The 115,343-nt window shown below is 66.3% G+C and carries 99 protein-coding genes (2 of these 99 only partly in view); 59 read left to right on the forward strand and 40 right to left on the reverse strand.

Annotation, left to right across the window (positions count from 1 at the left end; translation table 11 throughout):
- From dapA to HL653_RS13255, 6 genes are all read left to right on the forward strand, one after another.
- Positions 1-264 carry the 3' end of a 4-hydroxy-tetrahydrodipicolinate synthase gene (gene dapA, locus HL653_RS13230; protein WP_171744923.1) on the forward strand. 612 nt of this gene lie to the left of the window's left edge, so 264 of the gene's 876 nt are visible here — the last part of the coding sequence; the start codon falls outside the window, past its left edge; its stop codon occupies positions 262-264.
- A gap of 120 nt (positions 265-384) precedes the next feature.
- Positions 385-867: an SsrA-binding protein SmpB gene (gene smpB, locus HL653_RS13235; RefSeq protein ID WP_171744924.1), complete on the forward strand. Its 483-nt coding sequence runs from the start codon at positions 385-387 to the stop codon at positions 865-867.
- A gap of 19 nt (positions 868-886) precedes the next feature.
- Positions 887-3,292, forward strand: a complete 2,406-nt coding sequence (locus tag HL653_RS13240) for an ATP-binding protein (RefSeq protein WP_171744925.1) — start codon at positions 887-889, stop codon at positions 3,290-3,292.
- Between the two features lie 108 nt (positions 3,293-3,400).
- Entirely contained in the window at positions 3,401-3,757 is a 357-nt protein-coding gene (locus HL653_RS13245) for a response regulator (RefSeq protein ID WP_171744926.1), read from the forward strand.
- Positions 3,758-3,879: 122 nt separating this feature from the next.
- Positions 3,880-4,950, forward strand: a complete 1,071-nt coding sequence (gene recA / locus HL653_RS13250) for a recombinase RecA (RefSeq protein WP_171744927.1) — start codon at positions 3,880-3,882, stop codon at positions 4,948-4,950.
- Between the two features lie 333 nt (positions 4,951-5,283).
- Positions 5,284-6,555: an MFS transporter gene (locus HL653_RS13255; RefSeq protein WP_171744928.1), complete on the forward strand. Its 1,272-nt coding sequence runs from the start codon at positions 5,284-5,286 to the stop codon at positions 6,553-6,555.
- Here HL653_RS13255 and rsmD read toward each other — a convergent pair.
- Genes rsmD through HL653_RS13275 form a run of 4 tightly spaced genes read right to left on the reverse strand, consistent with a single transcriptional unit; the run spans position 6,515 to position 11,434 of the window.
- Positions 6,515-7,069, reverse strand: a complete 555-nt coding sequence (gene rsmD, locus HL653_RS13260) for a 16S rRNA (guanine(966)-N(2))-methyltransferase RsmD (RefSeq protein ID WP_171744929.1) — start codon at positions 7,067-7,069, stop codon at positions 6,515-6,517. The genes HL653_RS13255 and rsmD overlap by 41 nt on opposite strands.
- Positions 7,066-8,439 (reverse strand): pseudouridine synthase, encoded by a 1,374-nt coding sequence (locus tag HL653_RS13265; protein ID WP_171744930.1) that lies wholly within the window; start codon positions 8,437-8,439, stop codon positions 7,066-7,068. The genes rsmD and HL653_RS13265 overlap by 4 nt, the downstream gene beginning before the upstream one ends.
- The gene (locus tag HL653_RS13270) at positions 8,439-10,121 is read right to left on the reverse strand and encodes a serine hydrolase (protein ID WP_171744931.1); all 1,683 of its coding nucleotides are present in this window, start codon (positions 10,119-10,121) and stop codon (positions 8,439-8,441) included. The genes HL653_RS13265 and HL653_RS13270 overlap by 1 nt, the downstream gene beginning before the upstream one ends.
- Entirely contained in the window at positions 10,121-11,434 is a 1,314-nt protein-coding gene (locus HL653_RS13275; RefSeq protein ID WP_171744932.1) for a dicarboxylate/amino acid:cation symporter, read from the reverse strand. The genes HL653_RS13270 and HL653_RS13275 overlap by 1 nt, the downstream gene beginning before the upstream one ends.
- A 177-nt stretch (positions 11,435-11,611) precedes the next feature.
- Between HL653_RS13275 and HL653_RS13280 the strand changes: the two genes are divergently transcribed.
- Complete coding sequence (locus HL653_RS13280) at positions 11,612-11,968, forward strand: response regulator (RefSeq protein WP_367613560.1); 357 nt, start codon at positions 11,612-11,614, stop codon at positions 11,966-11,968.
- A 233-nt stretch (positions 11,969-12,201) separates the two neighbouring features.
- Positions 12,202-13,551, forward strand: coding sequence for an MFS transporter (locus HL653_RS13285; protein ID WP_171744933.1), 1,350 nt, complete (start codon positions 12,202-12,204; stop codon positions 13,549-13,551).
- 69 nt (positions 13,552-13,620) lie between these two features.
- Here HL653_RS13285 and HL653_RS13290 read toward each other — a convergent pair whose 3' ends face one another.
- Positions 13,621-13,806: a hypothetical protein gene (locus tag HL653_RS13290; protein WP_171744934.1), complete on the reverse strand. Its 186-nt coding sequence runs from the start codon at positions 13,804-13,806 to the stop codon at positions 13,621-13,623.
- A gap of 229 nt (positions 13,807-14,035) precedes the next feature.
- Positions 14,036-15,346, reverse strand: coding sequence for an adenylosuccinate lyase (gene purB, locus HL653_RS13295; RefSeq protein ID WP_171744935.1), 1,311 nt, complete (start codon positions 15,344-15,346; stop codon positions 14,036-14,038).
- 206 nt (positions 15,347-15,552) lie between these two features.
- Here purB and HL653_RS13300 point away from each other — a divergent pair, with 206 nt between their 5' ends.
- The 6 genes from HL653_RS13300 to HL653_RS13325 all read left to right on the forward strand — a co-directional run bounded on the left by HL653_RS13300 (position 15,553) and on the right by HL653_RS13325 (position 23,717).
- A complete protein-coding gene (locus HL653_RS13300; RefSeq protein WP_171744936.1) occupies positions 15,553-16,656 on the forward strand; it encodes an acyltransferase in 1,104 nt (367 codons plus the stop codon).
- Positions 16,657-16,705: 49 nt separating this feature from the next.
- A complete protein-coding gene (uvrC, locus tag HL653_RS13305) occupies positions 16,706-18,634 on the forward strand; it encodes an excinuclease ABC subunit UvrC (RefSeq protein ID WP_171744937.1) in 1,929 nt (642 codons plus the stop codon).
- Between the two features lie 450 nt (positions 18,635-19,084).
- Entirely contained in the window at positions 19,085-19,816 is a 732-nt protein-coding gene (recO, locus tag HL653_RS13310; RefSeq protein WP_171744938.1) for a DNA repair protein RecO, read from the forward strand.
- 127 nt (positions 19,817-19,943) lie between these two features.
- Positions 19,944-20,945 carry a GGDEF domain-containing protein gene (locus HL653_RS13315; RefSeq protein ID WP_171744939.1) on the forward strand — a complete coding sequence of 334 codons (1,002 nt, stop codon included), beginning with the start codon at positions 19,944-19,946 and terminating at the stop codon, positions 20,943-20,945.
- Positions 20,946-21,202: 257 nt separating this feature from the next.
- Entirely contained in the window at positions 21,203-21,592 is a 390-nt protein-coding gene (locus tag HL653_RS13320; protein WP_171744940.1) for a hypothetical protein, read from the forward strand.
- Positions 21,593-21,764: 172 nt separating this feature from the next.
- The gene (locus HL653_RS13325; protein WP_253718088.1) at positions 21,765-23,717 is read left to right on the forward strand and encodes a TonB-dependent siderophore receptor; all 1,953 of its coding nucleotides are present in this window, start codon (positions 21,765-21,767) and stop codon (positions 23,715-23,717) included.
- Positions 23,718-23,948: 231 nt separating this feature from the next.
- On the opposite strand, the gene HL653_RS13330 is transcribed toward HL653_RS13325, so the two are convergent.
- A complete protein-coding gene (locus tag HL653_RS13330) occupies positions 23,949-24,653 on the reverse strand; it encodes a glutathione binding-like protein (protein ID WP_171744941.1) in 705 nt (234 codons plus the stop codon).
- 76 nt (positions 24,654-24,729) lie between these two features.
- Here HL653_RS13330 and fumC point away from each other — a divergent pair, with 76 nt between their 5' ends.
- From fumC to HL653_RS13345, 3 genes are all read left to right on the forward strand, one after another.
- Positions 24,730-26,121 (forward strand): class II fumarate hydratase, encoded by a 1,392-nt coding sequence (gene fumC, locus HL653_RS13335; protein ID WP_171744942.1) that lies wholly within the window; start codon positions 24,730-24,732, stop codon positions 26,119-26,121.
- A gap of 245 nt (positions 26,122-26,366) precedes the next feature.
- Positions 26,367-26,588, forward strand: coding sequence for a hypothetical protein (locus HL653_RS13340; RefSeq protein ID WP_171744943.1), 222 nt, complete (start codon positions 26,367-26,369; stop codon positions 26,586-26,588).
- Positions 26,585-26,791: a hypothetical protein gene (locus HL653_RS13345; protein ID WP_171744944.1), complete on the forward strand. Its 207-nt coding sequence runs from the start codon at positions 26,585-26,587 to the stop codon at positions 26,789-26,791. Before HL653_RS13340 ends, HL653_RS13345 begins: the two co-directional genes overlap by 4 nt.
- 36 nt (positions 26,792-26,827) lie before the next feature.
- On the opposite strand, the gene HL653_RS13350 is transcribed toward HL653_RS13345, so the two are convergent.
- Together HL653_RS13350 and HL653_RS13355 are read right to left on the reverse strand one after the other, a co-directional pair.
- The gene (locus HL653_RS13350) at positions 26,828-27,019 is read right to left on the reverse strand and encodes a hypothetical protein (RefSeq protein WP_171744945.1); all 192 of its coding nucleotides are present in this window, start codon (positions 27,017-27,019) and stop codon (positions 26,828-26,830) included.
- Positions 27,020-27,116: 97 nt separating this feature from the next.
- On the reverse strand, positions 27,117-27,671 hold the full coding sequence (locus HL653_RS13355) for a DUF2585 domain-containing protein (protein WP_171744946.1): 555 nt from the start codon (positions 27,669-27,671) through the stop codon (positions 27,117-27,119).
- A gap of 94 nt (positions 27,672-27,765) precedes the next feature.
- Here HL653_RS13355 and gmk point away from each other — a divergent pair, with 94 nt between their 5' ends.
- Together gmk and HL653_RS13365 are read left to right on the forward strand one after the other, a co-directional pair.
- A complete protein-coding gene (gmk, locus tag HL653_RS13360) occupies positions 27,766-28,407 on the forward strand; it encodes a guanylate kinase (protein WP_171744947.1) in 642 nt (213 codons plus the stop codon).
- Positions 28,408-28,442: 35 nt separating this feature from the next.
- Positions 28,443-28,994, forward strand: coding sequence for a hypothetical protein (locus HL653_RS13365; protein ID WP_171744948.1), 552 nt, complete (start codon positions 28,443-28,445; stop codon positions 28,992-28,994).
- 59 nt (positions 28,995-29,053) lie between these two features.
- Here the strand turns inward: HL653_RS13365 and HL653_RS13370 are convergent, their stop codons facing one another.
- The 7 genes from HL653_RS13370 to HL653_RS13400 all read right to left on the reverse strand — a co-directional run bounded on the left by HL653_RS13370 (position 29,054) and on the right by HL653_RS13400 (position 34,752).
- Complete coding sequence (locus HL653_RS13370) at positions 29,054-29,884, reverse strand: PEPxxWA-CTERM sorting domain-containing protein (RefSeq protein WP_171744949.1); 831 nt, start codon at positions 29,882-29,884, stop codon at positions 29,054-29,056.
- A 622-nt stretch (positions 29,885-30,506) separates the two neighbouring features.
- Entirely contained in the window at positions 30,507-31,187 is a 681-nt protein-coding gene (locus tag HL653_RS13375) for an ATP12 family chaperone protein (protein ID WP_171744950.1), read from the reverse strand.
- Positions 31,184-31,843, reverse strand: a complete 660-nt coding sequence (locus tag HL653_RS13380) for an HAD-IA family hydrolase (protein ID WP_171744951.1) — start codon at positions 31,841-31,843, stop codon at positions 31,184-31,186. The genes HL653_RS13375 and HL653_RS13380 overlap by 4 nt, the downstream gene beginning before the upstream one ends.
- Positions 31,840-32,439, reverse strand: coding sequence for an FMN-binding negative transcriptional regulator (locus HL653_RS13385; RefSeq protein WP_171744952.1), 600 nt, complete (start codon positions 32,437-32,439; stop codon positions 31,840-31,842). The genes HL653_RS13380 and HL653_RS13385 overlap by 4 nt, the downstream gene beginning before the upstream one ends.
- A 170-nt stretch (positions 32,440-32,609) precedes the next feature.
- On the reverse strand, positions 32,610-33,725 hold the full coding sequence (locus HL653_RS13390) for an RluA family pseudouridine synthase (protein WP_171744953.1): 1,116 nt from the start codon (positions 33,723-33,725) through the stop codon (positions 32,610-32,612).
- Entirely contained in the window at positions 33,722-34,102 is a 381-nt protein-coding gene (crcB, locus tag HL653_RS13395; RefSeq protein ID WP_171744954.1) for a fluoride efflux transporter CrcB, read from the reverse strand. Before crcB ends, HL653_RS13390 begins: the two co-directional genes overlap by 4 nt.
- A 254-nt stretch (positions 34,103-34,356) precedes the next feature.
- The gene (locus tag HL653_RS13400; RefSeq protein ID WP_171746968.1) at positions 34,357-34,752 is read right to left on the reverse strand and encodes an MAPEG family protein; all 396 of its coding nucleotides are present in this window, start codon (positions 34,750-34,752) and stop codon (positions 34,357-34,359) included.
- Between the two features lie 164 nt (positions 34,753-34,916).
- On the opposite strand from HL653_RS13400, the gene HL653_RS13405 reads away from it, so the two are divergent.
- From HL653_RS13405 to HL653_RS13430, 6 genes are all read left to right on the forward strand, one after another.
- Complete coding sequence (locus tag HL653_RS13405; protein WP_171744955.1) at positions 34,917-36,062, forward strand: MBL fold metallo-hydrolase; 1,146 nt, start codon at positions 34,917-34,919, stop codon at positions 36,060-36,062.
- Between the two features lie 186 nt (positions 36,063-36,248).
- Positions 36,249-36,557 carry a septum formation initiator family protein gene (locus tag HL653_RS13410; RefSeq protein ID WP_171744956.1) on the forward strand — a complete coding sequence of 103 codons (309 nt, stop codon included), beginning with the start codon at positions 36,249-36,251 and terminating at the stop codon, positions 36,555-36,557.
- Between the two features lie 214 nt (positions 36,558-36,771).
- Positions 36,772-37,866, forward strand: a complete 1,095-nt coding sequence (pdhA, locus tag HL653_RS13415; protein ID WP_171744957.1) for a pyruvate dehydrogenase (acetyl-transferring) E1 component subunit alpha — start codon at positions 36,772-36,774, stop codon at positions 37,864-37,866.
- Positions 37,867-37,878: 12 nt separating this feature from the next.
- Positions 37,879-39,294, forward strand: a complete 1,416-nt coding sequence (locus HL653_RS13420; RefSeq protein ID WP_171744958.1) for a pyruvate dehydrogenase complex E1 component subunit beta — start codon at positions 37,879-37,881, stop codon at positions 39,292-39,294.
- Positions 39,295-39,405: 111 nt separating this feature from the next.
- Entirely contained in the window at positions 39,406-40,086 is a 681-nt protein-coding gene (locus HL653_RS13425) for a squalene/phytoene synthase family protein (protein WP_171744959.1), read from the forward strand.
- A 192-nt stretch (positions 40,087-40,278) separates the two neighbouring features.
- Positions 40,279-40,749 (forward strand): EF-hand domain-containing protein, encoded by a 471-nt coding sequence (locus tag HL653_RS13430; protein ID WP_171744960.1) that lies wholly within the window; start codon positions 40,279-40,281, stop codon positions 40,747-40,749.
- Between the two features lie 57 nt (positions 40,750-40,806).
- Here HL653_RS13430 and HL653_RS13435 read toward each other — a convergent pair whose 3' ends face one another.
- The 5 genes from HL653_RS13435 to HL653_RS13455 form a co-directional block, all read right to left on the reverse strand.
- Positions 40,807-43,338, reverse strand: a complete 2,532-nt coding sequence (locus HL653_RS13435) for a beta-glucosidase (protein ID WP_216599866.1) — start codon at positions 43,336-43,338, stop codon at positions 40,807-40,809.
- A gap of 121 nt (positions 43,339-43,459) precedes the next feature.
- Positions 43,460-44,290 carry a 16S rRNA (adenine(1518)-N(6)/adenine(1519)-N(6))-dimethyltransferase RsmA gene (gene rsmA / locus HL653_RS13440; RefSeq protein WP_171744961.1) on the reverse strand — a complete coding sequence of 277 codons (831 nt, stop codon included), beginning with the start codon at positions 44,288-44,290 and terminating at the stop codon, positions 43,460-43,462.
- 117 nt (positions 44,291-44,407) lie between these two features.
- Positions 44,408-45,424 carry a 4-hydroxythreonine-4-phosphate dehydrogenase PdxA gene (pdxA, locus tag HL653_RS13445; RefSeq protein ID WP_171746970.1) on the reverse strand — a complete coding sequence of 339 codons (1,017 nt, stop codon included), beginning with the start codon at positions 45,422-45,424 and terminating at the stop codon, positions 44,408-44,410.
- Positions 45,417-46,760, reverse strand: coding sequence for a peptidylprolyl isomerase (locus HL653_RS13450; protein WP_253716845.1), 1,344 nt, complete (start codon positions 46,758-46,760; stop codon positions 45,417-45,419). Before HL653_RS13450 ends, pdxA begins: the two co-directional genes overlap by 8 nt.
- 84 nt (positions 46,761-46,844) lie before the next feature.
- Entirely contained in the window at positions 46,845-49,118 is a 2,274-nt protein-coding gene (locus tag HL653_RS13455) for an LPS-assembly protein LptD (protein WP_253716847.1), read from the reverse strand.
- A 252-nt stretch (positions 49,119-49,370) separates the two neighbouring features.
- Between HL653_RS13455 and HL653_RS13460 the strand changes: the two genes are divergently transcribed.
- Positions 49,371-50,798 (forward strand): leucyl aminopeptidase, encoded by a 1,428-nt coding sequence (locus tag HL653_RS13460; protein ID WP_253718098.1) that lies wholly within the window; start codon positions 49,371-49,373, stop codon positions 50,796-50,798.
- Between the two features lie 160 nt (positions 50,799-50,958).
- On the opposite strand, the gene HL653_RS13465 is transcribed toward HL653_RS13460, so the two are convergent.
- The 3 genes from HL653_RS13465 to HL653_RS13475 are packed head-to-tail and all read right to left on the reverse strand — an operon-like array spanning position 50,959 to position 55,332.
- Positions 50,959-51,462, reverse strand: coding sequence for a PilZ domain-containing protein (locus tag HL653_RS13465; RefSeq protein WP_171744963.1), 504 nt, complete (start codon positions 51,460-51,462; stop codon positions 50,959-50,961).
- A gap of 47 nt (positions 51,463-51,509) precedes the next feature.
- Positions 51,510-52,784 carry a histidine-type phosphatase gene (locus tag HL653_RS13470; RefSeq protein ID WP_171744964.1) on the reverse strand — a complete coding sequence of 425 codons (1,275 nt, stop codon included), beginning with the start codon at positions 52,782-52,784 and terminating at the stop codon, positions 51,510-51,512.
- Positions 52,744-55,332: a TonB-dependent receptor gene (locus tag HL653_RS13475; protein WP_171744965.1), complete on the reverse strand. Its 2,589-nt coding sequence runs from the start codon at positions 55,330-55,332 to the stop codon at positions 52,744-52,746. Before HL653_RS13475 ends, HL653_RS13470 begins: the two co-directional genes overlap by 41 nt.
- 230 nt (positions 55,333-55,562) lie before the next feature.
- Here HL653_RS13475 and HL653_RS13480 point away from each other — a divergent pair, with 230 nt between their 5' ends.
- The 8 genes from HL653_RS13480 to HL653_RS13515 all read left to right on the forward strand — a co-directional run bounded on the left by HL653_RS13480 (position 55,563) and on the right by HL653_RS13515 (position 66,129).
- Complete coding sequence (locus tag HL653_RS13480; RefSeq protein ID WP_171744966.1) at positions 55,563-56,969, forward strand: M20/M25/M40 family metallo-hydrolase; 1,407 nt, start codon at positions 55,563-55,565, stop codon at positions 56,967-56,969.
- Positions 56,970-57,141: 172 nt separating this feature from the next.
- Positions 57,142-58,104, forward strand: coding sequence for a malate dehydrogenase (gene mdh, locus HL653_RS13485; RefSeq protein WP_171744967.1), 963 nt, complete (start codon positions 57,142-57,144; stop codon positions 58,102-58,104).
- 60 nt (positions 58,105-58,164) lie between these two features.
- Complete coding sequence (gene sucD, locus HL653_RS13490) at positions 58,165-59,049, forward strand: succinate--CoA ligase subunit alpha (protein WP_171744968.1); 885 nt, start codon at positions 58,165-58,167, stop codon at positions 59,047-59,049.
- A 119-nt stretch (positions 59,050-59,168) separates the two neighbouring features.
- Positions 59,169-62,072, forward strand: a complete 2,904-nt coding sequence (locus HL653_RS13495; protein WP_171744969.1) for a 2-oxoglutarate dehydrogenase E1 component — start codon at positions 59,169-59,171, stop codon at positions 62,070-62,072.
- 12 nt (positions 62,073-62,084) lie between these two features.
- Complete coding sequence (gene odhB, locus HL653_RS13500; RefSeq protein WP_171744970.1) at positions 62,085-63,338, forward strand: 2-oxoglutarate dehydrogenase complex dihydrolipoyllysine-residue succinyltransferase; 1,254 nt, start codon at positions 62,085-62,087, stop codon at positions 63,336-63,338.
- Between the two features lie 23 nt (positions 63,339-63,361).
- Entirely contained in the window at positions 63,362-63,868 is a 507-nt protein-coding gene (locus HL653_RS13505) for a YfbM family protein (protein WP_171744971.1), read from the forward strand.
- Positions 63,869-63,889: 21 nt separating this feature from the next.
- Positions 63,890-65,284, forward strand: coding sequence for a dihydrolipoyl dehydrogenase (gene lpdA, locus HL653_RS13510; protein WP_171744972.1), 1,395 nt, complete (start codon positions 63,890-63,892; stop codon positions 65,282-65,284).
- 206 nt (positions 65,285-65,490) lie between these two features.
- A complete protein-coding gene (locus HL653_RS13515) occupies positions 65,491-66,129 on the forward strand; it encodes a hypothetical protein (RefSeq protein ID WP_171744973.1) in 639 nt (212 codons plus the stop codon).
- Positions 66,130-66,147: 18 nt separating this feature from the next.
- On the opposite strand, the gene wecB is transcribed toward HL653_RS13515, so the two are convergent.
- Both wecB and HL653_RS13525 read right to left on the reverse strand, forming a co-directional pair.
- Positions 66,148-67,236: a non-hydrolyzing UDP-N-acetylglucosamine 2-epimerase gene (wecB, locus tag HL653_RS13520; protein WP_171744974.1), complete on the reverse strand. Its 1,089-nt coding sequence runs from the start codon at positions 67,234-67,236 to the stop codon at positions 66,148-66,150.
- Between the two features lie 114 nt (positions 67,237-67,350).
- A complete protein-coding gene (locus HL653_RS13525; protein WP_171744975.1) occupies positions 67,351-67,830 on the reverse strand; it encodes a hypothetical protein in 480 nt (159 codons plus the stop codon).
- Positions 67,831-67,928: 98 nt separating this feature from the next.
- Between HL653_RS13525 and HL653_RS13530 the strand changes: the two genes are divergently transcribed.
- From HL653_RS13530 to HL653_RS13545, 4 genes are all read left to right on the forward strand, one after another.
- On the forward strand, positions 67,929-68,432 hold the full coding sequence (locus HL653_RS13530) for an Lrp/AsnC family transcriptional regulator (RefSeq protein ID WP_171744976.1): 504 nt from the start codon (positions 67,929-67,931) through the stop codon (positions 68,430-68,432).
- A 307-nt stretch (positions 68,433-68,739) separates the two neighbouring features.
- Positions 68,740-71,838: a TonB-dependent receptor gene (locus HL653_RS13535; protein WP_171744977.1), complete on the forward strand. Its 3,099-nt coding sequence runs from the start codon at positions 68,740-68,742 to the stop codon at positions 71,836-71,838.
- A gap of 454 nt (positions 71,839-72,292) precedes the next feature.
- Entirely contained in the window at positions 72,293-75,373 is a 3,081-nt protein-coding gene (locus tag HL653_RS13540) for a TonB-dependent receptor (RefSeq protein ID WP_253716849.1), read from the forward strand.
- 118 nt (positions 75,374-75,491) lie between these two features.
- A complete protein-coding gene (locus HL653_RS13545; protein WP_171744978.1) occupies positions 75,492-77,084 on the forward strand; it encodes an amidohydrolase in 1,593 nt (530 codons plus the stop codon).
- Between the two features lie 103 nt (positions 77,085-77,187).
- Here the strand turns inward: HL653_RS13545 and HL653_RS13550 are convergent, their stop codons facing one another.
- A complete protein-coding gene (locus tag HL653_RS13550; RefSeq protein ID WP_171744979.1) occupies positions 77,188-77,931 on the reverse strand; it encodes an SDR family oxidoreductase in 744 nt (247 codons plus the stop codon).
- A gap of 108 nt (positions 77,932-78,039) precedes the next feature.
- On the opposite strand from HL653_RS13550, the gene HL653_RS13555 reads away from it, so the two are divergent.
- The 9 genes from HL653_RS13555 to HL653_RS13595 all read left to right on the forward strand — a co-directional run bounded on the left by HL653_RS13555 (position 78,040) and on the right by HL653_RS13595 (position 89,625).
- Complete coding sequence (locus HL653_RS13555; protein WP_171744980.1) at positions 78,040-78,468, forward strand: helix-turn-helix domain-containing protein; 429 nt, start codon at positions 78,040-78,042, stop codon at positions 78,466-78,468.
- A gap of 61 nt (positions 78,469-78,529) precedes the next feature.
- Positions 78,530-79,150 carry a YqiJ family protein gene (locus tag HL653_RS13560; protein ID WP_171744981.1) on the forward strand — a complete coding sequence of 207 codons (621 nt, stop codon included), beginning with the start codon at positions 78,530-78,532 and terminating at the stop codon, positions 79,148-79,150.
- Entirely contained in the window at positions 79,147-80,796 is a 1,650-nt protein-coding gene (locus HL653_RS13565; RefSeq protein ID WP_171744982.1) for a flotillin family protein, read from the forward strand. Before HL653_RS13560 ends, HL653_RS13565 begins: the two co-directional genes overlap by 4 nt.
- A gap of 216 nt (positions 80,797-81,012) precedes the next feature.
- Positions 81,013-83,550 carry a zinc-dependent metalloprotease gene (locus tag HL653_RS13570; RefSeq protein WP_171744983.1) on the forward strand — a complete coding sequence of 846 codons (2,538 nt, stop codon included), beginning with the start codon at positions 81,013-81,015 and terminating at the stop codon, positions 83,548-83,550.
- Between the two features lie 435 nt (positions 83,551-83,985).
- The gene (locus tag HL653_RS13575; protein WP_253718100.1) at positions 83,986-85,800 is read left to right on the forward strand and encodes a potassium transporter Kup; all 1,815 of its coding nucleotides are present in this window, start codon (positions 83,986-83,988) and stop codon (positions 85,798-85,800) included.
- A gap of 137 nt (positions 85,801-85,937) precedes the next feature.
- Positions 85,938-86,867 (forward strand): DUF808 domain-containing protein, encoded by a 930-nt coding sequence (locus HL653_RS13580; RefSeq protein WP_171744985.1) that lies wholly within the window; start codon positions 85,938-85,940, stop codon positions 86,865-86,867.
- A gap of 83 nt (positions 86,868-86,950) precedes the next feature.
- Complete coding sequence (locus HL653_RS13585) at positions 86,951-87,730, forward strand: hypothetical protein (protein WP_171744986.1); 780 nt, start codon at positions 86,951-86,953, stop codon at positions 87,728-87,730.
- Positions 87,731-87,816: 86 nt separating this feature from the next.
- Positions 87,817-89,325 carry a M28 family peptidase gene (locus tag HL653_RS13590; RefSeq protein ID WP_171744987.1) on the forward strand — a complete coding sequence of 503 codons (1,509 nt, stop codon included), beginning with the start codon at positions 87,817-87,819 and terminating at the stop codon, positions 89,323-89,325.
- A 102-nt stretch (positions 89,326-89,427) separates the two neighbouring features.
- Positions 89,428-89,625 (forward strand): hypothetical protein, encoded by a 198-nt coding sequence (locus tag HL653_RS13595; protein ID WP_171744988.1) that lies wholly within the window; start codon positions 89,428-89,430, stop codon positions 89,623-89,625.
- Between the two features lie 12 nt (positions 89,626-89,637).
- Here HL653_RS13595 and HL653_RS13600 read toward each other — a convergent pair whose 3' ends face one another.
- From HL653_RS13600 to HL653_RS13660, 13 genes are all read right to left on the reverse strand, one after another.
- The gene (locus HL653_RS13600; protein ID WP_171744989.1) at positions 89,638-89,985 is read right to left on the reverse strand and encodes a hypothetical protein; all 348 of its coding nucleotides are present in this window, start codon (positions 89,983-89,985) and stop codon (positions 89,638-89,640) included.
- The gene (locus tag HL653_RS13605; protein WP_171744990.1) at positions 89,982-90,851 is read right to left on the reverse strand and encodes an alpha/beta fold hydrolase; all 870 of its coding nucleotides are present in this window, start codon (positions 90,849-90,851) and stop codon (positions 89,982-89,984) included. The genes HL653_RS13600 and HL653_RS13605 overlap by 4 nt, the downstream gene beginning before the upstream one ends.
- Before the next feature lie 96 nt (positions 90,852-90,947).
- Positions 90,948-91,847 carry an AraC family transcriptional regulator gene (locus HL653_RS13610; RefSeq protein WP_171744991.1) on the reverse strand — a complete coding sequence of 300 codons (900 nt, stop codon included), beginning with the start codon at positions 91,845-91,847 and terminating at the stop codon, positions 90,948-90,950.
- 114 nt (positions 91,848-91,961) lie between these two features.
- Positions 91,962-92,768, reverse strand: a complete 807-nt coding sequence (locus HL653_RS13615; RefSeq protein ID WP_171744992.1) for a hypothetical protein — start codon at positions 92,766-92,768, stop codon at positions 91,962-91,964.
- Positions 92,769-92,954: 186 nt separating this feature from the next.
- Positions 92,955-95,423, reverse strand: coding sequence for a TonB-dependent receptor (locus HL653_RS13620; protein WP_171744993.1), 2,469 nt, complete (start codon positions 95,421-95,423; stop codon positions 92,955-92,957).
- Between the two features lie 479 nt (positions 95,424-95,902).
- Positions 95,903-96,421: a GNAT family N-acetyltransferase gene (locus HL653_RS13625; RefSeq protein WP_253718102.1), complete on the reverse strand. Its 519-nt coding sequence runs from the start codon at positions 96,419-96,421 to the stop codon at positions 95,903-95,905.
- Positions 96,422-96,498: 77 nt separating this feature from the next.
- Complete coding sequence (locus HL653_RS13630) at positions 96,499-97,122, reverse strand: hypothetical protein (protein WP_171744995.1); 624 nt, start codon at positions 97,120-97,122, stop codon at positions 96,499-96,501.
- 89 nt (positions 97,123-97,211) lie between these two features.
- The gene (locus HL653_RS13635; RefSeq protein WP_171746974.1) at positions 97,212-98,585 is read right to left on the reverse strand and encodes a class II 3-deoxy-7-phosphoheptulonate synthase; all 1,374 of its coding nucleotides are present in this window, start codon (positions 98,583-98,585) and stop codon (positions 97,212-97,214) included.
- A 117-nt stretch (positions 98,586-98,702) separates the two neighbouring features.
- Entirely contained in the window at positions 98,703-99,548 is an 846-nt protein-coding gene (locus tag HL653_RS13640) for a phosphodiesterase (protein ID WP_171744996.1), read from the reverse strand.
- 25 nt (positions 99,549-99,573) lie between these two features.
- Complete coding sequence (locus HL653_RS13645; protein ID WP_171744997.1) at positions 99,574-101,412, reverse strand: cytochrome c3 family protein; 1,839 nt, start codon at positions 101,410-101,412, stop codon at positions 99,574-99,576.
- A 7-nt stretch (positions 101,413-101,419) separates the two neighbouring features.
- Entirely contained in the window at positions 101,420-102,292 is an 873-nt protein-coding gene (locus HL653_RS13650; protein ID WP_171744998.1) for a hypothetical protein, read from the reverse strand.
- Entirely contained in the window at positions 102,292-102,444 is a 153-nt protein-coding gene (locus HL653_RS13655) for a hypothetical protein (RefSeq protein WP_171744999.1), read from the reverse strand. Before HL653_RS13655 ends, HL653_RS13650 begins: the two co-directional genes overlap by 1 nt.
- A complete protein-coding gene (locus tag HL653_RS13660) occupies positions 102,441-104,939 on the reverse strand; it encodes a cyclic nucleotide-binding domain-containing protein (RefSeq protein WP_216599867.1) in 2,499 nt (832 codons plus the stop codon). Before HL653_RS13660 ends, HL653_RS13655 begins: the two co-directional genes overlap by 4 nt.
- 211 nt (positions 104,940-105,150) lie before the next feature.
- Between HL653_RS13660 and HL653_RS13665 the strand changes: the two genes are divergently transcribed.
- The 12 genes from HL653_RS13665 to HL653_RS24010 all read left to right on the forward strand — a co-directional run.
- The gene (locus tag HL653_RS13665) at positions 105,151-106,077 is read left to right on the forward strand and encodes a tetratricopeptide repeat protein (protein ID WP_171745000.1); all 927 of its coding nucleotides are present in this window, start codon (positions 105,151-105,153) and stop codon (positions 106,075-106,077) included.
- Complete coding sequence (gene phhA, locus HL653_RS13670; protein ID WP_171745001.1) at positions 106,074-106,934, forward strand: phenylalanine 4-monooxygenase; 861 nt, start codon at positions 106,074-106,076, stop codon at positions 106,932-106,934. The genes HL653_RS13665 and phhA overlap by 4 nt, the downstream gene beginning before the upstream one ends.
- A 31-nt stretch (positions 106,935-106,965) precedes the next feature.
- Positions 106,966-107,334, forward strand: coding sequence for a DUF2501 domain-containing protein (locus HL653_RS13675; RefSeq protein ID WP_253716852.1), 369 nt, complete (start codon positions 106,966-106,968; stop codon positions 107,332-107,334).
- A gap of 250 nt (positions 107,335-107,584) precedes the next feature.
- Positions 107,585-108,274 carry a serine O-acetyltransferase EpsC gene (epsC, locus tag HL653_RS13680; RefSeq protein ID WP_171745003.1) on the forward strand — a complete coding sequence of 230 codons (690 nt, stop codon included), beginning with the start codon at positions 107,585-107,587 and terminating at the stop codon, positions 108,272-108,274.
- Between the two features lie 66 nt (positions 108,275-108,340).
- Positions 108,341-108,679: a DUF2794 domain-containing protein gene (locus HL653_RS13685; RefSeq protein ID WP_171745004.1), complete on the forward strand. Its 339-nt coding sequence runs from the start codon at positions 108,341-108,343 to the stop codon at positions 108,677-108,679.
- A gap of 73 nt (positions 108,680-108,752) precedes the next feature.
- On the forward strand, positions 108,753-109,076 hold the full coding sequence (locus HL653_RS13690) for a DUF1476 domain-containing protein (protein ID WP_171745005.1): 324 nt from the start codon (positions 108,753-108,755) through the stop codon (positions 109,074-109,076).
- A gap of 10 nt (positions 109,077-109,086) precedes the next feature.
- Positions 109,087-109,320 carry a BolA family protein gene (locus tag HL653_RS13695; protein ID WP_171745006.1) on the forward strand — a complete coding sequence of 78 codons (234 nt, stop codon included), beginning with the start codon at positions 109,087-109,089 and terminating at the stop codon, positions 109,318-109,320.
- A gap of 21 nt (positions 109,321-109,341) precedes the next feature.
- Positions 109,342-109,680, forward strand: a complete 339-nt coding sequence (grxD, locus tag HL653_RS13700; protein ID WP_171745007.1) for a Grx4 family monothiol glutaredoxin — start codon at positions 109,342-109,344, stop codon at positions 109,678-109,680.
- Between the two features lie 281 nt (positions 109,681-109,961).
- Positions 109,962-110,330 carry a BlaI/MecI/CopY family transcriptional regulator gene (locus HL653_RS13705; RefSeq protein WP_171745008.1) on the forward strand — a complete coding sequence of 123 codons (369 nt, stop codon included), beginning with the start codon at positions 109,962-109,964 and terminating at the stop codon, positions 110,328-110,330.
- The gene (locus HL653_RS13710; RefSeq protein ID WP_171745009.1) at positions 110,327-112,072 is read left to right on the forward strand and encodes a M56 family metallopeptidase; all 1,746 of its coding nucleotides are present in this window, start codon (positions 110,327-110,329) and stop codon (positions 112,070-112,072) included. The genes HL653_RS13705 and HL653_RS13710 overlap by 4 nt, the downstream gene beginning before the upstream one ends.
- A gap of 82 nt (positions 112,073-112,154) precedes the next feature.
- Positions 112,155-113,234: a PLP-dependent cysteine synthase family protein gene (locus tag HL653_RS13715; RefSeq protein WP_216599868.1), complete on the forward strand. Its 1,080-nt coding sequence runs from the start codon at positions 112,155-112,157 to the stop codon at positions 113,232-113,234.
- 117 nt (positions 113,235-113,351) lie between these two features.
- Positions 113,352-115,343: the 5' portion of an ATP-binding protein gene (locus tag HL653_RS24010; protein WP_253716854.1), read on the forward strand. Its footprint extends 357 nt past the window's final position; the window shows 1,992 of its 2,349 coding nt (coding positions 1-1,992); its start codon is at positions 113,352-113,354; its stop codon lies off the right edge, out of view.

Raw genomic sequence — 115,343 nt, forward strand, 5'->3', positions numbered from 1 at the left:
ACGGCCAATGTCGCGCCGCGCCTGTGCGCCGATTTCCAGGCGGCCTGCGCCGAAGGGCGCTGGGGCGATGCGCTGGCGCTGCAGGATCGCCTGTTCCCGCTCCATGCCGCTTTGTTCAGCGATGCCTCGCCAGGGCCGACCAAATATGCGCTCACGAAGGTGCGCCCCGGTTTCCCGGAGGAACTGCGCCTGCCGATGACGTGGCCGAGCGAGGCGAGCCGCAAGGCGGTGGACGCCGCGCTGGCGCATGCGGGGCTTCTGTAAGGTGCAGTCCCCTTTTCCGTTCGTCCTGAGCGCAGTCGAAGGACGTGCTTCGAGCGGCATCGCTTGCAGCCCGTGCTTCGACTGCGCTCAGCACGAACGGGTTTGAGATCGACGTTTAAAATGGCCCGTCCGCATCCCCCCGAATTCGAGAAGAAGAAGATCGTCGCCGAGAACCGGCGCGCGCGCTTCGAATATTTCCTCGAGGAGTTTTTCGAGGCCGGCATCGCCCTCACCGGCACCGAGGTGAAATCGCTGCGCTTCGGCGAGGGGACGATCGCCGAGGCCTATGCCGAGGTGAAGAATGGCGAGGTCAGTCTGATCAACGCCAACATTCCCGAATATAATTTCGGCAATCGCTTCAATCACGAGCCCAAGCGGCCGCGCAAATTGCTGCTGCGCGCGCGCCAGATCGAGAGGATGGAAAAGAGCATCGGCCGCGAAGGGATGACGCTGATCCCGATGTCGGTCTATTTCAACGGGCGAGGCCGCGCGAAGGTGGAACTGGCGCTGGCCAAGGGCAAGAAGCTGCACGACAAGCGCGAGACCGTGAAGGCGCGTGACTGGAAGCGCGACCAGCAACGGCTGATGCGCGAGCGGGGCTGAAGCAGGAGAGAGGACGCCGATGGCCTCACTGAGTCCGATCGCGCCGCGTGCGCCGCGCATGTCTCGCCCCGGCCTGTTGATCGGCCTCGCGCTCGCGGTGGCCGTCGCGGCCTCGCTGGCTTTGGGCTGGCAATATCTCGGCGGCTCTCCCTTCCTTCTCTATGCCGGTGCGCTGATGGCGGGCTTCGGCGCGGCCTTCGTATTGTGGCGGCTGGACGTGGCGGGAGAGGGTGTCTCCGCGGCGCTCACCGCCGACTGGGGGCTGATGCGGGCCGCCTTCGCCGATTCGCAGGATGCGGTGGCGGTGACCAACCGGGCGGGCAAACTGGTCTGCGCCAGCCCGCGCTACGAGGAACTGGGCGGGCATCTGATGCTGCCGCGCGAACTGCCCTTCGAAGGGCAGGGGCTGGAGCGGCTGACGGAGGCATGTCGCGCGGCATGGCGCGACGGCGAGGCCGCGATCGATCAACTGGTGCTGGGCGACACGCGCTTCTGGGCGCTGCTGCGGCGCTGCGGCCAGCACGAAGACCATATCGTATGGCGTTTCCGCGTGATCCTCGACGAGACGCCGCTGGATCGGGCCCGCGCGATCACGATCGGCAGCGGCGGGCGCCGCCTTGGCGAAGCCGGCGTGATGATGGTGGTCGTCGACCATGGCGGCGTGCTGATCGCCGCCAACGACGTCTTCACCCGCCGGGCGTTGGGATCGGAATCCGAATCGCTCGAGGGGATACCGTTGATCGATCTGCTCCGAACGGACGCGGACGGCACGATCCGGCTGGCGCGCGACGGGGACGAGGCGCCCGCACTCCGTATCGTGCCCATTCCGCTCGGGACCGAGCGCGAGGATGAGGAGGGGCCGACCGCCTTCCTGATCCTGGACGAGGACCCCGAAGCGATCACCGCCGCCGCGGCGCGCGGCGCCGCCACGCACCATCTGCACGGCCTGCTCGCGATGCTGCCGCTGGGCCTCGCGCTGGTGGAGCGCGACGGGCGCTTCCTGTTCTTCAACGAGGCGTTCGCGCGTGCGGCCGGCATCAGCGGCACCGAGCATGTCGTCTATCCCAGCGACCTCGTCGTGGAGGAGGACAAGGGCACCGTCTCCGATGCGGTGCGCCGCTTCGCGGGCGGGCGGGCGCTGCCAGGCGATCTGGCGGTGCGATTGAAGAGCCGGTCCGAGGATCCGGTGGCGCTCACCATCGCCAATGCCAAGGGGCTGGGCGATGCGGCCGTGCTGCTGAGCCTGAAGGACGATAGCGAGCAATCGACGCTCAAGCGCCAGATCGCTCAGGCGACGAAGATGCAGGCGGTGGGCCAGCTCGCCGGCGGCGTCGCCCACGATTTCAACAACATATTGACCGCCATCATCGGCCATTGCGATCTGATGGCGATGCGCCACACGCCCGGCGACATCGATTATGACGACATCCAGCAGATCAAGCATAACAGCAATCGCGCCGCCGCGCTGACGCGCCAGTTGCTGGCCTTCTCGCGCCAGCAGACGTTGAGGCCGCAGGTGCTGCAGCTGCCCGAGGTCATTTCCGAAATCTCGCAGCTGATCCGTCGCCTGATCGGCGAGACGATCAAGCTGGAGGTGAAGCATGGCCGCAATCTCGGCCTGATCCGCGCCGATCCGGGCCAGCTGGAGCAGGTGATCGTCAATCTCTGCGTGAATGCGCGGGATGCGATGCCGGACGGCGGGCGGCTGACGCTGCAGACCTATGCGGTGTCCGCCGCCGAGGTGCGGCGGATGCGCAGCGATATCATGCCGATCGCGGATTATACGGCGCTCAAGGTGTCCGACATGGGCGTCGGCATCCCGCAGGAGAATCTCAACAAGATCTTCGAGCCCTTCTTCACCACCAAGGAAGTGGGCAAGGGCACGGGGCTGGGGCTTTCCACCGTCTACGGTATCGTCAAGCAGACCGACGGCTTCATCTTCGCCACCTCCGAAGTGGGGCACGGCACCAGCTTCACCATCTATCTGCCCGTCACGCAGGCGGCAGCACCCGTGCCGCAGGCGCCGGTGCGCGTGGAGGCGAGCGGCGAATTGTGGGGCACGGGCACGATCCTGCTGGTGGAGGACGAGGCGATGGTGCGCGCGGTGGCGGAGCGCGCGCTGACGCGCCAGGGCTACAAGGTGCTCGTCGCCGGCAATGGCGAGGAGGCGCTGGAGATATTGGAGCGCGAGGATGTCGCGATCGATCTGCTGATCTCCGACGTCGTGATGCCGGCGATGGACGGCCCTACCCTCGTGCGCCATGCGCGCGAGAGCATGCCCGATCTGAAGGTGCTGTTCATGTCCGGCTATGCCGAGGAGCAGCTCCGCAAATCGATCGCGATCGATCGGGTGAGCTTCCTGTCCAAGCCCTTCTCGGTCCAGCAATTGGGGCAGGCCGCGCGGGATACTCTGGCCGAGGGGTGAAGAGGTGGCCTCGCTCCGAAAGGGGCCCGGGCGTATTTCCAACCAGAGTGGCATCATCCTGCAAAAGCGATTTGCGCGGAACGGCTGCGAAATTTATAGTGGCCCGCGATGACAGACCGTCTTTCCGTGCTCGTGATCGAAGACGAGCCGCTGATCGCCATGATGCTCGAGGATTTTGTCGACGTTCTGGGGCATGAAATTGCCGGAACGGTGGACACGATCGCGGGCGCGCTGGACGCCGTGGGGGCTGGCGGCTTCGACGTGGCGATCCTCGACGTGCATCTGCGCGACGGCGTGTGCTGGCCCGTGGCCGACGCGCTGACGGCCGCGAACAAGCCGTTCCTGATCGCCTCGGGGGGCTTCGTCGAGGCCCCGCCGGCGCATCATGCGAGCGCGCGCCAGCTGGCCAAGCCATTCACGCTGGACGGCGTGCGCGTGGCGCTGGAGGAAGTCAGCCGCGTCTGACGGCGTTTCGGGCGTATCCGCGCCCTGATCGTTCCGCTCTTGTTCTTGTGGAACATGTCATGTACATCATGCCGCATGCATCGCACAGGCGATGGACATCAGCGGCACGAAAGGGCATCGACATGGCGGCTTCCCTGAAGGTGATTGACGGCAACATGGCGAGTGCGAACGAACGGCAGAAGGCGCTGGATGCGGCGCTGGCGCAGATAGACCGGGCTTTCGGAAAGGGCTCGGCGATGAAGCTGGGCAGCCGCGAGAAGGTGGAGATCGAGGCGATCTCGACGGGATCGCTGGGTCTGGATATCGCGCTCGGCATCGGCGGTCTGCCGCGCGGGCGCATCATCGAAGTGTATGGGCCGGAATCGTCGGGCAAGACGACGCTGGCGCTCCACGCCATCGCCGAGGCGCAGCGCGCCGGCGGCACGGCGGCCTTCGTCGATGCCGAACATGCGCTCGATCCGGTCTACGCCAAGAAACTGGGCGTCGATATCGACGAGCTGATCGTCTCGCAGCCCGACACGGGCGAGCAGGCGCTGGAAATCACCGATACGCTGATCCGCTCGAACGCGATCGACGTGCTGGTGGTCGATTCGGTGGCCGCGCTGGTGCCGCGCGCCGAAATCGAGGGCGAGATGGGCGACAGCCATGTCGGCCTGCAGGCGCGCCTGATGAGCCAGGCGCTCCGCAAGATCACCGGATCGATCAGCCGCAGCCGCACGCTCGTCATCTTCATCAATCAGCTGCGCATGAAGATCGGCGTGATGTACGGCAATCCGGAGACGACGACGGGCGGCAACGCGCTGAAATTCTACGCGTCGGTCCGTCTCGACATCCGCCGCACCGGCCAGATCAAGGATCGCGACGATATCGTCGGCAACACGACCCGCGTGAAGGTCGTGAAGAACAAGGTCGCGCCGCCGTTCAAGCAGGTCGAATTCGACATCATGTATGGCGAAGGCATCTCGAAGGTCGGCGAGATCCTCGATCTCGGCGTGAAGGCCGGCGTGGTCGAGAAGTCCGGCGCGTGGTTCAGCTATGACAGCATCCGCATCGGCCAGGGCCGCGAGAATGCGAAGACCTATCTGCGGGAAAATCCCGAGGTCTGCGCGCGGCTGGAGCGTGCGATCCGGGGCAATGCCTCGGAGGTGGCGGACCAGATGATGAGCGGACCGGAGCCTGACGACGATCTGTAGGATCGGCCCGGCGCGGAGCCGTGTCGCATGATGCAAGGGGCCGGGTTTCCGTAGGGGAGCCCGGCCTTTTTTTGTGGTGGCGATATGCTGGCGATGGGGGCGGGGGCGCTCGATGTCTCCGCCCGTTTCTTAACCCGTCGTCTTGGGCATGTTCAGAATCCGTGGGCGCGTTCAAGACGGTGCGCGGCTCGATTTGTAATATTATTGCTCCGCAGAGCGTCAGAATGAATGCCTCTATCCCCGGGTGGCATCTTTTCCTTCATTTGTAGTCCGCAGCGCTTGTGCCGCCGCGCCCCTGCCGCCAAGAGCGCGGGCGAGGAGTATGACTGTCAGATGACGAAGGTGATGCACAGCGCGGCTTCCACGCGCCGGATATTGGCGGCGAGCCTGGTGGGCACCGCAATCGAATTCTATGATTTCTATGTCTACACCACGGCGGCCGCGCTCGTGTTCGGCCAGCTTTTCTTTCCCGCGACAGATCCCGCCGCGGCCCAGCTTCTCGCCTTCGCCACCATCGCCGTCGCCTTCGTCGCGCGCCCGCTCGGATCGATCTTCTTCGGCCATTTCGGGGACCGGATCGGGCGCAAGTCCACGCTCGTCGCCTCGCTTCTGACGATGGGCCTCTCCACCACGCTCGTCGCGTTCCTGCCGACCTATGCCAGCATCGGCTGGCCCGCCGCGCTGATCCTCTGCATCCTGCGCTTCGGCCAGGGCTTCGGCCTCGGCGGCGAATGGGGCGGCGCGGCCCTGCTGGCGGTGGAGAATGCGCCGCCGGGCTGGCGCGCGCGCTATGGCATGTTCCCGCAGCTCGGCGCGCCCGTCGGTTTCATCGCGGCGAACGGGCTGTTCCTGCTGCTCGGCCTGCTGCTGACCCCGGCGCAATTCCTCGCCTGGGGGTGGCGCGTGCCGTTCGTGATCAGCGCGGCTCTGGTCGCCATCGGCATGTGGATTCGCCTGCGCCTGCACGAGACGCCCGCCTTCGCGCGCGTGCTGGAACAGGGACCGCCGCCGGCCGTGCCTTTGTTCGAACTGCTGACGGGGCATGGTGGGCGCGTCGTGATCGGCACGCTGGGGGCGGTCGCCTGCTTCGTCGCTTATTATATCGGGACGGCCTTCGCGCTCGGTTATGGCGTGAAGACGCTCCATTATCCGATGCAGGTCTTCCTCAGCATCCAGCTGGGCGCGATCCTGTTCATGGCGGTCGGCATCATTCTCGCCGCTTATGCCGCCGATCGCCATTGGGACGAGCGGCGAGTGCTGGCGGGCGGCTGCGTCGCGGCGATCACGCTCGGCTTCTTCACCGGGCCGCTGCTGGGCGGGGGTGAGATGGTGCTGGTGTTCGCCTATCTCAGCGTCCTGCTGTTCATCATGGGCTTCGTCTATGGCCCGCTCGGCGGGTGGCTGCCGCATCTGTTCCCGGCGCGCGTGCGCTATACGGGTGCGAGCATCGCCTTCAACGTGGCGGGCGTGCTGGGCGGCGGGCTCACCCCGCTGGCCGCCCAGTCGCTCGCGGCGGCGGGTGGGCTCACCTATGTGGGTTATTATGTCAGCGGGCTGACCGCGATCAGCCTTCTGGCTCTGCTGAGTCGTGCCGCAAAAGCGTAAGCTGCGCCTTGCCGTGGCGGCGGACGGCATCCACCGTCCAACCGCCTGCCGAGACGTCCTCGCCCACGGCCGTCTCGATGCTGGCCCAGGCCGCCGCGCTCGCCCAGCCAAGCCGCGTCAACCGCTCGATCAGAGCGCCCGCGCCGCCGGTGCCGTAAGGCGGATCGAAGAACAGGATGTCGTGCGCGGTGCGGGCGGGGCCCAGCGCCGTGACGCTCGCTGGCACGACATCCGCTGCCGCGCCCAGCTTCTCGATATTGGCCTTGAGCGCGGTGAGCGCCTTCTTGTCCATCTCGACGAAGGTGGCCTTGGCCGCGCCACGTGACAGCGCCTCGAGCCCGAGCGCGCCCGTGCCCGCGAAAATGTCCGCGACGATCAACCCTTCGAAGCTGCCGACGCGGCTCTGGAGCATCGAGAACAGCCCCTCGCGCGTGCGATCGGCGGTGGGGCGCGTGGCGTCCCCCTGCGGCGCCACGAGCGCGCGGCCGCGCCATTGGCCGGCGATGATCCTCATCGGCGCTTGTCCGGACGCGGCGGGCGCGAGGCTGGACCCCGGCCGGGTGCGCCGGGGCGAGAGGGCGGTGCGCCGTCCTTGCCGCCGGGCCGACCGCGCGCGGGCCGTCCGCCCGGATCGGCGGAGCGCGGTGCGCGCGCCACGGGATCGGCGTTGAAATCCTCGCGCTGGTCGGTCATCGGCCGGTCAGGGCGCTGCATCGGATGCTTGTTGCGGCCGGTCCCGACGCCCACGCGCTTGGTGGGGCGGGACGCCTTGGCCCAGCCCTTGCCCTTGGCCACCTTGGCGGCGCGCGCGCCGCCTGCCTGGTCGAGGGTGGGCGCTTCGGGCTCCGGCTTGCGAATCTCGGCGCGCGCCGGTCGGGCGGGCCTGACCGCATCGCGTGAGCCAGGGCGGGACGCAGGCGTGGGACGCGCATCCGGCGCGGCGCCGATCGGCCGGGGCCTGGGCGCGCGGCCCGGGGCCGGAGCCGCGCGTGTCTTGTCGCCGATGGCGCGCGCAGGGCGGGCGCTGCCGATCGGGCGCGGACCGGCCGTCGCCCGCACAGGCCGGGCCGAACGCGATGCGCCGCGTTCCGGGCCGGTCGCGGCGATCACGGGCGTGGTGCGGGGAATGCCGACCTCGCTCGCGCTCCGCATGCGGGGATCGTTCTTCAGATCCTTGAGGAAGGCGACCAGATCATGCTGCAGGACCTCGACCACGCCACCCACCGGCAGATCGGCCAGCACGAACGGCCCGTAGGAGACGCGGATCAGGCGGTTCACCTCCAGCCCGAAATATTCGAGAACGCGGCGCACCTCGCGATTCTTGCCCTCGCGCAGGCGCATCTCGATCCACTGGTTGGCGCCGGTGCGCCGCTCCAGATTGGCGTCGATCGATCCGTAGCGGATGCCGTCTATCTCGATGCCTTCGCTCAGCGATTCCAGCTGTTCCTGCGTGATCCCGCCATAGCAGCGCGCGCGGTAGGTGCGTTCCACGCCGGTCGCGGGCAGCTCCAGCTGGCGCTTGAGGCCGCCGTCCGTGGTCAGCAGCAGCAGCCCCTCGGTGTTGAGATCGAGGCGGCCGACGGGGACCACGCGCGGCAGGCCTTCCGGCATCCGATCATAGATGGTCTTGCGCCCGGCCGGATCGTTGGCGGCGGTCAGCACGCCGGTCGGCTTGTGATAGAGGAACAGGCGCGCATGATCCGGCTCGTCCACCGGCTTGCCGTCGACCGTGACGCCCGCGAGCGAGCGCACGATCGTGGCGGGCGTCTCGATCGGCACGCCATCGATCGCGATGCGGCGTTGCTCGATCATCCGCTCGATCTCGCGGCGGCTGGCCACGCCCGCGCGGGCGAGCAGTTTGGCGATGCGTTGCGGCTCGGCCATCAGTCGATCCGGGCGAAGCGCATGTCGAAGGCGCGGGGAATGGAAATGGCCAGGCTTTCTATCTTGCCCGCCGGATTGCGGCGGAAGCGCATCATAGCACCTCGCGCCTCGAACAGGTCCGCGCCGACGGGCCGCGCGCGAAGCTCGATCTGGGGGCGATTCTCCAGGCGGAGCCGCAGCTCGCCGTCGCCCGCGATCACGCGGTACGTAGCGCCGACTTCCTCGCTCGTATAGCGGCCCGCATAATCCGTATAGGCGACGCCGGTGATCGGCGCCACGCGGCGATAGCGCGCGGGGCCGTCCGGCGAGGACAGGCGGACCTCGCCCGGCGCCGACAGGGTCATCTCGCTATCGTCGCCCAGGCGGAAGCGATCGGTGGAAAGCGGGAAGAGCGCGCCGCCGCCCGCGATCCGCAATTTGCCCTTGTCATCCACGATCGTCAGCGGCTGATCGTGCGCGTTCAGATAGAGGCCCGCCACCTGTCCCGCCGTGGTCGGCACGCCGACATCGGCGGGGCGGGCCGGCGCGGGCGTGGGGCCGAGCAGGACCGAAGCGACCGCGCGGCCGAGATCGGGCGCGTTGGCGTCGCTGGTGCTGCACAGGAGCGTCACCGTCATGGCGCGGGTGGGATAGACGGCCAGCCACGCGCGATAGCCGGCGGTGGAACCCGAGTGCGAGATTTCGGGTAGCCCGGCGAAGCGCGTGACGAACAGGCCGCGCGCATATTGGATCGCGGATCCGTCGGTCAGCTGGCCGCGCACCTGCAGGTCGGCCGCGACATTGCGGCCGATCTTCCCGGCCATCAGCGCCTCGGCCCAGCGCGTGAGATCGCCCACCGTGGTGAGCAGGCCGCCATTCCCGTAGGCGCTCTCGAACGGCATATCCTGCTCGTAGAGCACGCCCTTGGCCGAATAGGCCACGGCCCGGCCGGGAAGGACGCGGCGGAAATCGTCACGCCAGCCGGTGCTGCTCATGCCCAGCGGGCGGAAGATCCGCTCCGCCGTGAAGCGCGGGAAGCTCATGCCCGAGACGCGCGAGACGATCAGCGCGGCGAGCGTATAGCCGCTGTTCGTATAGCTATATTCGGCGCCGGGCTCGAAATTCAGCTGCTTCTGGCGGGCGATGATCGCGAGCGCATCGTCCATCGTGTAGGCGGCCGTGCCGCGCGGCCAGCCGCCCAGCTCCGCAACCGACCCCCAGTCGCGCAGCCCGCTCGTATGATTGAGCAGGTTGATGATGCGGATCGGCGTGGCGCGCTCGGGCAGTTCGGGCACATATTTGCGGACGTCGTCGTCCAGCTTCAGCTTGCCGTCTTCCGCCAGCAGCAGGATCGCGGCCGCCGTGAACTGCTTGGAGACGGAGCCCGCCTCGAACACCGTGGCGGGCTGGATCGGGAACGGATGCTCCAGATCGGTGGAGCCATAGCCGCGCACCGCGATCGGCACGCCCTTTTCCGTCACCTCCAGCGCGCAGCCGGGGGTGGTGGGGCGGTTCCAGCGCGCGAACAGGCCATCGATTCGCTGCAATTGCTGGGCGAACGGCACCGGCTTGGTCGGCAGCGGCACGGGGGGCGCGAGCTTGGGCACCGGCTGCTTGACGGCGGGCATCTTCGGCGGAGCGGGCGGCGTCGCGGCCGCCCCGATCAGGGCGAGCGCGAGCGGCAACAGGACGAGGTTACGCATCAGCGGTTGGGATCGAGATCCAGCCCGGCCTTGCCGCCGTGCATCGTGTGAGCGGGGGTGGGAAGTGGCTCCATCTCGTCGCTCTCGATCGTCTCGAACGCGCCCTCCCACTTGGTGACGAGGACGGTGGCCACCGCATTGCCCAGCACGTTGGTGGCGGTGCGCCCCATGTCGAGGAAATGATCGACCGCGAGGATCAGCAGCAGGCCCGCTTCCGGAATGTCGAAGAAGGCGAGCGTGGAGGCGATCACGACGAGGCTGGCGCGCGGCACGCTGGCAATGCCCTTCGACGTCACCATCAGCAGCAGCATCATGATGATCTGCTGGGGGAAGGAGATGTGGATGCCGTAGGCCTGCGCGATGAACATCGTCGCGAAGCTGCAATACATCATCGAGCCGTCGAGATTGAACGAATAGCCGAGCGGCAGCACGAAGCTGGCGATGCGCTTCGGCACGCCGAATTTGTCGAGCGCTTCCAGCAGGCGCGGGAAGGCCGCTTCGGACGAGGCCGTCGAGAAGGCGATCATGAAGGGCTCGCGCACGTAGCGGATCAGCACGTGCGTCTGCCGGCCGATCAGGGCGTAGCTGACCGCATAGAAGAAGCTCCACAGCACCAGCAGCGCCAGGAAGAAGCCGCCCATGAACCAGCCATAGGTGACGAGGATCGCGATTCCCTGATGCGCGACGGCGTTGGCGACGGCGGCGAACACCGCGATCGGCGCGGCCTTCATCACATAATCCGTCACCTGCAGCATCACGTGGACCAGCGATTCCAGCCCCTGCACGATCGGCTTGGCCTTATCGCCCACCGCCGTGATCGCGATGCCGAAGAAGACCGAGAAGATCACGATCGGCAGCACGTCATTCTTCGCCATCGCGTCGATGATCGAGGTCGGCACCAGATGGACGAAGAAGTCGTGCAGCGAGAATTCGGGTTTCGCGATCCCGCTCGCCTCGTTCACCGGAGGCAGCGGCAGGCCGAGCCCCACGCCGGGATGGAACAGGTTCACGAAGACGAGGCCGAGCGACAGCGAGACGAGGCTGGCGAGGACGAACCAGCCGACCGAGCGCGCGCCGATGCGCCCCAGCGCGGAGGAATCGCCCATGTGGGCGATGCCCGCGACGAGCGTGCCGAAGATCAGCGGCGCGATGATCATCTTGATCAGCCGCAGAAAAATGTCGGTCAGGATCGAAAAACCGGTCGTGATCGTTGCGAGGTGCGCTGGATCAGATACGGTCTGGTTCAGAACGAATCCCGTCAGGATGCCGACGAGCATCGCCAGGAGGATGAAAAGGGTAAGTCGCCGGGCCATGCAGGTTCCGTTCAAGTGGAAGCCTGTTGGTCGGGCCAAAGCCGGAGGTCGTCAAGCCCGCTTGGGGCGGGACGGCGAGGGTAGGCGTAGGGAGCGATCGGCGTGGCGTTGTTCGGCAGGCGGGAGAAGGCTGTAGCGGGCATAAACCGCATCTTGATCGTCGAGGACGAGCCCCTCGTGGCATTCGACAATGAATATGTCTTGCGCGATGCGGGCTACCGGGTGGTGGCCTCGGTCGACACGGTCGATGCCGCGGTCGAGACCATCCACGCGGGCAGCCCCGATCTTGTCCTGGCCGATCTGCATTTGTCAGGCGGCGGCACGGGGGTCGACGTGGCGCAGGCGGCGCATGATGCTGGCGTGCCGGTGATCTTCGTGACCGGCGCCTGCCCAGAGGCGGCGCGGGCGCTGGCGATCGGCTGCCTCGCCAAGCCTTATTCGCAGCGCGACCTGCTGGCGGCGATCGATGCGGTCGATGCGAAGATTGCGGGGCGGGCACCCAAGCGGCTGCCGCGAGGCTTCACGCTTTTTTGAGCCGACCGTCGCCTCAGCGAAGGCTGGGATCTCGTGAGGGTGCCCAAAGCCGTTTGTGCTGAGCCTGTCGCAGCACCGCCCTTCCTTTGGCACGGCTGATAAGAAGAACGGCACCCTTCGACTGCCTGCGAAGGCAGGCGCTCAGGACAGGCTTCGACAGGCTCAGTGCAAACGGCGTTTTCTGACGATGATGGCCATCTCGACAAGGCCCCCGTTCCGGTTACACCTGCGACATGATCGCCGACACCGACGCCCACGCCCCGTCCTTCCTCTCCGGTATCCGCCCTTATTTCGAGAAGGCGCCGCTCGCCGCGCTGTTCCTCGGCATCTCGTCGGGCTTTCCCTATGCGATGATCGCGGCGACGCTGACGACGCGGCTGGCGCAATCGGGGATCGACAAGAAGTCGGTCACTTATTTTGCGCTCGCGATCCTGGTCTATAATTTCAAGCCGCTGTGGGCGTGGATCGTCGATGGCGTGCGGCTGCCGGTGATCGGCCGGCTGGGGCAGCGTGTGTCGTGGATGCTGTTCGTCGGGCTGCTGGTGATGGCGGCGGTGGTGAACCTGGCCGTCACCGATCCCGAGGCGAGCCTGATGCGGATGGCGATGGCCGCGATCCTCGTGGGTGGCGCGGGCGCCACCTTCGATATCGTGATCGACGCCTACCGTATCGAGCTGCTGGAGCCGCGCCAGCTGGGCGTCGGCTCGGGCATGTCGCAATATGGCTATCGTATCGGCAATGTCGCGGCGGGCGCGCTTGCGCTGGTGCTGTCGACGCGGCTGGGCTGGAGCGGGGCCTATGCGGCCTGCGCCTTGTTCGCGCTGCCCGCCATGCTGACCGCGATCGTGATGGGCGAGCCCGAGCGACGGCGCGCGGCGGTGGGGCGCAAGGGGCTCGGCTCGGTCGTCACCGCGATCGTCGGCCCGTTCGAGGAATTCTTCCGGCGGCAGGGCACGAAGGCCGCCTTGCTGATCCTGGGCTTCATCCTGTTCCACAAGATCGGCGACACGCTGAGCCAGCTGACGGTGCGGTTGCTCTATAACGATCTCGGTTATTCGACCGACCAGATCGCGCTCTACGATGTGGGCTTCGGTTTCTGGGCCTATCTGGCGGGCGTGTTCCTCGGCGGCGTGATCTACACCCGGCTCGGCCTCCGGCGATCGGTGATGCTCAGCCTGTGGCTGATGGCGCTGACCAATGTGGGCTTCGCGGCGCTGGCGGCGACGCATGCCCATTCCAACTGGGCGATGGCGTTGGTCCAGTGCCTCGAGAATGTGGCGAGCGGCATCGGCGGCGTGACGGTGGGCGCCTATTTTGCGGCCCTGTGCGACCTGCGCTTCACCGCCGCGCAATTCGCCTTGATCTCGTCGGCGGCCAGCATCGTCGGCCGGCTCTTCACCGGCACCAGCGCCGGCGCGCTGATCGAGGCGATCGGCTATGTCGAATTCTATCTGCTGACCACCGTGGTCGCGCTGCCGGGCATCTTCCTGTTTTGGCTGATGACCCGCGCCGGACTGGTCGAGCATTCGATCGGCAGCGCCGGCGTCGAGACGGGCGAAGAGAAAGGCCCGATTTCCGCGTGATTCCCGCGATGAGATGATTGTTGACAAAGGATTTGTGGCATTTTGACTGCAGCAGGATCAAAGGCTGCGTCAGTTGATCATGTGCTTAAGAGTAAAGTTGAAATGCCACCCGTCGATATTGACCGCTGCCTTCTTGCCTTGAGGGAGGCCGAATTGATTTTGATCGAACATGGCGAAAGCATCCTTGCGGCGCAGCTGTCGATCGTGACTGGGCGTCTTCTGCTCCGTTATCCGTCGGATCTCCAGACCGAGCATTGATGGACGTTCTCCCGCGTAAGCGGGGGCCCTGGGCCGATCGGCAGATGCCCCTGCCGTCGCCCTGGACTCCCGCTTTCGCGGGAGATTTCCCGTTCTCTCGCGACATGCGCGGAAGAGCGCACGTCGAGGCGGCACCGGCCCGCTCTCCACGCATGCCCCCGCAGGTCGGGTGGGGGCGCGGGCCGGTGCCGCAATGCGCCCGAGGGGCGCGGCCTCGAGCGAGCCCTCAGTTCCGGCCGAACACGCGCGCGAAGATCGTGTCGACGTGCTTGTAATGATAGCCGAGGTCGAATTCCGCTTCGAGCGCGGCGTCGGTCAGCGTGACCTCTGGATCGGCCTTGAGCAGTTCGAGCAGCGACAAAGTGCCGTCCGATTCCCATACCTTCATCGCGTTGCGCTGGACGAGCGCATAGGCCGCCTCGCGGCTGAAGCCGGCCTGCGTCAGCGCCAGCAGCACGCGCTGCGAATGGACGAGGCCGCCCATCCGATCGAGATTCTTCTGCATCCGCTCCGGATAGACGAGCAGCTTGTCGATGACGCCGGTCAGGCGGGCGAGCGCGAAATCCAGCGTGATCGTGGCATCCGGGCCGATGTAACGCTCGACCGACGAGTGACTGATATCGCGCTCATGCCACAGCGCGACATTTTCCAGCGCTGGGGTCACATAGCCGCGCACCATGCGGGCGAGGCCGGTGAGATTCTCGGTCAGCACCGGATTGCGCTTGTGCGGCATGGCCGACGAGCCCTTCTGGCCGGGCGAGAAATATTCCTCCGCCTCCAGCACTTCGGTGCGCTGCAGATGGCGCACCTCGACCGCGACGCGCTCGATCGACGAGGCAATCACGCCGAGCGTGGCGAAATACATCGCATGGCGATCGCGCGGAATGACCTGCGTCGAAACGGGCTCGACCGTAAGGCCCATCTTCGCGGCGACATGCTCTTCCACGCGCGGATCGATATTGGCGAAGGTGCCGACCGCGCCCGAGATGGCGCAGGTGGCGATGTCCGCACGCGCGGCGAGCAGGCGGATCTTGTTGCGCTGGAACTCGGCATGCGCCTCGGCCAGCTTGAGGCCGAACGTGACCGGCTCGGCATGGATGCCGTGGCTGCGGCCGATCGTCGGCGTCATCTTATGCTCGAACGCGCGGCGCTCGATCGCGCCGAGCAGCGCGTCCAGATCGGCCAGCAGCAGATCGGTCGCCTCTGCCAGCTGGACGGACAGGCAGGTGTCGAGCACGTCGGACGACGTCATGCCCTGGTGCATGAAGCGGGCCTGCTCGCCCACCTGTTCGGAGACCCAGGTGAGGAAGGCGATCACGTCATGCTTGGTGACGGCCTCGATCGCGTCGATCGCGGCGACGTCGATCACGGGCTTGGTCGCCCACCAGTCCCACAGCGCCTTGGCGGCGGAAGCGGGCACCACGCCCAGCTCGCCGAGCTTCTCGGTGGCGTGCGCCTCGATCTCGAACCAGATGCGGAACTTGTTCTCGGGCGTCCAGATGGCCGTCATCTGCGGGCGTGAATAGCGGGGGATCATGGATGGCTCGCTTGCGCTGGGGGGAATGTCGCGGGGGCGGGTAGCAGCGGGGGGGGCGGGGTTCAATCGGCGCGTCCCGATCGGGCGAAGGCGACCGGGGGACGATGCGGGGCGCAGGGGCTTCGGCGCGGACGTGTCCGGAGCGACACGATCAGGTGGGAATTGGGCCGAACCTTTGTTAGCAGGCCTCTCTTGGGGGAGCGCTTATGCATCGTGGTCAGTCTCGGCTTCGTTACCTGGACGGCCTCCGCGGGCTGGCCGCCCTGATGGTGGTGCTGTGGCACTATCTCGGGCCGACCTACACCGCCTATCTCCCCTACGGCGATCGGTATGCGGGCCTCCCTCTCGTCGGCGAGCTGTGGATGGGGGTGGAGATATTCTTTCTCATCTCCGGCTTCGTCATCTTCATGACGATCGAGCGGTGCTCCGGCTTCGTGGATTTCATGCTGAGGCGCTGGCTTCGCCTGTTTCCGACGATGCTGGTCGCCTCCTGCCTGTTGTTCCTGATCGATCGCTTGTTCCACTGGCCGGGGCCGGAAGCGGGGGCGCGGTGGATCGATCTCATCCCCGGCCTCACCTTCATTCCGCCCGCAATCTATCATGCGGTGCTGCACCGGCCGATCGATTCCATCGATGGCGTCTTCTGGACGCTCTACGTGGAGATGGCCTTCTATGTCGTGTTCGGGCTGCTCTATTTCCGGTTCGGCTGGAAGCGCGCGATCGCCGGGCTGGTCCTGCTCTTCGTCGCGGTCCGCCTGTGGCGCATCGGCCTGTCCTACGTGCACCTGCCGTTGATTCTGGCGCGGGCGGTCGAGCCGTTCGAATGGTGGGGGGTCGACAATTTCGGTTGGTTCGCGGCCGGCGCCCTGTTCTACAAGGCCCATCAGGCCGACGACAGGCGCCTGTTCGCGCTGGCGGTTTCCGTCAGCCTGCTTTCCGTGGCCTTGTTTAATCTCGCCGTGGGAATGAGCCTGCCGGTCTATGTCGGTCTGATCGTTGTCGCGTTGTTCTTCGCCGCCGTGCAACGCAGCCATGCGCTCCAGTCGCTGTTCGCGATCGGACCGATGATCTTTCTCGGCTTCGTCAGCTATCCGCTCTATCTTCTCCACAACAATCTGGGGATCGGGGCGCTCGCCATATTCGGTCCCGCTTTGTTTCCACACAGGCCGGACCTGGTGATCCCGCTCGTCATGGCGATGGCGATCCTGCTGGCCTGGGTGACGGCGCGTTTCGCGGAACCGTGGCTCACCGCCCGTTTGCGTCCTGTGACGGATGCCATCCGCGATCGATTGGGCGCGAAATCCTCCTGAACATCGCAGGCGGTTTCCCTTTTGGGGAGCGGCGTCCTAAATCGCCGGGGTGAGCGAGCGTCCCGACAGTCCTGATCGATTTTCCGAAGAGAAGCAGACCTATGCCGTGCGCGGCGAGGGGGCCGCGCCGGATATCGAGGCGGGCGTGGCCGCGATCCGCAACGTGCTGAAGACGCTGCCGCAGCGGCCGGGCGTCTATCGGATGACCGACGTGCGCGGCGACGTTCTCTATGTGGGCAAGGCGCGCTCGCTGAAGAATCGCGTGACCAACTATACGCAGGTGGCGCGCCTGCCGAAGCGCCTCTCGCGCATGGTGGCGCAGACGCGCGGGCTGACGGTGGTGACCACCAACACCGAGGCCGAGGCGCTGCTGCTGGAAGCGCAACTGATCAAGCGCTTCCGTCCGCCTTACAATGTGCTGCTGCGCGACGACAAAAGCTTCCCCTTCATCCTACTGCGCGAGGATCATGCCTTTCCGCGCGTGCAGCTCCATCGCGGCGCGCGGCGGGCGAAGGGGCAATATTTCGGGCCGTTCGCGGGGGCGGGGGCGGTGCGCCAGACGCTGACCGCGCTGCAGAAACTGTTCCTGCTGCGCTCCTGCACGGACAGTTTCTTTTCCAATCGTACGCGGCCGTGCCTGCTCCACCAGATCAAGCGCTGCTCGGCGCCGTGCGTCGATCGGATCAGTGCGGAGGATTATGCCGAGCTGGTGGCGGATGCGGCCGATTTCCTCGCGGGCAAGTCTACCAAGGTGCAGCAGAAGCTGGGCCAGCAGATGGCGGTGGCGGCCGAGGCGATGGATTATGAGCTGGCCGCCGTTTACCGCGACCGGCTCAAGTCGCTCACCTTCATCCAGGGTACGCAGGCGATCAACGCCGAGGGCGTCGAGGATGCGGACGTGTTCGCGCTGGCGGGCAAGCAGGGCCATATCGGCATCCAGGCCTTCTTCATCCGGGGTGGCCAGAATTGGGGGCATCGCGCCTTCTTCCCGACGCACACCGCCGACGTGCCGGAGGAGGAAGTGCTGACCGCCTTCATGATGCAATTCTATGAGGAGGTGCCGCCGCCGCGCCTCGTGCTGGTCGATCGCGCACTGGCCGAGGCGGAGCTGGTGACCGAGGCGCTGAGCGAGAAGGCCGGGCGCAAGGTGGTGGTGAAGACGCCGCAGCGGGGCGAGCAGAAGCGCCTGTTGGCGCAGGCGACGCGCAATGCGGAGGAGGCGCTCGATCGCCGGCTGGCCGAGGGCGCGACGCAGAACCGCCTGCTCAAGGAAGTGGGCGAGCTGTTCGAGCTGGACGGGCCGCCCAACCGGATCGAGATTTACGACAACAGCCATATCATGGGCACGAACATGGTGGGCGCGATGGTGGTGGCCGGGCCGGAAGGCTTCCGCAGCGGCCAGTATCGCAAGTTCAACATCAAGCGACCGGAGACGGCGCCGGGCGACGATTTCGCGATGATGCGCGAAGTGCTGGAGCGGCGTTTCTCGCGGCTGGAGAGCGAGGATCCCGATCGCACCTCGGGCGAATGGCCCGATCTGCTGCTGATCGACGGCGGCAAGGGGCAGGTGTCGGCCGTGTACAAGGTGATGGAGGAGATGGGCGTGCAGGACGTGCCGATCGTCGGTATCTCCAAGGGCCCCGATCGCAACGCCGGGCGCGAGCATTTCCATCTGCCCGACGGGCGCGAATCGATGCTGCCGCCGGGATCGCCGGTACTCTTCTATCTGCAGCGGCTGCGCGACGAGGCGCATCGCTTCGCGATCGGCGCGCATCGGGCGAAGCGATCCGCCTCGACCATCAAGAGCGCGCTGGACGACGTGCCCGGCATCGGCCCGGCGCGGAAGAAGGCGCTGCTCATGCATTTCGGCACCGCGAAGTCCGTGCGGGGCGCGGGGCTGGAGGATCTGCAGCGCGCGCCCGGAATATCGGAGGCGATGGCGCGGCACATATATGACCATTTTCACCCGAGCGGGTGAGGCGGCCCCGAAAAAATCATGGCTTTCGCTTTTTTAACCTTCGCTCTTTGCACGCTGGTCACCAGCGGTGCGCCAAACAGGACCTGCGATCTGAACGGTCGCGTGTACCAGTAGCGTGTAGCATGTGCTTCGAGGCGTCGTCCCGGGCCTGGCCCGCCTAGGATCGCCCCCGCTGATCAGCGGAGGGTCACCCGGGACGGCGTACTATTTTCTCCCTTGTTCGCCCTCCCCCGCCAGGGGGAGGTGTCAGGCTTCAGCCTGACGGAGGGGGAGGAAGCCGGCCGGTCGCTGGCCGCCCCCTCCGTCGCCTTCGGCGCCACAGTGTCGGGTCGCCCATGCCCCCGGCATGGGCTTGGATTGCCGGGGGCAATCCAAGCCGACACTCCCTGGCGGGAGAGGATGTAAGAGCCGCCGTTTCGGCTTTTCCGTTTCATCCGCTACATCGCCCGCATGCATATCGAGGCGGAGGCGATCGTCTGTGCGGTGCGGGCGCATGGCGAACATGGCGCGATCGTGCGCGCGCTGACGCCGGAGGACGGGCTGATCGCGGGCTATGTGCGCGGCGGCCGATCGCGGCGGCTGCGGCCGGTGCTGATCCCCGGCAATCGCATCCGGGGTGACTGGCGCGCGCGATCGGAGGATCAGCTGCCCGCATTGGTGGCGGAACTGGTCGAAAGCCGCGCGGGCCTGCTGGGCGAGCCGCTGGCGGCAATGGCGATCGACTGGGTGACGGCGCTGACCACCGCTACCCTGCCCGAAGGGCAACCTTATCCACGCCTGTACAGCGCACTGGAGGCGGTGCTGGCGGCCGTTGCCGCCGCTCCCTCCGCGCGGGGCTGGACGTCGGCGCTGGCGCGGTACGAACTGCTGCTGCTGGCCGAACTCGGCTTCGGGCTGGATCTCACCGAATGCGTGGCGACCGGCGCGCATGCCGATCTGGCCTATGTGAGCCCCAAGAGCGGCGGCGCCGTCTCACGCGCGGCGGGCGAGCCCTATCGCGAACGGCTGCTGCCCCTGCCGGAATTCCTGATCGCGGGCGGGGCGGGGGAGTGGCCGGATCTGATGGCGGGGCTGGCGCTGACGGGCCATTTCCTCGCGCGCGATCTGCTCCACGGCAAAGCGGCGGACACGCTCGCGGCGCGGGAGCGGCTGGTGACGAGCCTGCGCAGAATTTCCGGATAAGAGGCCGGTTCGGCCAAAAAAAATCGTTATCCCCGTCCGGTCACGGGGCCTGCGGAAACGGATTGTTTGCGATTGACCGTTACGGCTCCGGCCAACGATCCATACCCACACCCATGGAGGGTTTCTTATGTTGGCGCGCCGCGTACCCAGCTCCCCGAGCCCCGCGACCGCCGTGGTCTCGGAAGACGTCGGGCCCAATGTCCTCGCCTTCCTCTCCCGGCAGAATTTGCCCGCGACCCCGATCAATTATTCGTTCGGCTATCTGATCGTCACGAATGGCGACGGGCTGGCGGCGCGCGCGGCCGATGCCGTGCTGATGAACGGCGATCGACTGACGGACGACGATGTCGCCCGGATCCTCGCCGCGCACGGCCCCAAGCCGGAGGAGCCGCAGGGCGAGAGCGAGGATGCGGCCAAGGTGCGCCGCCATACGCTGCGCCTGGCCGAACTGACGCAGACCGCCGTGACCGAGACGGGCGATTTCGGCCGCGCGCTGGAAGCCGAGCAGACGTTGCTCGCGGGCACGGTGGCGATCGCGGAACTGGTCGCCACGATGATCGAGCGCTCCACCCGCACCGAGACGCAGCTGGCCAAGGCGGCCAAGCAGATCGAGGATCTCCGCCAGGAAGTGGAGACCGCCAAGGGCGACGCGCATCACGACTCGCTCACCGGCCTGCACAATCGCCGCGGCGTGCTGGCGCGGCTGCAGGGGCTCTCGCCCGCGCAGCGCCCGCTGCTGGCGATCTGCGATGTGGATCGCTTCAAGACGGTCAATGATCGCTACGGCCATGTCGTGGGCGATCGCGTGCTGAAGCTGGTCGCCAAATCGCTGGTGGAAAGCTGCGGCCAGAATTTCGTCGCGCGCTGGGGCGGCGAGGAATTCGTGGTGATCTTCAACGGCGCGACGACGCGCGACGAGGCCTTCACCATTCTGGATCGCGCGCGCGAGGACCTGGCCAATCGCAAGGTGAAGCTGCGCGCGACGGACCAGCCGCTCGGCCTGCTCAGCTTCTCGGCCGGTATCGCCACGTTCGGCGATTGCACGCTGGACCAGGCGATCGCCGCGGCTGACGTGGCGATGTACAAGGCCAAGGAAAATGGCCGCAATCAGGTGGTTCTGGCGGACTGACCGGGCCGTTCGGGACTGGCCCGAAAGTCACAGTCCCGCTTTATATTCCTTGCGGTACAAAAACCGTTTGACCCTGCGAGGCGGCCGGCATACCGAGCGGCCTCGCAGGGCGAACGTCGGGCGACGCCGCCTTTCGTCTCCAGAAGTGCGCGGCGCGCCGACGATCGCCAGATGACACCGAGCGTGACATCTTACGTTCACCCGCAGCGCGCGAGATGGGGGCGAACGGCAATCGCACGGCGTGAAGGAGGCGAGGCATGGGATATCTCGATCTGAACGCGGCTTACGCGCAGACGCCGCCGCTGGACGCCTTCACCGGCCATGCCGCGGCGCGCGGCGAGGTGGCCGAATTTTCCCCGCTGGAATGGACCACCATCCTGATGTCGCGGCGCGATGGCCTGTCGAGCCTCGGCACGCCCGGCCGCTTCGCGCGCTTCCTGGGGCGCCTGTTCGGGATCGATCACAAGCCCCGCCTGGCAGATGCCCGGCTGGAGGCGCTGCGGCGCTTCGCGGTGCTCTCCTGGGTGCATGGCTATAATGTGCCCAAGTCCGAATTCGGCGTGTTTAAGGCGGCGGGCTATTCGATGTCGCAGGCCGAGACCTTGCTGGCCAGCGTCGCGATCACGCGGGCTGATCGCGGCCGATAAGCCGATAATCGGCCGAGGCCCTCTGGCCGAAGGCATGATCGCGCTTCCGGACTCTTTCTTCTATGGCGGGCGGCGATAGGGCCGGGAACCGGCAAGAAAGATAAGAGGGGCGAGCTTGAAGACGATCATGTGGATGGGCGCGATCGCGTCGGGCCTGGGCGGTTCGGCGGCGATGGCGGAGGCTGCGGACGCTCCGGCGGATATCATCGTCCTGGGATCGGGGCTCGCGCGGCCGCAATCCGACGCGGCCTATGACAATGTCGTCATCGATCGCGCGCGCCTGACCGGCGATGCGTCGGGCAAGGTGGAGAATGTGCTGGCCGATGTGGCGGGGCTCCAGCAGTTCCGCCGGTCGGACAGTCGATCGGCCAACCCCTCCGCACAGGGCCTCACGCTGCGCGCGCTGGGCGGCAACGCCTCAAGCCGGACATTGGTGCTGCTGGACGGCGTGCCGATCGTGGATCCCTTCTTCGGCTATGTCCCGTTCAACGCGCTCTCGGCCGACCGGCTTTCGGAGGTGCGCGTCACGCGCGGCGGCGGGACGGGCGCGTTCGGCGTCGGCGCGCTCTCGGGCACGATCGAACTGGTGAGCGCGGGGCGGAGCGAATTGCCGCCCGTCTCCGCCTCGGCTTTCTACGGCAGCTTCGATTCCGTGCAGCTGGCCGCGACGGCCGCGCCCGACGTGGGCAAGGGCTATGTGGCGGTGTCGGGGCGCTATGATCGCAGCGACGGCTTCTACACCACGCCGGACTCTCAGCGCGTGTCCGCTACGGCGCGGGCGCGCTATCGCGACTGGTCGACCGCGATCCGCGCGGTGGCGCCGATCGACGAACTGACCGAATTGCAGACGAGCGTCTCCGTGCTGCGCGACAATCGCACTTTGCGCTTCCAGGGCGCGGACAGCAGCACGAGCGGCGAGGATGCGAGCGTCCGCCTGATCCATCGCGGTGACTGGGCGGTGGATGCGGTCGGCTATGTGCAGGTCCGCAACTTCACCAACAAGGTGATCAGCGCCACCAGCTTCCGCCTGTCGTTGGACCAGCGCGATACGCCCGCTCTGGGCGTGGGTGGCAAGATCGAGCTGCGCCCGCCGGTGGGCGACCGCCACATGCTGCGCGTGGGCGCGGACTTCCGCCGCTCCTCGGGCGAATTGTTCGAGGACAGCTACAATGCGACGACCGGCGCGCTGACGCTCCGCCGCAATGCGGGCGGCAACCAGACGACGGCCGGCCTGTTCGCCGAGGATGAGTGGACGCTGGGCGACCTGATCCTGACGGGCGGCGGGCGCGTCGATCGCTGGAGCATCGACGACGGCTTCCTGCGAGAGCGGACGGCGGCGGGCGTGCTGAGCACGAACAACAGCTATGCCAACCATGACGGCACGCGCGCCACGGGCCGCGTCGGCGCGCACTGGCAGATCGCGCCGATCGTGGCGGTGCGCGCGGCGGCCTATACCGGCTTCCGCCTGCCGACGCTGAACGAATTGTATCGCCCGTTCGTGGTGTTCCCGATCACGACGCAGGCCAATGCCGACCTGAAGATGGAGCGGCTGCGCGGCGCCGAGGCCGGGATCGACCTCACGCCGCTTCCGGGCGTGGCGCTGAACGTGACGGCGTTCACCAACCGGCTGGAGGATGCGATCGCCAACGTGACGGTGGCGACCAATACGCGCCGGCGCATGAATGTGGATGCGATCGTCGCCAAGGGGATCGAGGCGTCGGCCTCGGTGAAGCAGGGGCCTTTCTCGCTGGTGGCGAGCTACGCATTCAACGCCTCGCGCGTCCATGCCTCGGGCGTGGCGGCGGGGCTCGACGGCTTCATCCCCGCGCAGAGCCCGCGCCAGAACGTCGCGGCGACGGTGGCGTGGGCGCCGACCGGCGGGCCGTCGCTCTCGGCCACGGTCCGCCATATCGGCAAGCAATATGAGGATGATCTGCAGACCGACGTGCTGCGCGCGGTGACCACGGTGGATGGGGTGGCGACGCTGCCGCTGGGGCACAAGCTCACGCTCGTCGGGCGGGTGGAGAATATGGCCAACGTGCATGTGGTGACCCGCAATGCGGGCGGATCGATGGATTATGGGACGCCACGGACGTTCTGGATCGGCGTGAAATACGGGGGGTGATCCTCACCCGGCATCCCTCCAAGCGCCCGTCATTGCGAGCGCAGCGAAGCAATCCAGTCCCGCACCGTCGGGACTGGATTGCCGCGGGGCTATGCCCCTCGCAATGACGAGAGGGAAGGGGCCTTCCACCCGTTCGCCCTGAGCGCAGTCGAAGGGCGTGCTGCCAGCGGAGCGCGTGCGGACCGTGCTTCGACTTCGCTCAGCACGAACGGAGGGGAGGGGTGAAGGCGGTCAGGGTCTCGCCGGAATCTCCAGCCCGCGCTGCACCGCCGGCCTCGCGAGGCAGCGCTGATACCAGGCGTCCACCGCGCCGAACTGCTCGTAGCCCACCAGCTCGCTCGCTTTGTAGAAGCCGGTCAGCGTGCGGATCCAGCCGACGATCGCCATGTCCGCGATCGTATAGTCGTCGCCCATGATCCAGGTGCGATCCTTCAGGCGCGTGTCCAGTACGCCCAGCAGGCGCTTGGTTTCATTGAGATACCGATCGCGCGGACGCTTGTCCTCAAACTCGCGGCCGGCGAATTTATGGAAGAAGCCGAGCTGGCCGAACATCGGGCCGATGCCGCCCATCTGCAGCATCAGCCAGGCGATCGTCTCGTAGCGGCGCGCGGGATCGGCGGGGAGGAACTGGCCGCTTTTCTCGGCCAGATAGATCAGGATCGCGCCGCTTTCGAACAGGGCCAGCGGTTTTCCGTCGGGACCGTTGGGATCCAGGATGGCGGGAATCTTGCCGTTCGGATTCAGCGAGAGATATTCGGGCGTCCACGTTTCGTTCGCGCCGATATTGATCGCGTGCGGCTCATAAGCGAGGCCGGTCTCTTCCAGCATGATCGAGACCTTCACGCCGTTGGGCGTAGGCAGAGAGTAGAGCTGGATGCGATCGGGGTGCTGCGCGGGCCAGCGGGTGGTGATCGGGAAAGAAGAAAGATCGGCCATGGTTGCTCCTGTGGACGAAGCCGCCATCTAGGTATCGGCCCCACGCGGCGCCAGACGGCAGGAGATTTCGCACGCCATGACCGACACCCGCATCGAAACCGACAGCTTCGGCCCCATCGACGTTCCGGCCGACGCCTATTGGGGCGCGCAGACCCAGCGATCGATCGCGAACTTCCCGTTCGGCGAGCGCGAGCGGATGCCGATCGGTATCGTGCACGCGCTGGCGGTGGTGAAGCAGGCGGCGGCGCGGGTGAACCGCGCGCATGGTCTGGCGGCGGACAAGGCCGATGCGATCGAGGCGGCGGCGGCCGAGGTGATCGCGGGCCAGCATGACGATCAGTTCCCGCTCGTCATCTGGCAGACGGGCTCGGGCACGCAGAGCAACATGAACGTCAACGAAGTGATCGCCGGGCGCGCGAACGAGATGCTGACCGGCACACGCGGCGGAAAGTCACCCGTCCACCCCAATGACGACGTCAATCGCGGCCAGTCCTCGAACGACAGTTTCCCCACCGCGATGCACATCGCGGCGGCGCTGGCGGCGCGTGATAAACTGATCCCGGCGATGGAGCGGCTGGAAGGCACGCTGCTGGAGAAGGCCAGGGCGTGGGACGATATCGTCAAGATCGGCCGCACCCATTTGCAGGACGCGACGCCGCTGACGCTGGGTGACGAATTCTCCGGCTATTATGCGCAGATCCGCCTCGCCCGCACGCGCACTGAGCCGCTGGTGGAGCATGGCCTTTCCAAACTGGCGCAGGGCGGCACGGCGGTGGGGACGGGGCTGAACGCGCCCAAGGGCTTCGCCGAGGATATTGCGCGCGAGATCAGCGCGATCACCGGCTTCGCGTTCGAGACCGCGCCCAACAAGTTCGAGGCGCTGGCGACGCATGACACGCTCGTGGATTTCTCCGGGCGGCTGAACAGCCTCGCCGTGTCGCTTACGAAGATCGCGAACGACATCCGCTTGCTGGGATCGGGGCCGCGTTGCGGGCTGGGCGAGCTTTCGTTGCCGGAGAATGAGCCGGGCAGCTCGATCATGCCGGGCAAGGTGAACCCCACCCAGTGCGAGATGCTGACGATGGTGGCGGCGCAGGTGATGGGCAATCATGTCGCCGTCACGGTCGGCGGCATGCAGGGGCATATGGAGCTGAACGTGTTCAAGCCCCTGATCGGCGCGACCGTGTTGCGCTCGATCGATCTGCTGAGCGTGGGCATGGACAGCTTCCGCGCGCGCGCATTGGAGGGGCTGGAGCCCAATCGCGCGCGCATCTCCGAACTGCTCGATCGCTCGCTGATGCTGGTGACGGCGCTGGCGCCCGAGATCGGCTACGACAATGCCGCCAGGATCGCCAAGCACGCGCACCACGAGGGGCTGACGCTGCGCGAGGCGGGCAAGGCGCTGGGGCTGGTGGACGACGTGACGTTCGACCGGCTGGTGGTGCCGGAGACGATGCTGGGGCGGTGAGCGGTTCCCCTTCCCGAAAAGAATTCACCTTCGTTTGCACTGAGCTTGTCGAAGTGCCGTTCTTTCTTCGTGTTCGAGAGAAGAAGGACGGTGCTTCGACAGGCTCAGCACGAACGGAATAGTGTTGGACCGACTTCCCAACTCTCTTCCCGGGAGGCGAGGATTCGCTAAAAACTCGTCACGGGGGCGGAACCGATGGCCGGTTCACGCGCTCCTTTGCCGAGACATATCGGAGGTTTTTCGACGTGAGTGCGACGACGATTGGAGCCCTTGTCGGCGGTGCGATCGACGGGATGAGTGGCGATGACAGCGCGGCCGATGGCGCGCTGGTCGGCGCGATCACCGCCAACGTGCTGAAGGTCGCGATCCCGGTGGTGATCACCTATGCGATCGGCTGGGCGGTGCTGCGCGGGCTCGGCGCGGCCAAGGATGCGGTATTCGGTGAACAGAAGGACGTGAACGCATGATCGGCAAGCTCCTCGGCGCCCTCGTGGGCCGCGAAATCGATCGCCGCGACGGCGACAGCGGCGTGAAGGGCGCGGTGATCGGCGCGGTGGCGCCCAGCGTGATCAAGCGGCTGGGCTCGTTCGGCCTGCTGCTCGGCGGCGCGTATGTCGCGAAGAAGGCCTATGATCGCCGCAAGGCGAAGAAGGCCGGCCCGGCAGCTTGAAGATGCGCCTGATCGGCGCATCTCGCATCCAGACTTTCAGGCCGCCTTCACGACGGCCTTGACGATCGCGACCAGCCGGTCGCGTTCCCACAATTCGACATCGCCGCCGCGTACATGATCGGCCAGCATCATGAGCGCGGCGCGATCGTCCGTGCATTCCCCCAGCACTTCGCTGGCGGTGAAGCGTTCGCCCTCCGCGCTGCGATAGAATAATCGATAGCAAGGCATGGCGCCGGTCCCTCCGCGTGCCCTGTCCGTATCCCGTTCGCGGATCGCGCGCCGATTGCAGGTCTGTTTCGGCGGGGAAACATGACGCGCCCGGTTATCAGAGCCCGGCCTGCCATGTCCGGATGGCCTCGATCGGCCAGACCAGCATCAGCACGTTCAGCGTCAGATTGTCGCGGATCACCGCGAGAGTGAGCAACTCGAACCCGATCGCGAGTATGATCGAGGCCGGCACGGGCAGGCGGCGCGCCAGCCAGAAGCCGAGCGACATGAAGCCGATGTCGCAGAGCGAATTGAGGACGCTGTCGCCCTCATAACCCAGCGCCATCGTGGCGGTACGATAGCGATCGATGATGACGGGACTGTTCTCGACGATCTCCCACATCGCCTCGATCAGCAGCGCCGGCAGATAGCGCGCAGGCATCGGCCAGCGGGGGAGCAGCGCCCAGGCGGCCGCATAGAAGAGCAGGCCGTGGATCAGGTGACTGGGCGAATACCAGTCGGCGATGTGCTGGCTGTTCCCGGCATCGATCGCGCCATGCCACAGCGCGACACGGCCGCAGGTGCAGATGGGCGGCCGCCCCATGGCGAGCAGGATGGCCGCCGTCGCGATCAGGATCAGGCACGCGACGATCGCGGCACGTCGTCCCGTCATGCGGTGCGATCCTCGGTGACATTTTCGGGGCCGTCCGCAGCATCTCTCATCGATGCGATGTTGACGAAGGCGCTGTGGGACGACAAGAGCCCCCATGCCCCGTCACGGCCTCGATCATCGCGGCGTTCTCTTCGTTCTGTCCTCGCCCTCGGGCGCCGGCAAATCGACGATTGCGCGTATGCTGCTCGCCAGCGATCCCGAAATCTCCATGTCCGTCTCGGTCACGACCCGGCCTCCGCGTCCGGGCGAGGTCGACGGCAAGGATTATCACTTCACCGACGTGCCCCGCTTCAAGGAGATGGTGGCCGAGGGCGAACTGATCGAATGGGCGCACGTTTTCGACAATCGCTACGGCACGCCCGAAAAGCCGGTGCTGGAGGCGCTGGCCGCCGGGCAGGACGTGCTGTTCGATATCGACTGGCAGGGCGCGCAGCAGCTGTTCCAGAAGGCCGGCGGCGATGTCGTGCGCGTCTTCATCCTGCCGCCCTCGGTGGAGGAACTGGGCCGTCGCCTCGCCTCGCGCGGCACGGACAATGACGAGGTGATCGCCGCCCGCATGCAGCGCGCCGCCGCCGAGATCAGCCACTGGGACGGCTATGATTATGTGCTGATCAACGACGATGTCGATCAGTGCTTCGCCGAAGTGAGAACGATCCTGCAGGCCGAGCGTTTGCGTCGTTCGCGCCAGACCGGATTGATCGGTTTCGCGCGGAAATTGATGAGCGCGGCTGGCTGACATAGTCTTCGCCTCGAACGTTGGGAGGCGAATACATGATCCGGGTTCTGCTGGGCAGCATCGCAGGCGGCATCGCGATGTTCATCGTGGGGTTTCTTTTCTGGGCGACCCCGCTCAACCGCATCGGCATATCGAGCGCGACCGAGGCGCAGGGCGCGACCGTGCAACTGGCGCTCGCGCAGAATCTGCCGGCGAGCGGCTATTATCTGATCCCCAATCCCGAAACGCCGAACGGATCGGTGCTGTACGGCAAGGGGCCGACCGCGCTCGTGAATTTCAACACCGCCGGTTTCTCGACCGCCGATCCCTCCGCGATGATCGGCGGCTTCATCCAGGAAGTGATCGTGTCGCTGCTGATCGGGCTCAGCCTGTATGCGGTGGCGGGGCGCGTGACCGACTTCGCCTCGCGCGCGCGGCTGGTGGTGGGTTTCTCGGCGGCGACGGTGGTGATGATCACGACCAGCGATCCGATCTGGATGCACGGTTCCTGGCGCTATGCGATTTACGGCCTCTTCGCCGACCTGGCGATGATGTGCGCCGCCGGGCTCGTCATCGCGCGCTGGTTCATCCCCGCTCGCACCGCCTGAACAAAAAAAGGCCCCGGATCGCGGTGCGATCCGGGGCCACCTCCCTTACGAGGGAGACGTCATGCGGGGGTGGCGACCGCCGTCCGCTTGTGGCGGCGGAGCATGGCGCCGATCATCCCGAAGCCCAGGATCATCATCGCCCAGGTCGCCGGTTCCGGCACCGGCTGCGTGGCGATGACCTGGCTCTGGCCGACGATCACGTCGCCGTTCAGGAGGCCGCCGCCGAACGCGAAATCGTTATAGGAGACGTGGAGCGCGTTGGTCGTCAGCGAACGGGTGTTGATGCCGTTGCTGGTCGTGTCCGAGGCGATCTGTTCGTTGAGCGTGATCTTCAGGCCGAGAATATCGACCAGCGTCCGATTGGCCGCCGTCGAGACCAGCGCGCTGGCGTTGAGCGGCAGCGTCAGCACCGCGCTGTTCACGGCGAGATTGGCGATGCTGCTGACGCCGAGGAAGCTGGAGCCGTCGAACGTCGTCGTCGACGAGATGACGCCCGAGCTGACCGAGAGGAAGCTGGTGAACAGGGCGTTGAGGCCCAGCGTCAGCCCGTTGACCGTGGCATTGGCCTGCCCGGTCGTGCCGTCGGACGAGGCGGACGCGCTCAGCAGGCCCGTGGAGACGCTCTGGCCAAGCAGCGTGCCCAGGCCCAGCGTCGTATTGACCGTCGTGGGGCTGTTGCTGTTGCTATACGCGCCCGGACCGCTGCCGCTGGCCGTGCCAACCGTCAGCGACGGCGTGATCCCCAGCAGGGACAGCGAGACCTGCAGGTCCGTCGCATTGCTGGAAATCGTGGAGGCCGCCCAGGCGGAGCCGCTGGTCGCCAGCGCGAACGCGGCCGTGACGGCGACGCGAGCGCCCTTCTTCGTGATCGAACCAAAAACGTTACGCATACATACACCCCTGTCTACGCGAATAGGTTACTGAAGAAGTTTTACTTTGATCTTAAAACGGTTTTCCTTAGAAAACTGCGAAATATCGTCAGATCGATTGCTCGATGAGCAATAATTATCCTGTTAACAGATAATTACAAAGAAGATTGATGGTTAACAGTTCGAATTTATACTGTTAACTTTATATCGTGGCTGTTTTCTGCTGACGTTTCATTTGCGGAATAATGCAGTTCAAATAACTGAGAGTCTGGATTAGTTCATCTTTGCTGCAATGCGGCAAATGACGGGCGCATGCGATCAAGCAAAGCGCATCGCGGAAAAAACGCCATATTCCGCCAGAAATGAGGAAACCTGCGAGCGAGAATCGGCCGGGACCGCCGAGTCTCGGCGACGCGCGCTCCGATGACGTCGAATCCGCCCCTCAGGGTGCGATCGTCTTTGACGGGCCTGTCTTCGCGAGGGCGCGCGACCTCGCGGTCATGCGGCTTTTACAGTGCAGGACTGGATGGCTCTGCTGGGTTCGGAACCATCGCCGTTTCTTTTCACACGCGATCGGAGTCCCGCGGGGCGTTGGGCCGCGATGTCCGGGGGCAGCAGGCGAGTGTGCCCGCTGCCGAAACGCCTAACGGGCGAGCAGGATGAAGCGCGCGGCGTTCAGGAAATCCTGGCGGCGGCGGTCGCGCGTTTCGGTCGCCAGCGCATCCTCACCCCACTGGCGCGCCTGCCACAGCTCGTCGAGATGCGCGGCGTCGAACGCATCGCCCGCGTCGATCCCGCCTTCGGCCACGGCCAGCGCCACGACCAGGGATCCGCCGATCGTGACGAGCGGGGACATGGCCGCCAGCGCGAACGCATCGCGCGCGGCGAGCGCCTCGCCCAGCCGCGCGATCGTCGCGGGCGGCTGGGCGGTGTGGACGATGCCGGACGTGGTGACGAAGTGGATGTCGTATCGCTCGCGCGCCCAGTCGAGCAGCGGATCCCACGCCACCGCTTCCTCCGCGATCAGCTCGGGCGGGCTGTCGGCGCGGTAGCAGAGAAGGTCGGTCGCGGCATAAGCCGCCAGCGGGCGTGCGAAGGCGACCGGATCGGGCGCGACGCGGTCGATCGCGGCATTGGCGAGGCCGGTCATCGGCATGGCGCGCGGATCGATCTCCTCGCCCTGCGCGCGCCACTCATCCGCAATCGCCTCGGCCAACGCGGGGAAGGGCACTGCGAGCGCGGCCCGCGCGGGGGTCTTCACGCCGCGCCCGTCGAGCAGGATCGTGCCCTCCGCGACCGAAACCTCCTTGTAGAAGCGCTTCACGGCATCGCCTCGATCAGCGCGATCAGTTCGGACGCGTGGGTGGCGACGGCATCGGCGCCGGCCTCACGCAGCATGTCGGCCGAGTGGTAGCCCCACGCCACGCCGATCGCGCGGCAGCCGGCGGCCTTGGCCATCTCCATATCGTAGCTGGTGTCGCCGATCATCGCGGTGGTGCCGGGGCCCGAGCCCGCATCGGCCATCGCCTGCCACAGCATCGAGGGGTGCGGCTTGGAGGGGTGGCGGTCGGCGGTCTGCAGCGTCACGAAGCGGCGATGCAGGCCATGCTTCTCCAGCACGTGGCCGAGCCCGCGATCGGACTTGCCGGTGGCGACGCCGAGCAGCCAGCCGCGCGCGTCCAGTCCTTCGATCGCCTCGACGATGCCGTCATAAAGCGGCTCGTCGGCGAGGCCCTGCTGGCGCAGGCCGGCGAAGCTGGTCTTATAGGTGGTGCCGAGCGCCTCATGCTCCTCGGGCGAACCCTCCGGATGCAGCACCGCCATCGCCTGCACCACGGACAGGCCGATGATCGACCGCGAGGCGGCGCGCGTCGGCGCCACCAGACCGTGGCCGGTGAAGGCCAGCTCGATCGACTGGCAGATCACGCCCTGCGAATCCACGAGCGTCCCGTCACAATCGAAGACGGCGAGGCGGTTCATCGGGCATTCTCCATGGATGACGCGAGATCGTCGCGGCCGATCGCGCGCAGGGCGGCGATGGCGCCGGCCGCTTCGGCCTCGCTCTTGTTCTGGCCGAACTTGGCCGTGCCGCGGATCGCGGCGTCGGTGATGGCGAAGCCCGTGATCGCCTTGGTCATGGCGGCGAAGCGGGTGGGGTTCATCTTGTCGCGCGTCCACGGCGCCTTGGGGGCGAGCAGGGCTTCCTGCGCGGCGCTCAGGCGATCGAGCTGATCGACGAGGGCGGCGTCATCCAGCCTGCGGGCCATGCCCTCGATCTCGGCGAGGCGGTAATTCCAGGTGGGGACCTGATCGTCCGTCCCATACCAGTCCGGGCTGATATAGCCCTGCTCGCCCAGCACGGTGGCGATGACGGGGCGGCCGTCGAGATGCGGGACGATCGCATTGTTGCGGGCGAGGTGAAAGGCGAGGGCGCCCGTCGCATCGAAGGCGAGCGGCGCCTGCGCGGTCATCACCCTGCCCTCGACCGCCACCGCGATCAGCGCGAACGAAGCGTGCGCGATGAAGTCGCGCAGCGCGGGCTCGTCGGTCCAGCGGAAGGCGGGGTGAGGGATCATGGGACTTCTATACGGCGAGAAACGTCATCCTGAACTTGTTTCAGGATCCATGTCCTGCGCTGTCTTCACGCGAGCCGCGTAGGGGCAGGTCGGTCCATGGATCCTGAAACAGGTTCAGGATGACAGGGTGGCTTTTTGAATGGCGATGAGAAGTGATGATCCGGGGAGCGTCACTTCGTGCCGCTGCGCGACCGCCTCTCGCCCTTGCGCTCCTTGCGGCGGGCCTTAGCGGCGGCGTTGGCGGCCTTCTTCTTGCCTTCGGCAGTCTCGCTGAACTTGGGCTCGTCGATCGGCAGCGCGTCGCCCAGCGACATGTCGAAGCCCAGATGCTGGAGGCTTTCGAGGAAATGCCTCGGCGGCTCGGCCGTCACGTCCAGCTTGCCGCCGTCCGGATGATCGATGCGGATGCGGCGCGCGTGCAGATGCAGTTTGCGGCTCACCCCGCCGGAGACGAACGCATCCTGCCCGCCATATTTGCCGTCGCCCACGATCGGGTGGCCTATCGCGGCCATGTGGACGCGCAACTGGTGCGTGCGCCCGGTGAAGGGCTGCAACTCGACCCAGGCGGCGGCGTTGCCGGCGCGTTCGACGACGCGATAGCGGGTGCGCGCGGGCAGGCCCTCTTTCTCGTCGACATACATCTTCTCGCCGCCCGTGCCCGGCTGCTTGCCGATCGGCAGTTCGATCGTGCCGTCCTCGATCGAGGGCACGCCGACGATCAGCGCCCAGTAGAGCTTCTTGGCGGTGCGGCTGGAAAAGGCCTTGGCGAAATGCGCGGCCGTGCCCGCCGAGCGCGCGAGCAGCAGGGCGCCGGACGTATCCTTGTCGAGTCGGTGGACGAGCTTGGGTCGCCCCTCCGCCTCGAAGCGCAGGCCATCGAGCAGGCCGTCGACATGGCGATCCGTCTTGGTGCCGCCCTGCGTGGCGAGGCCGGGCGGCTTGTTGATCACGATCGCGGCGCGATCCCGGTGGATCACGAGGCTCTCGATAAACTCCTGATCCTCGGCCGACAGCGGCGGCCGTTCCTTCTTCGTGCGCGGCGCGGGCTCGGGCAGGGCTTCCAGCGGCGGCACGCGCAGGACCTGTCCGGCGGCGATCCGGTCGCCGGGCGCGACCCGCTTGCCGTCCAGTCGCAACTGGCCGGTACGCGCCCAGCGCGAGACGATGTTGAAGCTCGCATCCGGCATGTGCCGCTTGAACCAGCGATCCAGGCGGATGTCGTGATCGTCGTCCGCGATCGTGAAGCTGCGCGCCTCGTCGGCGGGGAGGGGCTTGTCCGCGCTCATCCGATCGCTCGCGTCGCGACCATGCCGACGAGCAGCATCAGAACCGATCCGGCCACCGACGACACGGCATAGGCCGCCGCCTGCACGGGTTGCCCTCGCATCAGCATGTTCGCCGTCTCCAGGCTGAAGGCGGAAAAGGTGGTGAAGCCGCCCAGCACGCCCACGCCCAGGAACAGGCGCAGCGGCTCGCCCTGCAGCGCGGGACCCTTGGCGAGGGTAGCTGCGAGCACGCCCATCAGCAGGCCGCCGAGCAGGTTGATGATCCATGTTCCCCATGGGAAATGCGGCCCCAGATTGCGGAGCGCGACATTGCCGATGTGGAAGCGGAAACCGGCGCCGATGGCGCCGCCGATCATGACGAGGAAAAGCGGGGGCATAGATGCCGTCTAGAGAGTCCCGGCAGGTTGGCAACCGGTAACCCTCGCGCAGGGGCGCTCGGAGTCTGTTTGAGATGCGCCTTCCGGCGCATGGCGGCACCGGCCCGCTCCCTCACCCGGCCTCCCCTCTAGGATACTCTGTTTGGGAGGCCGTCGGGTTCCCAGCAAAGTAATACTTTGCTGGGCCCATGCGTGGGGGAGCGGGCCGGTGCCGCCTCGAAATGCGATCGTCCTCGCATTTCGACAAATACCTCTCAGCCGAACAGCAGCGCCCACAGGATCAGCACTATGCCGACCGAAGACGCCATCCAGACGAGCGTGCGGATCACGGGCACGCCCGCCGCATAGAGCGGAACATAAAGAACGCGGCCGCCGAAATAGAGGCCGGCGCCGATCGCGGTCAGGTCGCCCAGCTTGCCCGCATAGGCCGCGCCGAGCAGGGCGCCGATGAAGAGCGGCAGCGTCTCGAACAGATTGGCCTGTGCGCGCACGAGGCGGCCGGCGAGCGGATTGAGCGGCGGCAGATCCTCGTCGCGCGCGCCCATGTTCCACTTCGTGCCATATTGCATCGTCTTGGCCTGCGCGGCGAGCAGCACCTGTACGATCGCGAGAATGATCGTCGCGCCCAGCAATGTCATCTCGATCCGCATCGTCATGCTCCTGTTCCGTGACTCCGCGCAGGCGCCGGAGACGATGTTTCGCTGTCGTAATGATAGTCGAACTGTATTAGGCTCGCAATACGGATCGGTGTCAGGGCGAGCAAGATTGGCCGAAGACTGGACAAAATGCGCCGGGCCACCGATGGGCGCCGCCCATGACGGATAAGGTTCGCACCAAATGGGGATGGCTGCGCCGGATGGGCACGGCCCTGCTGTTCCTTCTCATCCTGCTGGTGCTGGCGCCCGTGGTGGTGCCGCCGTTTCTGGATCGCATCTATTATAGAGGGCCGGTGAGCGGCCATTATGACGGCGCGCATTTCTTCAATCCCGACGGCGAATTCGGCACGGGCGGCACGCAGAAGCGCGTTCCGGCGGCGATGCTGGTCCGCTTCCTTTCGGGCAAGGATCGCAGCGCATGGCCGGTTCATGTCGCGACGAAGCCGGGGCATCCGGTGGCCCAGGTCGATCCGCGCCGCATGGTCGTCACCTGGATCGGTCACGCCACCGTGCTGGTGCAGGCGGGCGGGATCAATATCCTGACAGACCCCATCTATGCGCAGCATTCCGGCCCGTTCGGCATCACCGGCCCGTCGCGCGTGCGCGATCCGGGCATCCGCTTCGAGGATCTGCCGAAGATCGATCTGGTCCTGATCAGCCACGATCACTGGGATCATCTGGATACCGTGACGTTGACGCGGCTGTGGGAGCGGGATCGCCCCCTGATCGTGACGAGCCTCGGCAACGATACGGTGATCGCGCAGGCGGGCGGCGCCAAAGCGGTGGCGAAGGACTGGGGCGAGCCTGTGCAGGTGCGCCCCGGGCGGACGCTGGCCGATGGCACGCGCATCGAGCCGATCGAGGTGATCCCCGAGCGCGTCCACCATTGGGGATCGCGCTGGATGGCGGATCGGAATCGCGCGCTGTGGTCCGGTTTCACGGTGACGCTGCCGGGCGGCAATCTGTTCTTCGCGGGCGACACCGGCTGGGGTGACGGCAGCTGGCCGAAGGACGCCGCGCATGACGGACCCTATCGCCTCGCTCTGCTGCCGATCGGCGCCTATCAGCCGCGCGAGATGATGTCCGGCAACCATATCGGCCCGGTCGAGGCGGTAGCGGCGTTCAAGGCGCTGGGTGCGGCGAACGCGCTGGCGGTCCATTGGGGCACGTTCCGACTCTCGAACGAGGGCATGGACGAGCCGCCGGCCCTGCTGCGCAAGACGCTGGCCGCACAACATATAGCCCCCGATCGCTTCCGCGCGCTGGAGGTGGGGCGGAATTGGGACGTCCCGTCGCTTCCGTAACGTCCCGTCATGCCGGACTTGCTCCGGCATCCGCCCCTCGGCTCGCCGCGTCCACCGCCCGATGGCCCCGGAACCAGTCCGGCGTGACGATAGTAGACGTGGCGAGCGATGCGGTCGTCCGACTTCCGATTCGATCCGCACCATTTCGCTTGAACCCTTGAGTCGATTGTGATTCTGTCGCCTGCAATGTCCCGCCGTTCCGCCCTGTCCCTGATGAAATCGGCCGCTCTGCCGGCGGTGGCTCTGTTCGTCATCGTGCATTTTGCAGGATTCGCCGTGTTCGGAGAGAACGGATTGCTGCAACTCGCCGGCTATCGCGAGCAGAAGGCGGACCATCTCGCGACGCTGGCGTCGCTGAAGGCGGAGAAGGCGCGGCTGGAGCATCACGCCGCTTTGCTGGATCCGCATCATGTCGATCCCGATTATGCGGACGAGCTGGTGCGCCGGCAGACCGGGCAGGTGCGCCCCGACGAAGTGATCATCACGCGCAACTGAGTGAGAATTTTGCCGATGCGGTTGCGTTTATGGCAATCGCGTCTTGCAAAAGACGGCTTTGCTGCATTCTGCTGCAGGGAATCCGGCATCTGCCGGAAACGGCAGGGAAACACGCGCGCTTCGTGCTGAAAGGCAATGCAACAGGTCATTGCCGTTCGCCGTTGCTCGCGCCTATACGAGCCCACCAATCGTCCCCCGAGAGGAGCCGTAATCCTTGGCGAAGGCAGCATCACCACGTAGCCCGCGCGCGAACAACGCCGCGCCCGCAGCATCCGCGACCAAGGTTGCGACGCCGGCCGGCATCGGCAATCGCGAACGTCCCGAAGAACCCAAGCCGTATGAAGCCTCCAAGGAGGAAATGCTTGAATTCTATCGGCAAATGCTTCTCATCCGCCGCTTCGAGGAGAAGGCGGGCCAGCTGTATGGCCTCGGCCTGATCGGCGGCTTCTGCCACCTCTATATCGGCCAGGAAGCGGTCGCCGTCGGCCTCCAGTCGGCGCTCACCGTCGGCCGGGACTCGGTGGTAACCGGTTACCGTGACCACGGGCACATGCTGGCCTACGGCATCGATCCGAACGTCATCATGGCCGAGCTGACCGGCCGCGCCGCCGGCATTTCGCGCGGCAAGGGCGGCTCGATGCACATGTTCTCCGTCGAGCATGGCTTCTACGGCGGCCACGGCATCGTCGGCGCGCAGGTGTCGATCGGCGCCGGCCTCGGCTTCAAGCACAAATATGCCGAAGATGGCGGCCTCGCGCTCGTCTACTTCGGTGACGGTGCGGCCAACCAGGGCCAGGTCTACGAGAGCTTCAACATGGCGGAGCTGTGGAAGCTTCCCGTGATCTTCGTGATCGAGAACAACCAGTATGCGATGGGCACCTCGGTGAACCGCGCATCGGCCGAGGACCAGCTGTATCGCCGCGGCGAGAGCTTCCGCATCCCCGGCATCCAGGTGGACGGCATGGACGTGCTCGCGGTGCGCGGCGCGGCCGAAGAGGCCAAGGCGTGGGTGCAGGCCGGCAAGGGCCCGATCCTGCTGGAGCTGAAGACCTATCGCTATCGCGGCCACTCGATGTCCGATCCGGCCAAGTATCGCTCGCGTGAGGAAGTGCAGTCGGTTCGCGACAAGAGCGATCCGATCGATCATCTCGCCCGGCTGCTGGAAGGCGCCGGCGTCTCCGCCGACGATCTGAAGACGCTCGACAAGGACATCCGCAAGATCGTGGCCGACAGCGCCGCCTTCGCGGAGGAGAGCCCTCAGCCGGATCCGTCCGAACTGTACACCGACGTTCTCGTCGACACCTATTGAGATAGGGTCCAGATGCCGATCGAACTGAAGATGCCCGCGCTTTCCCCGACGATGGAGGAAGGCACGCTCGCCAAATGGCTCGTCAAGGAAGGCGACACGGTCAAGTCCGGCGATGTCATCGCCGAGATCGAAACCGACAAGGCCACGATGGAATTCGAGGCCGTCGACGAAGGCACGGTCGCCAAGATCCTCGTCTCCGAAGGGACGGACGGGGTGAAGGTGGGCACCGTGATCGCGATGATCGCCGGCGAGGATGAGGATGCGTCCGCCGTGTCCGCGCCCGCCGCCGCTCCCAAGACCGAGCCGGAAGCCGCCGCCCCCAAGGAAGCCGCCAAGGCCGCGGCCCCCGAGGGTGGCGCGCCGCAGAAGGCGGAATCGGGCGCGCACGCGCTTGTCGCCGCCGTGGCCGACACCAAGGAAGATCCCGAGGTTCCCGTCGGCACCGAACTCGTCAAGATGACGGTGCGCGAGGCGCTGAAGGACGCGATGGCCGAAGAGATGCGCGCCGACGAGCGCATCTTCGTGATGGGCGAGGAAGTCGCCGAATATCAGGGCGCCTACAAGGTCACGCAGGGGCTGCTCGACGAGTTCGGCCCGAAGCGCGTGATCGATACGCCGATCACCGAATATGGCTTTGCCGGCATCGGCACGGGCGCCGCGATGGCGGGCCTGCGCCCGATCGTCGAATTCATGACGTTCAACTTCGCCATGCAGGCGATCGATCACATCATCAATTCGGCCGCCAAGACCAATTACATGTCCGGCGGCCAGATGCGCTGCCCGATCGTGTTCCGTGGTCCGAACGGTGCCGCCTCCCGCGTGGGCGCGCAGCACTCGCAGAATTACGGCCCGTGGTATGCGGCGGTGCCGGGCCTGATTGTGATCGCGCCCTATTCGGCGGCCGATGCGAAGGGCCTGCTGAAGGCGGCGATCCGCTCGAACGATCCGGTCGTCTTCCTTGAGAACGAGCTGATGTACGGTCAGTCGTTCGAGGTGCCGAAGCTGGACGATTATGTCCTGCCGATCGGCAAGGCGCGCATCGCCAAGGAAGGCAAGGGCGTCACGCTCGTCAGCTATTCGATCGGCGTGGGCGTGGCCCTCGAAGCCGCGAAGCAGCTGGCCGAGAGCGGCATCGATGCCGAGGTGATCGATCTGCGCACGCTGCGCCCGCTCGACCGCACCACGGTGCTGAAGAGCCTCGCCAAGACCAACCGCATGGTCGTGGTGGAAGAGGGCTGGCCGACCTGCTCGATCGCGTCCGAGATCATGGCGATCGCGATGGAAGAGGGCTTCGACGATCTCGACGCTCCCGTCCTGCGCGTCACCAACATCGATGTGCCGCTGCCTTACGCGGCGAACCTCGAGAGCATGGCGCTGATCAAGGTCGACGACGTCGTCGCGGCCGCCAAGAAGGTCTGCTACAAGTAAGCCGCATTCGTTTGCGGTCTTGATCGGACGAAGTTGGGAGCCCAGAGCTTCGGGTGCATCACCCGTCGCTCTGGGCTTCCGCTTTTTGGGGCCACGGCAAGGAAGATCCTGATGGCCGATATTCCTGCGGCCGGCGCCACGTTTCCCGATCTCGCCGATCCCGAACGCGCGCTGGCGATCACCTATGCGCCGGCTGCGGCGCGTCCGGGCCTTGCCGCCCTGTTCGCGCTGGACGAGCGTCTCGGCACCATTGTCGGCACCACCACCGAGCCCATGATCGGCCTGATGCGCCTCGCCTGGTGGCGGGAGGCGCTGGAGCGGCTGGATCATGGCCCCGTGCCGGCCGAGCCGCTGATGGCGGCGCTGGCCGAGCATGTTTTGTCCCACGGTGTCACCGGCGCGGACCTGTCTCAGATCGAGGATGGCTGGACGGCCTTGCTGGATGACGAGGATGTCGTGACGCGGCATGGGCGTGAGCGGGGCGCGAACCTGTTCCGGATCGCCGGGCGCGTGCTGGGCGATGCCGATGCGCGCTTCCCGGCGGCGGGCGAGGGCTGGGCCCTGGCCGATCTCGCGCATCGCCATTCCGATCCCGCGATCCGGCAGGCGGCGCGCGAGCGTGCCGGGGCTGTACTGGGCGGGATGTCCGGTGGCGCTTGGGCAAAGGCCGGGCGGGTGCTGGGCGCGCTGGCCGTGCTGGCCCGGCGCGACGTGGCCGAGGATGCGCCGCGCCGACAAGGTTCGCCCGGCCGTCTCGCCCGGATGCTGGCGCTACGCCTGACCGGACGATAATCTCCCGTCTCAGGGGGGAATCTTTGCGAAATCGGCCACAGCCCTCATTCCGTTCGTGCTGAGCCTGTCGAAGCACCGTCCTTCTTCTCGGAACCGCCAGAGAAAGAAGAACGGCACTTCGACAGGCTCAGTGCAAGCGGAAGCAGGAAGTGAATTTCGCAACGATTCCTCCGGGGCAGGGGGAGACATTCCATGTGGCGCTATCTGGTGGGGGCGGTGGCGGCGTTGCTGCTGGCGGGTGGCGGCGTCTTGCTGTGGCGCGGGGGATCCGCGACGCAATCGAGCCTGTCGGCGGCCGCGCCTGCGGCCGGTGCCGTGGCCGCAGGCGGCGAGGCTCTCCCCGAACCGCCCGCCGCCAGCGAGAAGACGCGCGAGGAGCGCCGCTTCGCCCGCTACGACAAGGACAAGGACGGCAGCGTCGGCCGCGAGGAATATCTGGCCTCGCGCCGCAAGGCCTTCGCCAGGCTGGACGTGAATGGCGACGGGCGCCTGACCTTCGACGAATGGGCGATCAAGACGACCGACAAGTTCGCCGGTGCCGACAGCGACAAGGACGGTAAGCTGACCCCGGTGGAGTTCGCCACGACGAAGGTAGTGCGGAAGGTGAAGCCGGCGGTGAAATGCCCGCCGGCTCAAGTCGCGGGAGAGGATGTGGAGAGCTGAGCCGGGATCTCCCCTCTCGCAGGCGGGAGGGGCTTACTGGCCCCCTGGAGCCAATCGCTACCGGCTGAAAGTCCCCGCCTCCGCCAGATCGGCCGGCGCCGATGAGGTGCCGATCAGCACCGTGTAGCGTCCCTTCGGCGTCACCCATGTCTTGTCGGCCTTGCTCCACACGCCGAGCGGATGGTTGCTGGCGGCCGGATCGATCGGGATCGTCACGCTGCGCGTTTCGCCCGGCGCCAGATCGACGCGCGCGAAGCCGATGAGGCGCTTGGGCGGTTGCTTCGCGCCAAGCTGGTCGGCGCTTGCCGGGAGCGTGAGATAGGTCTGGACCACCTCGCTACCGGCGGTCGCGCCGACATTCTTGACCGTGACGGTCGCGCTGTAGCCACCGCCCAGCGTCGCCAGTTTGGGCGCCGAGGTCGTGAAGCGCGTGTAGGACAGGCCGTGGCCGAACGGGAAGGCGACGCAGGGATTGTGCCCCTTCACCGGCGCGCACCGGCCGCCGGCATTGCCGTCATACCAGCGATAGCCGATGGCGAGTTTCTCGCTGTAGGTGACGGACTGGGTCTTGCCGTCGCTGGCGGGCACGCCGGGGAATTGCTCCGCCGTGATCGTGTCGAGGAAGCCGCGCCCTGCGACCGGGAAGGTCACCGGCAGCTTGCCGCCGGGATTGGCGCGGCCGAGCAGCAGATCGGCGACGATCGCGCCGTCCTCCTGTCCCGGAAACCACACCTCCAGGATCGAGGGACCCTGTGTGCCGATCAGGCGGGGATCCATCGCCGCGCTGGCATTGTCCTTCAGGACCAGAGCCGTCTTCTGCGCCATCGTCCTGCCGCTGGTGGAGCGGGTGGACAGGATCGCGGCCAGCATCGCGACGGTCTGGCTGTCATGCGCGGTATTGCCCGCCGGATCGGTGGTCGCGATCATGCTGGGCTTGCCCGCATACCAGTCGAGTGAGTTGCCGGCGGCCGCGCTGGCGGCGAGGCGATGGCCTGTCGCATCGGTGAAGGTCGCGCGATCGGCGCCTTCCTCGGAATTGGTGCCGGCCATCACCACCACCGCGTCGGCGGCGGCGATGTCCTTGAGCGCGGCGGCGAAGGTGACGGCCTGCCCGTCGATCGTCGCCGCGCCATTGGCATCGTCGACCAGCACCATCTTCATCTGACCCGTGCGACCATCGGCGCGGAGCGCGTCGCGCAGGCCGTCCAGCGGGGCGACCGTCTCGTGCGGCACGACATCCGAACTGCCGCCGCCCGCGCCCATATGCTTGCCGAGGATCGATCCGCCGGCGATCGCCTGCTGCGCGTAGACCTGCGAAGCCTTGCCGACGAGCAGGATCGTCCGCGCCGTGTGTGCCAGCGGCAGCGCGCCGTTATTCTGGAGCAGCACCGCCGCCCGCTCGCCGATCATGCGCGCTTTGGCGCCACCGGCGGCGAAGTCGATCGGAGTCTGCTTCAGCGGGCGATCGAAGATGCCGGCCTTGAACATCTGCGTGTAGCGGCGCTCCAGCGCGCTATCGATCCGGGCGAGATCGACCTCCTTGGCCGCCAGCGCCGCGCGCATCTTGGCGGGCGCCCAGTGGAGCGGCGTCGGCATCTCGTGATCCATGCCGGCGTTGATCGTGGGCGCTGTGCTCTTCATCGCGAAGAAATCGGACTGGACGTAGCCGGTGAAGCCCCAGTCGCCGCGCAGCACGTCGGTCAGCATCGGCGTATTCTCACACGCGTGGAGCCCGTTCACATAATTGTACGAGCACATGATGCTCGCCACCTTGCCGTCCTTCACGCTCATCTCGAACGGGATCAGATAGAGTTCGCGCAGCGCCTGCTCGTCGACCGTCTCCCGGATCGTCATCCGGTTGGTCTCCTGTTCGTTGGCGACGAAATGCTTGGCCATCGCGATCAGGCCGCTGGCCTGCACCGCCTTCGTCTCGGCCACCGCCATCGTGCCGGAGAGATAGGGATCCTCGCCGAAATATTCGAAGTTGCGGCCCAGCACGGGCAGGCGGGCGAGATTCATGCCCGGCGCCTCGAACACGTGCAGCGCCAGATGGTGCATCTCGGCGGCGATCACCTCGCCGAAGAGGGTGGCGGCCTGCGGATCGAACGAGGCGGCGACCGCCATGCCGGAGGGCAGGGCCGTGGCCTCCGCCGAGGAGGGATCGGTATAGGCCGCCTTCAATTTCTCCATGCCCTCGGGCGCGGCCTCGTACGCCGCGCGCGACACGCAATCATTCTGGCCGACGCCGACCGGGCCGTTGGTGATGCGGAAGGTGGGGATGGCGAGATCGGCGATGCCGCTGACATGGCGCCCGCCGAAGCAGTTCGGCAGTTCGCGCACGACGGAGGGCATGTCGCCCGTCAGCTGCTGGAGCTTCTGGTCCAGCGACATCGCGGCGATCAGCTGGAGCGCGCGCTGGTGGGCGATCGCTTCCTTCGCGGTGTCCGACGCGGCCGCCTGCTGTCGTGCGACGATGGCGGGATCCATCCAGGGGAGGGCTGCGGCGCCGAGGGGGGAATTGGACAGGCCAGCGATCGCCGTGGCCGTCAGGATCGATCTCGCAAGGAATCGCCGCGCACGCATGCCCATATTGCCCTCTCCATCCTCTGTATTTGGAGAGATGATAGGCAGAGGCTGCTAAAGCCGTCAACCAATCCTGAAATATTGGCCGGACCACTTCTTGCCCGATGATTGCGGATCGGTAAGCGCGCTAGCGGGCGCCCGACAGGTCCCGTGCCAGCGCGACATAATCGGCGACGGCCAACGTCTCGGCGCGCCGTGTCGCCTCGATGCCCAGCCGCTCCAGCGCCTCCAGCGCGCCCGGCACGGCCTTGAGGCTCTGGCGCAGCATCTTGCGGCGCTGGCCGAAGGCGGCGGCGGTGAGCCGCTCCAGCACGGGCAGCTTCACGCCCTCGGGCGCCTCGGTCGGCACGATATGGACGATCGCCGACGTCACCTTGGGCGGCGGCACGAACGCGGCGCGATTGACGGTGAAGGCGATGCGCGGCGCCGCGCGCCACTGGGCCAGCACCGCGAGGCGGCCATAATGATCGGTGTCGGGCTTCGCCACGATCCGCTCCGCCACTTCCTTCTGGAACATGAGCGTGAGCGAGGCCCACCACGGCGCCCAGCTGTCGTCGCTCAGCCAGCGGACGAGCAGGGGCGTGCCGACATTGTAGGGCAGGTTCGCCACGATATGCGCGCCGCGCCCGACCAGAGCCGCTTCGTCCTGCTCCAGCGCGTCGCCCTCGATCACGGTGAGGCGGCCTTCGAAGGCGTTGGTCAGCTCGATCAGGGGGACGAGGCAGCGCCGGTCGCGCTCCACCGCCACCACATGCGCGCCCGCACCCAGCAGCGCGCGCGTGAGCCCGCCGGGGCCGGGGCCGACCTCGTAGACGGAGGCATCGCGCAGATCGCCCGGCACGCGCGCGATCCGATCGAGCAACTGGCCGTCGAACAGGAAATTCTGCCCGAGCGCCTTCTCCGCGCTCAGCCCATATTTGGCGATCACCTCGCGCAGGGGTGGGAGAGTGGGCAGCATCGTCAAATCTCCGTGCTCCTGCGAACGCAGGAGCCCAGAGCTTCAGGCGGACCGTTTGCGGCCCTGGGCTCCTGCGTTCGCAGGAGCACGGTGAAGAGGCGTGTCATCCGGCCGCCCTCAGGCGGCGCGCAGGCGATTCGCCGCGCAGCTGCCGGCCAGCGCGATCGCCGCGATCATCGCGCCGGGATGGGCGATGTCCTTGCCCGCAATGTCGAACGCCGTGCCGTGATCGGGCGAGGTGCGGACGATCGGCAGACCGAGCGTGACGTTCACGCCCTCGTCGAAATGGAGCGTCTTGATCGGGACCAGCGCCTGATCGTGATAGAGACAGAGGGCCGCATCGTAATGGGCGCGGGCACGGGCGTGGAACATCGTGTCGGCGGGCATGGGGCCGATAATGTCGATGCCCTCGGCACGGAGCTTCTCGATCGCCGGCGCGATCAGATCGATCTCCTCGCGCCCGATCGTACCGGCCTCGCCCGCATGCGGATTGAGGCCGGCGATGGCGAGGCGGGGGCGCTCGATCCCGAAATCGCGGATCAGCCCGCGCTCCACCGTCCGCGCGCGCGCCACGATCAGATCGATCGAGAGCGCCTCCGGCACGTCCTTCAGCGGAATGTGGATCGTGATCGGCACGGTGCGCAGCGTGGGCCCGGCGAGCATCATCGCGACATTGCCGCGCCCCACGCCGCAGCGTTCGGCGATGAATTCGGTCTGGCCGGGATGGGTGAAGCCGATGCTGTAGAGATGCCCCTTGGCGACGGGGGCGGTGACGATGCCCGCCACCGCGCTGTTGCGCGCGAGGCCCACCGCCATCTCGAGGGAATCGAGCGAGCAGCGCGCGCCCGCCGGATTGGGCACGCCGGGCACGATTTCGCCCGGATCGTCCACCTGCAGCAGCGGCAGTGCGTGATCGAAGCGGGCGACCGCATCCGTCGGATCGGAAATACGCTCGATCGGCCCGCGCCACACGCTCTCGATCGATCGGGCATCGCCGATCGCGAAGAAAGGCGGCAGGCCATGCTCGCCGCGCGCGTCCCAGGCCTTGGCGACGATTTCCGGGCCGATGCCGGCCGGATCGCCGATTGCGATCGCCAGAGGCGCCGGTACGCCTCCGGGACCAGCCTCAGCGATAGTCGATCACCGCGTCACGGCGCAGATCGCGCAGATAGCGGCGGGCGCGCAGGTTCACGCGCTGCTCTTCCATCTGGCTCTGCACCTGCTCGAAGGTGGGGAGCGTGGCGTCCTGCGGTTCGTCGCGGCCGCAGACGACCAGCGCGCGGATGATGCCGTCCTGGCTGGAGCCGAAGGGCGGGGTCGCCTCGCCGACGCGCAGGTTGAGCATCACCTCCTGCAGCTGGGGCGGAAGCTCGCGCACGCGCAGATTGTCATTGTCGATCACTTCGCCGCCGACCTTGGCGGCCAGCGCGGCGACATCGCCGCAGCCCTTCAGCTGCTTGAGCGCGTCCCCGAAGGCGGTGACCTTGGGCTGGGCCTGCTCCTTGGAGGCGTTCGGATCGACGTGGATCGACACCTGCTTCAGCGCCAGCACCGTATCGCGCGGATCGACCGTCAGCACCTGCCTTTTGTCGATCAGCGCGATGATCGAGATGCCGCCGGGCACGCCGATCGGATCGCTGACCGAGCTGGTCGGCATCTGCTCCACGGCCGCGGCGAGCGAATCCGGCAGCTGCTCGGCGCGCACCCAGCCGAGATCGCCGCCGACCGCCTTGGTGGAGGCTTCCGAATATTCGTGGGCATAGGCCACGAACGAACCGCCCTGGCGGATCTGCTGCACGATCCGGTCGGCATTGGCGCGGACCTGCGCCTCGGTGCCGATCGGCGCCTGAAGATAGATTTCGCCGACATGATATTCGGCGGCGCCCTTCGAGTTCTTCAGGCGATCGATCACCTGCTTCACCTCTTCGTCGCTGACGCTGACGAACGGCTCCACCTGACGGCCGAGCAGGCGGCGCCAGGCCACTTCGCCCTCGATCTGCCGCTTCATGCTCGCTTCGGACGAGCCCTTTTCCTTGAGGAACACGCCGAAATCGGCGGGGCTCTTCTTGAACTGGCCGCCGACGCGGCGATAGGTCTGCTCGATCTCGGCCTTGTCGATCGTGATCTTGTTGGCCGCGGCCTCCTGGATTTCCAGCGCCTCGTCGATCAGGTTGCTCAGCACCTGCAGGCGCAGACGCTGGCGTTCCTCCGTGGAGATGGTCTGCGGGCTGGCGGCCAGCACCAGACCCAGACGCTGATCGACATCCGTATCGGTGATGATCGTGCCGTTCACGATCGCCGTCGCCTTGCGGACCGACGGATCGTTATGGCCGAGCAAAGCGATGTTCTCGGGCAGGTTCAGCGGATCATTATCCGGCACGTCGGCCTGATCCTGCGCCTGGGCCTGAACCGCGCTCATCACGAGGGGAGTGGCACCTGCCATCAGCATGGCCATCATTGCGGCGGCCACGCGCCTTCCTGCACCTATCACGCCATCCAGTCCGTTCAACCTATCGGGGAACGCCGCCCTTGCACGCGGCGACTGAACGCCTGCTTAGCGTCCGATATTCTTGAGCGCCAGTCGCAAGGCGAACGTGCTGCCGCGACGCCCGTCGATCGTAGGATCGTAATCGCGCTGCCACGACAGGCCGAGCGACAGGCATTCGTCCTCGTAGACGAGGCCCAGGCGCTGGCGGACGGGCTGGTAGCCGTTGCTCGTGGAGGTGGGATCCTCCTGCTTGCTGGTCAGATCGATGACGCTGGAGCCGTAGATCGACCAGAAGCGCGCGATCTGGATCCGGCCGCCGACGCGGATTTCCTCGCGATCGCGAAGATCCTCGATCGACGTGTCGATGTCGCGATTGAGGCGCAGATAGCCGACGAGGAAATAGGTCTTGCTCGTTCCGATCTGGGCATCGACCTCGTTCCGCCGGATCGCGAGGCTGTGCTTGTCGAGGCGGAAACGCTCGGTGACTTCCAGCCATTTGCCGTATTTCACGTTCAGGCGGCCGACGATGTCGGAGAAGCGGTCGGACAGGCCGGTGCCCTGCGGCAGCAGGTCGCTCTCGTCGGTCAGGCGATAGCTCTGGCCGACCACCGCACTCATCTCGAGCCGCGGGCGCTGGTAATTCCATTCGCCGCCATAGGTGATGCGGCTGCCCTCTTCCCAGCGATCATAGCCGGAGAAGCGGTTGAGCGCGAAGAGGTTGCTGTCCTCCAGATCGATCGCGCGCGAATCCTCGTTGGGGATCTGCATGTTGCGGATGTGCGGGCTGGCGACCACCTGCACGCGCGGCGTGATCTGCTGGGTGCCGCCCAGGAAATTGCCGATGAACGGCCAGCGCACGTCCACCGCGCCCGCCACGATCCCGCGCCCCTGCCAGCCCTGCGTGCCGCGATAGACGACGGTGCTGGTCTTATCGATCTGGTCGGTGTGATAGACGTCCGCGCGGGTATAAGCGGTGAAGGTCACCTGCTGGCCCAGCGGGGTGATCTTCCGCAGATCCCACTCGGCGCCCGCAAAGGCGCGCTGCGTGTCCTGCCCCTCGGTGCGGATCAGCGAGAGGCTGTTCGCCTGCAACTGGATGACGCCACCCAGCAGCGGATCGTCGATCCGGCGGCGATAATCGATCGCGGGCAGGGCGAACGGCTGCTGCCCCTGGCTGTCGACCGAGGTACCGGTGATCGTGGTGCGGACGGTCTGCACGAACCAGCCGGCGATCGAGAGATAGGATTTGTCGTCGATCCGCTCGGCCTGCAGCGTGGAGCGCAGCCGGTCGTCATTGTTGATATTGTAGCGCCGCATGAAGGTGCGGTCGGTTTCCAGGCGGAGCTGGCCGCTCAGCGTCCAGTCGGGGCCGAGCTGATAGGTGCCGTTCGCGTCGATGAAGCCGCGAACGCCCTTGTCCTTGTCCAGGCTCGTCGCCTCGACATTGGCGGGCAGGCGCGAGCCGTAGGTGAGCATGCCGCGCACCTGATAGGCGCCCAGCCCGTTCAACCCGCGATATTGCAGCTCCAGCCCCGGCGCGACCTTCGAATAGAGGTGCGGCGTGACGGTCAGATCGCGATTGGGCGCGAGCTGGAAATAATAGGGCATCGAGAGATCGAGGCCGAGCGACTTCGAAACCTCGAAATTGGGCAGCAGGAAGCCCGAATTGCCGTTGGCCTGATCCGATCCGTCCGGATGCGAGAAGCCGGGCAGCCAGAGAACGGTGCGGCCGAGCAGGCTGATCCGCGCATCCTTGTAATAGATGCGATGGCGATTCTCGTCATGGACGATGCGGACGGCGGAGACCTTCCACGAAGGCTCCTTCGCGCACCCGTCCGATCCCTCGACCGCGCAGGGCGTGTAGGCGGCGCGGTCCAGCGTCGTGATCGCATCCTTGCGCACGCCGTGGCGCGCCACCAGCCGGCCGCCATTGGCGAGCACGATCAGCAGATTGTCGATCACGCCGTCCTTCACGTCATCGGACAGTTCGGCGTCGTCGCCATAAGCGGTGTCGCCGCTGGGATTGATGGTCGCGACGCTGCCGGTGGCGTGGACCTGCCCGGTGCGGCGGTTCCAGACGATCTTGTCGGCGCGCAGGCGGCTGCCCGCGCGCAGCATCCGCACGTCGCCGGTGGCCGTGACGATATCGTTATCGTCATCATAATCGAGCGCGTCGGCCGCGAAGCTCACCTGATCGTCATTGTCGGTGGCCGGCAGGCTGGCCGCATCCGGCGGCGGCGGGCCGGCATGATCCTGAAAATCCTGCGCGTGCGCGGGCCAGGCGGCCGACAGCGCCAGAATGGCCAGCGGCGCGAGCGCACGTCCCCCGATACTTCTCACGCCCCGCGTCATCGGCCGGGCCCTATCTCACCACTCTCGCGCCTGCAATCGGCACTCGTCGATCCGCGACAGGCTGTGTTCGCCGTGCCATCCGCCCGGCCCGCATGTCTTGGGCGCGGGGCGGGCGTGAGGAGGGCGGTCTTTTCCTCGCCGGGTGACGCCCCTAGATAGGCGCCTCGTTTCAGAAAGGCCGTCACCTTGATCACCGTCGCCATCACCGCCGAAAGGCCGGCAGAGCCCCATGTTCTCGTCATTCCCGTCGCGAGCGGCGACGGCATCGAGGCGCGGCTTCCGGCGGGGCTGGCGGGCGCGGCGGCGGTCGCCAAGGCCGCCGCGACGGCGGCCCGCTTCGAGGGCAAGGCCGGATCGCTCGTCGAATTCCACTCGCCGGAGGGCGATGCGGTGCGCCGCGTGCTGATCGTCGGGCTTTCGACCGCCAAGGATGGCGAGAGCGCGGGCAGCGCGATCACGGCGCGCCTGCTCACGTCGGGCGAGACGCGCGTGGTGGTGGATCTGGGCGGTTTCGCCTCGGCCGATCGCCCGGCGATCGCGGCGGCGATCGCGGAAGGGGCCACGCTCCGCAGCTGGCGCCACGACATCTACCGCACGAAGCTTCCGGCCAAGCAGCGCCCGAGCCTGGAGAAGATCGTGATCGTCGCGGGTGACGCGGTGGCGGCGTCCGAGGAGGCCTGGGCGCCGCGCGCGGCCGTGGCGGAAGGCGTGGCCTTCACCCGCACGCTCGTCGCCGAGCCCGCCAACATCCTCTATCCCGAGACGTTCGTGGAGCGCGCGAAGGCACTCGCCGATCTCGGCGTGGAGATCGAGGTGCTGGGTGAGGCCGAGATGCGCGCGGCCGGCATGGGCTCGCTGCTCGGCGTGTCGCAGGGATCGGAGCGCGAGGCCAAGCTGCTCGTGATGCGCTGGGACGGCACGAACGGCGCCGTCACCACCCCCACCGCCTTCGTCGGCAAGGGCGTCACCTTCGACACCGGCGGCATCAGCCTGAAGCCGCCGGCCGGCATGGAGGACATGAAGTGGGACATGGGCGGCGCGGGTGCCGTCACCGGCCTGATGAAGGCGCTGGCGGGCCGCAAGGCCAAGGCGCATGTCGTCGGCATCTGCGGCCTCGTCGAGAATATGCCCGACGGCAAGGCGCAGCGCCCCGGTGACGTCGTCACCTCCATGTCCGGCCAGACGATCGAGGTGATCAACACCGATGCCGAGGGGCGTCTGGTGTTGTGCGACGCGATCACCTGGGTCCAGCAGCGCTTCAACCCGAAGACGATCGTGGACCTCGCGACGCTGACGGGCGCGATGATCATCAGCCTGGGCCACGAATATGGCGGCATCTTCGCCAATGACGACACGCTGGCCGAAGGGCTGGCGGCGGCGGGCAAAGCAACCGGCGAGAAGCTGTGGCGGATGCCGATGGGCGATGCCTACGACAAGCTGATCGACTCGCCGATCGCGGACATGAAGAATGTCGGCCCGCGCGAGGGCGGATCGATCACGGCGGCGCAGTTCATCGCCCGCTTCGTGAACGAGGGCGTGGCCTGGGCCCATCTGGATATCGCCGGGATGGTCTGGTCGTCGAAGCCCGGCACGCTGCATGAGAAGGGCGCGACCGGATATGGCGTGCGCCTGCTCGACCGCTTCGTCAGCGATACGCTGGAGGGCTGATCCTAAACGCTGAGTGCCGTTCGTGCTGAGCCTGTCGAAGCACCGTTCTTCTTCTCTCGACGCGGGAAGAAGAACGGCACCCTTCGACTGCCTGCCAAGGCAGGCGCTCAGGACAGGCTTCGACAGGCTCAGTGCAAACGGGTGTGAAAATCGGGAAGGCTCAGCCCAGCAGGTGGGCGAGCAGGTAGGAAAGGGGGGCGGCCACGGCGATCATCGCTGCGGCGATGCCGGCCATCCAGAAACGGCCGCGCGCCGGCTGATCCTCGATCATGCGGAGCAGTTCGGCGGTCTGGTCGTCCATCTGCGGCGCGGCGGCCGTCGGGCGCCGTCCGAACTGGTGGAGGCTCACGACCGGCGATCCCTGGAACGCGTTGCTCGCCTCCTCGCTGCTCAGCGGCTTTTCGAACTGGCAGCCATATTCGTTGCCGTGCTTCCAGACGACGCGCGCGCGCGTGGCGCCCGCACCCGCGAGGCCGACCGTGATCTCCTCGCCGACCGTCAGTTCGGCACGGCTCTCGATCCGCATGCCGGTGCTGGACACGTCGTGCACCCAGCTGTCCTGCGGCTCGCTATTGCCGGTGCCGCGCAGCGTGCTCGGCTGATCGGCCGCGCGACGCGCGGCGCGGCGCGTTTCCTGGGTTTCTTGCGTATCCTGCGATTCCATGCCGGGCTCCATGGCGCCCGACATAACGCGACATGGTTTCCAGAGAGCTAACGGCTCTTCAGAAGATCGGTCGACCCGGCCATCACGCGATCGAAGGTGGCGGCGGGGCAGAGATGGTCCGCGCGCTTGCCGCAGCCGGGCATGTCCAGAACGACCGTGGTCGTCCCGGCGCGGAGTGCGCGGATCGAATCGAGCGGCTGCGCGCGATAGGTGGCGCGGACGAAGCGGGCGCCCTTCGCATCGCGCAACAACGTCAGCAGGATCGCGCCGCCGGGGGCCGGATCGTCGGTGGCGAAGCCGGGGATCGTCCAGTGCAGATCGAGCAGCCCGCCGAGATTGGCGACGTTCGTGTCATGGCCGACGACGACGGTGACTGTCGCATCGCCCGCCTTGGGCGCGGCCAGCGCATCGCGCAGGATCTTCGCGATCGGCGCCACGTTGCGCGCGGCGACATATTTGGGGCGTGCCAGCACCGCGAATTCGGTGGCGTGGAGCGATCCGAGCGCGGTGACGTCCGCCGCCGTGGCGCGACCCCAGCCCACGTCCGCCATCGGCTTGCCGTTCGCATATTCGAGCAGGAGGATCTGGGCGGCGGTCGATCCGCGATCGAGCGCACCGGTCAGCTTCGGGCGCTGGCCCGCCTGCGCCGGCGCGACCGCACTGCGCTCGGCGGCCACGCCGCAGGAGGCGGTGGCGGGGCCGCACAGGATCGAATCGACACGCTGGAGATGGGCGCGCTCCAGCGCCTCGACCGCGCCGATGCCGCCCTTGGGCAAAGCGGCGGCGATGGCGGCGTCGGCGGCCTTGGGATCATAGTCCACCAGCCCCTGCTGGATCGCGCCGAACAGGGGATCGGCCTCGTCCTGCGATTTGTGGACATTGGTGACGGCACATCCGGGCGCGAAGCCCTTCGCCCAGGCGTCGCCGGTGGCGATCGTGCGCTGGTCGCTGTCCGAGAGCAAGGCGATCGTGCCGGTCGCGGGGCATCCGGTGGCGGGCAGCAGGCCTTCGCGGGCAAAGGCCGCGCGATCGGCCTGACCGACCAGTTCCACCGCCTTCGCGCCGCGATCCGTGAGATAGCCGGGCCGGGTTTCCCATGTCGGCCAGGGTTGCGCCGCGACGCCCCTGGGCATCGCCGGATCTTTGGTCGGCGGCCGGACGCCGTGGCGCATCAGGACCGCCACGCGCTCGACGGTGTAGCCGCCCGCGGCGGCCGACGGGCTGGCGGCGGTGAGGACGAGCGCCAGCGCCGTCGCGGCAATGGCCGTCTTTGGCGCGATCCTAGAAATGGAGCTGCGCCCCGCCGCGAACCGTATAATCATAGCGTTCCCGTTCCACGAGCTGATCCCGGTTGCCGATAAAGCGGCGCCACGGGGCATCGGTGAGGTTGGTGGCATTGGCGAAGAAGGTCAGCTGCGGCGTCACCTGATAGCTGGCATTCACGTCCAGCTGGCCATTCTTGTCGGTATACTGATCCGTCGCCGCCGAGGTGCCGAGCGTATCCAGATATTTCGAGCGATAGGTATAGGCCACGCGGACGGCGACGCCATACTTCTCGTAGAAGACCTGCGCCGTGCCGCTGTCGCGCGACTGGTTGAACAGCGGGATGTCGCCCGCGCGCGCCGCCACGCCGGGGATCGAGCCCATATTGGCGTGGCCGGTGACGTGCGTGAAGTTGGCGGCGATGCCGAAGCCGTTGAGCGCGCCCGGCAGGAAATCGAAGCGCTTCTGGAAATTCGCCTCGATGCCGCGCAGCGTCGCGCGATCGGCGTTGAGCGGCTGGACCAGATCGGCCGCCGCGAAGGTCTGCCCGGCATAGGTGCCGGGCGTGTTGATGACCGACTGGGTGTAGATCGGGTTGTCGAGATGCTTGTAGAAGATGCCGACCGAGATCAGGCCCTGACCCGGCAGATATAGTTCGGCGGCGAGATCCGCGCCCCACGCCTTGTACGGCTTCAGGCCGGGATTGCCGAGCGTGATCGTCGGGCGCGGCGTCGTGGTCGTGTCGACCGAGACGTAGGGCGCGAGATCCGGATAGTTCGGGCGGCCGATCGAGGTGGTGACGGCGCCGCGCAGCATGAAGGCCTGCGTAATCTTCCAACGGGCCGACAGGCTCGGGAAGAAATCGGTGTAGTTCTTCGAACCGAAGCTGTTGAAATCCTGCGTCAGCGTCGAGGCGGCGGTGATCAGCTTCGCCTTGGACTTGTCGCGCGTATTTTCCACGCGGACGCCGGGCAGCAGGGTCAGGCCCCCGAAGTTCAGCGTCGCCATCGCATAGCCGGCGACGATGCGCTCCTTCACGTCATAATCGTTGGCGAGCGCATTGTTGAGCGAGCTGGCCGCATTGAGCGCGATCGTGCCCGGATTGGCGGCGAGATAGGCCTGGGCCGTATCGTAGCCGATGCGCGGGCCGAACGGATAGGCGCCGTCATAGAAGGTCTGCGCGCCGACATAGGAGACGTTGGCGAGCGTGAAGGTGCGGCCCGAGGCGAGGCCGTACGTCTCGTAAGCGCGATCGTTGGTCTTGTGGCGATCGAGATATTTGCCGCCGAACTTGATGCTGCTGTCGTCGCCGATGCCGATCGGGAGCGTGTAATCCGCGCGGCCCTGCCACAGCGTCTCCACGGCATTGCGGCGATCGTAATTGACGCTGTTCAGCGCATAGGCCGACTGGGCGACGGTGTTGGTGACGGTTTCGTTATAGGGCAGCTGGCCGACATCGTAATTGACGGTGAGCGCGGTGCCGCCGGTACGGAAATTATATTCGGAGCGCAGCGGATCGCGCTTCTGCGCGCGCGTCCAGCCGCCGGCCAGATCCAGCGTGCCGCCGCCGAGCTGGAAGCTGCCGCCGGTCGCGATCGACTTGGTGTTGTCCTTCTCCTCGCGGCGGCGGACGCGGACGCTGCCACGGCCCCGGAAGGTGCCGGTGGTGGCGGTCTGGTTCGTGAAGGCGGACTGGTTGTCGATGATGAACTGGTCGCGCGTCTCATTGTCCTTGAACTGCGAATAGCTGGTCCGCAGCCAGAGTTTGGACGTGTCGCTCAGGCGCCAGTCGAAATTGCCGACCGCGCCGATGCGCGTGCGGACGAGATTGTAATCGCGCAGGCCATAGCTGTCCGGCACGACGAAGCCGTTGGCGGCGACGGGCGCGCGCCAGTTGGTCGAGGCCTGGAAATTCTCGGACTCGATCGGGCGGCGCGAATAGTTGAACGAGAGAACGGCGCCGAACTGCTCGTCCGAACCGAACCGGCCGCCGGCCTGCGCATCCGCCTCATAGGGATGCTTCTCGCCGAGCTTCGCCCAGCCATAAGCGGCGCGTGCGTCGAAGAAGCGCTTCTCCTTGCGCTCGAAGGCGGAGAGCGTGCGGATGTCGACGGCACCGCCGATGGCGTTGGCATCCTGATCGGCGGTGATCGCCTTGGTGACGACGACCGACGAGATCAGAGCGGAGGGGATGTCGTCCAGCTTCACCTGGCGGCCGTCCGGCTCGGGGGCGGGGAGAGTGAGGCCGTTCAGCGTGACGTTGACGAGGTTCGGATTGATGCCGCGGATCACGACATAGCGGCCCTCGCCCTGATCGTTGGCGACGGTGACGCCCGGCAGGCGCTTCACCGCCTCGGCCACGTTCTGGTCGGGCAGCTTGCCCACGTCGTTGGCATAGAGCGCTTCGACGATGTTGAGCGACTCGCGCTTCGTCTCGATCGCCTTGGCCTCGCCCTGGCGCGTGCCGGTGACGACGATGTCGGCGCCCGTTTCGGCGGCAGCATCCGCGGCGGGGGCCGGATCCGCCGCGAAAGCCGGCGTGGCGATGGCGAGATCGGCGACGATCAGCGCCGCAAGGCAGGCGCCCGCCTTCAAAGTTTGCAACATTTCCAACTTTCCCCGTTTTGTTGGGGCGCGCTAGGAGCGTTCGGAGACAGTGATGTGACGTTCTTCCGATTCATTTCTGGTGCGAGACGAAACGTGAGACGGGGCAGAGGCTTGCGATTTTAGGGTGATCGGCCGGCGGGCGCCGCATTTGCGGCCCTGGGGGCCAGCGTTCGCAGGACCACGCAAACCACGTGGATGACGAACGGAAGCGGGCGCGCTAGCACGTCTCCATGACGCATCGCATCGCCCTTCTCCTCGCCCCGCTCCTTGCCACCGCCGCGACCGCGCAGGCGCCCGATCCGTGGGTGGCGAAGGGGCGCACGATGCTGGAGCATGCGATCAACATCCCGACCGTCGCCGGGCGCGAGAAGGTGCCGGAGCTGGCGACCTATATCGCGGGCGAATTCCGCAAGGCGGGCTGGGCCGACAGCGACCTGCATATCCAGCCTTATGAGGGCGAGGATCACAACAAGACGGCGGCGCTCATCATGCGCTGGCCCGCCGTGGGGGCGCCGAAGGGCAAGCCGATCCTGCTGATGGGCCATATGGACGTGGTGGAGGCCAAGCGCGAGGACTGGACGATCGATCCGTTCACCTTCGTCGAGAAGGACGGCTATTATTACGGGCGCGGCACCAGCGACATCAAAGGCCCGACCGTGGCGATGCTGACCGCTTTGCTCAAGCTGAAGGCGGCCGGCTTCAAGCCGAAGCGCGACATCATCGTGCTGCTGACCGGCGACGAGGAAACGGCCGAGGTGGGCGCCAAGCTCGCCGCGACCGAATGGCGCAAATGGACCGACGCCGATTACGGGCTGAATGCCGATGCGGGCGGCGGCGCGTTCAAGCCGGACGGCACGCCGCTCGGTTTCGGGCTGCAGACGGCCGAGAAGACGTTCGCCGATTATACGCTGACCGTGCGCAACAAGGGCGGCCATTCCTCGCGCCCCCGGCCGGACAATGCGATCTACGAACTGGCGCACGCGCTGGAGAAGATCGAGGCCTATCGCTTCGAGCCCGCGCTGAACGAGACGACGCGCGCTTATTATCAGGTTCGCCAGCAGGACGAGAAGGGCGCGCTGGGCGATGCGATGCGCGCCTGGCTGAAGAACCCGAATGACGGCCGGGCGGCCGACGTGATCGAGGCGGATCCGCTGGAAGTGGGATCGACCCGCACGCGCTGCGTCGCAACACTTTTGTCGGGCGGGCATGCCGATAACGCGCTGCCGCAGCTTGCCACCGCCAACATCAATTGCCGGATCCTGCCCGGCGTTTCGCCCGATGCGATCCGCGCCGAGCTGGAAAAAGTGGTGGCGGATCCCGGCGTGGCCGTCACCCGGCGCGACGACAATGTGAGCACGCCCGCCTCGCCGTTGCGTGCCGACGTCGTCAGCGCCTTCACCGATTCCGTCCATGCGCGCTTCCCCCATTCCAAGATCCTGCCGCAGATGTCGGCGGGGGCTACGGACGGCGCGAAATTCCGTGCGGTGGGCATTCCCGTCTACGGTGCCGACGGTGCCTGGATCGTGTCGCCGGATGACGAACGCGCACATGGCCGTGACGAAAGATTGCCGGTGAAAGCCTTCGCCGACGACATCGCCCATTGGGACAGAATGCTGTCGCGGCTGGCAGCGCAATAAAGTGTCACAATTCGCTTTTCGCAAACACGCAATAAGCTTTTCGCAAACGCACCAAAGGCGGTTGCCCCGCGAGTGAGTCGGGTCTAAGCCGCCCCCGCTGATCCGCGGCCGCGTCCTCGTGGTCGCATCCTGGCAGCGCCTCAATGGCTGGCAAGCGGGAAAGGGAGCTTAAGTGGCTCGTAAGAAGATTGCGCTGATCGGCGCAGGTAATATCGGCGGAACGCTGGCACATCTCGCCGCGCTCAAGGGTCTCGGCGACATCGTTCTGTTCGACGTTGTCGAGGGCGTGCCTCAGGGCAAGGCGCTCGATCTGTCGCAGTGCGGCCCGGTCGAGGGTTTCGACGCCAAGATCACCGGCACCAACGATTATGCCGACATTGCCGGCGCGGACGTGATCATCGTCACGGCCGGTGTCGCCCGCAAGCCCGGCATGAGCCGTGACGACCTGCTCGGCATCAACCTGAAGGTGATGAAGGCCGTGGGCGAGGGCATCAAGGCCAACGCGCCCGACGCCTTCGTGATCTGCATCACCAACCCGCTCGACGCGATGGTGTGGGCGCTGCGCGAATTCTCCGGCCTGCCCGCTGAGAAGGTCGTCGGCATGGCCGGCGTGCTCGACTCGGCGCGCTTCAGCCACTTCCTCGCCGACGAGTTCAACGTCTCGGTGAAGGACGTGAACACGTTCGTGCTGGGCGGCCATGGCGACACGATGGTGCCGGTCCTCGAATATTCGACCGTCTCGGGCATCCCCGTTTCGGACCTGATCGCGATGGGCCTCTCCACCCAGGAGAAGATCGACGCGATCATCAAGCGCACGCGCGGCGGCGGCGGCGAGATCGTCGCCCTGCTGAAGACGGGTTCGGCTTTCTATGCGCCCGCCACCTCGGCGATCGCGATGGCCGAAGCCTATCTGTTCGACCAGAAGCGTATCCTGCCGGCCGCGGCGAACCTGACCGGCCAGTATGGCGTCGACAATCTCTATGTCGGCGTGCCGGTTCTCTTCGGCGCCGGCGGCGTCGAGAAGATCATCGAGGTGTCGCTCTCGGATGAGGCCAAGGCCAATCTGCAGGTCTCGGTGGATGCGGTGAAGGAACTGCTGGTCGCCTGCAAGGGCATCGATAGCTCTTTGGCATAAGTCTTTCGCGGGGTTGGCCGCTAGGCTGGCCCCGCATCACAGGAATCGTTCGGAGCGCCTATGTCGATCCTCGTCGATAAGAATACCAAGGTCATTACCCAGGGTATGACCGGCAATACCGGCACCTTCCATACCGAGCAGGCGCTGGCCTACGGTACGCAGATGGTCGGCGGCGTGACGCCCGGTAAGGGTGGCACCACCCATATCGGCCTTCCCAATTTCAACACGGTCCACGAAGCCGTCGCCGCCACCGGCGCGACTGCGTCGGTCGTGTATGTGCCGCCGCCCTTCGCGGCCGACTCGATCCTCGAGGCGATCGATGCCGAGGTTCCGCTGATCGTGGCGATCACGGAAGGCATTCCGGTTCTCGACATGGTGCGCGTGAAGCGCGCGCTCTCGGGCTCCAAGTCGCGCCTGATCGGCCCGAACTGCCCGGGCGTGCTGACGCCGAACCAGTGCAAGATCGGCATCATGCCGGGCTCCATCTTCAAGGAAGGCTCGGTCGGCGTCGTCTCGCGCTCCGGCACGCTGACCTATGAGGCGGTGTTCCAGACCTCGAACGCCGGCCTCGGCCAGACCACGGCCGTCGGCATCGGCGGCGATCCCGTCAACGGCACGAACTTCATCGACGTGCTGGAGCTGTTCCTGGCCGACGAGGCGACCAAGTCGATCATCATGATCGGCGAGATCGGCGGCGACGCCGAGGAGCAGGCCGCGCAGTTCCTGATCGACGAGGCCAAGAAGGGCCGCAAGAAGCCGATGGCCGGCTTCATCGCGGGCCGCACGGCGCCTCCGGGCCGTCGCATGGGCCATGCCGGCGCGATCGTGTCGGGCGGCAAGGGCGACGCCGAGAGCAAGATCGCGGCGATGGAAGCCGCCGGCATCCGCGTTGCGGCGAGCCCCTCGGAGCTCGGCACGACGCTGGTGGAAGTCCTGAAGGGCTGATGAAAGCAACCCCGGTCGTTCGCGGCCGGGGTTGATTAATATTTGGGCAATGCTCACCTCGCTAGGCGAGCGACGAAACGACCGATTTGGTCGACAGAGCGAATGACAGGCGGTGCATAATGGGCTTCGAGGGATCGAACTTCGATGAGCTGGAGGGTGTAAGTCCCAGCTTTGCCGAGGCGCTGTACAAGAAGTATCGGCAGGATCCCGCGAGCGTCGACGAGAATTGGCGCAGCTATTTCGGCGCGCTGGAGGCGAGCGTCTCCGGGCCGAGCTGGGCCAATCCGCGCTGGCCGCTGTCCGAGACGGACTCTCTCACCGCCGGTCTCGACCCCACCCAGATGGAGCCCGCGCCCAAGCCCGCCAAGGGCGGCAAGCCCGCTCCCGCCGCCGCCCCGGCGCCGGCCGCTCCGAGCAGCCAAGCCGATATCGAGGCCGCCGCGCGCGACTCGATCCGCGCCTCGATCCTGATCCGCACCTATCGCGTGCGCGGCCACCTGCTCGCGCAGCTCGATCCGCTCGGCCTCTGGCATCAGGAGATGCCGGAAGATCTTCAGCCCGAATTCCACGGCTTCACCGAGGCCGACATGGATCGGCCGATCTTCCTCGGCGGCCTGCTGGGTTTCCAGCACGCGACCGTGCGCCAGATCATCGCGACGCTCCGCAAGAATTACTGCGGCAAGGTCGGCCTCGAATATATGCACATCCAGGATACGGAGGAACGCCGCTTCCTCCAAGACCGGATGGAAGGCACGGACAAGGAAATCAGCTTCACGCCGGAAGGCAAGAAGGCGATCCTCGCGAAGGTGGTCGAGGGCGAGCAGTGGGAGAAGTTCCTGGCTCGCAAATATGTCGGCACCAAGCGCTTCGGCCTCGACGGCGGCGAGAGCATGATCCCCGCGCTGGAGGCCGTGCTGAAATATGCGGGCGCGGCCGGCGTGCAGGAAGTCGTGCTCGGCATGGCGCATCGCGGCCGCCTCAACGTTCTGACGAACGTGATGCAGAAGCCCTATCGCATCCTGTTCCATGAATTTGCGGGCGGATCGGCCAACCCCGAGGATGTCGGCGGTTCGGGCGACGTGAAGTACCACCTCGGTACGTCGGCGGACCGCGAGTTCGACGGCAACATGATCCACCTGAGCCTCGCGCCGAACCCGTCGCATCTCGAGTGCGTCGATCCGGTCGTGCTGGGCAAGGCGCGCGCGAAGCAGACCAAGCTGGACGATCTGGAGCGCGCCAAGGTGCTGCCGATCCTGATCCACGGCGATGCGGCCTTCGCGGGCCAGGGCGTGATCATGGAGTGCTTCGGCTTCTCCGGCCTCGTCGGCTACAATACCGGCGGCACCGTCCACTTCGTGATCAACAACCAGGTGGGCTTCACCACCTCGCCGCAGTTCGCGCGTTCGTCGCCTTATCCGAGCGACATCGCGAAGATGGTGCAGGCGCCGATCCTGCACGTGAACGGCGATGATCCCGAGGCCGTCACCTTCGCCTGCAAGCTGGCGACCGAATATCGCGCGAAGTTCCGCCGCGATGTCGTCATCGACATGTGGTGCTATCGCCGCTTCGGCCATAACGAGGGCGACGAGCCCGGCTTCACCCAGCCGCTGATGTATGACGAGATCCGCAAGCATCCGCCGGTTTCGCAGCTCTATGCCGATCGCCTGATCGCCGAGGGCCAGATCGATGCCGAGTGGCTCGGCGCGCAGGAAGCGGCTTTCATAGCCCGTCTGGAAGACGAGTTCGAGGCCGGCAAGAGCTACAAGGCCAATCGCGCCGACTGGTTCGGCGGCGAGTGGGAAGGCTTTGCGCTCCCGCGCGAGCCGATCACCGAGCGCCGCGCGGCCGCCAGCGGCGTCACGCCCGATCTCTTCAACGAAATCGGCACGCAGATCACCACTGTTCCCGACAGCATCGTCGTCCACAAGACGCTGACCCGCATTCTCGACGCCAAGAAGGCGATGTTCGAGACCGGCGAGGGCTTCGACTGGGCGACCGCCGAGGCGCTCGCCTTCGGCACCCTGCTGAAGGAAGATTATGGTGTCCGCCTGTCCGGTCAGGACGTCGGCCGCGGCACGTTCAGCCAGCGCCACGCCGTGTGGGTCGATCAGAAGGATGGCCACAAGTACATCCCGCTTTCGGCGATGAACCGGCAGTTCCAGGTGCTGGACAGCCCGCTCTCCGAATTCGGCGTGCTGGGCTTCGAATATGGCTATGCCGGCCAGGCGCCGAACACGCTTGTCATGTGGGAAGCGCAGTTCGGCGATTTCGCCAACGGCGCGCAGGTCATCATCGATCAGTTCATCGCGGCGGGCGAAGCCAAGTGGCTGCGCGCCAATGGCCTCGTGATGCTGCTGCCGCATGGCTATGAAGGGCAGGGACCGGAGCATAGCTCGGCTCGTCTGGAGCGGTATCTCCAGCTCTGCGCCGAAGATAATATGCAGGTGGCGAACTGCACGACGCCGGCGAACTACTTCCACATCCTGCGCCGCCAGATGCTGCGCAAGTTCCGCAAGCCGCTGATCATCATGACGCCCAAGTCGCTGCTGCGCCACAAGGCGGCGGTGTCGAAGGCGGAGGATTTCCTCGGCGACAGCTACTTCCACCGCGTCCTGTGGGACAATCGCCCGGTTGTGGCCGAGAAGATCAAGCGCGTCGTGCTCTGCACCGGCAAGGTCTATTACGATCTGGCCGAAGCGCGCGATGCGGCCGAGGACGACAGTGTCGAGATCCTGCGCGTCGAGCAGATCTATCCGTTCCCGGCGGATGCGCTGGTCGAGGTATTGAAGGATCGTCCGAACGTCGAGACCGTGGTCTGGGCGCAGGAAGAGCCGAAGAATAACGGGGCGTGGTTCTTCGTCGAGCCCTTGATCGAGGAGGTGCTGGCCACGGCCAAAACCAAGCCGACCCGTCCCGTTTACGCCGGCCGCAAGGCCTCTGCGGCGACCGCCACCGGCCTCGCCAAGAACCACACCAAGCAACAGGCGGCCCTGGTCGCTGAAGCGCTTGGCTATCAAGCCTAATAGGAAGATCGAATGGCGACCGATGTTACCGTACCGACGCTCGGTGAATCCATCACGGAGGCGACCCTCGGCCAGTGGCTGAAGAAGCCCGGCGAAACGGTGAAGGCCGATGAGCCGATCGCCAGCCTGGAGACCGACAAGGTCGCGGTGGAGGTTCCGGCCCCCGTCGCCGGCGTGATCGGCGAGCTGGTGGTGGCCGAAGGCGACACCGTCTCGGTGGGCGCGGTGATCGCGCGCATCACGGAAGGCGCCTCGGCGCCGACCAGCGCGACGCCCGCCGTCGAGAACCGCACCGCCGTCGGCCAGGCCGAAGCCGCCGCTCGACCCGAGCCGGCCGCCGCCCCCGCCGACGAGGATACGTCGGGCGATCCGCTCACGCTGTCGCCGGCCGTGCGCCGCGCGGTGCTGGAGCTGCATGTCGATCCCTCGAAGATCAAGGGCACCGGCAAGGACGGCCGCATCACCAAGGATGACGTGCTGCTCGCCGCCAAGTCCGGCGCTGCCGCCGCGGCTCCGGCCGCCGCCGCTTCGGCTCCCGCCGCTGCCGCGCCGGCCGCGACGGGCGGGCGCAAGGAAGAGCGCGTGAAGATGACGCGCCTGCGCCAGACGGTCGCCAAGCGCCTGAAGGAAGCGCAGAACACCGCGGCCATGCTCACCACGTTCAACGACGTGGACATGACCGCCGTGATCGAGGCGCGCGCCAAGTATAAGGATCTGTTCGAGAAGAAGCATGGCGTCCGCCTGGGCTTCATGGGCTTCTTCGTGAAGGCCGCCTGCATGGCGCTGAAGGACATTCCCGGCGTCAACGGCTCGATCGAGGGCGACGAGATCGTCTATCACGATTATTGCGACATCTCGGTCGCGGTCTCGGCCCCGAACGGCCTGGTCGTGCCGGTGATCCGCGACGCCGAGACGCTCTCCGTCTCCGGGATCGAGAAGACGATCGGCGATTTCGGCAAACGCGCCAAGGACGGCACGCTGAAGATGGAAGAGATGAAGGGCGGCACCTTCACCATTTCCAACGGCGGCGTGTTCGGCTCGCTGATGTCGACCCCGATCATCAACCCACCGCAGTCGGCCGTGCTGGGCCTGCACCGCATCGAGGAGCGCCCGGTCGTCCGTGACGGCCAGGTCGTCGTCCGCCCGATGATGTATCTGGCGCTCAGCTACGATCACCGCCTGGTCGATGGCCGCGAAGCCGTGACCTTCCTCGTCGCGCTGAAGAATGCGATCGAGGATCCGACGCGGCTTCTGATCGACCTGTAAGGCAGGGCAGGAGGAGCGCGGCGATGGGAATGGTGATGTACCTCCGACGCGCTACCTCTGCTCAAATCGAAGCGCTCAAGGCCGATCCACGCACGGCGGAAGCGTTCATGTTTCCGGAAGAGAGTGACGACGACCTAAGCTTATCTCTGATCGAGTTCGATAAGGCATGGCACGCCCTGCATTTCACCTTGTCGGGGCAAGCCTACGGTACGGTTCGCCCGCTGGGCATCATTGCTGGCGAGGATGTCGAAACGCTCGGCGAGCCGGCGCTTGGTGATATTTCGTGCTGGGTAATCGAACCGGACGTGATGGCCGCGTTCGCCGACGCGATCGACAAAATCAGCGATGAGGAAATCGCGGCGAGCGTCGATCCGGAGGCGATGATCGATGCGGATATCTATCTGGCGGATGTCTTTGCGGACGAGAAAGACACGTCGATCGATTACTTGATGCAGGGCGTCCCGATGTTGCGGCGTTTCGCGGCGATCTGCGGGCAGAACGGCGAGGGCGCGATCCGTTGCCTCGCATGATTCAAGGTGAGAAGGCAGACAATGGCTGACTATGATTTCGACGTTCTGGTGATCGGTTCCGGCCCCGGCGGCTATGTCGCGGCGATCCGCGCGGCGCAGCTGGGCCTGAAGACGGCGTGCGCCGAGGGCCGTGCCACGCTGGGCGGCACCTGCCTCAATGTCGGCTGCATCCCCTCCAAGGCGCTGCTGCACGCGTCCGAACTCTATGAGGAGGCCGCCGGCGGCGCGCTCGCCAAGCTGGGCGTGAAGATCGACGCGATGAGCCTCGATCTCGATGCGATGCAGGCACAGCGCATCGATGCCGTGAAGGGCCTGACCGGCGGCGTCGAATTCCTGTTCAAGAAGAACAAGATCGAATGGCTCAAGGGCTATGCGACGTTCGAGAGCAAGGACACGGTGACGGTCGCCGGTCGCACCGTGCGCGCCAAGAACATCATCATCGCCACCGGCTCGTCGGTCACCCCGCTGCCGGGCGTGACGGTCGACAATGAGGCGATCGTCGACAGCACCTCGGCGCTGGAGCTGACCAAGGTTCCCGGCCACATGGTCGTGATCGGTGGCGGCGTGATCGGGCTCGAACTGGGCTCGGTGTGGCGCCGCGTCGGCGCGAAGGTGACGGTCGTCGAATTCCTCGACCAGATCCTGCCGGGCATGGACGGCGAGGTCCGCAAGGAAGCCAACAAGATCTTCAAGAAGCAGGGCTTCGAGTTCAAGCTCTCGACCAAGGTGACCAAGGCCGAGCGCAAGGGCGAGGGCGTCGTCCTCACCGTCGAGCCCGCCGCCGGTGGCGCGGCCGAGACGATCGAGGCGGACGTCGTCCTCGTCTCGATCGGCCGCAAGCCCAACACCGATGGCCTCGGCCTCGACAAGGCGGGCCTCACGGTCAACAAGCGCGGCCAGATCGAGACCGATCATGACTTCGCCACGTCCGTGCCCGGCATCTGGGCGATCGGCGACGTGATCCCCGGCCCGATGCTCGCGCACAAGGCCGAGGACGAGGGTATCGCGGTGGCCGAGAATATCGCGGGCCTCACCGGCATCGTGAACCACGACGTGATCCCGTCGGTCGTCTACACGATGCCCGAGATCGCCGGCGTCGGCCTCACCGAGGAAGCGGCGAAGGAAAAGGGCGAGATCAAGGTCGGCAAGTTCCCGATGCTCGCCAACAGCCGCGCCAAGACCAATCACGAGCCCTGGGGCTTCGTGAAGGTGATCACCGATGCGAAGACGGACCGCGTCGTCGGCGTGTGGATGATCGCGTCGGTCGCCGGCACGATGATCGCGCAGGCCGCGCAGGCAATGGAATTCGGCGCCACCTCCGAAGACATCGCCTACACCTGCCATGCGCACCCGACCCACGCCGAAGCCTTCAAGGAAGCGGCGATGGCGGTGCTGGGCAAGCCGATCCACGTTTGATCCACGTTCCACCCCTCCCGCGTGCGGGAGGGGCAAGGCTGGGCAGGCGCAAAGGCGCCGTGCCCGGTCGCTACGCCTTTCGGCCCCTCCCGTTCGCGGGAGGGGTTTTTTATTGCCCTGATCGCACGAGCCCTGATCGGGCGAGAGGCAACCCCAGCGCGCCCCGCGCGTAGTTTACGCATCTGTAACGACTTGGAGAGGTCGGGATGCGTTTGGTTCTGGTGGCGTCCGTCGCAATGGCTCTGGTTCTTCCCGGTTGCGGGGAAAAGGTGCCGACGCTTCCCGAGGAGGCCGTCGATCGCGCCGCGACCTGCGGCGTCGTCACCGCCGCCACCTTGCGCGAGAAAGCGGGCGTGAAGGGCGACCTTCCCGCCGAGGCGCAGGAGCGGATCTTCCATTATGCGCTGCTCGCCGGATCCGAAGGGCCGGTGTTCGACAATGAGCGCGCCAATGCGGTGTTCCAGCGGATGCCGGGCCTGTTCGACACCACGATCAAGGGCAAGTGGCAGGTGCTGCAGCCGGCCTGCGCCACCGCCTATCCCGCGACCGCACAGGACAAGCCGGCGCTGCCCGACAGCAAGCTCGACAGCGCGCTGCAATGCTATGTGCTGACCGACTTTCTGCGGAAGGCGTTCGGCGGGCAGGGCGCCTCCTATGGCGACGCCACGATCAAGCTGGGCGTGCTGAACACCAAGCTGGATGCGAAGGTTTCGCCGCTGCTGAAAAGCGCGGGCGTGGCGCCCGGCGATGCGCTCCAGAAGAAGCGTGGCGAGGCGCTGGCGGCCGTGGCCAAGCTCGGCCAGCCGCAGGCAGTGGTGAAGGCCTGCGAGGCGAAATATGAGTGAGGGGACAAGCCGCTCCCCTCAGCGCAGCAGATAATCGCTCACGACGGCGGCGATCCTCTCCCCGGCCCGGCCATCGCCATAGGGGGAGGGGATGTTCGTCATCCGGGCGTGGGCCGCTCCGTCCTCGATCAGTTCGATGGCGGCACGGACGATGAGGTGGGGATCGGTGCCGACGAGGCGCGAGGCACCGGCCAGCACCGCTTCGGGCCGCTCCGTTTCCGTCCGCAAAACCAGTACAGGCGTGCCCAGCGTCGGCGCTTCCTCCTGCACGCCGCCGCTGTCGGTCAGGATCAGGCGCGCGTCGCGCATCGCGTGGACGAAGGCGCGATAGGGCAAAGGCGGCCCCAGTTCCACGCGCGGATGGCGGCCGAGAGCGGCATGGATCGCCGGTGCAAGGCGTGGGTTGGGGTGGATCGGCCAGCGGACGCGCAGCCCGGGCAGGCAATCCAGCAAAGCGGTGATGGCGGCGGCGATGGCGGGCAGCGCGCCGACATTTTCGCGGCGGTGAACCGTCACCAGCACCGTCCTGTCCGCCTCGGTCGCGCGCGGGGGCAGCGTGGCCGCCATGCCGATCAGCGTATCGATCACCGTATTGCCGGTGACGTGGACATGATCGGCCGGCACGCTTTCCCGTCGCAAATTCGCGGCGGCCGCAACCGTTGGGCAGAAATGATGGCGCGCGATCAGGCTGATGATGCGGCGGTTCATCTCCTCGGGAAAGGGCGTGTCATGCGCGCCGCTGCGCAGGCCGGCCTCGACATGGCCGAACGGGATGCGGATCAGGTGCGCCGCCTGGGCCGCTGCCCATGCGCTGGTGGTGTCGCCCTGTCCGATCACATAATCGGGCCGCTCGCGCGCGAAACTCTCGCTCAGCGCGATCAGGCAGCGGCCGGCCAGTTCGGGTAGCGCCTGGCCGGGCGACATCAGATCGAGATCCTCATCGGCGACGAGGTTCACTTCGGCCATCGCCTGATCGAGCAGCTCGCGATGCTGCCCGGTCACGATGATGCGGATAGCGAGCCCCGGAAAAGGACGGAGCGCGTGGACGACGGACGCGAGCTTGATCGCTTCGGGCCGCGTTCCGATGATGACCGCCACCCGCGTCACGGACGCGGCCCTCGCACGCCAGACGCGATCGGATCATGCCATCCCGGCCCGAGCATCGTTTCCCTCCCCCACGCAGGAAAAACGCACCGTCACCTGACTAACAGCGATTTATGGCTATTCGGCGTGCGCCGCGTGCGCGCCTCCGCTTTCCGGCCGGTCGGCCAGAGCCGCCTCCAGCCTGCGCGTCACGTCCAGCGGCGATCGAGACGCCGAACAGGATCCAGATCGCACGCACGGCAGCTCGTTCGCCCGCGTCGTGCCGACCGTTTCGATCCGATCGACGAACACCGGCAGCGTCGGATTCGCGGCGGTGACGAGCGGTGCCTGTTTCTTCGCCGCGGCGATCCCTTTGCCGCCGCCGGCCGTCAATGCGAGCAGCTCGAATGCGAGCGCCCGTAGCGTCTTCAGGTGCGTCGGGCGACTCAACCGAGAGCTGCGGGCTGGCGGATTCGATCGGCCGACAGCGCGACCTTCAACGCCGACACATAGCCGAAAAAATGGCGAAAAACGGCCCGCGCGGCCGCCGCCGACGCGCAGCGCGCGCGCTCCCCAAAACTCATGCTGCCCCCGTTTTCTTTCGGCCCGTCCCGACACGACGGTGACGCTAGCATGTTTCCTGCTTGTGCATCTCTTCAATTTTCGACAGGAATATGCCCAACGATGCAGGATTTCGAAGTAGGAAAAGCAAACTCATGGACGAATCTGGTAGCTATTCGATCGATGCGACAGACTTTCGCATTCTGCGAGAGCTGAGCGCGGATGGACGCGCTTCCGATGTCAATCTCGGCGAGCGCGTGCACCTTTCCAGCACCGCCGCGGCGCGCCGCCGCAAGATCCTCGAAGAACGCGGCGCCATCGCAGGATATACGGCCAAACTGGATTTGCCGAGACTGGGTTTCGGCATCGTCGTGATGGTCGCGATCGAGCTTTCCAGCCAGGCCGAACAGGCGCTGATGGAATTCGAGACGGCGGTCGTGAAGTGCCCGTCCATGTCCTATTGCAGCTTCGTCTCGGGCGATACGGACTTCCTCATGATGGTCCACGTCCGCAGTCTTGAGGATTATGATCGCGTCTATCGCAGCGAGCTTTCCACGCTGCCGCACGTCGCCAAGATCCGCTCCAGCTTCGTCATGCGCGAAGTGATGCACCGCACCGTGGCGCCGATCGTGTTTAACGGGCCGATCGAAGCGCGCTGATTTCGGCGGTGAATTTTGACGCGCATTTCACTGTGTGCGCCTGAAAGCGGAGGTAGGAAAGCTCGCCTTAGCGGATTCCCAATCAATCGACCCCCGAATGTATGAAGATTGATTGGATCGAATGCGGCGCTTCTGTTACATCTTTGTTCATCGCAGGAGAATCGGACGACCGGGGCGGAGCATGTATTCCGCCCCGGCGCCAGATCCGGTCCCCAGTAGAGAACTTAGTGTGATTTCAGGGTGAGCACTAAAATATAAAAAATGGGAGAAGATTGCTTGGGGGCCTTTCAATTGAAGGGGGCAATCGATGACGACTCTTCTTGGCGCAGTCGCGACCAGTGAACGAAATTCTCCGTCCGCAACGAAGCGGGCGGTCCTCGCAACTGTCGGCGTGATGGCGCTCTGCCTTGGTGTCGAAGCTGCGTACGCCCAGCAGGCGGCCGCTCCGACCACGCTGGCCGCCGAGGAGCCGACGCCCGCCAACGAGGGCGAGATCACCGTCACCGGCACGCGCATCGTGCGCGACGGCTACAGCTCGCCGACGCCGGTCTCCGTCATCAGCACGGAGGAAATCAATCGCGAAGCGCCGGCCAACATCAACGATTTCGTGAACACGCTGCCGGCCGTGCGCGGCTCCGCCACGGCGGCCAATTCGAACGGTGCGCTTTCGAATGGCCAGGCGGGCGTGGCGACCGTCAACCTCCGCAACCTCGGCGCGAACCGCACGCTGGTGCTGCTCGACGGCCAGCGCTCGGTTTCGTCCACGGTCGACGGCACGGTCGACGTCAACACCATTCCGCAGGCGCTGATCCAGCGCGTGGAAGTCGTGACCGGCGGCGCTTCGTCCGCTTACGGTTCGGACGCCGTCTCGGGCGTCGTCAACTTCATCCTCGACAAGGAATATAAGGGCCTCAAGGCCGAGTATGAATATGGCGTCACCACCTATGGCGACGGCGCCAACCACAAGGCCTCGCTCACGGGCGGCATGACCTTCGGTGACGGTCGCGGCCACCTGATCGCGTCCGGTGAATATTTCCACCAGAAGGGCATCCAGACGATCAACCGCGACTGGAACGACAGCGGCTTCTTCACGATCAACAACCCGTCGTACAGCGCGGCGGCCTGCACCGACAACAATGCGGCCACGATCTGCACCAGCGAATATCTGGTCCGCAGCGGCGTCGGCTCGGGCAACTTCACGCCGGGCGGCCTTGTTCTGGGCGCGCGTAACTCGGCCGGTGCGATCGTCGGCCTGACCAGCGCCACGCTGGGAGCGGCTGGCGCTGCGCTGACCAACACCTATTTCGGCACGATCAATCCTGCCACCGGTCGCGCCACGACCGGCACGCTCGCGGTGGGACCCCGCTCGGGCCAGTGGATGACGGGCGGCGACTATGTCTATTCCAGCTCCAGCCATGTCGGCTCGGCGACGTTGCAGCCTTCGGAGGATCGCCGCAGCGCCTTCGGCCGTGCCAGCTATGAAGTGGCGCCCTGGCTCAACGTGTACGGCCAGTTCGGCTACAGCTATTATCAGGGCCTGAGCTTCTATCAGGCGACGCCTTCGCAAACCACGCCGGGCGCGCCAGGCGCCGGTACGACCAGCGGCGTCGAAATCTTCTCCGGCAATCCGTTCCTGCCGGCCGCGACGCAGGCGCTGATGACCGCCAACAACCTTCAGTCGATCGTCATCAGCACCGGCAATGCCGGCCTGCCCGCGCAGGGCAGCAAGATGAAGCGCGAAGTGTTCCGCTACGTGGCGGGCGCGGATGGCGACTTCTCGGTGCTGAAGCGCGACTGGCACTGGAGCGGTTACTACCAGAAGGGCATCACCAAGACGCACGAGTTGCTGGTGAACGCCTGGAACTATGATCGCATGACGAAGGCGACGAACGCGGTTACCGCCGCGAACGGCACCATCCAGTGCGCCGTCAACGCCGACAGCATCACCACCAACGACGACCCGGCCTGCGTTCCGCTCAACCGGATCGGCGTGGGCGGCATGAGCCAGGCGGCGATCGATTACGTAACCGGCAACGGCCGCAATCCCGCCCGCGATCAGCGGATCACGCAGGATATCGGCGCGGTCAGCTTCTCGACCAACAACCTGTTCGAAGTCTGGGCCGGCCCGGTCAGCATCGCGTTCGGTGCTGAAGCGCGCAAGGAGAAGGTCAGCGGCTTCGTCGACAGCTTCTTCGCGCCGATCGGAACGGGCAGCACGATCAACCCGACGTGGCGCTATGGCAATTTCATCCCTGTGGTTGGCCATTACAGCGTGAAGGAAGCCTTCGTCGAAACGGTGATCCCGATCATCAAGAACATGGACTTCAACGGCGCGCTGCGCGTGACCGATTACTCGACATCGGGTCGGGTGGAGACGTGGAAGACGGGCCTGACCTATCAGCCGATCCCGGACGTCAAGTTCCGCGGCACGATCAGCCGCGACATCCGCGCGCCCAACCTGGGCGAACTGTTCAACCCCGGCGGCGGCGCGACCAACTCGGTCAATCGCCCGGCGGTTGCTGGCGGTGCGAACACTGTTTCGGACACGTACATCAACTCGATCGTCGGCAATACGGCGCTGAAGCCGGAAATCGCCAAGACCTACGGCGGCGGCGTGGTGCTGACGCCGACCTTCCTGCCGGGCTTCGCCGCCTCGGTCGACTATTACAAGATCAAGCTGACCGGCGCGATCTCGACCTACACGGCGCAGAACCTGGTGGATCTCTGCTACGGCAACCTGCAGGACGCCTCGTCGTGCAGCTACATCAACCTCGCTTCCGGCGGCACGGCGACGCCGACCAACCCGAATGCCGACATCCAGAGCGTCACGATCAAGCCGCTCAACTTCGTCGGCATCAAGACGGAAGGTATCGACTTCGAGGGCAGCTATCGCCGTCATGTCGGCCCCGGCACGATCAGCCTGCGCGCGCTTGCGACGCACGCGATCAAGCTGGAAACCAACAACGGCATCGCCGCGATCACGGACTCGGCCGGCCAGAATACGGGCAGCCTGCCGAAGTGGACCTTCCGCTTCTCGACCGCCTATAATCTGGACAATGGCCTGTCGTTCCAGGCGGTCGCCCGCGGTGTTTCGCCCGGAAAGTACAACAACAACTACATCGTTTGCGATACCAACTGCCCGGTTTCGACGAGTGACTATCGCACCGTCAATTACAATCACATCAACGGTGCGTGGTATTTCGACGTGAACGCGGACTACAAGTTCGTGGTGATGAACACGAAGGCTTCGGTCTTCCTTTCGATCAAGAACATCCTGAACAAGGATCCGGTTCTGGTCGCCAACGGTCCGAACGGCGACAATACGGAAGCGTATCCGCAGACCAACCGCCAATTGTATGACGTGTTGGGCCGTGTGTTCCGGATGGGCATCCGCGTAGATTATTGATCCGACGACTGCCGGGCGGGTTCCTCCAGGAGCCCGCCCGGTTTCTTTTTGATCGTGTAACGCGCGCGATGAAAGGCCCCCGGCGGGCAGATCGATCGCGACCGGAGTGAATGTGATGGTTTCTTCCCGTTCCACTTTGCCCGTGACCCCGCTTCCGATGGGTGCGGCATGCTGGAGACGGGTGCGCCTTCCTCGCTGAAAGCGCGCATGGCCGACGACCGGCCCGGTGCCCCGGACCTGGACCCGGGAATAATCCGATCGCCAATTTTCCCAGATAGTGGATAAGGATTACGGCGCACTTTTGAATAAATTTGCATAAATGCTGCGCTTAGAAAGAATGCGACGATCAGAGTTTGAATCGAGACGAAAGTTCATTGCTAAAAACGTGATATGAAATAATACAGAAATATAGGGAGAGGATTACCCAGGGTGTAGGTTTGTTAAGGGGTAATTGATGATGAATGTGCTTGACCATATGGCGGTCGGCGATCGGAAGATCTTGTCCAAATCGAAGCGGTACGTTCTTGCAACTGTTGGAATGATGGCGCTCTGCATGGGCGCCGAAGCTGCCCACGCACAGGAGGCTGCCCCCGCAGCACCTGCCTCTCTCGCCCAGGCCCCCGAGGCCGCTCCCCCAGAGGGCGAGATCACGGTCACCGGCTCGCGCATCGTCCGTGACGGTTACAGCGCGCCGACCCCGGTTTCGGTGATCAGCACCGAGGAAATCAACCGCGAAGCGCCGGCCAACATCTCGGACTTCGTGAACACCCTGCCGTCGGTTCGTGGCTCAAGCACGGCGGCCAGCACGAACGGGTCCTTGTCGAACGGTGGTGCGGGCGTCGCTTCGGTCAACCTCCGCAGCCTGGGCGCGAACCGTACGCTCGTGCTGATCGATGGCCAGCGCTCGGTCGCATCCGACACCAGCGGCACGGTCGACACCAATCTCATCCCGCAGGCGCTGATCGAGCGCGTCGAAGTGGTGACGGGCGGTGCGTCGTCACAATATGGTTCGGACGCCGTCTCGGGTGTCGTGAACTTCATCCTGAACAAGAAGTTCACCGGCGTTAAGGCCGAATATAGCTATGGCGTCACCGATTATGGCGATGGTCAGAACCACAAGGCTTCGATCACGGCCGGCACCGATTTCGCCGAGCATCGCGGTCATGTGATCGTCAGCGGCGAATATTTTCATCAGGACGGCATCGACACGGTCGATCGTGACTGGAACAATTCGGGCTTCTTCCAGATCGACAACCCGAATTACAGCGCGGCGGCCTGCGCGGCGTCGGCGGCCTCGTGCGTCAATGCGCGCACCATCGCCACCGGCATCGGCTCCGGCAACTTCACGCCGGGCGGCCTGATCCTCGGCGCGCGCGCCAATGGCTCGACCAGCGTGCTTCCCGTTACCGGCACCGCCTTGGCCAACACCTATTTCGGCACGATCGATCCCGCGACCGGCCGCGCCGTCACGGGCACCCTCGCCGTCGGCCAGCGCAGCGGCCAGTGGATGCAGGGCGGCGATTATCAATATGCCAGCTCCAGCCACGTCAATTCGTCGAGCCTGCTGCCGTCCGAGAAGCGCAAGAGCGCGTTCGGTCGCCTGAGCTGGGATTTCTCGTCCGCGCTCAAGGTGTTCGGCCAGTTTGGCTACAACAGCTATCAGGGCCGCAGCTATTATCAGCTGACTCCCTCGCAGACGACGGCCGGCGCGCCCGGGGCCAGCACCACCAGCGGCGTCGAGATCATGGCGGATAATCCCTATCTGCCGTCGAACATCCGGACGCTGATGCAGGCGAACAACCTGCAGTCGATCATCATGAGCACCGGCAATGCCGGCCTGCCCGCGCAGGGCAGCAACATGAAGCGCGAAATCTACCGCTACGTCGCGGGTGCCGAAGGCGATTTCACGGTGCTGAACCGCGACTTCCACTGGAGCGGTTACTATCAGAAGGGCATCACCAAGACGCACGAGCAGCTGATCAACGCGTGGAATTATGATCGCATGGCGAAGGCGACGGATGCCGTCACCGCCGCCAACGGCACGATCCAGTGCCGCGTCAACGCCGACAGCATCACCACCAACGACGATCCGGCCTGCGTTCCGCTGAACCGCATCGGCGTGGGCGGGATGAGCCCGGCGGCGATCGCCTACGTTACGGGCAACGGCCAGAACCCGCTGCGCGAACAGACGATCAAGCAGGATTCCGCCGCGCTGAACGCCTCGACCAACAATCTGTTCGAGCTGCCGGCGGGTCCCGTCTCGATCGGTTTCGGCATCGAGCATCGCCGCGAAGCGGTGAAGGGCTCGGTCGATGCATTCTATGCGCCGATCGGCACCGGCAGCGCGATCGTTCCGACGTGGCGCTACGGCAACTTCATCCCCGTCTTCGGTCATTACAGCGTGACGGAAGGTTATGTCGAAACCATCGTTCCGATCATCAAGGGCATGGATTTCCAGGGCGCGGTCCGCGTGACCGACTATTCCACTTCGGGGCGCGTCACCACCTGGAAGACGGGCCTGACCTATCAGGTGATCCCCGACATCAAGCTGCGTGGCACGTACAGCCGTGACATCCGCGCGCCCAACCTGAGCGAGCTGTTCAACCCCGGCGGTGGCTTCACCAACGCGGTTGTTCACCAGACCGCGCAGGGCAGCACGACCACCGTGTCCGACACGATGATCGCGTCGCAGATCGGCAATCGCAACCTGACGCCGGAAGTCGCCAAGACGCTGGGTGTCGGCGGCGTGTTCACGCCGCGCTTCCTGCCGGGCTTCGCGGCGTCGGTCGATTACTACCGGATCAAGCTGTCCAACGCGATTTCGACGTACACCGCGCAGAATCTCACCGATCTCTGCTACGGCGAACGTCAGAGCGCCACGGCCTGCTCGTTCATCAACCTGACGGGGGGTGGCACGGCGTCGCCGACCAACCCCGGTGCGGACATCCAGAGCATCACCATCCAGCCGCTGAACTTCGTCGGCATCAAGGATGAGGGCATCGATTTCGAGGCGAGCTATCGTCGTCGCATCGGCCCTGGCGTGAGCATGTTCCGTGCGCTCGCTACCCGCGCGCTCACCTACATTGCGGACAGCGGCGTGGCGCTGGCCTATAATACGGTCGGTCAGAACACGGGCAATCTGCCCAAGTGGACCTACCGCATGACGGCGGCCTACAATATGGACAATGGTCTCGCGTTCGAGATGGTTGGCCGTGGTGTCTCCGGCGGAACCTATGACAACAGCTACATCGTCTGCACGACGAGCTGCCCCGTCTCGACCGTCGATCACCGCACCATCAACAACAACCATATTGCCGGTGCCTGGTATTTCGACCTGAACGCCGACTATAAGTTCACGGTCGCCAATACGAAGGCGGATCTGTTCATCTCGATCCGGAACGTCTTCAACAAGGATCCCGTCCTCACGGCCACCGGCCCGACCGGTGACAGCACGGAGGCTTATCCGCAGACGAACCGCAGCCTCTATGACGTTCTGGGCCGCGTGTATCGCATGGGTATCCGCGTCGAATATTGATCCGACCCCTGCCGGGCGGCCTCTTCGGAGGTCGCCCGGTATTTTTGTTGTCTCTATTTCGTGCCTACAAAGTGGCCCGGCCAAAGCCGGAGCCGATCATCGTTGGGAGATGAATTCGATGCGTGTTTCCCGCTTCACCCTGCTGGCGACGGCGCTGCTTGCGGGCACCGCGCCGCTCGCTGCCGCGCAGGCCGCAGCCCCCGCCGCGATGAAGGCCGCCGCCGCCGCCGATATCGATGCCCACGCCAAGCTCGTCCAGGAAATGGTCGACAGCGTGTTCAGCTTCGCCGAGCCGGGCTTTCAGGAATTCAAGACGCAGGAATATCTGACCGCCATTCTCGAGAAGAACGGCTTCAAGATCACCAAGGGCGTCGCCGGCATCCCCAGCGCCTGGACGGCGACGTGGGGCGAGGGCGGGCCGCTGATCGCGCTCGGCTCCGACGAGGATTGCCTGCTCGGCGTCTCGCAATATCCGGGCACGCCCTATCTGAAGCCGATGGTCGACGGGGCTCCGGGGCACGGCGAAGGGCATAATGCCGGCATGCCGCTGATGATCGCGGCCGCCATCGCGACCAAGGACGTGATGGAGAAGAACCACATCAAGGGCCGCCTGATGCTGTGGCCCGGCATTGCCGAAGAGCTGCTCGCGTCGAAGGCCTATTATGTGAAGGCCGGCCTGTTCAAGGGCGTGGATGCGAACATCTTCACGCACGTCTCCAGCGATTTCTCTACCTCGTGGGGCATGGGCGGATCGAACGCGCTCGTCTCGGTGGAATATACGTTTCACGGCAAGACCGCGCATGCGGCGGGCGATCCCTGGGACGGCCGCTCGGCTCTCGACGCGGTCGAGATCATGGACACGGCCTGGAATTTCCGGCGTGAACATCTGCCGATCAGCCAGCGCTCGCATTACGTGATCACCAATGGCGGCGGTCAGCCCAACGTCGTGCCCGACAAGGCCTCGGTCTGGTATTATTTCCGCGATTTCGGCTTCAAGCCGGTGCGCGAGCTGTACGAGACGGGCAACGAGATTTCGGAAGCCGCCGCCAAGGCGACCGACACCACCGTCGAGCACAAGATCCTCGGTTATGCCGCGCCGAACTATGGCAACAAGCCGATGGCCGAAGCCGCCTGGGCGAACATCAAGGCGGTCGGCATGCCCAAGTGGACGGCCGACGATCAGGCCTTCACCAAGGCCGTGCAGACCTCGCTCAAGCGACCGGTCAAGCCGCTGGTGACCGAAATCAGCCCGCTCGGCGGACCATATGAGGCGCGCGTGCCCACCGGCGGCGGCTCGGACGATATCGGCGACATCATGTGGACCGTGCCGACCATCACGATCCGCTTCCCCTCGAACATCCCGAGCATGATCGGCCACAACAAGACCAGCGCGATCGCGATGGCCACGCCGATCGCCCACAAGGGCGCGGTCGCGGGTGCCAAGGCGGTGGCGTTCACGGTGCTGGACATGATGACCACGCCGAAGCTGATCGCGGACGCCAAGGAGTTCCAGACCAACGTCCAGCTCAAGGATCAGAAGTATGATCCGGTCGTCGGCCCGAACGATCCGCCGGCGATCTGGCTCAACAAGGACGTGATGGACAAGCTCCGCCCGGAGATGACGAAGTTCTATTACGATCCGGCCAAATATCCGAGCTATCTCGACCAGCTCGGCATCAAATATCCGAACCTGAACACGACGGGCGGCTGACCGCCCGCCGGTCCCCGGCCCGTTGCGCCGTCCCTGCGGCGGGCCGGGGTATAGACGGACGGATGAAAAAGGGCGCTCCGCAGTCTGCGGGGCGCCCTTTTTCTTAAAGGTTGTTGAGGAAGGCCAGCACGTCGGGGAAGCGGCCTTCGGCTTCCGCCGTGCGCAACGGCAGGACATTCTTCACGAGAATTTCCGGCGGCGTCGGCACCTGCTGGAACAGGCCCATCACCTCGTCCGCGAATTCGTCGAGGGGCATATAGCCTTCGCGGGTCGACTGGCCGGGCGTGAGGTCGGTGCGGACGGCCGGCGGCGCCAGTTCGATCACCTCGATCTTGCCCTTCAACTGCTCGCGCAGCGAAACGGTGTAGCTGTGGATCGCCGCCTTGGTGGCCGAATAGGTCGGCGCGCCCGGTAGCGGCACGAAGCCGAGGCCGGAAGAGAGGTTCACGATCACGGCGTCCGGGGCGGCGGCGAGATGATCGACCAGCGCGTCGATCAGCCGGATTGGCCCGAGCAGGTTGGTGACGATCGTCGCTTCCGCCACGGAGAGATCGCGCCGCGCGGTCAGATCCTCGCGCGCCATGATGCCGGCATTGTTCACGATCACGTTGAGCGCTGGGTGCGCCGTGATCAGCCGGGTGGCGAAATCCTCGATCGCCTCGACGCTTTCCACGTCGAGCGTCATCGCCGCCATGTTGGCGCGGCCGGCGATCGTCTCGTTCAGCGCGTCCTGTCGGCGGCCCGCCACGATCACGTGATTGCCCAGATCATGCCAGCGCTGCGCGAGCGCGCGGCCGATACCGGAGCCGCCGCCGGTGACGAGGATGGTGTTGCCGCTGATCTTCATGGGATCGCTCCTGTTGATTGTCCCGATGGAGGGCTCCATCTAGCGCGGCACTGTGGTTTCGAAAGAAGGCACCGGAAAGTTTTATACCCACCAAAAGGAGAGTGTGGGATGGCCACGACGATCGAGCCGGCGAACGAACTGGCGGAACGGGCGCCCGTTCCCGAACGGACATGTGCCGCGCCGGAGGTGGATCCACGCGTGGAGGCCCTGGTCAACGACCTGATCGGCCGCGTTGCCGACAAGTGGACGATGCTGGTGCTGGAGGTTCTGGAAGAGCAGGGCGAATTGCGCTTCACGCAGCTGGCGAAGGCCGTGACGGGAGTGAGCCAGAAGATGCTGACGCAAACGTTGCGTGCGATGGAGCGCGACGGGCTCGTCATCCGCACCGTGCATGCCGTGGTCCCGCCGAAGGTGGAATATCGGCTGACGCCGCTGGGCCGCAGCCTCGGCGAGGCCTTCTGCGGTGTCTGGATCTGGGCCGAAAAGAACCTGACCGCTGTGGACGAAGCCCGCGCGGCGTTCGATGAGGGAAAGTGAAGTCCGGTTGAGCATTGCCCCGGCGGGCGGCTGAGCTAAGCTGGCCGGCGGGGAGATTCGCGTGTTGGGGGCTCTGTTTTCGCCGGAGGTGGTGACCTTCACGGCGGCGCTTGTTTTGATGGTGCTGATCGGTCTGGTCGAGGCTGTCGGGCTCGGCATAGCCGGGCTCGATCTCGATTTCGGCGTGGATTTCGATCATGGCGGTATGCTCGGCTGGCTCGGCTTCGGTCGCGTACCCCTGCTGGTGCTACTGATCGCGTTTCTGGCCAGCTTCGGCATTCTCGGGTTCGCCATTCAGCAGGCGGCGCAAGGCGTGTCGGGCGTCATGCTGCCGGTGTGGGGCGCGACGCCATTGGCGGCCATCCTTTCCCTGCCCGTGACCAAGATCCTCGCGCGCGGCCTTGGCCGCGTCATGCCGCATGACCAGACGACCGCCTATCCGCTGGAAGGCCTTGTCGGCTTGGCGGCCTCGATCACGATCGGTCGTGCCGTCTATGGTTCCCCGGCGCGAGCCCGTGTCGTCGATCCGCACGGGCAGGCGCATCATGTGATGGTCGAGCCCGATAACGGCGCGGCCGTCTTCAACGAGGGCGATACCGTCCTGCTCGTCCGACGCGAGAAGGATGTCTTCCGCGCAATCTCCCACGGCGCACCGCCTTTCTCCAACTGGATACAAAGATGAACGAGATTGTCCCTTCGGGCCTGGTGAACGTCGTGCTTTTTGCCGGAGTGCCGTTCGTCGCGCTGATCGTGATCGGCATCATCATGGCGCGGCTGTACAAGCGCGCTTCGAAGGAAGTGGCGTTCGTTCGCACGGGCTTCGGTGGCGAAAAGGTGGTGATGAACGGCGGCGCGATCGTGTTGCCGGTGCTGCACGAGACGATGCCGGTGAACATGAACACGGTTCGCCTCGCGGTGGAGCGGCGCAATACCGATGCGCTGATCACGCTCGATCGGTTGCGGATCGACGTCCGCGCCGAATTCTATGTGCGCGTGCGCCCGGATCGGGAGGCGCTGGCAACGGCAGCGCAGACGCTCGGCCAGCGGACGATGCATCCGGAGGCGCTGAAGGAATTGGTGGAAGGCAAGTTCGTCGATGCGCTGCGTTCGGTCGCAGCAGGCATGACGATGAACCAGTTGCACGAGCAGCGGTCCGAATTCGTGCAGAAGGTGCAGCAGGTGTCGTCCGCCGATCTGGCGATGAACGGTCTGGAACTGGAGAGCGTGTCGCTGACCGGCCTCGACCAGACCTCGATCGAGCATTTCAACGCGAACAACGCCTTCGATGCCGAGGGCCTGACCAAGCTTACCGAACAGATCGAATTGCGGAAGAAGGCCCGCAACGACATCGAGCAGGATACGCGGGTCCAGATCGAGGCGAAAAATCTGGAAGCCTCGCGCCAATCCTTCCTGATCGCGCGCGACAATGAGTTCGCTCGGCTTGAGCAGGAGCGGGAACTAGAGATGCGCCGGGCGGAGCAGTCCTCCGAGGTTGCCCGGCAGCAGTCCGAGCGCCAGCGCGAAGCCGATCAGGCGCGCATTCTGGCCAAGCAGCAGACGGACGCCGCCCAGATCGAGGCGGATCGCGCCATCCAGGAGGCACGGATCGCGCAGGCACAGGCGATCGAGATCGCCCGGCAGGAGCAGCAGATCGCGGTCCAGAACAAGAGTCGGGAGGAAAGCCAGGCCAAGGCCGAGGCGGACAATGCGCGTGCGGAAGCGGTTGCGGCGGAGGAGCGTGTCGGCACGGCACGCGAGACCGAAGTGGCCGAGCGGGCCAAGCGGATCGAATTGATCGACGCCGCGAGAGAGGCCGAACGTGCGGCGATCGCCGTCAAGGTGCAGGCCGAGGCGGAGAAGCAGGCCGCGGCCGATCGCGCGGCGGCGTTGCGCGCGTCGGCGGAAGGCGAGGCGGAGGCGGAGAAGTTGCGGGCCGAGGCGGCGCGGGTGCGCTTCGAAGTCGAGGCGGCCGGCCAGCGCGCCGTCAACGAGGCGGCGAACCTGCTTTCGTCCGATCAGGTTTCGCTGCAGACCAAGATCGCTTTGCTCAAGGTGCTGCCAGAACTGATCCGCGAGGCTGCCAAGCCGATGGAGTCGATCGACAGCATCAGGATCGTCCAGGTCGAGGGGTTGGGCGGTAAGGTCGATGGTGTCGTGGGTGGCGCAGGTGACGGCAATCTCGCCAACTCGGCGGTGAGCGCGGCGTTGCGCTATCGCGCGCAGGCACCGGTGATCGATGGGCTGATGAAGGAATTGGGGTTCGAGGGCGGCACGCTGGACGGTCTGGTGGCGGGGGCGCTGCGACCTCAGCCTGACGCCGACTCCTGACGAGCCCATCGCCATCACTCGTTGCGGGATCATGTGACAAGGCTGAAATATGCGCTGGAATATCGCGTCTGTTTCGCTGTGTGCGGCATATTCCCAAGCCTGGAGCGAATGTTTCTGCAAGATTGATGAGAACCGCAGCCCGCGTGTCTGCTAGGCTGGTGGCGCCGGCCCTCCGCGAGAGAGGGCCGATCAGGGATCACCTCGGAGCCAGTCGCCATGATGCCAAGCGAAACCGTGAACGCCGCCCATAAGGGACGGCGCGCCATCCATCTGTTGCGGGCGGGCTGCGCGGCCATCGCGCTGCTGGGGCTCGGCGGCGCGACGCTGGCCGCCGCTCCGGCACCGGCAAAGGCAGGGGCGGAGGCACCTGCGCGCACCGGTCCCGCGCCGGTCCATGCCGACGGCTACGTGCCGTTCACCTTCGATGCCGCGAAGAACAAGGTGTCGCTGGAGGTGCCCGTCTTCGATCAGGACGTGCTGTATTTCGTCTCGGCCGCGACGGGCGGCGGCGAAGTGGAACTGCCGTTCGATCGCGGCGTACACGACACGAGCGTGATCCACTTCGTTCGCGCGGGGCAGAAGGTGCTGGTCGTCGAGCAGAACATGGCGTTCCGCGCGCCGAACGCGGCGCCGGCCGAGAAGCAGAATGTGGAGGACAGCTTCCCCACGTCCGTTCTCGCCGCGCTGCCGATCGAAAGCGAGGCGGGCGGCAAGGTGATCGTCGATGCGACGCCTCTGTTCAACCGCGATGCCGCCAATGTCGAGGCGGGGCTGCGCCGCAGCAATCAGGGCAATTATCGCTTCGATCCTCAGCGCTTCGCTTTCTATCCGAAGCGGATGAAGGCGTTTCCCGACAATACCGAGATCGAGACGGTCGCCACCTTCGCATCGGACAGCCCGGGCACGCTTGTCCGTGCCGTCACGCCCGATCCGCGCAGCCTGACCTTCCGCATCCACCACAGCTTCCTGCGCGCGCCGGCGCCGGGCTTTCATCCGCGTGACGCCGACCCGCGCATCGGCGTCGGGCTGGGCGGTGCCATGTACAAGGATTTCAGCAAGCTGCCGGACGACGCGCCGGTCGGCCAGATCATCGGCCGCTATCGTCTGGAGAAGAAGGATCCGAGCGCCGCGCTGAGCGAGCCGGTGAAGCCGATCACCTTCTATTTCGACACGGCCATCCCCGATCCGATCCGCTTCGCGATGAAGCAGGGCCTGTTGTGGTGGAACAAGGCGTTCGAGGCGGCGGGCTTCAAGAATGCGATCGTGGCGCTGGATCTTCCGGCCGATGTCGATCCGATGGACATCCGCTACCCGACGGTGCTGTGGATCGATCGCGACGAGCGCGGCTTCTCGTCGGGCGGCAGCTATCGCGATCCGCGCACGGGCGAACTGCTCGGCACCAAGACGCACATGGACAGCCACCGCATCCGCACGATCGGCAATTTCTACGATGCCTATTCGGGCGGTCTGCCCGAGGATGGCAGCGGCATCGACGTGGCCGATCCCTCGATCCTGCAGAGCCCGGATGTGTGGAATGCGATGCCCAAGGGCCAGCGCGACATGATCCTGGAGCGCCAGGCGCTTCTGACCGCACACGAACTGGGCCACACGCTGGGCTTCAACCACAATTTCGCGTCGAGCCTGAACAATCAGGCTTCGGTGATGGAATATCCCAGCCCGCGCGTGAAGGTGACGAACGGCAAGCTCGATCTGTCCGAAGCATTCGAGAAGCAGATCGGCGCCTATGACGTCTATATGGCGCGCTACGCCTATACGCCGTTCGCGCCCGCGCAGGAGAAGGCCGGGCTGGACGGGATCATCGCCGACATGCGCGCGCACGGCATCATCTACACGCCGTCCGACGATCCGCGCTGGACGGCCTATGACGATCGCGCGACCCCGACCGAATATCTCCGCGAGACGCTGGATGCGCGCAAGATCATGCTCGCCACGTATGGGCAGGGCATGCTCAAGGCCGACGAGCCGATCGGCGATCTGCGCGATGCGCGGCTGTGGATGGTCTATCTCCACCATCGCTGGGCGATCGACAGCGGCGTGAAATATATTGGCGGCATTTTCACCAACATCGTGGTGAAAGGCGAGACGCTGCCGCCGACCGAGTTCATCCCGACCAAATTGCAGCACGACACGCTCGGCCTGCTGATGGAGGCGATCGATCCCAAGACGCTGGAACTGCCGGAAAGCCTGCTCGTGCAGTTGACTCCGTCGCCGGGCCGCAATCTGGAGGATCTGTCGAAGGACGACATGTTCGATCAGCTGCGCGCCGCGCGGATCGCGGCGGCCATGGTGCTGGAGCCGCTGTTCAATCCGGAGCGGGCGGCGCGCCTCGTCGCCCTGGCTCCGCGTCAGGCGGGGGCGGTGACGCTGCCCGACGTGTTCGACGCGGTGATGGCCAAGACGTGGCATGCCAGCGCCACCGGCACGGCCGAGGAGCGCGCGATCCTGCGCTCGACGCAGGCGGCGGCTTTGGATTCGATGATGATCCTGGGCGCGGCCAAGGATACGGCGCCGGAGGCGAAGGCCTATGCGCTGGATCGTCTGGCGTCGCTGGCGGCCGAGCTGAAGAGCAAGAAGGACAGCGATCCGCTGACGACCGGCTTCTATCGCCAGAGCGCGCGCGACATCGAGCGCTATCTGGAGGAGCCGGCCAAGTGGGCGCCCAAGACGGCGGTGCCGGACTGGGGCGGCAATCCGCGCTCGCGCTACACGGTGAACCCGGGCGCTCCGCTCTGATCCTTCCCATCTCGAAGGGGGAGGGCGCAAAGTGCACCTTCTCCCGTTCGTGCTGAGCCTGTCGAAGCACCGTTCTTTCTCTTGAATAAGAGAGAGCAGGAAGAACGGCCCCCTTCGACAAGCTCAGGGCAAACGGGGTGGGACGTCAGTTTCGCGGCTGTCCCGATCGGGGTCGCGATGAAGTTACGCGGTGAAGAAAGGGAAATCGTCGCCGGCTGCATGCCCGGCGGCGGTTTCCCTTCGCACATCCGGCCGAAACATTTCGGTTGTCGCTTTTCGTGAACGAGGGGAGCATAGGGCCGCCCGCCCGCGTTGTGCGGGTGCGAAACAGGTTTTGAGAACGTGCCTCCCGCAGATCATGCTGCTCCCGGCGATCCCGGCGCCCATCATCGTGGCGACCGAAAGACGCTTCCCCTCGCGGTCGGCGCGATCGGAGTGGTGTTCGGCGATATCGGCACCTCGCCGCTCTACGCGCTGAAGGAAAGCTTCATCGGCCATCATCCGCTGGCCGTGGATCCGCAGCATCTGTTCGGCGTGCTCAGCCTCGTCTTCTGGACGATGATGCTGATCGTCACGATCAAATATGTGCTGATCATCCTGCGCGCGGACAATGACGGGGAGGGCGGCAGCCTCGCCTTGCTGGCGCTGATCGCGCGATCGTCCGGCGCGCGGAAGCTGACCCCGATCATCGCGGTACTGGGCGTGGTGGCGACCGCGCTCTTCTATGGCGATGCGATCATCACGCCGGCCATCTCCGTGCTGTCCGCCGTCGAGGGCCTCGCCACGGTGGAGCCCGCGTTCGTGCATCTGGTGATGCCGATCTCCATCCTGATCCTGATCGGCCTGTTCGCGATCCAGTCGCACGGCACGGCGCGCGTCGGCGCGCTGTTCGGCCCGGTCATGATCTTCTACTTCCTGGTGATCGCGGCGCTCGGTCTTCTCAGCATCGTCGCGCGGCCCGACATTCTCTGGAGCCTCAACCCGGTCTGGGCGGTGCGCTTCTTCGCGCTCGATCCGAAGGTCGCTTTCCTTGCGCTCGGCTCCGTGGTGCTGGCGGTGACGGGCGCGGAGGCGCTGTATGCCGACATGGGCCATTTCGGGCGCAAGGCGATCAGCATCTCGTGGCTGTACGTGGCCTTTCCCTGCCTGATGCTCAATTATCTGGGGCAGGGGGCGCTGCTGCTGGGTCAGCCCGATGCGATCGAAAACCCCTTCTTCCTGATGGCGCCGGAGCAGGTTCGCCTGCCGCTCGTGATCCTCGCCACGCTCGCGACGGTCATCGCCAGCCAGGCGGTGATCTCGGGGGCTTTCTCGGTCACGCAGCAGGCGATCCAGCTCGGCTTCCTGCCGCGCCTGCGGATCGTCTACACCAGTGCGCGCGAAGCCGGGCAGATCTATGTGCCGCTGGTCAACGGCATGCTGCTCGTCTTCGTGGTGCTGATCACGATCGGCTTCCGCAGTTCGTCCAACCTCGCCGCCGCTTATGGCATCGCGGTGACGGGCACGATGTTCATCACGGCCTGCATGCTGGGCGTGCTGACCTTCCGGGTCTGGCGCTGGCACCCCGCGCTGGCCGCGCTCGTGACGGGCGTGGCCCTGCTGGTCGACGGGCTTTATCTCGCCTCGAACATGACCAAGCTGACCGATGGCGGCTGGTTTCCGCTGGCGGTGGCGGTGGTGGTGTTCACGCTGCTGACGACCTGGTCGAAGGGCCAGAAGCTGATGCGCGCACGCGTGGCCGAGGACATGATGGCTGCCGAATTGTTCATCGCCTCCGCCTCGCCCAAGCTGGAACGCGTCCCCGGCACGGCCATCTTCCTGTCCGCCGCCAAGGAGGGCATCCCGGCCGCGCTGCTGCACAATGTGAAGCACAACAAGGTGCTGCACGAGCGCAACCTGATCCTGACGCTGATCATCGAACAGGTGCCGTTCGTGGGCGAGGCGCGCCGGCTGGAAGTGGCCGATCTGGGCGAGGGCTTCTTCCGCGTCTTCCTCCGTTATGGCTTCATGGAGGAGATGAACGTGCCGGCCGCGCTCGACATACGCGAGATTTGCGGTGGCCCGTTCAAGCAGATGGAAACCAGCTATTTCCTGAGCCGGCAGACGCTCATCCCGTCGCCCCGGCCGGGCATGGCGCTGTGGCGGGAGCATCTGTTCGCCTGGATGGTCCGCAACGCGGAAAGCGCGATGGAATTCTTCCGCCTGCCCACCAATCGCGTGGTGGAACTGGGCAGCCAGGTCGAGATCTGATTTTCTGATTGAGATGCGCCTGTCGGCGCCTCGAAATGCGCGCCTCGCGCATTTCCCAACAGCCTTATGACGCCGGGCTATCGGGCGGGGGCAGGGCGCGTTATCCCGTCCGCTCGCTCCACCGCACAAGGATCCCCATGGCCTCCGGTCTCGTAGCCCTGCTCGACGATATTGCCGGCATCACCAAGCTCGCCGCCGCGAGCCTCGATGATGTGGGCGCGGCCGCCGGCAAGGCGGGCAGCAAGGCGGTGGGCGTGGTGGTCGACGATACGGCGGTGACGCCGCGTTACGTCACCGGCCTCGCCCCCGAGCGCGAACTGCCGATCATCGGCAAGATCGCGCTGGGATCGATCCGCAACAAATTGCTGATCCTGCTGCCGGTGGCGCTGCTGCTGAGCGCGTTCGCACCCTGGGCGATCACGCCGCTGCTGATGGCGGGCGGTGCCTTCCTCTGCTTCGAGGGCGCCGAGAAGCTGATCGAGGCGCTGGGCGGCGAAGCGCATGGCGACGACGACGAGAAGGCCGCCAATGCGGCCGATCTGGAAAAGCAGAAGGTGTCCGGCGCGATCCGCACCGACCTGATCCTGTCGGCCGAGATCATGGCGATCGCGCTCAGCAGCGTGTCCCATGCGCCGTTCCTCACGCAGGCGGTGGCGCTGGTGCTGGTGGCGATCGGGATCACGGCGGGCGTTTACGGTGTGGTCGGGCTGATCGTGAAGATGGACGATATCGGCCTCTATCTGGCGCGCCGCGGCGGCAGCGCCACCAAGGCGATCGGGCGCGGGCTGGTGAAGGGCATGCCGGTGGTGATGTCCGCGCTCGCCACGATCGGCACGGCGGCGATGCTGTGGGTGGGCGGCGGCATCCTCGTCCACGGCATGGAGGTGCTGGGTTTTGCCGCGCCTGCCCATCTGATCCACACGGCGGGCGAAACGGCGGCCGGGATAGCGCCTGCGATCGGGAGCCTCATCGCCTGGATCGTCGGTGCGATCGGATCGGCGATCGTCGGCATCGTGATCGGCGGGATCATCGCGCTGGCGCTGCACATGGCGCGCCCCGCCCACTGATCGGGGCCCTGCTTCCGCCGACCCTCGATCCATGGTATTTCGTTGCCGAAGCGTGACGAAATGCGGCGGGGGCGGCATCGGGCATGACAACGATCGCGGGACTATGGCCGACAGGGGCGCCGCCGCGCTCGCCCCGCTTTGCGCCGCGCCATCCCGCCGACGCTTATATATTCGCGATCCTCACCTTTTATGTGTGGCTGGGCATCGTCATGGGCTTCGGTGGCGAGATCCTCGCCCATTATGCGCAGCACAAGCCCGCTTATCCGCTGATCGTCCATGTCCATGCCATCGCGTTCGTCGGCTGGCTGCTGCTGTTCACCACGCAGGTCGCGCTGGTGCGGAGCCGCCGTCTCGCGCTGCATCGCAGGGTGGGCATCGGGATGATCGGTCTCGCGATCGTGATGATGGTCCTCGGGCCGGTGACGGCGATCATCATCGATCGGGCGCGGATGGCGGTGCCGGGCGGGGACGGTCCGTCCTTCCTCTACATCCAGTTCGCCGACATGCTGGCCTTTGGCGGTCTCGTCGCGGCTGGCGTCAGGCTGCGCTGGCGCGCGGCGGATCACAAGCGGTTGATGATCCTGTCGCTGCTGGCGATCAGCGATGCGGGCTTCGCGCGCTGGCTGTTCGCGCCGATCGGCCACGTGATCACCGATCCCTTCTGGCTGAACCTCGTCGGTGGATATGGCGGCAATGACGTCGGCATCGTCGCGCTGGGCCTCTATGATCTCGTGACCAGGCGACGGCTGAATGGGGCCTATGTGGGAGGCGTGGCCTTCCTCGCCGCAATTCAGCTGATCGCGGTGTGGGCCTATCTCGAGCCCGCCGCCCGGCCGCTGGTGCTGCGCCTGCTGGGCGCGTGAGGCGCCGTCCGTCGCCCTTTGTTACGAACGGGCCCTTGCGTTCGACACGCTAGCTCGCGAAACCTGCCCGCACCGGGGGTAAAGCCATGTTCGTGTCGTTGTTTCTCGCCGCTGCAGCCGCAGGGCATCGCCCGCCACGCGTGGCGCCCATGCCCGATCGCGACACCGCCGCATGGTGGCAGGCGACCCAGCAGCTTTCGGGCGACGACATGGAAGGGCGCGATGTCGGATCGCCCGGTTATGACCGCGCGGCGCAACTGGTGGCGGCCGCCTTCGCCAAGGCCGGGCTGAAGCCGGCGGGCGAGAACGGCTCCTTCTTCCAGACGCTGAAGCTCACCGACGTGACGATCGACAAGGAGGGGACGCATCTCGCCATCGATGGTCGTCCGCTGCGCTTCCTGCAGGACCTCACCCTGCGCGCCTCATCGGACCTGCCGGCCGAACTGGGCGGTACGATCGCCTTCCGCGGCTATTGCGGGCGCGAGGCGATGGGGGATGTGAAGGGCAAGATCATACTCTGCTACGGCACGCGCAAGCCGGGGTTTCCGACACCGGCCGAGCGGACCGAGGCGGCGCGGGCAGGCGGCGCGATCGGCGTGCTGACGATCGCGGACCCGTCCTTCACGGTCGAGCCGCCGCGCTGGCCCGCCGCTTATGCCCGCACCGTCACCTTCGAGGATGCGAAGCCGGTGGCGGTGGACCGGATGCTGCTCGGCACCGTCAATGTCGATGCGCTGGCGAACATGATCGAGGGCAGCGGGCGGGATCCAGCCGCGATCGTGACGGAGGGAAGCGCCGGGCGGCCGTTGCCGAGCTTCGATGCCGGGCGTTTCACGGCGCGGATCGCACTGTCGCATCGTGCGATCCGATCGGACAATGTGCTGGCGATGCTGCCGGGCACGGATCCGGTGCTGAAGGACGAGGTGATCGTCCTCTCCGCGCATCTCGACGGCTATGGCTTCGGCGAGCCGGTCGATGGCGATGCGCTGTATAATGGCGCGTTCGACGATGCGGCCTATGTCGCCCTGCTGGAACGGCTGGCGGAGCGGCGCGCGGGCAAGGGCTATCGCCGTTCGGTGCTGTTCGCGGCCTTTACGGGCGAGGAGAAAGGGCTGCTGGGCGCCACCTATTTCACCAGCCGCCCGACCGTGCCGATCAGGGCGATCGTGGCGGACATCAATCTGGACCAGTTGCGGCCGATCTTTCCGCTCGATCTGCTGACGGTCCATGCGCTCAACGACAGCACGCTGGGCGATGCTGTGCGCGACGTGGCCGCGCGGCAGAAGATCGCGGTACGGATCGATCCGGAGCCGGAGCGCAACCTGCTCACCCGCGCCGACCATTGGCCGTTCATCCGCAAGGGTATCCCCGCGACGGGTTTCGTCTTCGGCTATCGCCCCGGATCGCCCGCCGAGAAGATCTATCGGGGATGGTACGATACCCGTTACCACCGGCCGCAGGACGATTTGACCCAGCCGATCGACTGGGCGGCGGCGGGCAAGTTCAACCGCTTCTTCTACGACCTGACGGCGCAGGTCGCCGACGCGCCCGATCGCCCGCGCTGGAAGCCCGGCAGCGCCTACGCCAAGCCTTAAAGCACCATACCAGTGCGGTCTGGCATCGCAGGCTGATCGAAGCGCGCGTCTGCCGGAGATGCCGGCTTTCGCCGGGATGACGAGGACGGTAGCGTCGGGGGCATGCGAACCACCTCCGACAGCGACGCCGTACGCCTCTACCATCTCGACGCCGACAGTGGCGCAGCGACGACCCTGCTCTACGGCACGATGGCGGAAGCCCTGCGCGCCGCCGAGGCCGAGCCGGAGGATGTGCAGCAAGGCCTATTCCTCCAGACCAGCAACGACGTGGCCGCCTATCTCGACCTGATCGGCGAATAAGCGGGCAGGGGCTCAGTCGCGCAGGAGCAGGCCCAGCGGCCAGAGCGGGCCGATCGGGATCAGCTCGAACACCATCATCCCCGCCTGCCCCAGCGGGAGTGCCTCCAGCAGCGCATGCGCCTCGGCCGGATCGGTCAGGTTCATCAGGAAGACGGCGCCCTCGCCATCGGAGCGGGCGAACCACTGATCGATCTTGCCCGCCAATTGCAGCGCCATCGTCTCCCGCGCCTCGAACGGCATGACGGGCGTCCGCGCTGCCGGTGTGGCCTTTTCGGTCCAGCGACCGAGCGCGAGGATGCGGGTGACGGGAACGCGCGACAGGGCCTTCATCGCTTCCAGGCTCGGAGGCTCGGTATTCATGACAGGATCTCCCTGGCGACCTGCGCCGGTTCGTCGGATTGAAGCCAATGGCCGGCAGCGACGGGATGAAAGGTGCCGCGCCGGAAGCGGGCGGCACGCTCGCGGCCCATGGCCGTCGTGAGATAAGGATCGGCGATGCCCCAGATGACCTTTACGGGCATGTCGAGCGCCTGCAGCAGATCCAGCCGTCCGCTGTTCAGCTGAAGCTCGGCATAAAAAGCGGCGGTCATCTGCGCAAAGGCGGGGCCGGCGCCGGGCTGACGGATGAAATTGTCCGCGATGAGCGGACCGATCACGCTTTCGAAGCGGGCACCTTGCGTCGGGGGCAAACTCGCGGCGAACCGGCCCTGCTGCCACCGCAGGAGCCAGCCGAATTGGGTCGTGTCCGTCGCGATCGCATGGGCCAGTGCCGTCAGGTCCGGATCTGCGAACAGGATGATCATTTCCGGCCAGTGCGCGAGCGGCGACGCGTCGAAAGCGGAATTGAGGATGTACAGCCCGGCGACCTGCTCGGGATGCGCGATCGCGAAGTTGATGCCCACGATTCCGGAGGAATCGTGCGGCACCAGCGCGACCGTGCCGAGGTTTAGCGCGCGGACTACGGTTTTGAGATCGCCGAGCTGCTGCGCGAAACTGTATTGCGCGCCCGCCGGCTTGTCCGAAGCGCCGAAGCCGAGAAAGTCGAACAGCACCACCCGGCGACCTGCGGCGACGAGATAGGGCACGAGATCGTCATAGATGCCGAGATGATCCGGAAAGCCGTGCATCAGGACCAGCGCAGGGCCTGCGCCGGCATAGTCACGGACGTAGATCTCGCCCGCGCCGCTGGGGATGCGATGCGCGTCATAGGGGATCGGATCGGCCATCGCGTCCTCCGTGGGGCCGCTATGGGGCGGCCTCTCGGACGCGACTATCGATCGGAACGACGGCCGGGTATTGGATAAAGCGGACGCGCCCTCTGGCTAATTCCGATGGTGGCGACGCCAGCGGCCGGGGCTTTCGCCTTCGAGACGCGTGAACACCCGGCTGAAGTGACTCTGGTCCACGAAACCGCAGGCCGCCGCGATCAATGCCAGCTCCAGCGAGCCGTGCAGCAAAAGCTCCCGCGCGCGCTCGACGCGGCGGCGCATCAGCCATTGATGGGGCGTCACCCCTGCCGTCTGGCGAAAGGCGCGCGCGAAATGTCCGGCCGAGAGGCCGCACTCGATCGCCAGCTGGGCGATGGTGGGATCGCCGTCCAGATGGGCGACCATATGATCGATCGCGCGACGCAACTGCCAGGGCGCCAGCCGGCCCGTCGCGCGGCGCGCGGGCGGGCCCACCACGGCATAGGTTTCGGTGAGGTGGGCGTGGAAGGCGAGGCCGATATGGTCGACGAACAGCGCACTGCGCTCGCTGGGCCGTTCGACGCGATCGAGCAGCGCGTGCGCCAGCCCCAGCATCACCGGATCGGGCGCGCCCAGCCGATCCGTTTCAAGGCGGACGGCCTGTCGCCAGCCCCGTTCCGCCGCCAACTCGTCGAGGCTGTCCTGCGAGATATAGAAACGCAGGATATCGAAGCCGCCATCCAGTTCCGAGACCGGATTGCAGCGCAGGTCGAACAGGAACGCGTCACCCGCGGAGGCCGCCTTGCCCAGCCTGTGCCGCCCATCGATCCACAGGTTCACCGCCGTCGGCTGGAGCGCGACATGCAGCGAATAGGCCGCCTCCGGCGGCACGTCCTTCGCGCGGACATGGCGGGCGTCGCTCCTCAGCCGGGAAAAGCCGATGGGGGCGATCGATGCGGTGCGGGTCAGCAATGTCGGCGCGGGGGTCAGCCGAAACCGATCTCCGATGATTGCGCCGTCATAGCTGCCTGCCACGCTCAGCTCCCCCCGCGCGTGGCGCCATCCTAGCACGATTGTTGCTGCAACGTTGGCCTTATCCGCGAACGGGACCGGGCTGGCAGGGCATCGGGCGTGCCGTGCCGCGCGGACTCAGCCGCGCTCGGGCAGGCTTCCCACGAACAGGCGGGAGCGGGGCTTGCGCGAATAGCGCTCCGGATTGCGGCGGATGCCGAGTTCGAGGCGATAGCCCTTGCGGTAGATCGTCCGCAGCGGAAACAGCTCACCTTTCTGTTCGAACGCGCGCCGTACCGTCGTCAGCACGTTCGAGATGTTCGAGGGCTGGCATTTGCCCACGCCCGTTTCGGTCAGCCGGTTCGCGAAATCCTCCAGCGAGTGGATCGCCAGCGGGTTTTCCAGCATCATCTGGTAAAGTGCGAACGGCACCGGCTGCATGGCGATAGCCTGGCCGCTGCTGGCGGCTTTCTTGTCGCGGGCGTTGACGGCCATCCAGCCGAAGATCGTCCAGGGCCCGCGCGTGCGGGGATTTTCGAGCAGTTCCATCGCCCGCGTCGCCACGAATGCGGGCGTTTCGGACGCGGAGAGCACGAGATCGGCGGAGGAGGAGCGGGCGAAGCTCGCGATCATCTCGTCATCGTCCGGGATCAGGAGGATCACGGGCAGGAAGAAGCCGCGCGCGCTCGATCGGATTTCGTCGCAGATGCGGAGCGCCGCCACGTCGCGGCCGTCGCAATGCACGATCGCGACATCGATCGCATGATCTTTCGCAAATCCGGTGAAGTAAGCGGCGTCGCTGAGGTGCAGCGCCTCGGAGCCGTGGCGCTCCAGCGCGGAGACGAGGCCGCCGAGTGTAAGGGCGCGATCATAGATGGCCGCCATCGGCCAGAAATTCTGCTGCTGGTCGCCGGCCGCGAGCGCGAGATAATCTTCCGTCTTCATCCCTGCTTTCCACCATGGGCCCCCACGGCCCACCCGGCTGCGTCGGTCATTCGGTGTGCACGGCGTTGGTCGGTACGGTCCTGTGCCGGCGATGTGCGATGCACGGGGGTAATCGAAACTCGGGGAAACGATCCGTGGCCGGGATCGCCGCGCCTGCGCGCGGGCCACCCGGCCACGTTTCGCCGATTAGAAGTTGATGCCCGCTTCGACGCCGAAGGTACGCGGCGGATTGAAGTTGGCGTAGCTGCCCAGCACCGCATCGTTGGCGCGCGACATGCGATAGATGTGCGTCTCGTTGAACAGGTTGCGGGTCCAGACCGAGACGGTCAGCTTGGCGTTGGCATAGTTCATCGGGATCTGCGCCAGCGCGAGGCGGCCGTTCACGATGAAGCTGGAGTCCGTCATCACGCTTTCGTTCTGGAAGCTGTGCTGCGGGCTCGCATAGTTCGCATCCAGATGGAGGCGAAGGGCGGCGCCCTCGGCGACGACCGGCATCGGCAGCTCATAATCGAGCGTACCCGAGGCCGCATGCTTCGGCGTGTACACCGTGAACACCTGCGTCAGCACACCGAACGTCGGGCCCGGGTTCGGGTTCGCCGTCCGCGGGATCTTCGTGTAGGTGTAGGCGTAGGAGCCGCCCAGCGTCAGGCCCTCGATCGGGCGCACGGTCAGGTCCGCTTCCACGCCGCGGATCTTCGAGGTGCCCGGCGCATTGGCCGTATTCTCGGTGTGCAGGTTGAAGTTCGGGTTGGCCGTGGTGGTGCCGGGCAGGAACGCGTTCGTGTCGACGAAGTCGAAGTCGATCTGCGTGCCGGTGCGGTCCATGATGTAGCCCGCCACGTTGAAGCGGACCTTATGGTCGAGGAAGTCGGTCTTGGCGCCGATTTCGTACGACTTGACCTTTTCCGGACCGAAGGAACCGAAGTTCGACGAGCGATCGTTCGCACCGCCAGCGCGATAGCCGGTGGAGAACTTGCCGTAGAGGTTCATGTTCTCGGTCGCGTCGAACGCCAGCGTCACCATCGGATCGAAGCGATCCTTGTTATAGTTGAACTGGTAGTTCGTGGAGACGCCCGACACCGTGTAAAGCGTGCCGTCGCGCTTGTCCTTGGTCCAGCGACCGCCGACCGTCAGGTGGACCTGCTCGAGGGCAGCCGGGGTGTAGGTCGCCTGGGCGAAGGCCGCGTAGCTCTTCGTCACGGCGCGGCTGGCGCGCTGGTAGAACCAGTAGCGACGATCCCAGCCCTGGTTGGACGAGGTGATCGGCGCGTTCGGGTTCGGCGCGATTTCCGACACGATCGTGTAGGCGGTGCCGTCGGCGTTGAACTTGTTGGTGGTCGGCGTCGCGGCCGATTCCATCACATGTTCGTTGAAGTAATAGAGGCCGGCGACGTAATCGATGTTACCGCCCAGCGCGTTGACGTTGCCGACAGCCTGGAATTCCTGGCTGAACTGGTTCTGGTGCAGCGCGGAGAGGCTGTAGCGGTTGAAGCTGCCGTTCGGCACGTAGACCTGGCGGTGCAGACCGCCCGAGCTGTCCCACTGATCGGTCTGGACGCCACGCCATGCGGTGATCGAGCGCAGCGTCAGGCCCGGAACCACGTCATAGGACAGGTTGGCCGAGATGCCGTGCGTCTTGTCGATGCTCGCCTGCTGCGGCACGCCGATGTCGGCGGTCGACATGCGCTTGTCGCCGCTGACCTGAACCAGCGGGGAGAGCGGCGCGATACAGGCCGAGCAGGCCGTGCCGGTCGCCGGGTTGAGCAGGGTGGTGCCGGTGGCGCCGCCGTAGATGCCGACGGTGCGGCCCTGCGGGTTGTAGTTCACCAGCTGGCTGTAATATGGCGTGTTGTTGTCCTGCGCCATGTCGCCGGAGATGACGGCCTTGAAGCCGTCGAACGGCGTCCACTTGGCCGACACGCGGCCGCCCTTGCGGTTGTAGTAGTTCCAGCCGAGCTGGCCATCGAGCGGGTTCTTGGTGGTCGCATCCTGATGCTGGATCACGCCGTCGAACTTGAACGCCAGATTGTCGAAAGCCGGAATGTTGATGTGGCCTTCGGTCGTGTACGCGCCGTAATTGCCGTAGCCGGCCGAGATGCGGCCGCCGAACTCGCCGGTCGGCTCCGCGGTGACGATGCTGACGGCGCCGCCTTCGGTGTTACGGCCGAAGAGCGTGCCCTGCGGGCCCTTCAGCACTTCGATGCGCTGCACGTCGAACAAAGCGGCGTTCAGGCCCTGCGAGCGGCCGAGATAGACGCCGTCGATATAGACGCCCACGCCGATGTCGCGCGCGGTCTGGTTCTGGTCGAACGGCACGATGCCGCGGATGCCGACCGTCAGCGCCGACTGGCGGGCTTCGAAGGTGGCGACGCGGAGCGAGGGGACGCCGCCGTCGGCGAGATCGAGCAGGCTCTGGACGTGGCGATCCTGAATCATCTGGCTGCTGACGACCGAGATCGAGATCGGGGTCTTCTGAAGGTTCGTCTCGCGCTTGGTCGCGGTGACGACGATGTCGTTCAGCCCGCCGGAATCGGCATCGGCGGCGGGTGCGTCGGCCGGCGCCGGATCGGCCGCCATCGCCATTGCAGGCGCGCTCGTCACGACCAAAGCCGCACCGATCATGAGCCCCTTACGGAACCCTGCATCGAATCGCATTATTCTGACCCCTTCGTTGAAAACTCTTATCTGGGCGGGGCCACTACGCAGGCTGCATGACACTTAGGTTACATGCGATAGTATAGAGAGAATCTACATTTCGTAATAAATGGAATGATCAATTAATACCGCATCGGACTGATCTAAAGTTTGAGACTAGTCTGTAAATTAATCCAAGGTGAACAAAATTTCACTTTAAAGTCGAGCGAGGTTGATCATTTTTTATTTAAATAGATGATCGCGCGAGAGGGCCGTATTGGCGGGTTTATCATCATGGATCGACTTTCGTGACGAAACATTGCTGGAGAGTGTTTCAAGGTAAAATCGCGCGATATTCAGTGGTTTGGATGGCCGGAGGCTCTGCGGGGAAAGGGCGAACGCCTACGTGCCCCGCGCGGATAGGCACGGGGTGGGGCGATCCGGCAACATGTCCGGGCGGTTTAGCCGGCGATATCGATGGCGACGCCGGCAGGCGCTGCTCAGGCGTCGATCGTCCAGGTCAGGGACAACAGGACCGGATCGGCCGAGACGAGGCGGGTGGCGAAGCCCATGCGGTGCGCCAGATTGATCGCATCGTGATCGGCGCCGATTTCCGTGGCGGTCACGCGCCGGAAACCGGCCTGTCGCGCGAGATCCAGCGTGGTTTCCAGCAGCGACCAGCTCAGCCCGCGCGCCTTCCAGGGCTCCAGCACCGAGACCGCCACATCCGCCGTTCCCTCGCGCTCGATCGGGGTGAGCGTCGACGAGGCGACGAGGAGGCCGTCGTCATTATAGGCGACGAGGCTGGTGGCGGGCGCCTCCAGCGACGCGAGTTCAAGGCTGCCCACCTCCCCCTCCGTATCCGGGAAACGGAAGGTACGATCGGCGGCGGCGACGCCCTGGAAGAAGGCGAACATCGCCTCCTTGTCCCCCGCCTGATACCGGCGGATGTGGAGCGCGACACCGCTATGGGTGGTCACGTCGACCGATTTTCCCTCGGTCCAGTCCGCTGCGATCATCGTCACGACCTCGTCGTTATCGTTGCAGTTCCGATATGGTGTCGCCCCACAAAGCCGCAATATGTGACGGTGCGGCGTCAGGGGGCGGCGTGGGTGTGATGCGGCCCGGTGGCGCGGATCTGCGCGACGAGGGTGTTGAGGCGGGTGCGCGCGTCGGCCGTGTCGGCTTCGGGATAGGCGGCCGCCACGCGCCCGGCCCAGGCGCCCATGTCCAGCGTCGAGAGGCTGAGCATGTAGGGTTGGTCGCCGCGCGAGGCGGAGAAATGGCCCTGCCACGCGTCGCGCGGCGCCACCCCGGGAAGGCTGAGCGGCCCATCCGACAGGGGCTTCACCTGATCGAACGTCAGGCCCGGAAAATAGGTGCCGATGCGCGGCGCCATCGCGGCATAATGTTCGAGTGCGGTCATGTCGCGGATCTGCACGAGCGCGATCTGCGCGACGATCCGCTTGGCGCCCTTGCCGCTTTCATAGGTGATGGTCGCATAGTCGCCCGCCGGATCGAGCGAGACGGTGGCGGTGCGGGTGAAGCCTTCCGCCGTGCGCGGGAAGCGCAGACCGGTGGGCGTATGGACGAGGCTGCCATCCGGGCCGGGCTTGAAATCAGTCGTGGAGGCCGCCGCCAGGGCGCGCTGGGGAGCCAGACCCGAAACCGCCGCGACCGCGATCGCCGCCGCCACACACGCACCGCCAAACCGTACCATTCATGCCTCCCACCACCGGCCGGGCGCTGACGAGGATCAGCGCCCGGTTTCCGGCATGCGCCTGCTCTAGGCCGGGAGGGGGCGGGGGCTCAAGCCGCCGCTTTCTCCCGCTCGCGCATTTCCTGGTTCAGCATCTCGGCCAGCAGGAAGGCCAGCTCGATGCTCTGGCCCGCATTGAGGCGCGGATCGCAATGCGTGTGATAGCGATCGGCCAGACCCTGCTCGGTCACCGCGATCGCGCCGCCCGTGCATTCGGTGACGTTCTGGCCGGTCATCTCGGCATGAATGCCACCGCCATGCGTGCCCTCGGCGCGATGCACGGCGAAGAAGCCGCGCACCTCGGCGAGGATCCGCTCGAACGGGCGCGTCTTGTAGCCGTTGGCGGCCTTCACGACATTGCCGTGCATCGGGTCGCACGACCACACGACCGGGCGCCCCTCGCGCTTCACCGCGCGCACGAGCTTCGGCAGATGCTTCTCGATCTGATCGTGACCGTAGCGCGTGATCAAAGTGATGCGGCCGGGCTCGCGCGCCGGGTCCAGCGTGTCCAGCATGCGCAGCAGCGCGTCCGGCTCCAGGCTGGGGCCGCACTTCAGGCCGATCGGATTGCCGACGCCGCGCAGAAACTCGACATGCGCCGATCCCTCGAAGCGCGTGCGATCGCCGATCCACACCATATGCGCGCTGGTGTCATACCAGTCGCCGGTCAGGCTGTCCTGCCGGGTCAGCGCCTGCTCATACTGGAGCAGCAGCGCCTCGTGGCTGGTGTAGAAACTGGTGCCGGAGAGCTGCGGCACGGTCTGCGGATTGACGCCGCAGGCCGCCATGAAGGCCAGCGCGTCGCCGATGCGATCGGCCAGCTGCTGATATTGCGTGGCCCAGGGGCTGCGGCCCATGAAATCCAGCGTCCAGCGGTGGACCTGCTGCAAATTCGCATAGCCGCCCTGCGCGAAGGCGCGCAGCAGGTTGAGCGTCGCCGCCGACTGCGAATAAGCGCGCACCATCCGCTGCGGATCGGGGCGGCGCGCCTCGGGCGTGAAGGCGATGTCGTTGACATTGTCGCCGCGATAGGAGGGCAGTTCCACGCCGTTGATCGTCTCGGTATCGGCCGAGCGCGGCTTGGCGAACTGGCCCGCCATGCGGCCGACCTTCACGATCGGCATCTTCGACGCATAGGTGAGGACGACCGCCATCTGCAGGATCACGCGGAACGTGTCGCGGATATTGTCCGGATGGAATTCGGCGAAGCTCTCCGCGCAATCGCCGCCTTGCAGCAGGAAGGCCTTGCCCTCCGACACCTGCGCCAGATCGGCCTTCAGCGAACGCGCCTCGCCCGCAAAGACGAGCGGCGGCGACCGGCGCAATTCCTTCTCCGCGGCCTCCACGGCCGCGATGTCGGGATATTTGGGGAGCTGCTTTGCCTCGTACCCGCGCCAGCTATCGGGCGTCCAATTCGTCGCCATCATTCGTCCTTTCGAGCGAGCGCCCTTAGGGGAAACGCGGCCGATCCTCAATGCAGCGGAGATTGGAGCGAGCGAGGGAAATGTTTGAGCGACGGGATCGGCCGGGCACGATCCTCCTCAGCCCGCGCGCTCGGCCAGCATCGAGGCGATCATCGGCTGGAGCTTGGGCGTGTAGGCCGCCAGCACGGTGGGCGGGCAGCCGCCGAAGAGGGTGGTGAGGCGGCCTTCCTCCCAGCTGTGGAGCGCGAAGCCGGGATCGCCATCCTCGATCAGCGCGCGATCGTCGGGCGTGGCGGGATCGAGGGGGGTGAGCACCAAGCCCACTTCGGGCGCGGTGGAGGGGCAGATGGTGAGCGGCACGTTCGCCCAGCTCGTGTGGCTGGAGCGGTGGACGTGGCCGGAGACGAGGCCCATCACCTGGGCGTGGCCTGCGAGGGCGCCGTGCAGGCGGGCGATCCACGGCTCGTTGGGGGCCGGATCCATCCAGGGGATGCCCACGCCTTGCGGCGGATGGTGGAGGAAGATCAAAGTCGGCGTGTCCGGCGCTTCGGACAGGCGGGCGGCGAGCCAGCCGGCGCGGACCTCGCAGAAGGCGCCGCCATGACGGCCTTCCTCCAGCGTATCGAGCAGGATCAGGCGCAGGCCGGGGCCCTCGATCACCTGCTGGATAAAGCCCTCGCTCACCGGCGTATTCGGGAAGATGCGTGCCATCGGCCCGCGCAGATCGTGATTGCCGGTCATCAGATGGACCGGCATCGGGCAGCGGGCGAGGGCCGCGGCGAGGACGGCATAGCTTTCCTCGTCGCCATATTCGGTAAGATCGCCCGAGGCGATCAGCAGATCGGGCAGGGGGTTCAACGCGAGGATACGATCAAGGACGCGATGAAGGCGCTGCAGATTGGGCTCGTCCGGGTTTGATCGCTCAAAACCGATGTGCAAATCGGAAATCTGCGCGATCAGCATCGGTGTTGGCCCCCCATTCACCTTCCTACTCACTATTCCTTACGGAAGTGGTGGCCGAAGGTTGCGTGAACTTTCTTTTCTCTTCTCGATTGGCTGCCGTCGCCGCGCGCCGATCATCCTTATGATAGACGTGACACATCGCGCAGCCCGACGCCACCTGCGCTTTCTTTGCGATTCCGCCACCATTTTCGCCGACATGGCAGGTGCGGCAATTGGCGATGCCGGGGATCAGCACGTCGCGCGCATCCTTCGATTTCGGCGCCGCATGGCAGGAGGCGCAATCCTCGGTCGTGTGCGCGCGATGATCGAACCAGCCGTTCACGAAGTAGTGATCGGGCAGGGTGACGGCGGCGATCTTGTAATCCAGTGCGCCGGGACGCGACGGGCCGGTGATGCGGTGGCAATCGGCGCAGGTGCCATCCGGCGCGAACATCGCGCGGATCGCCTGGCCCGCGGTGCCGCTGATGCCCTGCAGGCTCGCGACCTGAGCGGCGGCGAAATCGCCGGGGCGCTTGCGCATATAGCCGGCGAGAGGCTGGACCGGCGTACCGCCGCCCGCGCCATAGAAATCGCGGACCTGCGCGATCGCCTGATCCACCTCGCCATGGCGCAAGGTGCGGATCTGGCCGTCACGTCGGCCGAAGGCGAGGCTGTGGCAGGACTGGCAATCCTTCTCCATCGTCACCGGCAGGAAGCCCGCGCCGTTGCGATTGGGCGTGTGGCAGCCCGCGCAATCGAGCCCGCCGCTCTTCACCTGACCCAAAGCCTGCGCCATGCGCGCGACGCCGTTGGTAGCGGACAGATGCAGATCGTGCGGGAAGATCAGGCCGGTCTCCTGTTTCGGATGCGCATCCAGCGACGTGCGCTGGAAGATCGGCTGGTCGCCGGGCTTGATCAGGATGGCGGGCTGGAATTCGGGATGGCCGGAGCCGAAATCCTTCGTGTCGCCCAGCTTCGTCTCGGGCAGCTTTTCCTTCAGATCGGCGTGGCAATCCGCGCAGAATTTCTGGTTGGGCACGGCGATCCGGGTGTCGTTGCCCTTATGCTCGGTGTGGCAATCCACGCAGCGCCCGGCGGGGCGATTGAAGGCGTGGGCGACGGCGAGGCTGAGCTTGCCGCCGATCGTGTCCGGCGCCAGCGCGACGCGCAGCTTTTCCGGATCGGCATGATCGTGGACGGTGGTGTGGCAGGTCTTGCAACTCTCGTCCCGCACCGAGACGAAGGCCTTGGCGTGGCAGGCGGTGCAATCGTTGGTGAGCCCGGCGTGGGCCGACGAGAGCGGCCCGGCCGACCAGCTGCGATCGCCATGGAAGCCGGCCGTGCCCGCCGCCATCTGCTCGGCCGTGAGCGTCTTGTGGCCGGCATTCACATAAGAGGCGATCGGCCAGGCGAGGAACAGCAGCAGGACGAGCAGCGCGCCGCCCCACGCCATCAGGCGGCGCGAGGGGGCGACGCCCGCGAGCGTGAACAATTGCCGTTCGTCGCGCTCCTCATCGGCGGCGGAGGCGGCGACCGCGCCGAAGCGCTCGACGGTGACGCCGATCGCCTGCTCGGCCTCGTCCCATGCGATTTCGAGGCGGAAGCCCGCGATGCGGACCTCGGCGCCGGCGCGCGCATCGACCTCGGCCTCCTGCGTCGAGCGGCCGTCGACCGTGAAGGGCACGCCCTTCAGCGAGCGGACGATCAGGCGGTGCGGCCCGGTCTGGACGAGCGTGGCATGCTCGAGCGTGACCTCGAGATCGGTGAGGACGATATCGGAGCCGGGATCGCGGCCGATCGAGACGCGCTCGCCTTCCACGCGGCGGCTGCGGCGGATCTCGCGGCCTGTGGCGGATGCCGAGACGGCATGGATCAGAAACGCCATCCCGCCCTCACCAGTAGAAGAAGACAGACACGACATGCGCGATCAGAGCGGCGATCAACGCGATCGTCGTCGGCACATGCACGTAGAGCCAGATTTCGAGGATCGCGCGCAGCCGCAGGTGACGGCGCAATTGCGCGACGAGGCTGTGCTTCTGCCCCAGCAGCGCCTTCAGCCGCTCCATCGCGTCGGGCGGGATTTCGCCCTTCATCTCGCGCAGGCCATGCTCGGCCTCGGTCGTGGCATTCTCCAGCGCGCCCGAGCGCAGGCGCGCGCGCAGCCCGCCACCGAACGCATCCTCGTCCAGCGAGGCCTGGATCAGCGCGGCGGCGCGCGGACCCAGCGGCTGGGCGGCGGAATGAAGCTGGCGATCGAGCGAGCGCAGGCCTTCCAGCATCTGCGTCTCGGTCAGCTCACCGCGATTTTCGGAAAGCTTGGAGGGCAAAGCCGCATAGACGCCGATCCCGAACAGGCCGGAGGCGATGACGAGCATCATCAGCGCATAAGCGAGCGTGTGGACGTTCCAGCCGAAATGGAAGCCGGTGTGGAGCGTGCCGATCACGATCAGCGACAGGCCCAGCCACACATGTGCGGAGGTCCACGCCTTCAGCGACCAGACGCCCGGCGACATGCGCCGCTTGCGGATGCCGAGCGCCGTCAGCCACAGGATCAGCGCGAAGCCGATCGTGCCGAGCGTATAGCCATAGACGGTGTCGCCCTCGGGCCGGGGCACCGGATTGTCGAACGCGTAGATCAGGATCAGGACGAGGCAGAGCGCGCTTGCGATCTTCGCCCAGCGCCAGTTGCGATGGCGCAGGAAGCTTTCGTGCAGGAGCGCGGCCGAGCGGCGGACCTGCTTGCGGGGGGAGGAGCGGCTGGCCATCAGCGCGCGCTCTCTTCAACACCGTTTGGTTCGAGCAGCATCGAGCTTGCCGAGATGCGACCGTCGAGAACCTTCTCGACTGCGGTTCTCGACAGGCTCAAACCTTCGCTCGAAGCAAACGGCTGGGGAGGGTGGGCGGGGAGCATGCTCACCGCTCCGCCCCCAGGCGCGAGATGGTCAGGAATTCCTCCGGCGCGACGCGGATCGCGGCGCCGGTGGGGCAGGCGCGGACGCAGGCGGGGCCGCCGTCGATGCCCGAGCACATGTCGCACTTGATCGCCTTCTTGGGCTTCTCGACGCCCGCCGGCATATTGTCGTGCACCCATTTGTGGGACGGTTCGCCGGGGCCGGGGCCGCGCCCGAACAACAGCCAGGAGAGCAGGCCCGGCTTCTTCGGCGGCACCTTGTCCAGCCGGATCACGCCATACGGGCAGTTACGCTGGCAATTGCCGCAGCCGATGCAGCTGTCGTCGACGAACACCTCGCCGTCCGGCCCGCGATGGATCGCGTTGGGCGGGCAATCGGCCATGCAGTGCGGATGCTCGCAATGGCGGCAGGAGGTGGGGACGTGGAGGTGCGCATAGGTGCGCCCCGCCTCGCGATCGAGCCGCGACAGGCCTTCGTGGCTGTCCGCGCAGGCCTTCTCGCAATTGTCGCAGCCGACGCAGAGCTTCTCGTCGATCAGCAGAACGTCGGTCGCCTCGCCGATGCCGTTCTCGATCAGGAAGCCCGCAACCGAGGAATAAAGATCGACGGCGCCGCCGAAATCCTCCTTGCGCTCCTCGATGAAGCTGTTGACCTGCCGGCGCGAGGCCATGTCCTTCTTGGCGCGCTCCAGCAGTTTGGGATGTTTCTGGAGGAGGGCAGCGAAGGCGTCGCCGTCGATCCGCAGCACTTCGGACTTGATCGCCGCGCGCACGGTGGCGGTGCGCGTGCCGCCGTCGATCAGCGCCATCTCGCCCACGTAGGAGCCGGCGGGGAGATAGGAGAGGAAGATGGGCTTGGAGCCGACCTTCTTCTCCACGATCATCGAGCCCGAGCGGATCACGTAGATGTCACGGCCCTCGTCGCCCTCGACGAGGATCGATTCACCGGCCTTGATCTGCTTGATCTCCGAATGCTCCATCACATCCGCCAGATCGGCGGGGGTGAGGCCGGAGCCGAACATCTGGAGAAGCTGGCGCTCGGTGGAGATGCGCGTGATCGCGCGTTTCACGGCGGGTACCTGGCTCATCAGCTTGAGCGTGGCGGAGCGGGGGATTTCCAGGAGGACGCAGGGCTTGGCGGCGCTGACGGTGGAGCCGCGACGACGGCCCGAAATCAGGCCGACCTCGCCGAAGATCGAGCCCTTGTCGATCATCACATCCACGCCCGGCGCGACCTCGACCGCGACCGAGCCCGAGGCGACCGCGAACAGCGAGGAGCCGGGATCGTTGCGGCGGAAGATCACCTCGCCCGCCGCGAACGCCGCAATCTCGCTGTCCAGCATGAATTCGCGCATCTGCAGCGGCGAGAGATCGTGCAGGATCTCCACATTCTCGCGCAGATAGTCGAGCCAGCCGGAGACGCTGTTCTCGCGTGCGACGCCCGAGGGAAGGCCGGAGAATTTCCGCTCCAGGATCGGCTCGTCGGCGGGCTTCAGGCTCGTGTTGCCGGCGATGAACTCGACGACGTCATAGCCCTGGTTCATGCAATGCTTGATCAGCGGATAGCCTGCCAGCGCGCCGATCACGTAGATGCCGGGCACGGTCGATTCGAACGTCGGCGACAACTTGGGATAGGAGATGCGATCCTGGCTGGCGAACTGGACGCCGGTGCCGGGGACGACGCTCTTGCGCCCGTCCTTCTCCTCGAAGCTGGCGCAGCACGCTTCCACGAAGGCGCGGGGCGGGGCGGAGCCGATGCGGGCGATCGTGCGGTTGCACGGGATCGTCACCGCGCCGTCGCGCGTGTCGAAGCTGATCGTGTCCGGGCCGATCGCGGACGTGCTCGTCTCGCACATCACGGTGATGCGGCCTTCGGCCTCGGCCGCGCGCAGCAGCTTGACGTTGGCATCCTTGGCGGTCGGGAATTCGGCGCCGAGATTGACGAGGGTGACGGTGTTGCGCTGCTCGGGATCGGCGGCGAGGCCCAGCGCATTCTCGATGCCCGCGTCGCCGCCGCCGATCACGGTGATATGCTCGTCGATATATTCGGCGGGGTCGTCCAGCGTGTACTGGACGATCGCGGCATCATCGACGGGGCAGCGCATCCGGTTCGGATTGCCCTGCGTGCCGATGCCGAGGATGATCGTCTCGGCCTTGACGTCCGGCTTGCCCTTGATCGAGATGGTGAAGTCGCCGATCTGGCCGGTGACGGCGGTGACCTCCGCCTCCATCAGCACGTTGACCTTGTGGCCGGCTGTGCCCTCGTTCCAGTTACCGAGGATCGCCTCGCGCTTGCCCGCCTCGAACGGCAGGTCCGAGCGCAGCACGAGCTGGCTCGGCGTGGCCATCACGTGCTTGCCCTTCTGGTATTTGTAGATCGTATCGGAGAGGTGGTCCGTCTTCTCGATCAATATATGATCGAGGCCCAGAGACGCGGCGTGCGCGGCCGCGCTCAGGCCAGCAGGCCCGGACCCGATAATGGCGACGCGATGCATCGTCATGGAGCATTCCCCCTTCCCCAACGCCTGCTCTAGCATCCCTGACGCAAGAGGCTAGACCTTGATCGTTACGGGCTGCAAATCAGCCGGCAACGTGAAACACGGTTTCGACACGGTACGGAGCCTGGTTCGCATCCGTTGCAGGCGTGCGGCGCGCGCCGATATCTCGGACGATCGAGGTCCGGGCGCGCAAGTATTTGGGGGAGTGAGGAATTTGGCGAGCCAGGGTGGGATCGGCGCCAGCCGGATCGGGATTTACGCTCTGGTTCTGGCGGGGGTGGCGGCGGTCGTCGCGCTCGGCCTGCGCTATCGTGAAAGCCGCGGGCAGGGGGCTGCGCCCAGCGCCGCCACGGCTCCGAAGGCGCCGCAGGGCGACGTCAATCAGATGGTGCAGGCGCTGGAAGCGCGGCTGAAGGCGAATCCGAAGGATGCCGAAGGCTGGCGGATGCTGGGCTGGTCCTACTTCAACATGAACCGCTTCGACGATGCGGCCAGGGCCTATGCGCGCGGGGCCGAGCAGGCGCCGAACGATTCGGGGCTGTGGTCGGCGCTGGGCGAAACCCTGGTCTATGCCCACAAGAAGGGCGTGGACGAGGATGCGGCCCACGCCTTCGGCCGCGCGCTGCAAATCGATCCCAAGGATGCGCGCGCGCGCTACTTCATGGCCGTCCGCAAGGATCTGGCGGGCGATCACAAGGGCGCGATCGACGACTGGATCGCGGTGCTGCGCGATGCGCCGGCCGACGCGCCGTATGCCGACTCGATCCGCACGCTGGTGACGCAGGTGGCCAAGCGCGAGAAGATCGACGTTGCGGGCCGCATGCCGACCGCGCCGGCGCCGCGCACCGTGGCGAGCGACGGCATACCGGGGCCGACGCCCGGCCAGATGCAGGATGCGGCGCGGATGAGCCCGTCCGAACAGGATGCGATGGCGCGCGGCATGGTCGATCGGCTGGCCTCGCGCCTTTCGCAGCAGCCGCGCGACGAGGAGGGCTGGATCCGTCTGATGCGCGCGCGGCTGGTGCTGGGTGACAAGGTGGCGGCGAAAGAGGCGCATGCCAAGGCGCGCGGCGTGTTCTCGGACGACAAGGGCGCGCTCGGCCGGATCGATGCGGCCGCCAAAGAGTTGGGAGTCGAATGAGCGGCGTGGTCGATTTTCTGCCTGAGGGAGCGGCGGCCGACTGGACGATCCCGCAGGACTGGCAGCGTTATACGGCGGCCGACCATGCGATGTGGGACACGCTTTTCGCGCGGCAGGCGGGGATGCTGCGTGGCCGCGTGGCACCTGAATTTCTCGCCGGGCTCGATCTGCTGCGGATGGACAAGCCCGGCATTCCCGATTTCGAGGCTTTGTCCGAACGGCTGATGAATGCGACGGGGTGGCAGGTGGTGGCGGTGCCGGGGCTGGTGCCCGATGCCGTCTTCTTCGATCATCTCGCCAATCGGCGCTTCGTGGCCGGCAATTTCATCCGCACGCCCGATCAACTGGATTATCTGGAGGAGCCGGACGTCTTCCACGACGTGTTCGGCCATGTGCCGCTGCTCGCCCACCCGATGTTTGCCGATTACATGCAGGCCTATGGGCGCGGCGGGCAGCGCGCGGCCGGGATGGGCGCGATCGAGCGGCTCTCCCGTCTCTATTGGTATACGGTGGAGTTCGGGCTGATCGCGGGTGCGGACGGGCTGCGGCTTTATGGCGCGGGGATCGTCTCGTCCTTCGGCGAGAGCCATTTCGCGCTGGAGGATGCGTCGCCCAACCGGATCGGCTTCGATCTGAAGCGGATCATGCGGACGCGCTACCGGATCGACGATTATCAGCAGAGCTATTTCGTGATCGACAGTTTCGAGGATCTGCTGCGCCAGACGCTCGAAACCGATTTCGCCCCGCTTTACGATGCGCTGGAGGCCGAGCCGGATCACGCGCCCGACGCGGTGCTGGCATCGGATCGGGTGATCACGCGCGGCACGCAGGCCCATGCCGCCGCGCAGGCGGACTGAACGAACGAGAGAGAAGGAGCGGATGATGAGGATGACGACGCAGACTCTGGCCCTATGGGCCTCCCTCTCGCTGGCCGGATCGGCCTCCGCGCAACTGCCCTCGGGGCTGCTGGGCGGGATGCTGCCCAATGTCGCCTCCACCAGCGCGGGCAATGCGGCGGGGCTCCTGTCCTTCTGCGTGAAGAACAAGCTGCTGGGCGGGCAGGATGCCTCGTCCGTGATCGGTTCGCTCACCGGCCAGCCCGGCGTGACGACCTCGAAGGATTTCGCGCAGGGGCAGGCGGGTGTGGTGCAGACCGGCAACGGATCGGGCCTGTCGCTGGCGAACCTGAAAGGGCAGATGAAGACCAAGCTGTGCGATATGGTGCTGCAGCACGGGAAATCGCTGGCGGGGCTGTAGGCGTGGACCGATCGCCCTCAAAAACCGTTCGTGCTGAGCCTGTCGAAGCACCGTCCTGCTTTCCGTCAGCGTTGAAAGAGGAACGGCCCCCTTCGACTGCCTGCCAAGGCAGGCGCTCAGGACAGGCTTAGACAGTCTCAGTGCAAACGGGATGGGGGGGCTTTAGGCCGTCCCGCGGATTATGTACCGGTCGGTTATGGAAATTCGTCGCCTGAGCGACTAAGTGCCGCCGTCAGGGAGTGACGAACTGATGAAGCGGGACATCATCCGATATCTGGATTCCGTGAAGGCGCGCGATCCCGCGCCGCGTTCGCGGTGGGAGATCCTGCTTTATCCGGGCGTGTGGGCGTTGGTCTTCCACCGCGCCGCGCATTGGCTGTTCGAGGCGGAATTGTGGTTCCTGGCCCGGCTGGTGAACCATATCGGCCGGATGGTCTCCGCGATCGACATCCACCCCGGTGCCAAGATCGGCGACAATTTCTTCATCGATCATGGCTTCACCGTGATCGGCGAGACCGCCGCGATCGGCGACAATGTGACGATCTACCAGTGCGTCACGCTGGGCGGCACCAATCCCGCCAATGGCGTGGCCGGCAAGCGCCATCCGACGATCGAGGATGACGTGATCATCGGATCGGGCGCGCAGGTGCTGGGCCCGATCACGGTGGGCAAGGGCGCGCGCATCGGCGCGAATGCCGTCGTCACGCGTGACGTGCCGCCGGGCGCGACGATGACGGGCATTCCCGCACGACCCACCTTGGTGGACGCGCAGAATTATAATAGCTTCATCCCCTATGGCACGCCCTGCAGCGAACGCTTCGATCCGCAGACACAGCAGCTGGAGTTGCTGAAGTGCGAGGTGGAGACGCTGCGCGCCAAGCTGGCCCAATTGATCGAGCAGCGCGACGAGACGAGCGCGCCGGATCGCGAGCGCGCCTGACGCACGCGTGCATGGCCGGATCGTGCGGGACGACGGGATGCGGTTTCTGAGCGGGGTGCGCGCCTGATGGGGGTGGTGACGCCCTTTCCCGTGCCCGATGCGGCGCAGGTGATCTTCGTCCGGGCTGAATTGCAGCGCATCCTCGATCTCTACGGACGGATGGTCGCGGCCGGGCACTGGCGCGATTATGCGATCCAGTTCGGGCGCGACGCGGCCTCCTTCGCCTGCTTCCGCCGATCGTCCGAGCGGCCCGAATATCGGATCGAGAAGCGCCCGGCACTGCGCAACCGTCAGGGCGAATGGGCGCTGATCGGGGAGGGCGGTGCCGTCCTCAAGCGCGGGCACGAACTGGGCCCGGTGCTGGCGCCGGTGGAGCGCAAGCTGATGAAGCTCGTCGAGGAGTGATCCTCTTGCGGCGATCCGTTGCGCTGGTGCATCGGCGTGCCTATCTGCACGCACGAACGCCACGGGAGCCGACATGAAAGAATTCTCAGATCGCGAGCGCGCCGAGGAAGGCAAGTTCGCGCGCGACGAAGAGATGGCCTTCCGGATCACCGCCCGCCGCAACCGGCTGGTGGGAACCTGGGCCGCCGGCCTGATGGGCCTGACCCCCGAAGAGACCGATGCTTATGCCAAGGCCGTCGTCCAGGCCGATTTCGAGGAAGCCGGCGACGAGGACGTGATCCGCAAGGTGCTGGGCGATCTGGTCGGCGCCAATGTGGACATGGACGATCGCCGTGTGCGATCCGCGCTGCACGACGCGACCGTCGAGGCGCGCCGCCAACTGATCGAAAGCCAGTGAGCCCTTATCGATGCCGATGACCGCCGACGAGATCGAGACGATGATCCGGGATGCGATCCCCGACGCGCAGATCGAGATTACCGATCTGGCCGGGGATGGCGACCATTATGCGGCGCGCGTCGTCGCCGAGAGCTTCCGGGGTATGCCCCGCGTCCGCCAGCACCAGCGCGTCTATGATGCGCTGGGCGGGCGGATGGGCGGCGTGCTCCATGCCCTGCAACTGACCACAGCCCTTCCCGCCTGAAGGCTCCAGAGGAAACCGACCATGACCACCGCCACCACGGACGCGCAGGCCCGCATCGACGCTGCCGTCAAAGGCAATGACGTGCTGCTGTTCATGAAGGGCACGCCGCTCTTCCCGCAGTGCGGCTTTTCCAGCCGCGCGATCGCGATCCTCGAGCATCTCGGTGTCGAGTTCGAGTCGATCGACGTGTTGCAGGATCAGGCGGTGCGCCAGGGCATCAAGGATTATTCCAACTGGCCGACCATTCCCCAGCTCTATGTGAAGGGCGAGTTCGTCGGCGGCTCCGACATCATGATGGAAATGTATGAGAGCGGCGAGCTGGCCGAACTCATGCGCGAAAAGGGCGTCGCCGCCGCGTAAGCGCGCCGAGCGTTCGCTTTTAGTGTGGCGCGCTCCTGCGGAGGCGGGAGCGCGGAGCTGCAAACGTTTTACCGGATAGCCCCGTGCTCCTTTCGCAGGAGTGCGGGGCTTTTCTTTTGGGCTGACCGGTTTTGACGGAGTCTCCCCGTGTCTCGGTCGGCGTGCCAGCCGGTCGATGTGTCTGTCCGCCTGTCATCTCCCGTTCAGCATTCCGGCGTCATTCCCGCGTTGACGACCACATGTGTAATCGTTATGATTACGTCTGTAATCGGAGGTGGTGGATGTCCGAACGGATCAGCGAAGGCGAGCATGTGCTGATGGAGGTGCTGTGGGCGGATTCGCCCCTCACCGCCGTCGAGGTGACCGAGCGGATCGATCCCGCGCGGGGCTGGAGCGACCGCACCGTCAAGACGATGCTGGGCCGCCTGCTCGCCAAGGGCGCGCTCTCCCATGAGGAGGATGGCCGGCGTTACCTGTATCGCCCGGCCGTGGAGCGCGGCGATTATGTCGCGCGCGAATCCAGCCGCCTCGTCGATCGCCTGTTCGGTGGTCGCGCGGCGCCGCTGGTGGCGCATCTCGCCGAGCGTCAGGCGCTCAGCGAGGCCGATATCGCGGAACTCGAAGCCCTGCTGAAGGAGTTGCGGCCATGAACCAGTGGATCGTCGAAACGCTCTCCATGTCGAGCCTGCTGATGCTGCTCGTCCTCATAGTGCGTCGCCCCGTGAGCCGCTGGTTCGGCGCGCGCGTCGCTTATGCATTGTGGCTGATCCCGCTCGTGCGGATGGTGCTGCCGCCGGTGCCGGGGCATCATATGCTGCTGAAGCCGTTCGCGGTCTTGACGGCGACGGCCGAAATGACGGCGCCTGCGAACGTCAATCTGGACCTCGGCCTGGCCGCTCCCGAACCGCTCGGGCTGCCGCCAGAACTGCAGGCCGCGCTCGACACGGGCCCCGTGCCCGCCGGACCGGACTGGATCTCGTTGCTGATCGGCGCGTGGCTGGCGGGGGCGGCTTTGTTCTTCGGCTGGCAGATGCTGCGCTACCGCCTGTTCGTGGCGCGGGCGATGCGAGGTGCCACCCACCTTTCGACCAGCGCGGGCGTCGAGATCTTCGTCAGCGATGGCGTGGAGGGGCCGATCGCCTCGGGTGTGATGCGGCGGCGCATCTTCCTGCCGCGTGACTTCCTCGATCGTTATTCCTCCAGCGAGCGGCGCCAGGCGCTGCTGCACGAGGGCGCGCATCACGATCGCAAGGATCTGCTCGCCAATGTCGCCGCGATCGGAATCGTCGCGCTCCACTGGTGGAACCCGATCGCGCACATCGCCTATCGCTGCTTCCGCGCCGATCAGGAGCTGGCGTGCGACGCCACCGTGCTGGCCGATGCCGCGCCCGAGGAGCTGTATGCCTATGGCAGCGCGCTCGTGAAATCGACCGTGGGCCGTGCGCCTGCCGCTGCCTGCGCCTTCAATCGCACCGACGAGATCAAGAGGAGGCTGACGATGATCAAGCGTGGTCGACTGGGTTTCGGGCGCCGCGCCGCGGGCGTGATGCTGGCGACCGTCGCGACGGTCGCGGGGCTGGGGGCCACGGCGTCGGGTGGCCGTGCCGCGGTTCGGATCGAGACAGGGGCGGCGACGCCGGCTGCCGCTGTGGCGCCCGCATCGCCGGATATGTCGCTTGCCGAGGATATGGCCGCACCCGTCCGGGCGAAGGCCACGCAGTCTGTCGCAATGGCCGATCCGGTGGGCATGCCGGCGCCGCCCGCGCCACCCGCCGATCCGGCTTCGCCTGTGCCGCCTGCGCCTCCCGCAGCGCCGGTCGCGCCCCAGGCGCCGATGCAGGTGACGCACATCCATCATCAGGCGGACGGCTCGGTCACGGTGGATCGCCGCCCTGAAACGCGGGCCGAGGCGCGGGCTCGCGCGCTGGCGGAGGCGCAGGCGATGCGTGACCGGGCACAGGCCCGTCGCGACTCGGCAATGGCCGAGCGCGATCGGAAGTGGGCCGAACGGGATCGGCAGCAGGCCGATCGGGACAGGGCGCAGGCCGACCGGGATCGGGCGCAGGCCGCGCGTGATCGGGATCTGGCCGCGCAGGATCCGATCCGCATGTCGAATGTCCGCGTAATCTTCGGCCAGTCGCTGGATCAGGCGCGCGCCGAGATGGTGTCGACCTGTGCGGCACGGGGCACGCCGGTGGCGGCGGGCGAGCGCGACTGGCGCAAGCTCGCTCTGTGCGACAAGGCCGCGTTCAACACGCAGGTGATCCGATCGATGGAGGAGGCGCGTGACGATATCGCCCGTGATCGTGCCATGGCCAAAGACGAGCGCACCCGCACGATCGACGCCCTCGACGGGGCCATCGCCCGGATGAAGGCGCGCGGCATCAGCTAGGGATGTTCGTGGGGAGACGGAAAAAGAGGCCGCTGGGTCCTAGCCGCGCCCTCCGTCAATCCGCTAGGCAAAGGCGATGCACATGTCCCCCGCCGTCCTCGCCCCCGCCCGCCCCGATCGCTCTTGGATCGACGAGGCGGTGCGGCGGATCGAGGCGGACTATAACCGCTCGGCGGATACGCATCTGGTGCCCGTGCCGATGCCGGCCTTTCCGGGCATCCACCTGTATCTGAAGGACGAATCCAGCCACCCCACCGGGAGCCTCAAGCATCGTCTGGCGCGCTCGCTCTTCCTCTATGCGCTGTGCAACGGGCGGATCGGGCCGGGCACCACGATCGTCGAGGCGTCCAGCGGATCGACCGCCGTGTCGGAGGCCTATTTCGCGCGGATGCTGGGTTTGCCGTTCGTGGCGGTCGTGCCCCGGAATACGGCGGCGGAGAAGATCGAGGCGATCGCCTTCCATGGCGGCCGCAGCCATTTCGTCGATCGGCCGGGCGATGCCTATGGCGAGGCGGAGCGGCTCGCCCGCGAACTGGGCGGCGTCTATCTCGACCAGTTCACCTATGCCGAGCGCGCGACCGACTGGCGCGGCAACAACAATATCGCCGAATCCATCTATGCGCAGATGGCCAAGGAGCCGCATCCCATTCCCGCCTGGGTGGTGTGCGGGGCGGGGACGGGGGGCACCTCCGCCACGATTGGTCGCTTCGTGCGCTACCGGCGGCTGGCCACGCAGCTGTGCGTGGCCGATCCGGCGGGATCGGTCTTTCATCGCCACTGGGCGGATCGCTCGATCACGGAACTGGAATCGTGTGGCAGCCGGATCGAGGGGATCGGCCGCGCGCGCGTCGAGCCCAGTTTCCTGCCCGATCTGGTGGACGAGATGATCGCCGTGGCGGATCCCCAGAGCGTCGCCGCCGCGCGCCTGCTGAGCGAGCGGCTGGGACGGCGCTGTGGTGGATCGACCGGCACGAACCTGTGGGCCTGCGCCACGATCGCGGCGCGGATGGCGGCGGCGGGCCAGACGGGATCGATCGTCTCGATCCTGTGCGACGACGGCAACCGCTATGCCTCCACCTATTTCGACGATGCCTGGCTGGCGACGGCGGGAATCGATCCGACCGGGCCCCGCGCCGAGCTTGCGGAGCGGCTGGGCTGGTAGCGGACAGCGCCTTTCGTCGCGTCACCGCTGAAATCTGCGTGCAACATCGTGGTCCGATGGAGCATGCTGGAGGGGCGCCCGATCGCGCCCGCGCGCGCTTTGGTATAAGATGAGGGCATGAACAGGGTTCGCTGGCCGCGCTGGCGGGGGCCGCCGCTGGCATTGCAGATCATGGCGCTGCTCGTGGGCGGTCTGTTCGTCGCGCAGATCGTGACGCTGATGCTCACGCTGTTGCTGCCGCCCGCGCCCGCCCCGCAATATGGGCTCGACGATATCGCCGAGGCGCTGGTCAACGATCCGGAGGCGGATCTGCACGGCAATGGGCTGCAGCGCATCGTCCAGCCCGGCCCGCCGGACGTGAACGGATCGGGCTGGCTGGTGTCCGAGCGGTCGCGCAGCGAACTGGCCAAGCTGATCGGGGTCGATCCCCGGCGCGTGACGCTGGCTTTCTATACGCCGCTGCCCTTCGCCGGCACCGCCGCCGCGCGCACGATGGCGATGGCCAATGACGGCTTCGCCCCGCCGTTCAAGGCGGCGGCGAACGAGGCGTTCCAGCCGCCCTTCAAGCCGGCCGCGTTCACGGCGGACGCGCCGCAGGCGCATCTCATCCTCGCCCAGTTCGCGCCGGGATTGGCGACGCTGCCGGGCGGGCATCGGCTGGAAGGGGCCGCCGTCTCGCGCGATATGCTGCCGCCGGGCCTGATGGCGCGCGGGGCGATGATCGGCCAGATGGGGTCGGCGGGGCAGACCGGACAGCCGGGGCAGGCGCCGGTGCCCGGCATGCAGCCCGGGCAGATGGGCCAGATCGCGCCGCCCGGTCGAGCGCGTGTCGCCGAACTGCGCGGGCAGATGCTGTCGCGTCAGGATAGCACGCACCCGCTCGTCAGCATCGATCCGCGTTTCGCCGGGAACGGCCTGTTCATCCCCGGCGACAATGGCGCGGCGGTGCCGGGCCTGCTGCGCGGGGGGCAGGCCGCCGCCGACGCCGTTCCGGCCGCCGTCTCGGCCTTGCCCGTGGTCAGTGGGGCGATCAACGCCGCCGCGACGGCTGCGGCCACCGGGCAGGCTACCACGCAGGTGCCGATCGGTGGCGTCGCGGCGGCCCGGCCCGGTGCGAACACGCCGGGCTTCGCGCCGCCGCTGGGTGGACGGCCGCTCGGCCAATTGTTCATGGGCAATGCGGGGCGCGTGCTGTCCGATCGGGCGCTGATCGCGCAGGCGCAGGTGCAATCGGTGGCGCCGCAGCGCGTGGCGCCGCCGCTTCTGATAGAGCCGCTGCAGGGCGCGCAGCCCCGCTCCGGCCCGAGCCTGCACGTGCAGGAAACCGCGCCGCAGACGATCTCGCCGAACTTTCCCGCGCCGTTCGCCCAGGCCCCCGTCATCCCGCCGCTGAGGGCTCCGGGGTTCGAGGAGGGGCCGCAGATGCTGCCCTATGAGGAGCCGGCCGGCCCGCCGATCCAGATCACGCCCACGCGGCGTAGTCTCTTCGGTCTCGCGCAGGCGCCGTTCGTGGAGGGCGATTTCGTCGCCTCGCTGAAGCTGCCCGACGGGCGCTGGGCCGTGGTGCAGCCCGCCCCGCCGCCCTTCCTGAACAGCTGGCAGAAGCGCGTGCTGCTGTGGTTCGCGATCGCGCTCGGCGTGGTGCTGCCGCTCGGCTGGCTGTTCGCGCGGCGGCTGGTGACTCCGCTGCAGAGCTTCGCGCGCGCCGCCGAGCAATTGGGCCGTGAGCCCTCCGCCGCGATCGTCCCGCTGGACGGGCCGGCCGAGATCGGTCGCGCCGCGCACGCCTTCAATCTGATGCAGGGCCGCCTGCGCGCCTTCGTCGACGATCGGACGGCGATGGTCGGCGCGATCAGCCACGATCTGCGCACCCCGCTCACCCGGATGCGCTTCCGTATCGAGGATGTGGGCGACGACGACGTGCGCGATGGCCTGCTGGAAGAGGTCGAGGAAATGGAGGCGATGATCGCGCAGGTCATCGAATTCATCCGCGATGCCTCCACCCCCGGCGCGCGCGAGCGGCTGGATCTGCGGACTTTGGTGGACGACGTGGTGGAGGATGCGCGCCTCGTGGGTGGCGACGTGACGGTCGAACAGGCGGATCGCGCG

Source organism: Sphingomonas sp. AP4-R1, from assembly GCF_013113735.1.
GTDB lineage: Bacteria > Pseudomonadota > Alphaproteobacteria > Sphingomonadales > Sphingomonadaceae > Sphingomonas_I.

Bases quoted from the DNA above. Each gene is read 5' to 3' on its own strand.
- HL653_RS13290 (WP_171744934.1), bottom strand. From the start codon at position 13,806: ATGCTCGGTCTGGAGATCCGACGGATAACGGAGCAGAAGACGCCCAGT.
- HL653_RS13695 (WP_171745006.1), top strand. From the start codon at position 109,087: ATGCCGATGACCGCCGACGAGATCGAGACGATGATCCGGGATGCGATC.
- HL653_RS13405 (WP_171744955.1), top strand. From the start codon at position 34,917: ATGACGGATAAGGTTCGCACCAAATGGGGATGGCTGCGCCGGATGGGC.
- lpdA (WP_171744972.1), top strand. From the start codon at position 63,890: ATGGCTGACTATGATTTCGACGTTCTGGTGATCGGTTCCGGCCCCGGC.
- HL653_RS13325 (WP_253718088.1), top strand. From the start codon at position 21,765: ATGGCGGAGGCTGCGGACGCTCCGGCGGATATCATCGTCCTGGGATCG.
- HL653_RS13345 (WP_171744944.1), top strand. From the start codon at position 26,585: ATGATCGGCAAGCTCCTCGGCGCCCTCGTGGGCCGCGAAATCGATCGC.
- HL653_RS13615 (WP_171744992.1), bottom strand. From the start codon at position 92,768: ATGAAGACGGAAGATTATCTCGCGCTCGCGGCCGGCGACCAGCAGCAG.
- HL653_RS13380 (WP_171744951.1), bottom strand. From the start codon at position 31,843: ATGAACCGCCTCGCCGTCTTCGATTGTGACGGGACGCTCGTGGATTCG.
- odhB (WP_171744970.1), top strand. From the start codon at position 62,085: ATGGCGACCGATGTTACCGTACCGACGCTCGGTGAATCCATCACGGAG.
- HL653_RS13710 (WP_171745009.1), top strand. From the start codon at position 110,327: ATGAACCAGTGGATCGTCGAAACGCTCTCCATGTCGAGCCTGCTGATG.
- HL653_RS13630 (WP_171744995.1), bottom strand. From the start codon at position 97,122: ATGGTACGGTTTGGCGGTGCGTGTGTGGCGGCGGCGATCGCGGTCGCG.
- HL653_RS13400 (WP_171746968.1), bottom strand. From the start codon at position 34,752: ATGCGGATCGAGATGACATTGCTGGGCGCGACGATCATTCTCGCGATC.
- HL653_RS13385 (WP_171744952.1), bottom strand. From the start codon at position 32,439: ATGATCCCTCACCCCGCCTTCCGCTGGACCGACGAGCCCGCGCTGCGC.
- HL653_RS13320 (WP_171744940.1), top strand. From the start codon at position 21,203: ATGGGATATCTCGATCTGAACGCGGCTTACGCGCAGACGCCGCCGCTG.
- HL653_RS13285 (WP_171744933.1), top strand. From the start codon at position 12,202: ATGATCGCCGACACCGACGCCCACGCCCCGTCCTTCCTCTCCGGTATC.
- HL653_RS13255 (WP_171744928.1), top strand. From the start codon at position 5,284: ATGACGAAGGTGATGCACAGCGCGGCTTCCACGCGCCGGATATTGGCG.
- HL653_RS13565 (WP_171744982.1), top strand. From the start codon at position 79,147: ATGAACGAGATTGTCCCTTCGGGCCTGGTGAACGTCGTGCTTTTTGCC.
- HL653_RS13620 (WP_171744993.1), bottom strand. From the start codon at position 95,423: ATGCGATTCGATGCAGGGTTCCGTAAGGGGCTCATGATCGGTGCGGCT.
- HL653_RS13240 (WP_171744925.1), top strand. From the start codon at position 887: ATGGCCTCACTGAGTCCGATCGCGCCGCGTGCGCCGCGCATGTCTCGC.
- HL653_RS13495 (WP_171744969.1), top strand. From the start codon at position 59,169: ATGGGCTTCGAGGGATCGAACTTCGATGAGCTGGAGGGTGTAAGTCCC.
- HL653_RS13370 (WP_171744949.1), bottom strand. From the start codon at position 29,884: ATGCGTAACGTTTTTGGTTCGATCACGAAGAAGGGCGCTCGCGTCGCC.
- HL653_RS13245 (WP_171744926.1), top strand. From the start codon at position 3,401: ATGACAGACCGTCTTTCCGTGCTCGTGATCGAAGACGAGCCGCTGATC.
- HL653_RS13570 (WP_171744983.1), top strand. From the start codon at position 81,013: ATGATGCCAAGCGAAACCGTGAACGCCGCCCATAAGGGACGGCGCGCC.
- HL653_RS13545 (WP_171744978.1), top strand. From the start codon at position 75,492: ATGCGTGTTTCCCGCTTCACCCTGCTGGCGACGGCGCTGCTTGCGGGC.
- HL653_RS13600 (WP_171744989.1), bottom strand. From the start codon at position 89,985: ATGAATACCGAGCCTCCGAGCCTGGAAGCGATGAAGGCCCTGTCGCGC.
- HL653_RS13265 (WP_171744930.1), bottom strand. From the start codon at position 8,439: ATGGCCGAGCCGCAACGCATCGCCAAACTGCTCGCCCGCGCGGGCGTG.
- crcB (WP_171744954.1), bottom strand. From the start codon at position 34,102: ATGCCCCCGCTTTTCCTCGTCATGATCGGCGGCGCCATCGGCGCCGGT.
- recA (WP_171744927.1), top strand. From the start codon at position 3,880: ATGGCGGCTTCCCTGAAGGTGATTGACGGCAACATGGCGAGTGCGAAC.
- HL653_RS13650 (WP_171744998.1), bottom strand. From the start codon at position 102,292: ATGGCCAGCCGCTCCTCCCCCCGCAAGCAGGTCCGCCGCTCGGCCGCG.
- HL653_RS13625 (WP_253718102.1), bottom strand. From the start codon at position 96,421: ATGATCGCAGCGGACTGGACCGAGGGAAAATCGGTCGACGTGACCACC.
- HL653_RS13390 (WP_171744953.1), bottom strand. From the start codon at position 33,725: ATGAGCGCGGACAAGCCCCTCCCCGCCGACGAGGCGCGCAGCTTCACG.
- HL653_RS13505 (WP_171744971.1), top strand. From the start codon at position 63,362: ATGGGAATGGTGATGTACCTCCGACGCGCTACCTCTGCTCAAATCGAA.
- HL653_RS13475 (WP_171744965.1), bottom strand. From the start codon at position 55,332: ATGTTGCAAACTTTGAAGGCGGGCGCCTGCCTTGCGGCGCTGATCGTC.
- recO (WP_171744938.1), top strand. From the start codon at position 19,085: ATGCATATCGAGGCGGAGGCGATCGTCTGTGCGGTGCGGGCGCATGGC.
- HL653_RS13715 (WP_216599868.1), top strand. From the start codon at position 112,155: ATGTCCCCCGCCGTCCTCGCCCCCGCCCGCCCCGATCGCTCTTGGATC.
- HL653_RS13645 (WP_171744997.1), bottom strand. From the start codon at position 101,412: ATGGCGTTTCTGATCCATGCCGTCTCGGCATCCGCCACAGGCCGCGAG.
- HL653_RS13550 (WP_171744979.1), bottom strand. From the start codon at position 77,931: ATGAAGATCAGCGGCAACACCATCCTCGTCACCGGCGGCGGCTCCGGT.
- HL653_RS13430 (WP_171744960.1), top strand. From the start codon at position 40,279: ATGTGGCGCTATCTGGTGGGGGCGGTGGCGGCGTTGCTGCTGGCGGGT.
- HL653_RS13270 (WP_171744931.1), bottom strand. From the start codon at position 10,121: ATGCGTAACCTCGTCCTGTTGCCGCTCGCGCTCGCCCTGATCGGGGCG.
- HL653_RS13580 (WP_171744985.1), top strand. From the start codon at position 85,938: ATGGCCTCCGGTCTCGTAGCCCTGCTCGACGATATTGCCGGCATCACC.
- HL653_RS13480 (WP_171744966.1), top strand. From the start codon at position 55,563: ATGACGCATCGCATCGCCCTTCTCCTCGCCCCGCTCCTTGCCACCGCC.
- HL653_RS13590 (WP_171744987.1), top strand. From the start codon at position 87,817: ATGTTCGTGTCGTTGTTTCTCGCCGCTGCAGCCGCAGGGCATCGCCCG.
- HL653_RS13470 (WP_171744964.1), bottom strand. From the start codon at position 52,784: ATGATTATACGGTTCGCGGCGGGGCGCAGCTCCATTTCTAGGATCGCG.
- HL653_RS13705 (WP_171745008.1), top strand. From the start codon at position 109,962: ATGTCCGAACGGATCAGCGAAGGCGAGCATGTGCTGATGGAGGTGCTG.
- epsC (WP_171745003.1), top strand. From the start codon at position 107,585: ATGAAGCGGGACATCATCCGATATCTGGATTCCGTGAAGGCGCGCGAT.
- HL653_RS13425 (WP_171744959.1), top strand. From the start codon at position 39,406: ATGGCCGATATTCCTGCGGCCGGCGCCACGTTTCCCGATCTCGCCGAT.
- HL653_RS13275 (WP_171744932.1), bottom strand. From the start codon at position 11,434: ATGGCCCGGCGACTTACCCTTTTCATCCTCCTGGCGATGCTCGTCGGC.
- HL653_RS13635 (WP_171746974.1), bottom strand. From the start codon at position 98,585: ATGGCGACGAATTGGACGCCCGATAGCTGGCGCGGGTACGAGGCAAAG.
- HL653_RS13585 (WP_171744986.1), top strand. From the start codon at position 86,951: ATGACAACGATCGCGGGACTATGGCCGACAGGGGCGCCGCCGCGCTCG.
- HL653_RS13605 (WP_171744990.1), bottom strand. From the start codon at position 90,851: ATGGCCGATCCGATCCCCTATGACGCGCATCGCATCCCCAGCGGCGCG.
- HL653_RS13330 (WP_171744941.1), bottom strand. From the start codon at position 24,653: ATGGCCGATCTTTCTTCTTTCCCGATCACCACCCGCTGGCCCGCGCAG.
- HL653_RS13355 (WP_171744946.1), bottom strand. From the start codon at position 27,671: ATGACGGGACGACGTGCCGCGATCGTCGCGTGCCTGATCCTGATCGCG.
- HL653_RS13315 (WP_171744939.1), top strand. From the start codon at position 19,944: ATGTTGGCGCGCCGCGTACCCAGCTCCCCGAGCCCCGCGACCGCCGTG.
- gmk (WP_171744947.1), top strand. From the start codon at position 27,766: ATGCCCCGTCACGGCCTCGATCATCGCGGCGTTCTCTTCGTTCTGTCC.
- HL653_RS13690 (WP_171745005.1), top strand. From the start codon at position 108,753: ATGAAAGAATTCTCAGATCGCGAGCGCGCCGAGGAAGGCAAGTTCGCG.
- HL653_RS13435 (WP_216599866.1), bottom strand. From the start codon at position 43,338: ATGGGCATGCGTGCGCGGCGATTCCTTGCGAGATCGATCCTGACGGCC.
- rsmD (WP_171744929.1), bottom strand. From the start codon at position 7,069: ATGAGGATCATCGCCGGCCAATGGCGCGGCCGCGCGCTCGTGGCGCCG.
- grxD (WP_171745007.1), top strand. From the start codon at position 109,342: ATGACCACCGCCACCACGGACGCGCAGGCCCGCATCGACGCTGCCGTC.
- fumC (WP_171744942.1), top strand. From the start codon at position 24,730: ATGACCGACACCCGCATCGAAACCGACAGCTTCGGCCCCATCGACGTT.
- HL653_RS13685 (WP_171745004.1), top strand. From the start codon at position 108,341: ATGGGGGTGGTGACGCCCTTTCCCGTGCCCGATGCGGCGCAGGTGATC.
- HL653_RS13535 (WP_171744977.1), top strand. From the start codon at position 68,740: ATGACGACTCTTCTTGGCGCAGTCGCGACCAGTGAACGAAATTCTCCG.
- HL653_RS13660 (WP_216599867.1), bottom strand. From the start codon at position 104,939: ATGACGATGCATCGCGTCGCCATTATCGGGTCCGGGCCTGCTGGCCTG.
- HL653_RS13515 (WP_171744973.1), top strand. From the start codon at position 65,491: ATGCGTTTGGTTCTGGTGGCGTCCGTCGCAATGGCTCTGGTTCTTCCC.
- HL653_RS13540 (WP_253716849.1), top strand. From the start codon at position 72,293: ATGATGAATGTGCTTGACCATATGGCGGTCGGCGATCGGAAGATCTTG.
- sucD (WP_171744968.1), top strand. From the start codon at position 58,165: ATGTCGATCCTCGTCGATAAGAATACCAAGGTCATTACCCAGGGTATG.
- phhA (WP_171745001.1), top strand. From the start codon at position 106,074: ATGAGCGGCGTGGTCGATTTTCTGCCTGAGGGAGCGGCGGCCGACTGG.
- HL653_RS13410 (WP_171744956.1), top strand. From the start codon at position 36,249: ATGTCCCGCCGTTCCGCCCTGTCCCTGATGAAATCGGCCGCTCTGCCG.
- HL653_RS13595 (WP_171744988.1), top strand. From the start codon at position 89,428: ATGCGAACCACCTCCGACAGCGACGCCGTACGCCTCTACCATCTCGAC.
- rsmA (WP_171744961.1), bottom strand. From the start codon at position 44,290: ATGCTGCCCACTCTCCCACCCCTGCGCGAGGTGATCGCCAAATATGGG.
- HL653_RS13675 (WP_253716852.1), top strand. From the start codon at position 106,966: ATGACGACGCAGACTCTGGCCCTATGGGCCTCCCTCTCGCTGGCCGGA.
- HL653_RS13555 (WP_171744980.1), top strand. From the start codon at position 78,040: ATGGCCACGACGATCGAGCCGGCGAACGAACTGGCGGAACGGGCGCCC.
- smpB (WP_171744924.1), top strand. From the start codon at position 385: ATGGCCCGTCCGCATCCCCCCGAATTCGAGAAGAAGAAGATCGTCGCC.
- HL653_RS13640 (WP_171744996.1), bottom strand. From the start codon at position 99,548: ATGCTGATCGCGCAGATTTCCGATTTGCACATCGGTTTTGAGCGATCA.
- HL653_RS13530 (WP_171744976.1), top strand. From the start codon at position 67,929: ATGGACGAATCTGGTAGCTATTCGATCGATGCGACAGACTTTCGCATT.
- HL653_RS13350 (WP_171744945.1), bottom strand. From the start codon at position 27,019: ATGCCTTGCTATCGATTATTCTATCGCAGCGCGGAGGGCGAACGCTTC.
- purB (WP_171744935.1), bottom strand. From the start codon at position 15,346: ATGATCCCCCGCTATTCACGCCCGCAGATGACGGCCATCTGGACGCCC.
- HL653_RS13465 (WP_171744963.1), bottom strand. From the start codon at position 51,462: ATGGAATCGCAGGATACGCAAGAAACCCAGGAAACGCGCCGCGCCGCG.
- HL653_RS13420 (WP_171744958.1), top strand. From the start codon at position 37,879: ATGCCGATCGAACTGAAGATGCCCGCGCTTTCCCCGACGATGGAGGAA.
- HL653_RS13300 (WP_171744936.1), top strand. From the start codon at position 15,553: ATGCATCGTGGTCAGTCTCGGCTTCGTTACCTGGACGGCCTCCGCGGG.
- HL653_RS13365 (WP_171744948.1), top strand. From the start codon at position 28,443: ATGATCCGGGTTCTGCTGGGCAGCATCGCAGGCGGCATCGCGATGTTC.